General features: G+C 49.5%; 101 protein-coding genes, 2 pseudogenes and 1 other annotated feature. Of the genes and pseudogenes, 69 read left to right on the forward strand and 34 right to left on the reverse strand.

From position 1 onward, the window contains the following. Positions 1 to 410: 410 nt before the first annotated feature. Together BEB42_RS16500 and mdtD are read left to right on the forward strand one after the other, a co-directional pair. Positions 411 to 1,103 carry a FadR/GntR family transcriptional regulator gene (locus BEB42_RS16500; RefSeq protein WP_001131177.1) on the forward strand — a complete coding sequence of 231 codons (693 nt, stop codon included), beginning with the start codon at positions 411 to 413 and terminating at the stop codon, positions 1,101 to 1,103. A 22-nt stretch (positions 1,104 to 1,125) separates the two neighbouring features. Next, entirely contained in the window at positions 1,126 to 2,553 is a 1,428-nt protein-coding gene (gene mdtD / locus BEB42_RS16505; RefSeq protein WP_001280843.1) for a multidrug transporter subunit MdtD, read from the forward strand. On the opposite strand, the gene rbsR is transcribed toward mdtD, so the two are convergent. From rbsR to kup, 7 genes are all read right to left on the reverse strand, one after another. After that, positions 2,519 to 3,511: a ribose operon transcriptional repressor RbsR gene (gene rbsR, locus BEB42_RS16510; RefSeq protein WP_000224470.1), complete on the reverse strand. Its 993-nt coding sequence runs from the start codon at positions 3,509 to 3,511 to the stop codon at positions 2,519 to 2,521. The genes mdtD and rbsR overlap by 35 nt on opposite strands. 3 nt (positions 3,512 to 3,514) lie before the next feature. After that, a complete protein-coding gene (gene rbsK, locus BEB42_RS16515; RefSeq protein ID WP_024218680.1) occupies positions 3,515 to 4,444 on the reverse strand; it encodes a ribokinase in 930 nt (309 codons plus the stop codon). Positions 4,445 to 4,569: 125 nt separating this feature from the next. Then, entirely contained in the window at positions 4,570 to 5,460 is an 891-nt protein-coding gene (rbsB, locus tag BEB42_RS16520; protein ID WP_001056273.1) for a ribose ABC transporter substrate-binding protein RbsB, read from the reverse strand. Positions 5,461 to 5,484: 24 nt separating this feature from the next. After that, positions 5,485 to 6,450, reverse strand: coding sequence for a ribose ABC transporter permease (gene rbsC, locus BEB42_RS16525; protein ID WP_000211858.1), 966 nt, complete (start codon positions 6,448 to 6,450; stop codon positions 5,485 to 5,487). A gap of 4 nt (positions 6,451 to 6,454) precedes the next feature. Then, a complete protein-coding gene (gene rbsA, locus BEB42_RS16530) occupies positions 6,455 to 7,960 on the reverse strand; it encodes a ribose ABC transporter ATP-binding protein RbsA (RefSeq protein ID WP_000387771.1) in 1,506 nt (501 codons plus the stop codon). A 7-nt stretch (positions 7,961 to 7,967) separates the two neighbouring features. Continuing rightward, a complete protein-coding gene (rbsD, locus tag BEB42_RS16535; RefSeq protein ID WP_000715936.1) occupies positions 7,968 to 8,387 on the reverse strand; it encodes a D-ribose pyranase in 420 nt (139 codons plus the stop codon). 166 nt (positions 8,388 to 8,553) lie between these two features. Beyond that, positions 8,554 to 10,422 carry a low affinity potassium transporter Kup gene (kup, locus tag BEB42_RS16540; RefSeq protein WP_000102341.1) on the reverse strand — a complete coding sequence of 623 codons (1,869 nt, stop codon included), beginning with the start codon at positions 10,420 to 10,422 and terminating at the stop codon, positions 8,554 to 8,556. A gap of 222 nt (positions 10,423 to 10,644) precedes the next feature. Between kup and ravA the strand changes: the two genes are divergently transcribed. Together ravA and viaA are read left to right on the forward strand one after the other, a co-directional pair. Then, positions 10,645 to 12,141, forward strand: a complete 1,497-nt coding sequence (ravA, locus tag BEB42_RS16545; RefSeq protein WP_001353548.1) for an ATPase RavA — start codon at positions 10,645 to 10,647, stop codon at positions 12,139 to 12,141. Further along, positions 12,135 to 13,586, forward strand: coding sequence for an ATPase RavA stimulator ViaA (gene viaA, locus BEB42_RS16550; RefSeq protein ID WP_000956611.1), 1,452 nt, complete (start codon positions 12,135 to 12,137; stop codon positions 13,584 to 13,586). Before ravA ends, viaA begins: the two co-directional genes overlap by 7 nt. 4 nt (positions 13,587 to 13,590) lie before the next feature. Here viaA and asnA read toward each other — a convergent pair whose 3' ends face one another. Then, positions 13,591 to 14,583 (reverse strand): aspartate--ammonia ligase, encoded by a 993-nt coding sequence (asnA, locus tag BEB42_RS16555; protein ID WP_000845098.1) that lies wholly within the window; start codon positions 14,581 to 14,583, stop codon positions 13,591 to 13,593. A 151-nt stretch (positions 14,584 to 14,734) separates the two neighbouring features. Here asnA and asnC point away from each other — a divergent pair, with 151 nt between their 5' ends. The 26 genes and pseudogenes from asnC to BEB42_RS26760 form a co-directional block, all read left to right on the forward strand. After that, a complete protein-coding gene (gene asnC, locus BEB42_RS16560) occupies positions 14,735 to 15,193 on the forward strand; it encodes a transcriptional regulator AsnC (protein ID WP_000432970.1) in 459 nt (152 codons plus the stop codon). A gap of 89 nt (positions 15,194 to 15,282) precedes the next feature. After that, a complete protein-coding gene (gene mioC, locus BEB42_RS16565) occupies positions 15,283 to 15,726 on the forward strand; it encodes an FMN-binding protein MioC (RefSeq protein WP_000763737.1) in 444 nt (147 codons plus the stop codon). 378 nt (positions 15,727 to 16,104) lie between these two features. After that, positions 16,105 to 17,994, forward strand: coding sequence for a tRNA uridine-5-carboxymethylaminomethyl(34) synthesis enzyme MnmG (gene mnmG / locus BEB42_RS16570; RefSeq protein WP_000499784.1), 1,890 nt, complete (start codon positions 16,105 to 16,107; stop codon positions 17,992 to 17,994). 63 nt (positions 17,995 to 18,057) lie between these two features. Further along, positions 18,058 to 18,681: a 16S rRNA (guanine(527)-N(7))-methyltransferase RsmG gene (gene rsmG / locus BEB42_RS16575; RefSeq protein ID WP_000932856.1), complete on the forward strand. Its 624-nt coding sequence runs from the start codon at positions 18,058 to 18,060 to the stop codon at positions 18,679 to 18,681. Positions 18,682 to 19,297: 616 nt separating this feature from the next. Then, the gene (gene atpI / locus BEB42_RS16580) at positions 19,298 to 19,678 is read left to right on the forward strand and encodes a F0F1 ATP synthase subunit I (protein ID WP_000116699.1); all 381 of its coding nucleotides are present in this window, start codon (positions 19,298 to 19,300) and stop codon (positions 19,676 to 19,678) included. A gap of 8 nt (positions 19,679 to 19,686) precedes the next feature. After that, positions 19,687 to 20,502: a F0F1 ATP synthase subunit A gene (gene atpB / locus BEB42_RS16585; protein WP_000135618.1), complete on the forward strand. Its 816-nt coding sequence runs from the start codon at positions 19,687 to 19,689 to the stop codon at positions 20,500 to 20,502. Positions 20,503 to 20,548: 46 nt separating this feature from the next. Beyond that, positions 20,549 to 20,788 carry a F0F1 ATP synthase subunit C gene (gene atpE, locus BEB42_RS16590; RefSeq protein WP_000429386.1) on the forward strand — a complete coding sequence of 80 codons (240 nt, stop codon included), beginning with the start codon at positions 20,549 to 20,551 and terminating at the stop codon, positions 20,786 to 20,788. A gap of 61 nt (positions 20,789 to 20,849) precedes the next feature. After that, positions 20,850 to 21,320 carry a F0F1 ATP synthase subunit B gene (gene atpF, locus BEB42_RS16595; protein WP_001052219.1) on the forward strand — a complete coding sequence of 157 codons (471 nt, stop codon included), beginning with the start codon at positions 20,850 to 20,852 and terminating at the stop codon, positions 21,318 to 21,320. Positions 21,321 to 21,334: 14 nt separating this feature from the next. Beyond that, complete coding sequence (atpH, locus tag BEB42_RS16600; RefSeq protein ID WP_001288587.1) at positions 21,335 to 21,868, forward strand: F0F1 ATP synthase subunit delta; 534 nt, start codon at positions 21,335 to 21,337, stop codon at positions 21,866 to 21,868. 12 nt (positions 21,869 to 21,880) lie between these two features. Further along, positions 21,881 to 23,422, forward strand: coding sequence for a F0F1 ATP synthase subunit alpha (atpA, locus tag BEB42_RS16605; protein ID WP_001176745.1), 1,542 nt, complete (start codon positions 21,881 to 21,883; stop codon positions 23,420 to 23,422). Between the two features lie 50 nt (positions 23,423 to 23,472). Then, positions 23,473 to 24,336 (forward strand): F0F1 ATP synthase subunit gamma, encoded by an 864-nt coding sequence (gene atpG, locus BEB42_RS16610; RefSeq protein ID WP_000896498.1) that lies wholly within the window; start codon positions 23,473 to 23,475, stop codon positions 24,334 to 24,336. 26 nt (positions 24,337 to 24,362) lie between these two features. After that, positions 24,363 to 25,745, forward strand: coding sequence for a F0F1 ATP synthase subunit beta (atpD, locus tag BEB42_RS16615; protein ID WP_000190506.1), 1,383 nt, complete (start codon positions 24,363 to 24,365; stop codon positions 25,743 to 25,745). A gap of 20 nt (positions 25,746 to 25,765) precedes the next feature. After that, entirely contained in the window at positions 25,766 to 26,185 is a 420-nt protein-coding gene (locus BEB42_RS16620) for a F0F1 ATP synthase subunit epsilon (protein ID WP_001251965.1), read from the forward strand. A gap of 196 nt (positions 26,186 to 26,381) precedes the next feature. After that, a complete protein-coding gene (locus BEB42_RS16625) occupies positions 26,382 to 27,080 on the forward strand; it encodes a Bax inhibitor-1/YccA family protein (RefSeq protein WP_000008758.1) in 699 nt (232 codons plus the stop codon). A 275-nt stretch (positions 27,081 to 27,355) separates the two neighbouring features. Then, on the forward strand, positions 27,356 to 28,726 hold the full coding sequence (glmU, locus tag BEB42_RS16630) for a bifunctional UDP-N-acetylglucosamine diphosphorylase/glucosamine-1-phosphate N-acetyltransferase GlmU (protein WP_000933745.1): 1,371 nt from the start codon (positions 27,356 to 27,358) through the stop codon (positions 28,724 to 28,726). A 161-nt stretch (positions 28,727 to 28,887) separates the two neighbouring features. After that, on the forward strand, positions 28,888 to 30,717 hold the full coding sequence (gene glmS / locus BEB42_RS16635; RefSeq protein ID WP_000334093.1) for a glutamine--fructose-6-phosphate transaminase (isomerizing): 1,830 nt from the start codon (positions 28,888 to 28,890) through the stop codon (positions 30,715 to 30,717). A gap of 305 nt (positions 30,718 to 31,022) precedes the next feature. Further along, on the forward strand, positions 31,023 to 31,595 hold the full coding sequence (locus BEB42_RS16640; protein WP_000827821.1) for a chaperone-usher fimbrial major subunit: 573 nt from the start codon (positions 31,023 to 31,025) through the stop codon (positions 31,593 to 31,595). Positions 31,596 to 31,642: 47 nt separating this feature from the next. After that, positions 31,643 to 32,374, forward strand: a complete 732-nt coding sequence (gene lpfB-O113 / locus BEB42_RS16645) for a long polar fimbrial chaperone LpfB-O113 (RefSeq protein ID WP_000088103.1) — start codon at positions 31,643 to 31,645, stop codon at positions 32,372 to 32,374. A gap of 24 nt (positions 32,375 to 32,398) precedes the next feature. Then, positions 32,399 to 34,918 carry a long polar fimbrial usher protein LpfC-O113 gene (gene lpfC-O113 / locus BEB42_RS16650; protein ID WP_105267475.1) on the forward strand — a complete coding sequence of 840 codons (2,520 nt, stop codon included), beginning with the start codon at positions 32,399 to 32,401 and terminating at the stop codon, positions 34,916 to 34,918. Between the two features lie 10 nt (positions 34,919 to 34,928). Next, complete coding sequence (locus BEB42_RS16655) at positions 34,929 to 36,002, forward strand: fimbrial protein (protein ID WP_000794368.1); 1,074 nt, start codon at positions 34,929 to 34,931, stop codon at positions 36,000 to 36,002. A gap of 247 nt (positions 36,003 to 36,249) precedes the next feature. Next, a complete protein-coding gene (gene pstS, locus BEB42_RS16660; RefSeq protein WP_000867152.1) occupies positions 36,250 to 37,290 on the forward strand; it encodes a phosphate ABC transporter substrate-binding protein PstS in 1,041 nt (346 codons plus the stop codon). Between the two features lie 85 nt (positions 37,291 to 37,375). Beyond that, a complete protein-coding gene (pstC, locus tag BEB42_RS16665) occupies positions 37,376 to 38,335 on the forward strand; it encodes a phosphate ABC transporter permease PstC (RefSeq protein ID WP_000741620.1) in 960 nt (319 codons plus the stop codon). Next, positions 38,335 to 39,225 carry a phosphate ABC transporter permease PstA gene (gene pstA, locus BEB42_RS16670; RefSeq protein WP_001251991.1) on the forward strand — a complete coding sequence of 297 codons (891 nt, stop codon included), beginning with the start codon at positions 38,335 to 38,337 and terminating at the stop codon, positions 39,223 to 39,225. The genes pstC and pstA overlap by 1 nt, the downstream gene beginning before the upstream one ends. 90 nt (positions 39,226 to 39,315) lie before the next feature. Continuing rightward, the gene (gene pstB, locus BEB42_RS16675; protein WP_000063126.1) at positions 39,316 to 40,089 is read left to right on the forward strand and encodes a phosphate ABC transporter ATP-binding protein PstB; all 774 of its coding nucleotides are present in this window, start codon (positions 39,316 to 39,318) and stop codon (positions 40,087 to 40,089) included. 14 nt (positions 40,090 to 40,103) lie between these two features. Further along, positions 40,104 to 40,829, forward strand: a complete 726-nt coding sequence (gene phoU, locus BEB42_RS16680) for a phosphate signaling complex protein PhoU (RefSeq protein WP_000377789.1) — start codon at positions 40,104 to 40,106, stop codon at positions 40,827 to 40,829. Between the two features lie 276 nt (positions 40,830 to 41,105). Next, positions 41,106 to 41,869: pseudogene (locus BEB42_RS26760) on the forward strand (type III effector protein); the annotation flags it as partial. Positions 41,870 to 42,007: 138 nt separating this feature from the next. Here BEB42_RS26760 and BEB42_RS16690 read toward each other — a convergent pair. Then, positions 42,008 to 43,198 carry a pentapeptide repeat-containing protein gene (locus tag BEB42_RS16690; RefSeq protein ID WP_077900846.1) on the reverse strand — a complete coding sequence of 397 codons (1,191 nt, stop codon included), beginning with the start codon at positions 43,196 to 43,198 and terminating at the stop codon, positions 42,008 to 42,010. 297 nt (positions 43,199 to 43,495) lie between these two features. Between BEB42_RS16690 and BEB42_RS16695 the strand changes: the two genes are divergently transcribed. Further along, positions 43,496 to 45,898 (forward strand): type III effector, encoded by a 2,403-nt coding sequence (locus tag BEB42_RS16695; protein ID WP_105267476.1) that lies wholly within the window; start codon positions 43,496 to 43,498, stop codon positions 45,896 to 45,898. Positions 45,899 to 46,034: 136 nt separating this feature from the next. Here BEB42_RS16695 and yieH read toward each other — a convergent pair whose 3' ends face one another. Beyond that, the gene (gene yieH / locus BEB42_RS16700; protein WP_000078074.1) at positions 46,035 to 46,700 is read right to left on the reverse strand and encodes a 6-phosphogluconate phosphatase; all 666 of its coding nucleotides are present in this window, start codon (positions 46,698 to 46,700) and stop codon (positions 46,035 to 46,037) included. Between the two features lie 167 nt (positions 46,701 to 46,867). Between yieH and adeP the strand changes: the two genes are divergently transcribed. After that, positions 46,868 to 48,205, forward strand: a complete 1,338-nt coding sequence (gene adeP / locus BEB42_RS16705; protein ID WP_001353551.1) for an adenine permease AdeP — start codon at positions 46,868 to 46,870, stop codon at positions 48,203 to 48,205. 53 nt (positions 48,206 to 48,258) lie between these two features. On the opposite strand, the gene yieF is transcribed toward adeP, so the two are convergent. The 7 genes from yieF to tnaC form a co-directional block, all read right to left on the reverse strand. Further along, positions 48,259 to 48,825: a class I chromate reductase YieF gene (gene yieF, locus BEB42_RS16710; protein WP_001291118.1), complete on the reverse strand. Its 567-nt coding sequence runs from the start codon at positions 48,823 to 48,825 to the stop codon at positions 48,259 to 48,261. A 21-nt stretch (positions 48,826 to 48,846) separates the two neighbouring features. Beyond that, complete coding sequence (locus BEB42_RS16715) at positions 48,847 to 49,596, reverse strand: 4'-phosphopantetheinyl transferase family protein (RefSeq protein ID WP_001355068.1); 750 nt, start codon at positions 49,594 to 49,596, stop codon at positions 48,847 to 48,849. A gap of 156 nt (positions 49,597 to 49,752) precedes the next feature. After that, positions 49,753 to 50,712 carry an HTH-type transcriptional regulator YidZ gene (gene yidZ / locus BEB42_RS16720; RefSeq protein WP_001353553.1) on the reverse strand — a complete coding sequence of 320 codons (960 nt, stop codon included), beginning with the start codon at positions 50,710 to 50,712 and terminating at the stop codon, positions 49,753 to 49,755. Next, on the reverse strand, positions 50,687 to 51,862 hold the full coding sequence (gene mdtL / locus BEB42_RS16725; RefSeq protein WP_000086006.1) for a multidrug efflux MFS transporter MdtL: 1,176 nt from the start codon (positions 51,860 to 51,862) through the stop codon (positions 50,687 to 50,689). The genes yidZ and mdtL overlap by 26 nt, the downstream gene beginning before the upstream one ends. A 132-nt stretch (positions 51,863 to 51,994) precedes the next feature. Beyond that, on the reverse strand, positions 51,995 to 53,242 hold the full coding sequence (tnaB, locus tag BEB42_RS16730; protein WP_000131914.1) for a low affinity tryptophan permease TnaB: 1,248 nt from the start codon (positions 53,240 to 53,242) through the stop codon (positions 51,995 to 51,997). A 91-nt stretch (positions 53,243 to 53,333) separates the two neighbouring features. Further along, positions 53,334 to 54,749, reverse strand: coding sequence for a tryptophanase (gene tnaA, locus BEB42_RS16735; RefSeq protein WP_001295247.1), 1,416 nt, complete (start codon positions 54,747 to 54,749; stop codon positions 53,334 to 53,336). A 220-nt stretch (positions 54,750 to 54,969) separates the two neighbouring features. Beyond that, positions 54,970 to 55,044, reverse strand: coding sequence for a tryptophanase leader peptide (gene tnaC, locus BEB42_RS16740; RefSeq protein ID WP_001364348.1), 75 nt, complete (start codon positions 55,042 to 55,044; stop codon positions 54,970 to 54,972). 400 nt (positions 55,045 to 55,444) lie between these two features. Between tnaC and BEB42_RS16745 the strand changes: the two genes are divergently transcribed. After that, positions 55,445 to 57,616, forward strand: coding sequence for a ShET2/EspL2 family type III secretion system effector toxin (locus tag BEB42_RS16745; protein ID WP_000228226.1), 2,172 nt, complete (start codon positions 55,445 to 55,447; stop codon positions 57,614 to 57,616). A gap of 147 nt (positions 57,617 to 57,763) precedes the next feature. Here the strand turns inward: BEB42_RS16745 and mnmE are convergent, their stop codons facing one another. The 6 genes from mnmE to BEB42_RS26295 all read right to left on the reverse strand — a co-directional run bounded on the left by mnmE (position 57,764) and on the right by BEB42_RS26295 (position 61,930). Next, positions 57,764 to 59,128, reverse strand: coding sequence for a tRNA uridine-5-carboxymethylaminomethyl(34) synthesis GTPase MnmE (gene mnmE, locus BEB42_RS16750; protein ID WP_001282361.1), 1,365 nt, complete (start codon positions 59,126 to 59,128; stop codon positions 57,764 to 57,766). A 105-nt stretch (positions 59,129 to 59,233) separates the two neighbouring features. Continuing rightward, positions 59,234 to 60,880, reverse strand: coding sequence for a membrane protein insertase YidC (yidC, locus tag BEB42_RS16755; RefSeq protein ID WP_000378258.1), 1,647 nt, complete (start codon positions 60,878 to 60,880; stop codon positions 59,234 to 59,236). A gap of 2 nt (positions 60,881 to 60,882) precedes the next feature. Continuing rightward, positions 60,883 to 61,140, reverse strand: a complete 258-nt coding sequence (gene yidD / locus BEB42_RS16760; protein WP_001307474.1) for a membrane protein insertion efficiency factor YidD — start codon at positions 61,138 to 61,140, stop codon at positions 60,883 to 60,885. After that, the gene (gene rnpA / locus BEB42_RS16765) at positions 61,104 to 61,463 is read right to left on the reverse strand and encodes a ribonuclease P protein component (RefSeq protein WP_000239730.1); all 360 of its coding nucleotides are present in this window, start codon (positions 61,461 to 61,463) and stop codon (positions 61,104 to 61,106) included. Before rnpA ends, yidD begins: the two co-directional genes overlap by 37 nt. A 16-nt stretch (positions 61,464 to 61,479) precedes the next feature. Continuing rightward, positions 61,480 to 61,620: a 50S ribosomal protein L34 gene (rpmH, locus tag BEB42_RS16770; RefSeq protein WP_000831330.1), complete on the reverse strand. Its 141-nt coding sequence runs from the start codon at positions 61,618 to 61,620 to the stop codon at positions 61,480 to 61,482. A 229-nt stretch (positions 61,621 to 61,849) separates the two neighbouring features. Next, positions 61,850 to 61,930, reverse strand: a complete 81-nt coding sequence (locus BEB42_RS26295; RefSeq protein WP_122134670.1) for a hypothetical protein — start codon at positions 61,928 to 61,930, stop codon at positions 61,850 to 61,852. 296 nt (positions 61,931 to 62,226) lie between these two features. On the opposite strand from BEB42_RS26295, the gene dnaA reads away from it, so the two are divergent. The 6 genes from dnaA to yidA all read left to right on the forward strand — a co-directional run bounded on the left by dnaA (position 62,227) and on the right by yidA (position 69,816). Next, positions 62,227 to 63,630, forward strand: coding sequence for a chromosomal replication initiator protein DnaA (gene dnaA / locus BEB42_RS16780; protein ID WP_000059102.1), 1,404 nt, complete (start codon positions 62,227 to 62,229; stop codon positions 63,628 to 63,630). A gap of 4 nt (positions 63,631 to 63,634) precedes the next feature. After that, entirely contained in the window at positions 63,635 to 64,735 is a 1,101-nt protein-coding gene (dnaN, locus tag BEB42_RS16785) for a DNA polymerase III subunit beta (protein ID WP_000673464.1), read from the forward strand. Then, on the forward strand, positions 64,735 to 65,808 hold the full coding sequence (gene recF, locus BEB42_RS16790; protein ID WP_000060098.1) for a DNA replication/repair protein RecF: 1,074 nt from the start codon (positions 64,735 to 64,737) through the stop codon (positions 65,806 to 65,808). Before dnaN ends, recF begins: the two co-directional genes overlap by 1 nt. 28 nt (positions 65,809 to 65,836) lie before the next feature. Next, positions 65,837 to 68,251: a DNA topoisomerase (ATP-hydrolyzing) subunit B gene (gene gyrB / locus BEB42_RS16795; RefSeq protein WP_001353554.1), complete on the forward strand. Its 2,415-nt coding sequence runs from the start codon at positions 65,837 to 65,839 to the stop codon at positions 68,249 to 68,251. Positions 68,252 to 68,490: 239 nt separating this feature from the next. Continuing rightward, positions 68,491 to 68,889, forward strand: coding sequence for a YidB family protein (locus tag BEB42_RS16800; protein WP_001353555.1), 399 nt, complete (start codon positions 68,491 to 68,493; stop codon positions 68,887 to 68,889). Positions 68,890 to 69,003: 114 nt separating this feature from the next. Continuing rightward, positions 69,004 to 69,816, forward strand: coding sequence for a sugar-phosphatase (gene yidA, locus BEB42_RS16805; protein ID WP_000985559.1), 813 nt, complete (start codon positions 69,004 to 69,006; stop codon positions 69,814 to 69,816). A gap of 43 nt (positions 69,817 to 69,859) precedes the next feature. Here yidA and BEB42_RS16810 read toward each other — a convergent pair whose 3' ends face one another. Then, entirely contained in the window at positions 69,860 to 70,516 is a 657-nt protein-coding gene (locus tag BEB42_RS16810) for a hypothetical protein (protein WP_000772930.1), read from the reverse strand. A gap of 277 nt (positions 70,517 to 70,793) precedes the next feature. Between BEB42_RS16810 and dgoR the strand changes: the two genes are divergently transcribed. From dgoR to BEB42_RS16835, 5 genes are all read left to right on the forward strand, one after another. Then, a complete protein-coding gene (dgoR, locus tag BEB42_RS16815) occupies positions 70,794 to 71,483 on the forward strand; it encodes a D-galactonate utilization transcriptional regulator DgoR (protein WP_000174305.1) in 690 nt (229 codons plus the stop codon). Then, positions 71,480 to 72,358 carry a 2-dehydro-3-deoxygalactonokinase gene (gene dgoK / locus BEB42_RS16820; protein ID WP_000127068.1) on the forward strand — a complete coding sequence of 293 codons (879 nt, stop codon included), beginning with the start codon at positions 71,480 to 71,482 and terminating at the stop codon, positions 72,356 to 72,358. Before dgoR ends, dgoK begins: the two co-directional genes overlap by 4 nt. Beyond that, on the forward strand, positions 72,342 to 72,959 hold the full coding sequence (dgoA, locus tag BEB42_RS16825) for a 2-dehydro-3-deoxy-6-phosphogalactonate aldolase (protein WP_001198702.1): 618 nt from the start codon (positions 72,342 to 72,344) through the stop codon (positions 72,957 to 72,959). The genes dgoK and dgoA overlap by 17 nt, the downstream gene beginning before the upstream one ends. Beyond that, positions 72,956 to 74,104 carry a galactonate dehydratase gene (dgoD, locus tag BEB42_RS16830; RefSeq protein ID WP_000705258.1) on the forward strand — a complete coding sequence of 383 codons (1,149 nt, stop codon included), beginning with the start codon at positions 72,956 to 72,958 and terminating at the stop codon, positions 74,102 to 74,104. The genes dgoA and dgoD overlap by 4 nt, the downstream gene beginning before the upstream one ends. Positions 74,105 to 74,178: 74 nt before the next feature. Continuing rightward, complete coding sequence (locus BEB42_RS16835) at positions 74,179 to 75,516, forward strand: MFS transporter (RefSeq protein WP_000253471.1); 1,338 nt, start codon at positions 74,179 to 74,181, stop codon at positions 75,514 to 75,516. Here the strand turns inward: BEB42_RS16835 and cbrA are convergent. Beyond that, positions 75,477 to 76,577: a colicin M resistance lipid reductase CbrA gene (gene cbrA, locus BEB42_RS16840; protein ID WP_001353556.1), complete on the reverse strand. Its 1,101-nt coding sequence runs from the start codon at positions 76,575 to 76,577 to the stop codon at positions 75,477 to 75,479. The two genes, BEB42_RS16835 and cbrA, sit on opposite strands and share 40 nt — an antisense overlap. A gap of 100 nt (positions 76,578 to 76,677) precedes the next feature. Between cbrA and BEB42_RS16845 the strand changes: the two genes are divergently transcribed. Next, positions 76,678 to 77,892: a DUF3748 domain-containing protein gene (locus BEB42_RS16845; protein ID WP_010360001.1), complete on the forward strand. Its 1,215-nt coding sequence runs from the start codon at positions 76,678 to 76,680 to the stop codon at positions 77,890 to 77,892. 1 nt (position 77,893) lies between these two features. Here the strand turns inward: BEB42_RS16845 and BEB42_RS16850 are convergent, their stop codons facing one another. Further along, positions 77,894 to 78,226 (reverse strand): YceK/YidQ family lipoprotein, encoded by a 333-nt coding sequence (locus tag BEB42_RS16850; protein ID WP_000620888.1) that lies wholly within the window; start codon positions 78,224 to 78,226, stop codon positions 77,894 to 77,896. 239 nt (positions 78,227 to 78,465) lie between these two features. Further along, positions 78,466 to 78,538, forward strand: a sequence feature (ROSE (Repression Of Heat Shock gene Expression) occurs in the 5'-region of heat shock genes and acts as an RNA thermometer to modulate expression.). Between BEB42_RS16850 and ibpA the strand changes: the two genes are divergently transcribed. The 3 genes from ibpA to BEB42_RS16865 all read left to right on the forward strand — a co-directional run bounded on the left by ibpA (position 78,532) and on the right by BEB42_RS16865 (position 81,342). Continuing rightward, positions 78,532 to 78,945 carry a small heat shock chaperone IbpA gene (gene ibpA / locus BEB42_RS16855; RefSeq protein WP_001243437.1) on the forward strand — a complete coding sequence of 138 codons (414 nt, stop codon included), beginning with the start codon at positions 78,532 to 78,534 and terminating at the stop codon, positions 78,943 to 78,945. It overlaps the preceding feature by 7 nt. A 111-nt stretch (positions 78,946 to 79,056) precedes the next feature. Next, on the forward strand, positions 79,057 to 79,485 hold the full coding sequence (ibpB, locus tag BEB42_RS16860) for a small heat shock chaperone IbpB (protein ID WP_001243431.1): 429 nt from the start codon (positions 79,057 to 79,059) through the stop codon (positions 79,483 to 79,485). Positions 79,486 to 79,680: 195 nt separating this feature from the next. Further along, positions 79,681 to 81,342: a putative transporter gene (locus BEB42_RS16865; RefSeq protein WP_001279763.1), complete on the forward strand. Its 1,662-nt coding sequence runs from the start codon at positions 79,681 to 79,683 to the stop codon at positions 81,340 to 81,342. Here the strand turns inward: BEB42_RS16865 and BEB42_RS16870 are convergent. Beyond that, positions 81,339 to 82,055: a GntR family transcriptional regulator gene (locus BEB42_RS16870; RefSeq protein ID WP_001300779.1), complete on the reverse strand. Its 717-nt coding sequence runs from the start codon at positions 82,053 to 82,055 to the stop codon at positions 81,339 to 81,341. The two genes, BEB42_RS16865 and BEB42_RS16870, sit on opposite strands and share 4 nt — an antisense overlap. A gap of 295 nt (positions 82,056 to 82,350) precedes the next feature. Here BEB42_RS16870 and BEB42_RS16875 point away from each other — a divergent pair, with 295 nt between their 5' ends. Both BEB42_RS16875 and BEB42_RS16880 read left to right on the forward strand, forming a co-directional pair. Then, entirely contained in the window at positions 82,351 to 83,967 is a 1,617-nt protein-coding gene (locus tag BEB42_RS16875; RefSeq protein ID WP_000951108.1) for a PTS sugar transporter subunit IIB, read from the forward strand. Continuing rightward, positions 83,967 to 85,289: a 6-phospho-alpha-glucosidase gene (locus tag BEB42_RS16880; RefSeq protein ID WP_000160118.1), complete on the forward strand. Its 1,323-nt coding sequence runs from the start codon at positions 83,967 to 83,969 to the stop codon at positions 85,287 to 85,289. The genes BEB42_RS16875 and BEB42_RS16880 overlap by 1 nt, the downstream gene beginning before the upstream one ends. Here the strand turns inward: BEB42_RS16880 and BEB42_RS16885 are convergent. Then, complete coding sequence (locus BEB42_RS16885; RefSeq protein ID WP_001353557.1) at positions 85,286 to 86,179, reverse strand: helix-turn-helix transcriptional regulator; 894 nt, start codon at positions 86,177 to 86,179, stop codon at positions 85,286 to 85,288. The two genes, BEB42_RS16880 and BEB42_RS16885, sit on opposite strands and share 4 nt — an antisense overlap. A 166-nt stretch (positions 86,180 to 86,345) precedes the next feature. On the opposite strand from BEB42_RS16885, the gene BEB42_RS16890 reads away from it, so the two are divergent. Both BEB42_RS16890 and BEB42_RS16895 read left to right on the forward strand, forming a co-directional pair. After that, entirely contained in the window at positions 86,346 to 88,061 is a 1,716-nt protein-coding gene (locus BEB42_RS16890; protein WP_001087133.1) for a solute:sodium symporter family transporter, read from the forward strand. Next, positions 88,058 to 89,551 (forward strand): sulfatase-like hydrolase/transferase, encoded by a 1,494-nt coding sequence (locus BEB42_RS16895; RefSeq protein WP_074501099.1) that lies wholly within the window; start codon positions 88,058 to 88,060, stop codon positions 89,549 to 89,551. The genes BEB42_RS16890 and BEB42_RS16895 overlap by 4 nt, the downstream gene beginning before the upstream one ends. Positions 89,552 to 89,597: 46 nt before the next feature. Here the strand turns inward: BEB42_RS16895 and yidI are convergent, their stop codons facing one another. Next, a complete protein-coding gene (gene yidI / locus BEB42_RS16900) occupies positions 89,598 to 90,047 on the reverse strand; it encodes a protein YidI (RefSeq protein WP_000511284.1) in 450 nt (149 codons plus the stop codon). Between the two features lie 107 nt (positions 90,048 to 90,154). Here yidI and BEB42_RS16905 point away from each other — a divergent pair, with 107 nt between their 5' ends. From BEB42_RS16905 to BEB42_RS16915, 3 genes are read left to right on the forward strand one after another with little or no spacing between them, the layout of a single operon-like run. After that, positions 90,155 to 90,502: a YidH family protein gene (locus tag BEB42_RS16905; protein WP_000703961.1), complete on the forward strand. Its 348-nt coding sequence runs from the start codon at positions 90,155 to 90,157 to the stop codon at positions 90,500 to 90,502. Then, a complete protein-coding gene (locus BEB42_RS16910; protein WP_001113432.1) occupies positions 90,492 to 90,854 on the forward strand; it encodes a DUF202 domain-containing protein in 363 nt (120 codons plus the stop codon). The genes BEB42_RS16905 and BEB42_RS16910 overlap by 11 nt, the downstream gene beginning before the upstream one ends. Continuing rightward, entirely contained in the window at positions 90,851 to 91,348 is a 498-nt protein-coding gene (locus tag BEB42_RS16915) for a radical SAM protein (protein WP_000148071.1), read from the forward strand. Before BEB42_RS16910 ends, BEB42_RS16915 begins: the two co-directional genes overlap by 4 nt. A gap of 7 nt (positions 91,349 to 91,355) precedes the next feature. Here BEB42_RS16915 and emrD read toward each other — a convergent pair whose 3' ends face one another. Then, complete coding sequence (emrD, locus tag BEB42_RS16920) at positions 91,356 to 92,540, reverse strand: multidrug efflux MFS transporter EmrD (RefSeq protein ID WP_024218682.1); 1,185 nt, start codon at positions 92,538 to 92,540, stop codon at positions 91,356 to 91,358. Positions 92,541 to 92,621: 81 nt separating this feature from the next. Here emrD and ysdE point away from each other — a divergent pair, with 81 nt between their 5' ends. Then, positions 92,622 to 92,696, forward strand: coding sequence for a protein YsdE (gene ysdE / locus BEB42_RS26765; RefSeq protein WP_211180519.1), 75 nt, complete (start codon positions 92,622 to 92,624; stop codon positions 92,694 to 92,696). A 123-nt stretch (positions 92,697 to 92,819) separates the two neighbouring features. Here the strand turns inward: ysdE and tisB are convergent, their stop codons facing one another. Then, entirely contained in the window at positions 92,820 to 92,909 is a 90-nt protein-coding gene (tisB, locus tag BEB42_RS16930; RefSeq protein ID WP_000060506.1) for a type I toxin-antitoxin system toxin TisB, read from the reverse strand. A gap of 563 nt (positions 92,910 to 93,472) precedes the next feature. Between tisB and ivbL the strand changes: the two genes are divergently transcribed. From ivbL to uhpT, 9 genes are all read left to right on the forward strand, one after another. Further along, positions 93,473 to 93,571, forward strand: coding sequence for an ilvB operon leader peptide IvbL (ivbL, locus tag BEB42_RS16950; RefSeq protein ID WP_001300753.1), 99 nt, complete (start codon positions 93,473 to 93,475; stop codon positions 93,569 to 93,571). Positions 93,572 to 93,676: 105 nt separating this feature from the next. Next, positions 93,677 to 95,365 carry an acetolactate synthase large subunit gene (gene ilvB / locus BEB42_RS16955; protein ID WP_000168427.1) on the forward strand — a complete coding sequence of 563 codons (1,689 nt, stop codon included), beginning with the start codon at positions 93,677 to 93,679 and terminating at the stop codon, positions 95,363 to 95,365. A gap of 3 nt (positions 95,366 to 95,368) precedes the next feature. Then, a complete protein-coding gene (gene ilvN, locus BEB42_RS16960; protein WP_001181706.1) occupies positions 95,369 to 95,659 on the forward strand; it encodes an acetolactate synthase small subunit in 291 nt (96 codons plus the stop codon). A gap of 261 nt (positions 95,660 to 95,920) precedes the next feature. After that, positions 95,921 to 97,186, forward strand: coding sequence for a hypothetical protein (locus tag BEB42_RS16965; RefSeq protein ID WP_000168031.1), 1,266 nt, complete (start codon positions 95,921 to 95,923; stop codon positions 97,184 to 97,186). 213 nt (positions 97,187 to 97,399) lie between these two features. Beyond that, a complete protein-coding gene (locus BEB42_RS16970; RefSeq protein ID WP_029340383.1) occupies positions 97,400 to 98,929 on the forward strand; it encodes a hypothetical protein in 1,530 nt (509 codons plus the stop codon). 160 nt (positions 98,930 to 99,089) lie between these two features. After that, positions 99,090 to 99,680, forward strand: coding sequence for a transcriptional regulator UhpA (gene uhpA, locus BEB42_RS16975; protein ID WP_000633668.1), 591 nt, complete (start codon positions 99,090 to 99,092; stop codon positions 99,678 to 99,680). Further along, positions 99,680 to 101,182, forward strand: a complete 1,503-nt coding sequence (uhpB, locus tag BEB42_RS16980; RefSeq protein WP_010365904.1) for a signal transduction histidine-protein kinase/phosphatase UhpB — start codon at positions 99,680 to 99,682, stop codon at positions 101,180 to 101,182. Before uhpA ends, uhpB begins: the two co-directional genes overlap by 1 nt. Positions 101,183 to 101,191: 9 nt before the next feature. Then, entirely contained in the window at positions 101,192 to 102,511 is a 1,320-nt protein-coding gene (uhpC, locus tag BEB42_RS16985; protein ID WP_001353560.1) for an MFS transporter family glucose-6-phosphate receptor UhpC, read from the forward strand. A gap of 137 nt (positions 102,512 to 102,648) precedes the next feature. Next, complete coding sequence (gene uhpT / locus BEB42_RS16990) at positions 102,649 to 104,040, forward strand: hexose-6-phosphate:phosphate antiporter (protein ID WP_000879199.1); 1,392 nt, start codon at positions 102,649 to 102,651, stop codon at positions 104,038 to 104,040. Between the two features lie 46 nt (positions 104,041 to 104,086). Here uhpT and adeD read toward each other — a convergent pair whose 3' ends face one another. Continuing rightward, positions 104,087 to 105,853: an adenine deaminase gene (gene adeD / locus BEB42_RS16995; protein ID WP_001065735.1), complete on the reverse strand. Its 1,767-nt coding sequence runs from the start codon at positions 105,851 to 105,853 to the stop codon at positions 104,087 to 104,089. Positions 105,854 to 106,027: 174 nt separating this feature from the next. On the opposite strand from adeD, the gene adeQ reads away from it, so the two are divergent. Beyond that, on the forward strand, positions 106,028 to 107,362 hold the full coding sequence (gene adeQ / locus BEB42_RS17000; protein ID WP_105267477.1) for an adenine permease AdeQ: 1,335 nt from the start codon (positions 106,028 to 106,030) through the stop codon (positions 107,360 to 107,362). Positions 107,363 to 107,414: 52 nt separating this feature from the next. After that, positions 107,415 to 107,867 carry a DUF1198 domain-containing protein gene (locus BEB42_RS17005; RefSeq protein ID WP_001353562.1) on the forward strand — a complete coding sequence of 151 codons (453 nt, stop codon included), beginning with the start codon at positions 107,415 to 107,417 and terminating at the stop codon, positions 107,865 to 107,867. Between the two features lie 115 nt (positions 107,868 to 107,982). Here the strand turns inward: BEB42_RS17005 and BEB42_RS17010 are convergent, their stop codons facing one another. Both BEB42_RS17010 and BEB42_RS17015 read right to left on the reverse strand, forming a co-directional pair. Then, positions 107,983 to 108,306 (reverse strand): helix-turn-helix domain-containing protein, encoded by a 324-nt coding sequence (locus BEB42_RS17010; protein WP_000125643.1) that lies wholly within the window; start codon positions 108,304 to 108,306, stop codon positions 107,983 to 107,985. Next, on the reverse strand, positions 108,290 to 108,643 hold the full coding sequence (locus BEB42_RS17015) for a type II toxin-antitoxin system RelE/ParE family toxin (protein ID WP_001521686.1): 354 nt from the start codon (positions 108,641 to 108,643) through the stop codon (positions 108,290 to 108,292). The genes BEB42_RS17010 and BEB42_RS17015 overlap by 17 nt, the downstream gene beginning before the upstream one ends. Positions 108,644 to 108,876: 233 nt before the next feature. On the opposite strand from BEB42_RS17015, the gene nepI reads away from it, so the two are divergent. Together nepI and air are read left to right on the forward strand one after the other, a co-directional pair. After that, a complete protein-coding gene (gene nepI / locus BEB42_RS17025; protein ID WP_001288544.1) occupies positions 108,877 to 110,061 on the forward strand; it encodes a purine ribonucleoside efflux pump NepI in 1,185 nt (394 codons plus the stop codon). Positions 110,062 to 110,263: 202 nt separating this feature from the next. Further along, positions 110,264 to 114,145: pseudogene (gene air / locus BEB42_RS17030) on the forward strand (inverse autotransporter adhesin EaeX/Air); the annotation flags it as partial.

Raw genomic sequence — 114,145 nt, forward strand, 5'->3', positions numbered from 1 at the left:
TTTTTCGTCTTGCGACGTTAAGAATCCGTATCTTCGAGTGCCCACACAGATTGTCTGATAAATTGTTAAAGAGCAGTGCCGCTTCGCTTTTTCTCAGCGGCGCGGGGTGTGCATAATACGCTTTCCCGCTACAGAGTCAAGCATTTTTTTGCTTTTCTCTGTTGAGATTCTCAGGAGAACCCCGCTGACCCGGCGGCGTGTTTGCCGTTGTTCCGTGTCAGTGGTGGCGCATTATAGGGAGTTATTCCGGCCTGACAAGAGGAAATTTAAAATAATTTTCCGACCGCGCATTTTTTCAGCAAAAGCCCCGTTAATGTGCCATAAAACAAGCAATTTGCCGTTTTTGCAACCGTAATCACACTTCCTGGTGGCATACTAAGGAGGAATAAAAAGAAAAAGGAAGATTAGTAATGCCTTTAAGCGCACAACAGTTAGCTGCACAGAAAAACCTTTCGTATGTTCTGGCTGAGAAGCTGGCGCAACGGATCTTAAAAGGTGAATATGAACCCGGCACCATTTTGCCTGGTGAGATTGAGCTGGGCGAGCAATTTGGAGTGAGTCGTACAGCGGTACGCGAAGCGGTTAAAACGTTAACGGCAAAAGGGATGGTTTTACCGCGACCACGAATTGGTACCCGGGTCATGCCACAATCAAACTGGAATTTTCTTGATCAGGAATTGCTTACCTGGTGGATGACAGAAGAGAACTTTCATCAGGTCATCGATCACTTTCTGGTTATGCGTATCTGTCTGGAGCCGCAAGCTTGCCTACTGGCTGCAACGGTTGGCACCGCGGAACAGAAGGCGCATCTCAATACGTTAATGGCCGAAATGGTGGCATTAAAAGAGAACTTTCGCCGTGAACGCTGGATTGAGGTCGATATGGCCTGGCATGAGCATATCTATGAAATGAGCGCCAATCCGTTTTTGACCTCATTCGCCTCGCTCTTCCATTCGGTTTATCACACTTACTTCACGTCAATTACCAGCGACACAGTGATAAAGCTGGATCTGCACCAGGCGATTGTTGATGCGATTATCCAAAGCGATGGCGACGCGGCATTTAAAGCTTGTCAGGCGCTGCTACGCTCACCTGATAAGTGACACCCCGATAACAGGACATTGAATGAGCGATAAAAAGAAGCGCAGTATGGCGGGTTTGCCGTGGATCGCGGCGATGGCCTTCTTCATGCAGGCACTTGATGCCACTATTCTGAATACCGCCTTACCCGCAATCGCTCATAGCCTTAATCGTTCTCCTCTCGCGATGCAATCAGCCATCATCAGTTACACGCTGACGGTGGCGATGCTTATTCCGGTAAGCGGATGGCTAGCCGATCGCTTCGGTACGCGTCGCATATTTACCCTTGCCGTGAGTCTGTTCACATTGGGTTCTCTGGCCTGCGCACTTTCTAACTCGCTACCACAGCTGGTTGTCTTCCGGGTTATTCAGGGGATAGGCGGCGCAATGATGATGCCTGTTGCTCGGCTGGCCTTACTGCGTGCTTATCCTCGTAATGAGCTTCTTCCTGTATTGAATTTTGTCGCCATGCCGGGTCTGGTGGGGCCAATTTTAGGCCCCGTACTTGGCGGCGTGCTGGTCACCTGGGCAACCTGGCACTGGATATTTTTAATCAATATCCCCATAGGTATTGCCGGCCTTCTTTACGCGCGCAAACATATGCCCAATTTCACCACCGCACGACGCAGATTCGATATCACTGGCTTTTTGCTGTTTGGCCTCAGCCTTGTTCTCTTCTCAAGCGGAATAGAGCTATTCGGTGAAAAGATTGTCGCCAGTTGGATTGCCTTGACGGTAATTGTCACCAGCATCGGGTTACTGCTTCTCTATATTCTCCATGCACGACGCACGCTAAACCCATTAATTTCATTAGATTTATTTAAAACCCGCACTTTCTCGATCGGTATAGTAGGCAATATTGCAACCCGTCTGGGGACCGGCTGTGTACCGTTCCTTATGCCATTGATGTTACAGGTAGGATTTGGTTATCAGGCGTTTATTGCCGGCTGTATGATGGCACCGACAGCATTAGGTTCCATTATTGCAAAATCGATGGTTACCCAAGTCTTACGTCGTCTGGGCTATCGCCATACGTTAGTGGGGATCACGGTAATTATTGGGCTAATGATCGCTCAGTTCTCTTTGCAATCACCAGCAATGGCGATATGGATGCTGATCTTGCCGTTGTTTATATTAGGGATGGCTATGTCGACGCAATTTACCGCGATGAATACCATCACACTTGCCGATCTGACCGATGACAACGCCAGCAGCGGTAACAGTGTTCTGGCGGTCACGCAGCAACTGTCTATCAGTTTAGGCGTTGCTGTAAGTGCGGCCGTCCTTCGCGTTTATGAAGGGATGGAAGGCACAACGACTGTCGAACAATTCCACTATACGTTTATCACAATGGGCATTATTACTGTTGCTTCAGCAGCAATGTTCATGCTTCTGAAAACAACCGATGGTAATAATTTGATCAAAAGACAGCGTAAATCTAAGCCGAACCGCGTTCCATCAGAATCGGAGTAAGTTGTAATCGTTGTTGCTGAAGGGTCGGTTGGGTTATCCGATGGATGAGTACATCAATCGCCAGCTCCCCCAGTTCATCTTTCGGTTGATGGATAGTGGTTAATGGTGGCGTCATAAAGCTTGCCAGTTCGATATCGTCATAGCCAATCACCGCGATATCCTGCGGAACCTGTAACTCTGCCTGATATAGCGCCTGGTAAACGCCAACAGCCATAGCGTCATTTCCGGTAAAGACGGCCTGAGGACGCAGCGGATGTGATAACAGTTGGCGCATAGCGTCAAACCCGCCATTAAATTCAAAATCACCAGTGACTTCATAGCCATCAGGAATGTTGAGACCCGCACGTTTCATCGCCGCCCGATAACCTTCCAACCGCAGGCGCGCCGGAGTTTTATCCAGCGGGCCGGTAATACAGGCGATACGGGTATGACCTTTATCGATCAGATATTGCGTTGCTAAGTCTCCGCCCAGCAACGAGTTATCCTGTATAAGATCGCTGTCGCCATCGAACGGTGCCCAGTCCATCATCACGGTAGGCACTGTCGGATAACGTTGCATGATTTCACGCGAAGGCTGATGCGTTTCGGTGCACAGTAACAGCAAGCCATCAACGCGTTTTTGCATCAGCGTTTCCAGATTGCGATTCATCCGCTGTTCATCGCCTTCGGTATTGCAAAGGACAAGACTATAACCGCGTTCGAAGCAGCTGCGTTCAACGCCACGCACCAGTTCAGAATAGAAAGGATTGGTACTGGCAGTGATCAACATGCCAATGGTATGTGTTTGATTGAGTTTGAGGCTACGCGCCAGAGCTGATGGCGCGTAATTGAGTTCTTTAATCGCCGCTTCAACTTTGGCGGTAATCGCTTCACTGACGAAGCGATCTTTATTGATAACGTGAGAAACTGTTGAGGTAGAAACGCCCGCCAGGCGGGCAACATCTTTCATTGTAGCCAAGCGTCACCTCTGCCTGTCTAAAAATGCGTCGATCTCTTCACGCCACGGTACGGAAGGTTGTGCGCCTTTACGTGTTACTGCAATCGCAGCGGCGGCATGGGCAAAACGAATCGCCTCTGGCAATGTTTTTTCTTCCAGCAACGCCGTGATTAACGCGCCGTTAAAAGTATCTCCGGCAGCAATGGTATCGACAGCCTGCACCCGGAATCCAGGAACGCGCTGACCTTCACCATTCACGCTAGCCCATACACCACGACTTCCTAAAGTAATCAGTACAGTACGGATACCTTTTTCATGCAGTACCTGCGCCGCTTTCGCTGCATCTTCATCATTTTCAACACGAATATCGGTGAGCTTTTCTGCTTCCGTTTCGTTTGGCGTAATAATGTCCACCAGTTCCAGCAGTTCGTCAGGAAGTTCGCGAGCCGGAGCCGGGTTAAGCGCAACGATAGTCTTATTTTGATGGGCGATTTTCGCCGCTGCCATCACACTTTCGAGTGGTGATTCCAGCTGCATTAATAATGCCGATGCGTTAGCAATACGCTCACGTTGCGCCTCCACCAGCGCAGGGGAAAGGGCTGCGTTAGCGCCGGCATGAATACCAATGACATTCTCACCTTCGCCATTAACAAAAATCAGCGCCACACCTGTTGATTCGCCTTTGATCACGCTCACCGGAGAAATATCGATGTTATCAGTGGCGAGCTGCTGGCGAACGCTCTCACCAATACTGTCATCACCCGTACAGGCAATAAACGCGATATTCGCACCGCTACGCCCAGCAGCCACTGCCTGATTCGCGCCTTTGCCGCCAAATGCAACCTGATAGTGGTTACCGGTTACGGTTTCGCCTGGAGTAGGAAAAGATTGAAGATTAAGAATGTGGTCAGCATTAATGCTGCCAAGAACAACGAGGCTGCCTGCGTTTTGCATATTCGGGATGTCCATAAAATGCGCCACCGTGTTAGGGTGGCGCGTGCCCTGCTTTTCTTTATTTTACACGTACATCTGTCGATGACGTATTTATGTCACCATCAGGTCATACAACCTGATTAAAACTACTGCTTAACAACCAGTTTCAGATCAACCGGATACTTAGCCTGAACTTTCTCGCCTTTCAGCACTTTATCGGCGGTTTCGACGCCTTTCGCGCCAATCTGATCGGGTAGCTGAGCGATAGTCGCTGCTAGTTTGCCATCATTCACCGCTTTTTCGCCATCCGGTGTACCGTCAAATCCGACGACCATCACATCCGATTTACCAGCAGTTTGCAGTGCGCGCAGCGCGCCCAGCGCCATTTCATCATTCTGCGCGAACACAGCCTGAACATCCGGATGAGCGGTCAACAGGTTCTGCATTACGTTCAAACCTTTGGTGCGGTCAAAGTCCGCTGGCTGGCTGGCAAGAACATTAAACTTGTGAGCAGCAACGGCCTGCTGGAAACCTTCGCCACGCTCACGAGCTGCGGAGGTACCGGCAATGCCTTGCAGCTCGATAACTTTGGCACCTTCACCCGCTTTCTTCGCGATATAATCACCCGCGATTTTGCCGCCCAGTACGTTATCAGAAGCAATGTGGCTCACCACTTCACCTTTCGTGGCCTGGCGGTCAAGAGTGATAACCGGGATGTTCGCCTGGTTAGCCATCTTCACAGCATTACCCACTGCGTCGGAGTCGGTCGGGTTAATTAGCAGAATTTTGGTGCCGCGAACGGTTAAGTCCTGCACGTTCGCCAGCTCTTTCGCCGGGTTATTCTGGGAGTCCAGCACCACCAGGTTATAGCCGAGTTTATCCGCCTCTTTCTGCGCGCCATCTTTCAGCGATACAAAGAACGGGTTGTTAAGCGTGGAAACCACCAGCGCGATGGTGTCTTTTGCCATCGCATTCGCACTGACGGTGGCGCTTAGCGCAACAGCGGAAACCAGGGTAGCCAGTTTTTTCATGTTCATATTCAAGATGTCCTGTAGTCGTTATTACTGTTTTTTGTTGTCTACCAGCACCGCCAGCAAAATCACCACCGCTTTGACGATCATCTGGTAATAGGAGGAAACACCTAACAAATTCAATCCATTATTAAGGAAGCCAAGAATTAATGCGCCGATCAACGTCCCAACAATGCGACCTTTTCCGCCCGCCAGACTCGTACCGCCCAGAACCACCGCAGCAATAGCATCCAGCTCATAGCCAGTTCCCGCAGTGGGTTGTGCGGAGGAGAGACGCGCCACTTCAATGATCCCGGCCAGCGATGCCAGCAGACCACAAAGAGAATAGACGATGATTTTGATTTTATTGACGTTGATACCAGAAAGACGCGTAGCCGCTTCGTTGCCGCCCAGCGCGTAGATGTAACGCCCCAAACGTGTGTGATGCAGCATGTACCAGGCCGCGAGGAACACAATCCCCATGATCCAGACTGGCGTCGGTACGCCCAGCGGACGACCAATACCAAACCAGCCGAACAGATCGGCGTTCTCAGTAAAGCCGGTATTCACTGGGCTACCGTTGGTATAAACCATGGTCACGCCGCGCAGTAAAAGCATCATAACCAGCGTAGCGATAAACGCCTGGACGCGACCTTTCGCTACAATCACCCCGGTTACCGCACCAATAGCGGCACCTAACGCGAGAGCGGCAGCGACAGCCACCAGCGCATTGACTTCAATGCCGACGATAGATGCAGCCACTGCGCCAGTCAGCGCCAACAGAGAACCTACCGACAAGTCGATGCCCGACGTCAGGATCACCAGCGTCATCCCGACCGCCATAATGGCGTTCACCGAGGTTTGCTGGAGAATATTGAATAAGTTATTGATGGTGAAAAAGTTCGGGCTTAACGTCGAGACAATCGCGATCAGCACCAGCAGAGCGATAAGCGATTTCTGCTCCATCAGCCACGCTTTCGTGAAATAACGGCGACCAGAGACAGTCTGGGTTGTCATTTTTTTACTCCTGATTCACGCGATTAAGCTTGCCCACAGCGGCAGCCATTAACACTTCCTGGGTGGCCTGCTCACGAGTAAATTCCCCGCTGAGATGCCCTTCATGCATGACGATGATGCGATCGCTCATGCCTAATACTTCTGGCATCTCCGATGACACCAGAATGATGCTCAAGCCATCGGCTTTGAACTGGTTAATCAGTTGATAGATCTCTTTTTTCGCACCAACATCTACGCCACGGGTAGGTTCATCAAGAATCAACACTTTGGGGCGTGTCATCAGTCCACGGGCAATCGCCACTTTTTGCTGATTGCCACCGGAGAGCAAACCAATTGCCTGTTCCATCGACGGCGTTTTCACATTAAACAGACGAATAAAATCACTCACTGCCTGCTGTTCATCGGCATGCTTCAAACTGCCGCCAGTACGGCTAAAGTAACGCAGCGCAGTCAGCGACATATTCTCTTTTACTGACATGCCCAGCACTAAACCGTCACGTTTACGGTCTTCAGAGATATACACAATGCCGTTTGCCAGGCCATCCTGCGGTGAACGGGTAACGACTTCATGCCCATCCAGGGTGACGTAACCGCTGGTGCGCGGCAGTGCGCCGTAGAGCACTTTCATCAGTTCGGTACGACCTGCGCCCATCAAACCAGAGACGCCAAGAATTTCGCCTTTGCGTAAGGTAAATGAAACATCATTAACGCCAGGTCCGCAGAGATTATCGACTTTCAGGCGGATATCGCCCGGCGCTTTGTCCAGGTGTGGATATTGATCTTCCAGCTTGCGGCCCACCATCATCTCAATCAGCGAATCTTCGGTCAGTGATGCCACTTCGCGCTCAGCAATAAATTGCCCGTCACGAAAAACAGTAACGTCATCGCAAATTTCGAAGATTTCTTTCATGCGGTGGGAGATATAGACAATACCGCGGCCTTGCGATTTCAGCTCGCGGATGACGCGGAACAGGGATTCGGTTTCGGTATCGGTCAGCGCATCGGTCGGTTCATCCATAATGATGACTTTCGACTCAAAGCTCAGCACTTTTGCAATTTCAACCATTTGCTGGTCACCGATGGAAAGATCGCCCACCAGCTTGTCACTTTTAAAACGCAGGTTAAGTTTAGCCAGCAATTTATCCGCTTCGGCATACATGGTTTTCCAGTCAATTTTGCCAAAGCGATTAACAAACTCACGACCGAGGAAAATGTTTTCGGCAATGGTTAACTGCGGGATCAGGTTCAGTTCCTGATGGATGATTCCAATGCCGGCTTCCTGGGAGGATTTCGGCCCGGTAAACGTTGTTTCTTTCCCCAGCCATAAAAGCGTACCGGCATCGCGAGTATAGATACCAGTAAGCACTTTCATCATGGTGGATTTACCCGCGCCGTTTTCGCCCACCAGCGCCATCACGCGGCCAGGATAGACATTTAACGCTGCGCCCGAGAGGGCTTTTACGCCCGGGAAGGCTTTATCGATGCCTTTAAGCTGAAGTAATGCTTCCATGGCGGCCTCAGAACGTCACGCCAGCACAGAGAATGATATTCGCATACGGAGAACATTCTCCGCTGCGAATTACCGCCTGACTTTCTGCGGTTTGTTGTTTGAATTGTTCATGCGTGGTGTAACGAATTTCAATGGTATTTCCCTGGTGTTTTTGCAGCTGCTCAAGGTGAGTGAGCAACGTTTCGTGGAGTTGCGGATTATGTTGTTTGATCTCTTCCGCGATAATGGCAGCCTCGACCTGCATTTCATTTGTGACGACGCCCAGCACCTGCATAAAAGAAGGTACCCCCTGGGTTAATGCCATATCGATACGCGTTGTACTTTTGGGGATGGGTAAACCAGCATCACACACCACCAGCGTATCGGTATGTCCCAGACGGGAGATCACCGAAGAAATATCAGAATTAAGAACGGTGCCTTTTTTCATTTTTTTCTCCATCAGCGAAACGTTTCGCTGACCCGCAGTTTAATCCTGAGTGAGTTGGGAAAACCATCGTGACGTTACGGAAATGTGATCAACATCGAAACGTTTTACATGGTGATTAACCATGAAAACAAAAACGCCCCCTTATGGAGAAAGGAGGCGTCTGGCGTTAAATTTCGACCTGAGTACCCAGTTCGATAACCCTGTTTGGTGGGATTTCAAATTGATCCGGCGCACGCAGCGCATTACGTTGCAGCAGCAAGTATAGCTTGCCGCGCAGACGCAAATACCACGGGCGTTTGCCGAGGATCAACGACTCATGCGACATAAAGAAGGAGGTTTCCATCATCCGGCAACTTAACCCTTCCAGACCACAGCGGTGGAAAACTTCTTCCACGTTTGGCGTTTCCCGCCATCCATAACTTGCCACCACGCGCCAGAAAGTGGGCGACAGTTGTTCAATCTGTACCCGACGGACGTTATGGACATATGGCGCGTCTTCAGTGCGCAGAGTTAACAGAATCACCCGCTCATGCAACACCTTGTTATGTTTCAGGTTATGCATCAGTGCAAAGGGAATGACGTTGATTGCACGCGACATATACACCGCGGTCCCTGGCACGCGAACGGGCGGTGATTTCTCCAGCGAAGCAATCATCGCTTCCAGAGAGTTGCCATGTTCATGCATCCGCCGCAGCAAGCGGAAACGCTCGCTCTTCCAGGTAGTCATCACGATAAACATTACCGTACCGAGACTCAGTGGCAACCAGCCGCCTGATAGCAGTTTATCGAGGTTAGCGGTGAACAATGGAATATCAACACAAAGGAAAGCAATCAGGATCAGCGCAACAAAATACTTATTCCAGTGCCAGTTCTGACGTGCCACGGTAGTTGAGAGAATAGACGTCAGTACCATGGTTCCGGTCACCGCAATCCCGTACGCCGCCGCCAGGTTGCTGGAGTGCTCAAAGCTGACGATCACAATCACGACCGCGACATAGAGCATCCAGTTCACAAACGGAATATAGATTTGCCCAGACTCCATTTCGGAGGTGTGAATAATGCGCATCGGCGACAAATATCCCAGACGTACCGCCTGACGCGTCAATGAGAAGACGCCAGAGATAACGGCCTGCGAGGCAATTACCGTCGCCAGTGCGGCGATGATCAGCAGCGGGATCAGCGCCCAGTCCGGTGCCAACAGGAAGAACGGGTTCTTAATCGCTTCCGGGTTCTTTAACAACAGCGCTCCCTGACCGAAGTAATTAAGAGTTAAGGAAGGCAATACGACGGTGAACCACGCCAGACGAATCGGGAACTTACCAAAGTGCCCCATATCAGCATACAGCGCCTCTACCCCCGTAATCGACAGCACCACTGCCCCTAATGCAATAAAAGAAACCGTTTTGTATTCAAGGAAGAAATGCACCGCCCACATCGGATTCAGCGCATGCAGCACTTCCGGGTTAGCAATAATGCTACGTAACCCCAGTACTGCCAGAATCAAAAACCAGGTCAGCATGATCGGCGCAAACAGCTTACCGACCATAGCCGTGCCATTTTTTTGAATCATAAATAGTAAAGTGAGAACGATGATTGAGAGGGGAACTATCCAGGTATCCAGCTGCGGGGCGACGATTTCCAGACCTTCAATGGCAGACATCACCGAAATAGCGGGTGTTATGACGACTTCACCATAGAAAAAGCTGCCGCCGATTAGCCCCATAATCACCAGCATTGATGTGGTTCGCGCCGACGTATTACGCCCGGCAAGCGACATCAACGTCAGGATCCCCCCCTCACCGGCGTTATCTGCCCGCATCACGAAGGTGAGATATTTAATGGAAACCACAAAGATTAGCAGCCAGAAGATCAGCGATAAAAAGCCAAACACGGCATCGCGTTCAACGCCAAAACCAAACTGGCCGGACAAACATTCACGAAGTGTATATAACGGGCTGGTACCAATATCGCCGTAGACAACTCCAATCGCCGCGAGGGTAATCGCGGGCAATGATTGCTTATTATCAGTGCTCATAGACTAGTCTTTCGTTGAAATATGAAATGTGTGCTTAGTCCCTTGGCCCACAAAAAAGCGCACAGTATGCACGATTAACGGCAAAATCGTACTCCTAAATGCGGCCACATTAACCTGGCTCAAAGAAAAATAGACCTCTTTTGAGACTATTTTAGCCACCAGCAAGAAACGTCTATACTCGCAATTTACGCAGAACTTTTGACGAAAGGACGCCACTTCATTATGGCTCACCCTCATTTATTAGCGGAAAGAATTTCCCGCCTGAGCAGTTCGCTGGAAAAGGGGCTTTATGAACGTAGCCACGCCATCCGCTTGTGTTTATTAGCGGCATTAAGTGGTGAAAGTGTGTTCCTCCTTGGCCCGCCAGGCATTGCCAAAAGTTTGATCGCTCGGCGCTTAAAATTCGCCTTTCAGAATGCCCGCGCGTTTGAATATCTGATGACCCGCTTCTCCACGCCGGAAGAAGTTTTTGGTCCCCTTTCTATTCAGGCGCTAAAAGATGAAGGGCGCTATGAACGTTTAACCAGCGGTTACCTGCCGGAAGCAGAAATCGTCTTTCTTGATGAGATCTGGAAAGCGGGCCCGGCAATTCTTAATACCTTGCTCACCGCCATTAACGAGCGCCAGTTCCGCAACGGTGCACACGTAGAAAAAATCCCGATGCGTCTGCTGGTAGCGGCCTCCAACGAGCTGCCGGAAGCAGACAGCAGCCTGGAAGCGTTATATGACCGTATGCTGATTCGTCTGTGGTTAGATAAAGTGCAGGATAAAGCGAATTTCCGCTCCATGCTGACCAGTCAACAGGATGAAAATGACAATCCGGTTCCTGCCTCCTTGCAGGTCACTGATGAAGAATATGAACGCTGGCAGAAAGAGATTGGTGAAATTACGCTGCCCGATCATGTATTTGAGCTGATTTTTATGCTGCGCCAGCAACTGGATAAATTACCGGATGCGCCTTATGTCTCGGATCGTCGCTGGAAAAAAGCGATCCGCTTATTGCAGGCCAGCGCCTTTTTTAGCGGTCGCAGTGCTGTTGCCCCGGTAGATCTCATTTTGCTGAAAGATTGCCTGTGGTATGACGCGCAAAGCCTGAATTTGATACAACAACAAATTGATGTATTGATGACCGGTCATGCCTGGCAACAGCAAGGGATGTTGACCCGCCTGGGCGCGATTGTGCAACGTCACCTGCAACTACAGCAGCAACAAAGCGATAAAACAGCCTTAACGGTAATTCGTCTGGGCGGCATTTTCAGCCGTCGTCAGCAGTATCAACTCCCTGTTAACGTTACTGCTTCCACTCTGACTCTGCTGCTGCAAAAACCGTTAAAACTGCATGATATGGAAGTGGTTCATATATCCTTTGAGCGTAGCGCGCTGGAACAGTGGCTGAGCAGAGGTGGTGAAATTCGCGGCAAACTGAACGGTATTGGCTTTGCCCAGAAACTGAATCTGGAAGTTGATAGCGCCCAACATCTTGTCGTACGCGATGTAAGTTTACAAGGCAGTACGCTGGCGCTTCCCGGTTCATCGGCTGAAGGTCTGCCAGGTGAAATAAAACAACAACTGGAAGAGCTTGAAAGCGACTGGCGCAAGCAACACGCTTTATTCAGCGAACAGCAAAAATGTCTGTTTATCCCTGGCGACTGGTTAGGTCGCATTGAAGCCAGCCTACAGGATGTCGGCACCCAGATTCGCCAGGCACAACAATGCTAACGCTGGATACGCTTAATGTGATGCTAGCCGTCAGCGAAGAGGGATTGATCGAAGAGATGATCATCGCGCTGCTGGCCTCACCGCAGCTGGCAGTCTTCTTTGAAAAATTCCCACGACTGAAGGCGGCAATCACTGATGATGTTCCCCGCTGGCGTGAGGCGCTGCGCAGTCGGCTGAAAGATGCCCGAGTCCCGCCGGAACTCACCGAAGAGGTGATGTGCTATCAGGAAAGCCAGCTCCTCTCCACGCCGCAGTTTATTGTGCAGCTACCACAGATCCTGGACTTACTGCATCGTCTGAATTCCCCATGGGCAGAACAAGCCCGACAGTTGGTTGATGCTAACAGCACGATCACTTCAGCGTTACACACACTTTTTCTCCAGCGTTGGCGTTTAAGTCTGATCGTGCAAGCAACGACGTTAAATCAACAGCTATTAGAAGAAGAACGCGAACAACTGTTGAGTGAGGTTCAGGAACGCATGACGCTGAGCGGGCAACTTGAACCGATTCTCGCAGATAACAATACCGCAGCTGGTCGTCTGTGGGATATGAGCGCCGGTCAGCTTAAACGTGGTGACTATCAGTTGATTGTGAAATACGGTGAATTTCTTAACGAACAGCCGGAACTGAAACGCCTGGCAGAACAGTTGGGGCGTTCCCGGGAAGCCAAATCAATACCGCGCAACGATGCGCAGATGGAAACCTTCCGCACCATGGTGCGCGAACCGGCGACAGTTCCTGAGCAGGTTGATGGTCTGCAACAAAGCGACGATATTTTACGTCTCCTGCCGCCAGAACTGGCGACACTGGGGATAACGGAACTGGAGTATGAGTTTTACCGTCGGCTGGTGGAAAAACAGTTGCTCACCTATCGCCTGCACGGTGAGTCGTGGCGTGAAAAAGTGATCGAACGCCCGGTGGTGCATAAAGATTACGACGAACAGCCGCGCGGACCGTTTATTGTCTGCGTGGATACTTCCGGCTCAATGGGCGGCTTTAATGAACAGTGTGCGAAAGCGTTCTGCCTGGCCTTGATGCGCATTGCTCTCGCTGAAAACCGGCGCTGCTATATTATGCTATTTTCCACCGAGATCGTCCGTTATGAGCTTTCAGGCCCACAAGGCATCGAACAAGCAATCCGTTTTTTAAGCCAGCAGTTTCGTGGCGGTACCGATCTTGCCAGTTGTTTCCGCGCCATTATGGAACGCTTGCAAAGTCGGGAGTGGTTTGACGCCGATGCGGTGGTGATTTCTGATTTTATCGCCCAGCGGTTGCCTGACGACGTGACGAGCAAAGTGAAAGAGTTGCAGCGGGTACATCAGCATCGCTTTCATGCCGTGGCGATGTCGGCACATGGCAAACCCGGCATCATGCGCATTTTCGATCATATCTGGCGCTTTGATACCGGGATGCGAAGCCGCCTGCTCAGACGCTGGCGGCGATAAACAATTACAGCAGAGAAGGGACGCTCTCGCGAACAGCTGCCGGCCATACACCACACTGAACCTGGCCGATATGTGGCAGTTGCAGCAGCAGCATGGTCAAACGAGACTGCCCGATACCGCCGCCGATGGTCTGCGGCATTTCACCGCGCAGCAGCGCCTGATGCCACTCCAGCTGCAGACGATCTTCATCACCGGTCAGCGCCAGCTGATGTTTCAACGTATCGGCATCCACGCGAATCCCCATGGAAGAAAGCTCAAACGCATCTTCCAGTACCGGGTTCCATACCAGAATATCGCCGTTCAGACCCGCATGGCCCAGCTCTGACGGGGTGCTCCAGTCATCATAATCCGGTGCGCGCACGTCGTGACGATGACCATCACTCAACTTGCCGCCAATCCCGACGAGGAATACCGCGCCAAGATCTTTCGCAATCGCCCGCTCACGTCCTTTGGCATCGAGATCCGGATAACGAGCCAGTAACTCCTGGCTGTGTACGAAGTGGATCTGATCCGGCAGGAACGGTGCCAGGCCAAACTCTTCGCTAACCGCAGCTTCGGTTGCTTTAATTCCCGCCCAGATCGCCTCTACTGTGCTTTTCAGAGTCGAGAATTGACGCTCGCCGTCGCCCATTACGCGTTCCCAGTCCCACTGGTCAACATAGACCGAGTGCAACGGGGAAAGACGGTCTTCATCGGGGCGAAGGGCTTTCATGTGCGTGTACAGCCCTTCGCCCGCGCTGAAGTCGTGTTGCCCTAAGGTCTGACGTTTCCACTTCGCCAGTGAATGAACCACTTCGAACTGGGCATCAGGCAGAGCTTTCACTTTTACCTGCACCGCTTTTTCACAGCCCGACAAGTTATCCTGCGTGCCATCCCCCACACGGCTAAGAATCGGCGCCTGGACTTCAATCAGCCCCAGACGTTCTTCCAGTTGACGAGAAAAGTGAGATTTCACGAAGCTAATTTGACGTTGTTTGGCAATGTAAGCGGTTTTCATTTTTTATACTCCTGCGTCCTGTTGCTTATGATTAAGCAACAAAAACCGACACACATGCAATAATCATTCAATAAAAAGCCTCACACACTTTTGATTCATTAAAAAAGAAGGCTAAAATAGAATGATTCTTCAATCTGCATAAGAAAATCCTATGGAAAATTATCTGATCGACAATCTGGACCGCGGCATCCTGGAAGCATTAATGGGTAATGCGCGTACCGCTTACGCCGAACTGGCGAAACAATTTGGCGTCAGTCCGGGGACAATTCACGTTCGTGTAGAGAAAATGAAGCAGGCGGGGATCATTACCGGGGCGCGCATTGATGTCAGCCCTAAACAGCTTGGTTATGACGTAGGCTGCTTTATCGGCATTATATTAAAGAGCGCCAAAGACTATCCTTCCGCGCTGGCAAAGCTGGAAAGCCTCGATGAAGTCACTGAAGCCTATTACACAACTGGCCACTACAGCATCTTTATCAAAGTGATGTGCCGTTCGATCGATGCTCTCCAGCATGTACTTATCAACAAGATCCAAACAATTGATGAAATTCAGTCCACCGAGACACTGATCGTCCTGCAAAACCCGATCATGCGTACCATTAAGCCATGATCAGCTTTTTTAATCCCATACTTTTCCACAGGTAGATCCCAACGCGTTCACAGCGTACAATACGCCACTCTTAATAAAGGTGGCGGTTTATGGCAGATATCACTCTTATCAGCGGCAGCACCCTCGGCGGTGCCGAATATGTGGCAGAACACCTGGCTGAAAAGCTGGAAGAGGCGGGTTTTACCACCGAAACGCTGCACGGTCCGCTGTTGGAAGATTTATCTGCCTCGGGGATCTGGCTGGTTATCAGCTCAACCCACGGTGCCGGAGATATTCCGGACAACCTTTCTCCTTTCTATGAAGCATTGCAGGAACAGAAGCCCGATCTTTCTGCGGTCTGCTTTGGCGCTATCGGTATTGGCAGTCGTGAATATGACACCTTTTGTGGGGCTATCGATAAACTCGAGGCAGAACTCAAAAATTCCGGTGCAAAACAGACAGGCGAAACACTGAAGATCAACATCCTTGATCACGACATTCCGGAAGATCCGGCAGAAGAATGGCTGGGATCGTGGATTAATTTACTCAAATAAGTATACAGATCGTGCGATCTGTTGTGGATAACTCTGTCAGGAAGCTTGGATCAACCGGTAGTTATCCAAAGAACAACCGTTGTTCAGTTTTTGAGTTGTGTATAACCCCTCATTCTGATCCCAGCTTATACGGTCCAGGATCACCGATCATTCACAGTTAATGATCCTTTCCAGGTTGTTGATCTTAAACGCCGGATCCTTGTTATCCACAGGGAAGTGCGATCCTAATAAGAGATCACAATAGAACAGATCTCTAAATAAATAGATCTTCTTTTTAATACTCAGGATCCCAGGTCTTTCTCAAGCCGACAAAGTTGAGTAGAATCCACGGCCCGGGCTTCAATCCATTTTCATACCGCGTTATGCGAGGCAATCACCATGTTTTATCCGGATCCTTTTGACGTCATCATCATTGGCGGGGGTCATGCAGGCACCGAGGCCGCGATGGCCGCGGCGCGTATGGGTCAACAGACTCTGCTTTTGACACACAATATCGACACTCTGGGGCAGATGAGCTGCAACCCGGCGATCGGCGGTATTGGGAAGGGACATCTGGTAAAAGAAGTGGATGCACTCGGCGGCCTGATGGCTAAAGCGATCGATCAGGCTGGTATCCAGTTTAGGATACTAAACGCAAGCAAGGGACCGGCAGTTCGCGCTACCCGAGCTCAGGCGGATCGTGTGCTCTACCGTCAGGCGGTACGTACGGCGCTGGAGAACCAACCGAACCTGATGATCTTCCAGCAGGCGGTTGAAGATCTTATTGTCGAAAACGATCGCGTGGTCGGTGCTGTTACCCAAATGGGACTGAAGTTCCGTGCCAAAGCCGTCGTGCTCACCGTTGGGACGTTCCTCGACGGTAAAATTCATATCGGTCTGGATAACTACAGCGGTGGCCGTGCTGGTGATCCGCCGTCCATTCCGCTCTCTCGCCGTTTGCGTGAACTGCCGCTGCGCGTTGGTCGTCTGAAAACCGGGACACCGCCGCGTATTGATGCTCGAACCATCGACTTTAGCGTGCTGGCGCAACAGCATGGCGATAACCCAATGCCGGTATTCTCGTTTATGGGCAATGCGTCCCAGCATCCACAGCAGGTGCCGTGTTATATCACCCATACCAACGAGAAAACCCATGACGTGATCCGCAGTAACCTCGATCGCAGCCCAATGTACGCAGGGGTAATCGAAGGTGTTGGCCCACGCTACTGTCCGTCGATCGAAGACAAAGTCATGCGCTTCGCCGACAGAAATCAGCATCAGATCTTCCTTGAACCGGAAGGGCTGACCTCTAACGAAATTTATCCGAACGGTATCTCCACCAGCCTGCCGTTCGATGTGCAGATGCAAATCGTCCGCTCCATGCAGGGGATGGAAAACGCGAAGATCGTGCGTCCGGGTTATGCCATTGAGTATGACTTCTTCGATCCACGCGACCTGAAACCGACGCTGGAGAGCAAGTTTATCCAGGGGCTGTTCTTTGCTGGTCAGATTAACGGCACTACCGGTTACGAAGAAGCCGCTGCGCAAGGTTTGCTGGCCGGTCTTAACGCTGCCCGTCTGTCTGCTGACAAAGAAGGTTGGGCTCCGGCGCGTTCTCAGGCGTATCTCGGCGTACTGGTTGATGACCTGTGCACTTTAGGAACCAAAGAACCGTATCGTATGTTTACCTCGCGCGCAGAATATCGTCTGATGCTGCGCGAAGATAATGCAGATCTGCGTTTGACTGAAATCGGTCGTGAACTGGGCCTGGTGGATGACGAACGTTGGGCGCGCTTTAACGAGAAACTTGAGAATATCGAGCGTGAGCGTCAGCGTCTGAAATCGACCTGGGTAACCCCGTCGGCGGAAGCTGCAGCCGAAGTGAATGCTCACCTGACTGCGCCACTTTCCCGTGAAGCCAGTGGTGAAGATCTGCTGCGTCGTCCGGAAATGACTTATGAAAAATTAACCATGCTGACGCCTTTTGCCCCTGCGTTGACAGACGAACAGGCGGCGGAACAGGTTGAGATTCAGGTTAAATACGAAGGTTATATTGCGCGCCAGCAAGATGAGATCGAAAAGCAGCAGCGTAACGAGAATACCTTGCTGCCAGCGACGCTGGATTACCGCCAGGTATCCGGTCTTTCTAACGAAGTGATCGCCAAACTTAACGATCACAAACCGGCTTCTATCGGTCAGGCTTCGCGTATTTCTGGCGTCACGCCTGCTGCCATCTCCATTCTACTGGTGTGGCTAAAAAAACAGGGTATGCTGCGTCGTAGCGCATAACGCATTAAAAATGCCTGGTAAGCACCCGCTTACCGGGCTACGCATCAAGAACAGGTAATCACCGTGCTCAACAAACTCTCCTCTCTGCTGAAAGACGCAGGAATTTCGCTTACCGATCACCAGAAAAACCAGCTAATTGCCTACGTGAATATGCTGCATAAATGGAATAAAGCGTACAACCTGACTTCGGTCCGCGATCCTAATGAGATGCTGGTACGCCATATTCTCGATAGCATTGTGGTGGCACCGTATCTGCAAGGTGAACGGTTTATCGATGTCGGCACCGGACCAGGACTGCCTGGCATTCCACTCTCTATCGTGCGTCCTGAAGCCCATTTCACGTTGTTGGATAGCCTTGGTAAACGCGTGCGTTTCCTTCGTCAGGTGCAACATGAGCTTAAACTGGAGAATATTGAGCCAGTACAGAGCAGGGTAGAAGAGTTTCCTTCTGAGCCGCCATTTGATGGCGTAATTAGCCGCGCCTTTGCCTCTCTGAACGATATGGTGAGCTGGTGCCACCATCTTCCTGGTGAGCAAGGTCGTTTCTACGCGCTGAAAGGCCAAATACCGGAAGATGAAATCGCTTTGTTGCCCGAAGAATATCAGGTCGAATCAGTGGTTAAACTTCACGTTCCGGCCCTGGATGGCGAACGTCATCTGGTGGTGATTAAAGCAAATAAAATTTAATTTTTATCAAAAAAAACATAAAAAAATGACCGGTTAGACTGTTAACAACAACCAGGTTTTCTACTGATATAACTGGTTACATTTAACGCCACGTTCACTCTTTTGCATCAACGAGCTAACGTGGCTTTTTTGGGTAAGCAGAAAATAAGTCAGCAGTGAAAATATCAGGCTGCTAAAAATCGGCGCTAAGAACCATAATCATCTGTTAAAACATTATTAAAAATGTCAATGGGTGGTTTTTGTTGTGTAAATGTCACTTATTAAAAGAGTGTCTGTTTTTGGACTTAAATATCATAAACTTGCAATGGCATCATTTGCCAAGTAAATAAATATGCTGTGCGCGAACATGCTCAATATGTGATCTGAAGCACGCTTTATCGCCAGTGTTTACGCGTTATTTACAGTTTTTCATGATCGAACAGCGTTAGCAGAAAAGTCGCAATTGTATGCACTGGAAAAATATTTAAACATTTATTCACCTTTTGGCTACTTATTGTTTGAAATCACGGGGGCGCACCGTATAATTTGACCGCTTTTTGATGCTTGACTCTAAGCCTTAAAGAAAGTTTTATACGACACGCGGCATACCTCGAAGGGAGCAGGAGTGAAAAACGTGATGTCTGTGTCGCTCGTGAGTCGAAACGTTGCTCGGAAGCTTCTGCTCGTTCAGTTACTGGTGGTGATAGCAAGTGGATTGCTGTTCAGCCTCAAAGACCCCTTCTGGGGCGTCTCTGCATTAAGTGGAGGCCTGGCAGTCTTTCTGCCTAACGTTTTGTTTATGATATTTGCCTGGCGTCACCAGGCACATACACCAGCGAAAGGCCGGGTGGCCTGGACATTCGCATTTGGCGAAGCTTTTAAAGTTCTGGCGATGTTGGTGTTACTGGTGGTGGCGTTGGCGGTTTTAAAGGCGGTATTCTTGCCGCTGATCGTTACGTGGGTTTTGGTGCTGGTGGTTCAGATACTGGCACCGGCTGTAATTAACAACAAAGGGTAAAAGGCATCATGGCTTCAGAAAATATGACGCCGCAGGATTACATAGGACACCACCTGAATAACCTTCAGCTGGACCTGCGTACATTCTCGCTGGTGGATCCGCATAACCCCCCAGCCACCTTCTGGACAATTAATATTGACTCCATGTTCTTCTCGGTGGTGCTGGGTCTGTTGTTCCTGGTTTTATTCCGTAGTGTAGCCAAAAAGGCGACCAGCGGCGTGCCAGGTAAGTTTCAGACCGCGATTGAGCTGGTGATCGGCTTTGTTAATGGTAGCGTGAAAGACATGTACCATGGCAAGAGCAAGCTGATTGCTCCGCTGGCCCTGACGATTTTCGTCTGGGTATTCCTGATGAACTTGATGGACTTACTGCCTATCGACCTGCTGCCGTACATCGCTGAACATGTACTGGGTCTGCCGGCACTGCGTGTGGTTCCGTCTGCGGACGTGAACGTAACGCTGTCTATGGCACTGGGCGTATTTATCCTGATTCTGTTCTACAGCATCAAAATGAAAGGCATCGGCGGCTTCACGAAAGAGTTGACGCTGCAGCCGTTCAATCACTGGGCGTTCATTCCTGTCAACTTAATCCTTGAAGGGGTAAGCCTGCTGTCCAAACCAGTTTCACTCGGTTTGCGACTGTTCGGTAACATGTATGCCGGTGAGCTGATTTTCATTCTGATTGCTGGTCTGTTGCCGTGGTGGTCACAGTGGATCCTGAATGTGCCGTGGGCCATTTTCCACATCCTGATCATTACGCTGCAAGCCTTCATCTTCATGGTTCTGACGATCGTCTATCTGTCGATGGCGTCTGAAGAACATTAATTTACCAACACTACTACGTTTTAACTGAAACAAACTGGAGACTGTCATGGAAAACCTGAATATGGATCTGCTGTACATGGCTGCCGCTGTGATGATGGGTCTGGCGGCAATCGGTGCTGCGATCGGTATCGGCATCCTCGGGGGTAAATTCCTGGAAGGCGCAGCGCGTCAACCTGATCTGATTCCTCTGCTGCGTACTCAGTTCTTTATCGTTATGGGTCTGGTGGATGCTATCCCGATGATCGCTGTAGGTCTGGGTCTGTACGTGATGTTCGCTGTCGCGTAGTAAGCGTTGCTTTTATTTAAAGAGCAATATCAGAACGTTAACTAAATAGAGGCATTGTGCTGTGAATCTTAACGCAACAATCCTCGGCCAGGCCATCGCGTTTGTCCTGTTCGTTCTGTTCTGCATGAAGTACGTATGGCCGCCATTAATGGCAGCCATCGAAAAACGTCAAAAAGAAATTGCTGACGGCCTTGCTTCCGCAGAACGAGCACATAAGGACCTTGACCTTGCAAAGGCCAGCGCGACCGACCAGCTGAAAAAAGCGAAAGCGGAAGCCCAGGTAATCATCGAGCAGGCGAACAAACGCCGCTCGCAGATTCTGGACGAAGCTAAAGCTGAAGCAGAGCAGGAACGTACTAAAATCGTGGCCCAGGCGCAGGCGGAAATTGAAGCCGAGCGTAAACGTGCCCGTGAAGAGCTGCGTAAGCAAGTTGCTATCCTGGCTGTTGCTGGCGCCGAGAAGATCATCGAACGTTCCGTGGATGAAGCTGCTAACAGCGACATCGTGGATAAACTTGTCGCTGAACTGTAAGGAGGGAGGGGCTGATGTCTGAATTTATTACGGTAGCTCGCCCCTACGCCAAAGCAGCTTTTGACTTTGCCGTCGAACACCAAAGTGTAGAACGCTGGCAGGACATGCTGGCGTTTGCCGCCGAGGTAACCAAAAACGAACAAATGGCAGAGCTTCTCTCTGGCGCGCTTGCGCCAGAAACGCTCGCCGAGTCGTTTATCGCAGTTTGTGGTGAGCAACTGGACGAAAACGGTCAGAACCTGATTCGGGTTATGGCTGAAAATGGTCGTCTTAACGCGCTCCCGGATGTTCTGGAGCAGTTTATTCACCTGCGTGCTGTGAGTGAGGCTACCGCTGAGGTAGACGTCATTTCCGCTGCCGCGTTGAGTGAACAACAGCTCGCGAAAATTTCTGCTGCGATGGAAAAACGTCTGTCACGCAAAGTTAAGCTGAATTGCAAAATCGATAAGTCTGTAATGGCAGGCGTTATCATCCGAGCGGGTGATATGGTCATTGATGGCAGCGTACGCGGTCGTCTTGAGCGCCTTGCAGACGTCTTGCAGTCTTAAGGGGACTGGAGCATGCAACTGAATTCCACCGAAATCAGCGAACTGATCAAGCAGCGCATTGCTCAGTTCAATGTTGTGAGTGAAGCTCACAACGAAGGTACTATTGTTTCTGTAAGTGACGGTGTTATCCGCATCCACGGCCTGGCCGATTGTATGCAGGGTGAAATGATCTCCCTGCCGGGTAACCGTTACGCTATCGCACTGAACCTCGAGCGTGACTCTGTAGGTGCGGTTGTTATGGGTCCGTACGCTGACCTTGCCGAAGGCATGAAAGTTAAGTGTACTGGCCGTATCCTGGAAGTTCCGGTTGGCCGTGGCCTGCTGGGCCGTGTGGTTAACACTCTGGGTGCACCAATCGACGGTAAAGGTCCGCTGGATCACGACGGCTTCTCTGCTGTAGAAGCTATCGCCCCGGGCGTTATCGAACGTCAGTCCGTAGATCAGCCGGTACAGACCGGTTATAAAGCCGTTGACTCCATGATCCCAATCGGTCGTGGTCAGCGTGAATTGATCATCGGTGACCGTCAGACCGGTAAAACCGCACTGGCAATCGATGCCATCATTAACCAGCGCGATTCCGGTATCAAATGTATCTATGTCGCTATCGGCCAGAAAGCGTCCACTATTTCTAACGTGGTACGTAAACTGGAAGAGCACGGCGCACTGGCTAACACCATCGTTGTGGTAGCAACCGCGTCTGAATCCGCTGCACTGCAATACCTGGCGCCGTATGCCGGTTGCGCAATGGGCGAATACTTCCGTGACCGCGGTGAAGATGCGCTGATCATTTACGATGACCTGTCTAAACAGGCTGTTGCTTACCGTCAGATCTCCTTGCTGCTCCGTCGTCCGCCAGGACGTGAAGCATTCCCGGGCGACGTATTCTACCTCCACTCTCGTCTGCTGGAGCGTGCTGCGCGTGTTAACGCCGAATACGTTGAAGCCTTCACCAAAGGTGAAGTGAAAGGGAAAACCGGTTCTCTGACCGCGCTGCCGATTATCGAAACTCAGGCGGGTGACGTTTCTGCGTTCGTTCCGACTAACGTAATCTCCATTACCGATGGTCAGATCTTCCTGGAAACCAACCTGTTCAACGCCGGTATTCGTCCTGCGGTTAACCCGGGTATCTCCGTATCCCGTGTTGGTGGTGCAGCACAGACCAAGATCATGAAAAAACTGTCCGGTGGTATCCGTACCGCTCTGGCACAGTATCGTGAACTGGCAGCGTTCTCTCAGTTTGCATCCGACCTTGACGATGCAACACGTAAGCAGCTTGACCACGGTCAGAAAGTGACCGAACTGCTGAAACAGAAACAGTATGCGCCGATGTCCGTAGCGCAACAGTCTCTGGTTCTGTTCGCAGCAGAACGTGGTTACCTGGCGGATGTTGAACTGTCGAAAATCGGCAGCTTCGAAGCCGCTCTGCTGGCTTACGTCGACCGTGATCACGCTCCGTTGATGCAAGAGATCAACCAGACCGGTGGCTACAACGACGAAATCGAAGGCAAGCTGAAAGGCATCCTCGATTCCTTCAAAGCAACCCAATCCTGGTAACGTCTGGCGGCTTGCCTTAGGGCAGGCCGCAAGGCATTGAGGAGAAGCTCATGGCCGGCGCAAAAGAGATACGTAGTAAGATCGCAAGCGTCCAGAACACGCAAAAGATCACTAAAGCGATGGAGATGGTCGCCGCTTCCAAAATGCGTAAATCGCAGGATCGCATGGCGGCCAGCCGTCCTTATGCAGAAACCATGCGCAAAGTGATTGGTCACCTTGCACACGGTAATCTGGAATATAAGCACCCATACCTGGAAGACCGCGACGTTAAACGCGTAGGCTACCTGGTGGTGTCGACCGACCGTGGTTTGTGCGGTGGTTTGAACATTAACCTGTTCAAAAAACTGCTGGCGGAAATGAAGACCTGGACCGACAAAGGCGTTCAATGCGACCTCGCAATGATCGGCTCAAAAGGCGTGTCGTTCTTCAACTCCGTGGGCGGCAATGTTGTTGCCCAGGTCACCGGCATGGGGGATAACCCTTCCCTGTCCGAACTGATCGGTCCGGTAAAAGTGATGTTGCAGGCCTACGACGAAGGCCGTCTGGACAAGCTTTATATTGTCAGCAACAAATTTATTAACACCATGTCTCAGGTTCCGACCATCAGCCAGCTGCTGCCGTTACCGGCATCAGATGATGATGATCTGAAACATAAATCCTGGGATTACCTGTACGAACCCGATCCGAAGGCGTTGCTGGATACCCTGCTGCGTCGTTATGTCGAATCTCAGGTTTATCAGGGCGTGGTTGAAAACCTGGCCAGCGAGCAGGCCGCCCGTATGGTGGCGATGAAAGCCGCGACCGACAATGGCGGCAGCCTGATTAAAGAGCTGCAGTTGGTATACAACAAAGCTCGTCAGGCCAGCATTACTCAGGAACTCACCGAGATCGTCTCGGGGGCCGCCGCGGTTTAAACAGGTTATTTCGTAGAGGATTTAAGATGGCTACTGGAAAGATTGTCCAGGTAATCGGCGCCGTAGTTGACGTCGAATTCCCTCAGGATGCCGTACCGCGCGTGTACGATGCTCTTGAGGTGCAAAATGGTAATGAGCGTCTGGTGCTGGAAGTTCAGCAGCAGCTCGGCGGCGGTATCGTGCGTACCATCGCAATGGGTTCCTCCGACGGTCTGCGTCGCGGTCTGGATGTAAAAGACCTCGAACACCCGATCGAAGTCCCGGTAGGTAAAGCGACTCTGGGCCGTATCATGAACGTACTGGGTGAACCGGTCGACATGAAAGGCGAGATCGGTGAAGAAGAGCGTTGGGCGATTCACCGCGCAGCACCTTCCTACGAAGAGCTGTCAAACTCTCAGGAACTGCTGGAAACCGGTATCAAAGTTATCGACCTGATGTGTCCGTTCGCTAAGGGCGGTAAAGTCGGTCTGTTCGGTGGTGCGGGTGTAGGTAAAACCGTAAACATGATGGAGCTTATTCGTAACATCGCGATCGAGCACTCCGGTTACTCTGTGTTTGCGGGCGTAGGTGAACGTACTCGTGAGGGTAACGACTTCTACCACGAAATGACCGACTCCAACGTTATCGACAAAGTATCCCTGGTATATGGCCAGATGAACGAGCCGCCGGGAAACCGTCTGCGCGTTGCACTGACCGGCCTGACCATGGCTGAGAAATTCCGTGACGAAGGTCGTGACGTTCTGCTGTTCGTTGACAACATCTATCGTTACACCCTGGCCGGTACGGAAGTATCCGCACTGCTGGGCCGTATGCCTTCAGCGGTAGGTTATCAGCCGACTCTGGCGGAAGAGATGGGCGTTCTTCAGGAACGTATCACCTCCACCAAAACTGGTTCTATCACCTCCGTACAGGCGGTATACGTACCTGCGGATGACTTGACTGACCCGTCTCCGGCAACCACCTTTGCGCACCTTGACGCAACCGTGGTACTGAGCCGTCAGATCGCGTCTCTGGGTATCTACCCGGCTGTTGACCCGCTGGACTCTACCAGCCGTCAGCTGGACCCGCTGGTGGTTGGTCAGGAACACTACGACACCGCGCGTGGCGTTCAGTCCATCCTGCAACGTTATCAGGAACTGAAAGACATCATCGCCATCCTGGGTATGGATGAACTGTCTGAAGAAGACAAACTGGTGGTAGCGCGCGCTCGTAAGATCCAGCGCTTCCTGTCCCAGCCGTTCTTCGTGGCAGAAGTATTCACCGGTTCTCCGGGTAAATACGTCTCCCTGAAAGACACCATCCGTGGCTTTAAAGGCATCATGGAAGGCGAATACGATCACCTGCCGGAGCAGGCGTTCTACATGGTCGGTTCCATCGAAGAAGCAGTGGAAAAAGCCAAAAAACTTTAACGCCTTAATCGGAGGGTGATATGGCAATGACTTACCACCTGGACGTCGTCAGCGCAGAGCAACAAATGTTCTCTGGTCTGGTCGAGAAAATCCAGGTAACGGGTAGCGAAGGTGAACTGGGCATTTACCCGGGCCACGCACCGCTGCTCACCGCCATTAAGCCTGGTATGATTCGCATCGTGAAACAGCACGGTCACGAAGAGTTTATCTATCTGTCTGGCGGCATTCTTGAAGTGCAGCCTGGCAACGTGACCGTTCTGGCCGACACCGCAATTCGCGGCCAGGATCTCGACGAAGCGCGAGCCATGGAAGCGAAACGTAAGGCTGAAGAGCACATTAGCAGCTCTCACGGCGACGTAGATTACGCTCAGGCGTCTGCGGAACTGGCCAAAGCGATCGCGCAGTTGCGCGTTATCGAGTTGACCAAAAAAGCGATGTAACACCGGCTTGAAAAGCACAAAAGCCAGTCTGGAAACAGGCTGGCTTTTTTATATGTATTTTGCTGATTGATACAAAAATTATATTATTCATCAAAAAGTTAGCGTCTTGTTAAGTCGTTAATTGTCACCTTTTCTCCATAGTGATATCGTCCCTGTTGTTATTATTATTTCTGTAATTATATGAGGGATCATATCTATGTCTTTTAAAACGTCTTTTGAAGGTGTCCAACCGGTTGTGATGACCGATCGCGCCACCTTTATCCGCCGTGCTTATATGCATCTGGCTGGGGCAGTTGTCGGGTTCATCATTCTCAGCGCGCTGTTTATCTTTAGTGGGCTTGGCAAAATGATGCTTAGGGTGCTGATGAGCAGTGGTCAGTTTGGTTGGCTGGTGGTGCTGGGTGCTTTTATTCTGGTCAGCATGCTGGCGACTCGTCTGGCAGATAATGTGGAGTCTAATCAGACCCAACTGATTGGACTGGGGATATACGTACTGGCAGAAGCGTTAATTTTTGCACCTTTACTGACACTGGCAGCGTATATTAATCCAGCAATTATTGGCGCGGCGGGCATCACCACAGCACTGCTTGTGGGTGGTCTGACATTCACTGCCTTCACGACCAAAAAAGATTTCTCTTTCATGCGTTCGTTTTTAACCATGGCGGGCTTTATCGCTTTCGGTGCCATTATCGCGAGCATTTTTATGGGATTCTCACTGGGCGTCTGGTTCTCGGCGGCAATGGTGCTGTTGTGTGCTGGCTTCGTGCTGTACGACACGTCTAATATTATTCATCATTATCCTACCGATCGTCCGGCAGGCGCGGCGCTACATCTCTTCGCCTCTATCGCTACCATGTTCTGGTATGTTCTGCGCATTTTCATGTCCTGCGATTAACCCTGCTTGTATAAACCAGCGAAATTATTCGCTGGTTTTCCCGTTTATTCATTGATCGAAATAAGAGCAAAAACATCCACCTGACGCTTAAATGAAGGTACTGCCTTAATTTTCTGCAGACAAAAGGCGTGACGATGGTCGAAAATGGCACTTTCGTCAGCGGGGATAATCCGTTATTGAACAATTTATCCTCTGTCCATTTCACGATGAAAAAAATGTAGTTTTTTCAAGGTGAAGCGGTTTAAATTCGTTCTCAAATTACAGTCAGGACGCGTATGTTGAATAATGCTATGAGCGTAGTGATCCTTGCCGCAGGTAAAGGCACGCGCATGTATTCCGATCTTCCGAAAGTGCTGCATACCCTTGCCGGGAAAGCGATGGTTCAGCATGTCATTGATGCTGCGAATGAATTAGGCGCAGCGCACGTTCACCTGGTGTACGGTCACGGCGGCGATCTGCTTAAACAGGCGTTGAAAGACGATAACCTGAACTGGGTGCTTCAGGCAGAACAGCTGGGTACGGGCCATGCAATGCAGCAAGCCGCACCTTTTTTTGCCGATGACGAAGACATTTTAATGCTCTACGGCGACGTGCCGCTGATCTCTGTTGAAACACTCCAGCGCCTGCGTGATGCGAAACCGCAGGGTGGCATTGGTCTGCTGACGGTTAAACTGGATGATCCGACCGGTTATGGACGTATCACCCGTGAAAACGGCAAAGTTACCGGCATTGTTGAGCACAAAGATGCCACCGACGAGCAGCGTCAGATTCAGGAGATCAACACCGGCATTCTGATCGCCAACGGCGCAGATATGAAACGCTGGCTGGCTAAACTGACCAACAATAACGCGCAGGGCGAATACTACATCACCGATATTATTGCGCTGGCGTATCAGGAAGGACGTGAAATTGTTGCCGTTCATCCGCAACGTTTAAGCGAAGTAGAAGGCGTGAATAATCGCCTGCAACTCTCCCGACTGGAGCGCGTTTATCAGTCCGAACAAGCTGAAAAGCTGCTGTTAGCAGGCGTTATGCTGCGCGATCCGGCGCGTTTTGATCTACGCGGTACGCTAACTCACGGGCGCGATGTTGAAATTGATACTAACGTTATCATCGAGGGCAACGTGACTCTCGGTAATCGTGTGAAAATCGGCACCGGTTGCGTGATTAAAAACAGCGTGATTGGCGATGATTGCGAAATTAGCCCGTATACCGTTGTGGAAGATGCGAATCTGGCAGCGGCCTGTACCATTGGCCCGTTTGCCCGTCTGCGTCCTGGTGCTGAGTTGCTGGAAGGCGCACACGTCGGTAACTTCGTTGAGATGAAAAAAGCGCGTCTGGGTAAAGGCTCGAAAGCTGGTCATCTGACTTACCTGGGGGATGCGGAAATTGGCGATAACGTCAACATCGGCGCAGGAACCATTACCTGCAACTACGATGGTGCCAATAAATTTAAAACCATTATTGGCGACGATGTGTTTGTTGGATCCGATACTCAGCTGGTGGCCCCGGTAACGGTAGGCAAAGGCGCAACCATTGCTGCGGGTACAACTGTGACGCGTAATGTTGGCGAAAATGCTCTGGCAATCAGCCGTGTGCCGCAGTCGCAAAAAGAAGGCTGGCGTCGTCCGGTAAAGAAAAAGTAATTCTGGCTGGGTAATCCGGCCATATGGGGTGAGGAGATAACATAATCTCCCGCCCACAAGCAGTAACTATAAAAATAACCCCACTCTCTACAAAGGCTCGGGGCGCCCGAAAAACGGGCATACAGGTTGACCGACAACGATATAAATCGGAATCAAAAACTATGTGTGGAATTGTTGGCGCGATCGCGCAACGTGATGTAGCAGAAATCCTTCTTGAAGGTTTACGTCGTCTGGAATACCGCGGATATGACTCTGCCGGTCTGGCGGTTGTAGATGCAGAAGGTCATATGACCCGCCTGCGTCGCCTCGGTAAAGTCCAGATGCTGGCCCAGGCAGCGGAAGAACATCCTCTGCATGGCGGCACCGGGATTGCTCACACTCGCTGGGCGACGCACGGCGAACCTTCAGAAGTGAATGCGCATCCGCATGTTTCTGAACACATTGTGGTGGTGCATAACGGCATCATCGAAAACCATGAACCGCTGCGTGAAGCGTTAAAAGCACGTGGCTATACCTTCGTTTCTGAAACCGACACCGAAGTGATTGCACACCTGGTGAACTGGGAACTGAAACAAGGCGGTACTCTGCGTGAGGCTGTTCTGCGTGCTATTCCGCAACTGCGCGGCGCGTACGGTACGGTAATTATGGACTCCCGTCACCCGGATACCCTGCTGGCGGCTCGTTCTGGTAGCCCGCTGGTGATTGGCCTGGGCATGGGCGAAAACTTTATTGCTTCTGACCAGTTGGCGCTGTTGCCAGTGACCCGTCGCTTTATCTTCCTTGAAGAAGGCGATATTGCGGAAATCACTCGCCGTTCGGTAAACATCTTCGATAAAACTGGCGCGGAAGTGAAACGTCAGGATATCGAATCCAATCTGCAATATGACGCGGGCGATAAAGGTATTTACCGCCACTACATGCAGAAAGAGATCTACGAACAGCCGAACGCGATCAAAAACACCCTTACCGGGCGCATCAGCCACGGTCAGGTTGATTTGAGCGAGCTGGGACCGAACGCCGACGAACTGCTGTCGAAGGTTGAGCATATTCAGATCCTCGCCTGTGGTACTTCTTACAACTCCGGTATGGTTTCCCGCTACTGGTTTGAAGCGCTGGCAGGTATTCCGTGCGATGTTGAAATCGCCTCTGAATTCCGCTATCGCAAATCAGCCGTGCGTCGTAACAGCCTGATGATCACTCTGTCGCAGTCCGGTGAAACCGCGGATACCCTGGCGGGTCTGCGTCTGTCAAAAGAATTGGGTTACCTTGGATCGCTGGCAATCTGTAACGTTCCTGGCTCTTCGCTGGTACGTGAATCCGATTTGGCGCTGATGACCAATGCGGGTACGGAAATTGGCGTGGCGTCCACCAAAGCATTCACCACTCAGTTAACCGTGTTGTTGATGCTGGTGGCGAAGCTGTCTCGCCTGAAAGGTCTGGATGCCTCCATTGAGCATGATATCGTGCATGGTCTGCAGGCGTTACCGAGCCGTATTGAGCAGATGCTGTCTCAGGACAAACGCATTGAAGCTCTGGCAGAAGATTTCTCTGACAAACACCACGCGCTGTTCCTGGGCCGTGGCGATCAGTACCCAATTGCGCTGGAAGGCGCATTGAAGCTGAAAGAGATCTCTTATATTCATGCGGAAGCCTACGCAGCAGGCGAACTGAAACACGGTCCGCTGGCGCTGATTGACGCGGATATGCCGGTTATCGTCGTCGCACCGAACAACGAACTGCTGGAAAAACTGAAATCCAACATTGAAGAAGTTCGTGCGCGTGGTGGTCAACTGTACGTCTTCGCCGATCAGGATGCTGGTTTTGTGAGCAGTGATAACATGCACATCATCGAGATGCCGCATGTGGAAGAGGTGATTGCACCGATCTTCTACACCGTTCCGCTGCAGCTGCTGGCCTATCACGTTGCGCTGATTAAAGGCACTGACGTTGACCAGCCGCGTAATCTGGCAAAATCGGTAACGGTTGAGTAATTTTCATCATTGATATAAAAGGGCTGCCGACGGGCGGCCTTTTTTATAAAGTGTATCAACGGTTTATTATTGATGCACAAATTAATATAAATATATTCTGAATTATTGGTGATGTCCTATTACGCACTTGATTTTTTACTGTTTTAATAATATTTATATAATAAATTTATATTTAATTTCGCATAATTAATATTATTTTTAGATAAAAACACCCCATTGGTGTACTATGCCTCTGAATCATAAATACACTTATTAATTTAAGTGATGATTTAGACTGAAGGATATATTATATCAATGGAGTTTGTATGAAACGTAATATTATTGGTGGTGCACTTACGCTGGCATCTTTAATGTTAGCCGGAAATGCACTTGCAGAAGATGGCGTTGTTCACTTTGTCGGTGAAATTGTCGATAGCACATGTGAAGTGACTTCCGATACCGCCGATCAAACTGTTCCTCTTGGTAAGGTCAACAAAAGTGCGTTTTCAGGAGTAGGCAGCCTGGCGTCACCACAGCAATTTAGTATTAAACTGGAAAAATGTCCGTCAACCTATACTGAGGCAGCCGTTCGTTTTGATGGTACCGAAGCACCTGGCGGAGACGGTGATCTGAAAGTAGGTTCACCTATTACAGCGAGTGATCCGGGTGATTATACTGGCACAGGCGCTGCAATAGTTGCTACTGGCGTCGGCATCCGTATATTTAACCAGTCCGATAACTCTCAGGTTAAACTCTATAACGACTCCGCCTATACCGCTATCGACGGTGACGGCAAGGCTGAAATGAAGTTTATTGCACGCTATGTTGCTACCAATGCGACCGTAACGGCGGGTACGGCGAACGCGGATTCACAATTTACCATCGAATATAAGAAATAATTAATTCAGGGCCTTTTTATTCAGTTGGCTTTGGCCAGGGAGTCGTTATGTCCAGAAAAAGTTGTTTAATCAGGCTCTTTAAAGCAATAATTTCGCATAACTTATTATATATCATGCTACTAAGCGCCTTTTTATTCCGGCCAGCATTAACCTATGCTGGTGTTGTTATTGGTGGTACACGAGTCGTTTATGCGAGCAATAATGCAGATAAATCTATTTCTGTATTTAGTAAGGAAGAAAAAATTCCTTATCTCATCCAGGCATGGGTGGACCCATTTAATAAAGATGATAAAACTAAAGCGCCATTTATTGTTATTCCGCCGGTATCACGTTTAGAGCCCGCGCAAGAAAAAATATTACGTATTGTCCACACCAAAGGTTTGTCATTACCAGAGGATCGTGAGTCTGTCTTCTGGCTAAATATCAAAAACATTCCGCCCTCTGCGAGCAACAAAGAAGCGAATTCGCTGGAAATCGCCGTTAAAACGCGAATTAAGCTTTTCTGGAGACCGGCATCTATCCGCATGATTCCCGAAAATGCCGCACCAAAGGTGAAGTGGCATCGGGAAGGCCGAAATCTTATTGCTGAGAACCCTAACCCGATTCATATCAGCGTGATGGATGTCATTGTTGATGGCCATGATGTGCCTCTTAACATGATCCGACCTTTCGAGACGCTCACATTACCGTTGCCTGCTAATTCTTCGGGTAGCCAAATGACCTGGCGATTTATTAATGACTACGGCGCGATAAGCGAGCCAATAAAGCAAGCGTTGTAAGCATTGCATAAGGATAGGCGAATTATGGTTACGACCAGAATAGCGGTTGGCCTGACGGCAGGGACGTGTCTCGTTTTCTCGCAAAGCCTGATGGCCGAGGTCAGCGTATTTAATCCGGCGCTGCTGGAAATAGACCATCAATCCGGAGTCGATATTCGCCAGTTTAACAAAGCGAATCACATACCTCCCGGCGTCTACAGTGTTGATATTTTTATCAATGGCAAAATGTTCGAGCGTCAGGATGTGACTTTTGTTCAGGATAACCCTGATGCCGATCTGCACGCTTGCTTTGTCGCGGTTAAAAAAACGCTGACTTCCTTTGGCGTAAAAGTTGACGCGCTGAAAGCGCTCAATAAGGTGGATGACAAGGCCTGTATTGACCCTGCACCACGCATTGAAGGCTCAACCTGGCAACTGGACAGCGATAAGCTGCAACTGAATATCACCATTCCCCAGATCTATATGGATGCGATGGCTTACGATTACATAAGCCCCACGCGTTGGGATGAGGGAATTAACGCACTGACTATCAACTACGATTTTTCCGGTTCACATACCCTGCGCTCGGATTACAGCTCTCAGGAGACCGATACCAGTTATCTCAACTTGCGTAACGGACTCAATATTGGGCCGTGGCGACTACGCAATTACAGCACCTTAAACACCACCGATGGTCGTGCGGAATACAACTCTATCAGTACCTGGATACAACGTGATATTGCTGCGTTAAGAAGCCAGATTATGATCGGCGATACGTGGACGGCGAGCGATATTTTCGACAGCACGCAAATCCGTGGTGCACGACTATATACTGATAAAGATATGTTACCCTCCAGCCAGAATGGCTTCGCGCCTGTGGTTCGTGGGATTGCAAAATCCAACGCCACCGTCATCATTCGGCAGAACGGCTACGTAATTTATCAGTCAGCCGTGCCACAAGGCGCCTTTGAAATCACCGACCTCAATACTGCCAGCTCAGGCGGCGACCTGGATGTAACTATCAAGGAAGAAGATGGTAGTGAACAACGATTCACCCAGCCTTATGCGTCGCTGGCAATCCTCAAACGTGAAGGTCAGACCGATGTAGATGTTAGCGTGGGGGAACTGCGCGATGAGGATGGTTTTACTCCTGACGTGCTTCAGGCACAGATCCTTCATGGCTTGCCCCACGGTTTTACCTTGTATGGCGGCGTACAGGCTGCTGAAAAGTATGGTTCTGTTGCTTTGGGGGTAGGTAAAGATCTCGGTTCTCTGGGAGCCATCTCCTTAGATGTAACATATGCCAGAGCGAAATTTGCTGATGATACGGAAACGGGTCAATCATATCGTTTTCTGTATTCAAAACGTTTTGACGATACAGACACCAGCTTACGCTTGGTTGGCTATCGTTATTCCACCGAAGGCTATTATACCCTCAATGAATGGGCCTCCCGGCAAAATAGTCCGGAAGATTTCTGGCAAACCGGAAACCGTCGCAGCCGTGTGGAAGGAACGTTAACGCAATCGCTGGGCAGAGATTATGGCAACTTATACCTGACATTAAGCCGCCAGCAATATTGGCACACAGATGATGTCGAACGATTAATCCAATTTGGTTACAGCAGTAGCTGGAAGCGCCTCTCGTGGAATGTCTCATGGAGTTATTCCAATACGGCCCGGCAAGGGACGAGTAATAGTTATGCCAGTGATAACACCAGCGAACAAATCTACATGCTCTCTTTATCAGTTCCATTATCGGGCTGGTGGGGAAATAGTTATGCCACCTATTCGGTTTCGCAAAATGATGATTCTGGTAGCTCGCATCAACTTGGCCTAAGCGGTACGGCGCTGGAGAAAAATAATCTCTCCTGGAATCTCATGCAGTCCTATAACAGCCGCGATGATCAAGTAGGCGGTAATATGTCGCTGACCTATGACGGTACCTACGGCACGTTAAACGGCAGTTATAACTACAGCCAAAATTCTCAGCGACTCAATTATGGTATCCGGGGTGGCATTCTGGCGCACAGTGAAGGGGTAACGTTTAGCCAGGAACTGGGTGAAACCATCGCTCTTATTAAAGCACCGGGAGCCGCAGGTCTGGAAATTGATAATATGCGCGGGGCGGCAACAGACTGGCGTGGTTACACGGTTAAGACACAGCTAAATCCTTATGATGAAAACCGGGTAGCGATCAGCGACAACTATTTCTCTAAGTCGAATGTTGAACTCGATAATACCGTCGTTACGATGGTTCCCACTCGCGGCGCGGTGGTTAAAGCGGAGTTTGTGACGCATGTGGGTTACCGTGTTCTTTTCAGAGTGGTAAATGCAAATGGTAAACCGGCACCTTTTGGCGCCATTGCCTCAGTTCAAAACGCAAGTACCGCCGATTCAGGAATAGTCGGTGATTCTGGTGAGCTTTATCTCTCGGGTCTGTCAGATAAAGGGCAGGTCACTTTATCCTGGGGAGGAGACGCAGTCACGAAATGTACCTTTGGCTACTCACTTTCAGTACCAGAAAATGAGAATGGTTTAATTGAACAGAGTGTCACCTGTAATTAAAGGTTTTTTTATGAAAAATAATATTCTGGTGTGGTGTTTTTCTATTGTTGCCATTTTTTACACGAGTACGACGCTTGCGGCTCCTAAAGGTATCTGTACTCCTGATAATGGCGTTTTTCATAGTACACTTGATTTTTCAGGATACGTTATTTCTGCAAGTCAGAATAAAGCGGGGAGCACATTTAATACAACAGTAACTAATGGTGGATCTTATCCGGCGCACTGTCATTGTGATACTGGAACAGTCGGTGAATTTCCCTATATTTACTACACAGCAAGAATAAATGAATCTTTAAGTTATGCAGGCGTTCATTCTAATTTAAATTACTATAATCTTAATTCTCATCTTGATGTAGGTATGGCAATCGATCTTTTGGGAGTCGGATTTGTTAATGCACCATTCGAGTATCATGCTAACAATCCCTCTGGAACAACAGTATATAAGTGTAGTAGAGTCGACCCATTAAGTATTTCCAGTGGCGCTAAGGCTCAGGTTTATTTTTATATCAAAAAGCCATTTGCAGGAAAGTTAATTATTCCCGAGACGCTTATCGCAAAGTTGTATGGAACTATCAGTCGTGATACACCGGTTGATTATTCTAAACCGATGGCTGAGGTTTATATTCGTGGAGACATTACTGCACCACAAAGTTGTGAAATCAATAGTTTACAGCCTATTAATTTTGATTTTAGTACTATTCCAGCCTCAGATTTTTCATCTGTTGTCGGGAGTGCTGTGTCAGCGAGTAAGATCACCAGAACTGTCACCATTGAGTGTGTAAATTTGGGAATACTGAATAAGGATGAGATCACGACCTCTTTTTACGCTACTGAATCCAGTAGCGATAATTCAATGGTTGTAACATCAAACCCGAATGTAGGGATAAAAATCTACGATAAAAATAACAGAGAAATCAACGTGAACGGTGGCGAATTGTCAACTGATATGGGAGCAACAAGCGTTTATGGTGATAAAGCTGGCAGCGTGACTTTTTCTGCTGCTCCTGCGAGCCTCACTGGTGCACGACCCGCGCCTGGAACATTTACTGCTACGGCAACAATCACACTCGAAATTGTTCGCTAATCAAACTGACAACGGTGCTCCTCGCGCCGTTGTCATCAGACACCTCTTTCTAACCTATTTGCACATGACATGACAAAAAGATGACATGAGTTTTCTTTTTGTCTGGTTATAAAAATCAATAAATTACGCATAAATCTCGTTGTGTCATAAAACTGTCATAAACCTTACATATAACTGTCACCTGTTTGTCCTATTTTGCTTCTCGTAGCCAACAAACAATGCTTTATGAATCCTCCCAGGAGACATTATGAAAGTTATGCGTACCACCGTCGCAACTGTTGTCGCCGCGACCTTATCGATGAGCGCTTTCTCTGTGTTTGCAGAAGCAAGCCTGACAGGTGCAGGTGCAACCTTCCCTGCGCCGGTGTATGCCAAATGGGCTGACACTTACCAGAAAGAAACCGGTAATAAAGTTAACTACCAGGGTATCGGTTCTTCCGGCGGCGTAAAACAGATTATCGCCAACACCGTTGATTTCGGTGCTTCTGACGCGCCGCTGTCTGACGAAAAACTGGCTCAGGAAGGTCTGTTCCAGTTCCCGACCGTAATTGGCGGCGTGGTGCTGGCGGTTAACATTCCGGGGCTAAAATCTGGCGAACTGGTGCTGGATGGTAAAACCCTCGGCGACATCTACTTGGGCAAAATCAAAAAGTGGGATGATGAAGCCATCGCCAAACTGAATCCGGGCTTAAAACTGCCGTCACAGAACATTGCTGTAGTGCGCCGCGCAGATGGCTCCGGGACTTCCTTCGTCTTTACCAGCTACCTGGCGAAAGTGAACGAAGAATGGAAAAACAACGTTGGTACGGGCTCTACCGTAAAATGGCCGATTGGTCTGGGCGGTAAAGGTAACGACGGTATCGCCGCGTTCGTTCAGCGTCTGCCGGGTGCAATTGGTTACGTTGAATATGCTTACGCTAAGCAGAACAACCTGGCGTACACAAAATTGATCTCCGCTGATGGTAAACCGGTTAGTCCGACCGAAGAAAACTTCGCTAATGCAGCAAAAGGCGCAGACTGGAGCAAAACATTCGCTCAGGATCTGACCAACCAGAAAGGCGAAGATGCATGGCCTATTACCTCAACCACGTTCATTCTGGTCCACAAAGATCAGAAGAAACCAGAGCAGGGTGTAGAAGTGCTGAAGTTCTTCGACTGGGCGTACAAAACCGGGGCTAAACAGGCGAACGACCTGGATTATGCCAGCCTGCCGGATAGCGTAGTTGAACAGGTTCGCGCTGCGTGGAAGACCAATATTAAAGACAGTAGCGGTAAGCCGCTGTACTAATAAAACTCCAGGCCGGATAAGGCATTAACGGCTTATCCGGCATTACAAAATGACTTTGTAAACGCGTTTAACTGAAGAGTAACTTATGGCTGCAACCAAGCCTGCTTTTAACCCACCGGGTAAAAAGGGCGACATAATTTTCAGCGTGCTGGTAAAACTGGCGGCGCTGATTGTGCTATTGATGTTGGGTGGCATTATTGTCTCTCTGATCATCTCCTCCTGGCCGAGCATTCAGAAATTTGGTCTGGCTTTCCTGTGGACCAAAGAGTGGGATGCGCCGAACGATATCTACGGGGCGCTGGTGCCGATCTACGGTACTCTGGTGACCTCGTTTATCGCGCTGCTGATCGCCGTCCCGGTGAGTTTCGGTATCGCCCTGTTCCTGACCGAGCTTGCGCCTGGCTGGCTGAAGCGCCCGCTGGGTATCGCCATTGAGCTACTGGCAGCCATTCCAAGTATCGTGTACGGCATGTGGGGCCTGTTTATCTTCGCGCCACTGTTCGCCGTTTACTTCCAGGAGCCGGTCGGCAATATCATGTCGAATATCCCGATTGTTGGCGCGCTGTTCTCCGGCCCGGCCTTTGGTATTGGCATCCTCGCGGCAGGCGTGATCCTCGCCATCATGATTATTCCGTACATTGCAGCGGTAATGCGCGATGTATTCGAGCAAACCCCGGTGATGATGAAAGAGTCAGCCTACGGTATCGGCTGCACCACCTGGGAAGTTATCTGGCGTATCGTTCTTCCGTTCACCAAAAATGGGGTTATCGGCGGCATTATGCTGGGTCTGGGGCGCGCGCTCGGTGAAACCATGGCAGTGACCTTTATCATCGGTAACACCTACCAGCTCGACAGCGCCTCGCTGTACATGCCGGGCAACAGTATCACCTCTGCGCTGGCGAACGAATTTGCTGAAGCGGAATCCGGTCTGCACGTTGCCGCACTGATGGAACTGGGCCTGATCCTGTTTGTGATTACCTTCATCGTCCTCGCTGCATCGAAATTTATGATTATGCGCCTGGCTAAGAATGAGGGGGCACGCTAATGGCTATGGTTGAAATGCAAACCACTGCGGCGCTGGCAGAATCCCGCCGCAAAATGCAGGCGCGTCGCCGCCTCAAGAACCGTATTGCACTGACGCTCTCAATGGCGACGATGGCCTTCGGCCTGTTCTGGCTGATCTGGATTTTAATGTCCACCATCACCCGCGGTATCGACGGTATGTCGCTGGCGCTGTTCACTGAAATGACGCCGCCGCCAAATACGGAAGGCGGTGGTCTGGCGAACGCCCTGGCGGGTAGCGGCCTGTTAATTTTGTGGGCCACGGTATTCGGTACGCCACTGGGCATTATGGCGGGGATTTATCTGGCGGAATATGGACGTAAATCCTGGCTGGCAGAAGTGATTCGCTTCATTAACGACATTCTGCTCTCCGCGCCGTCGATTGTGGTTGGTTTGTTTGTTTACACCATCGTGGTGGCGCAAATGGAGCACTTCTCCGGCTGGGCGGGCGTGATTGCCCTGGCGCTGTTGCAGGTACCGATTGTTATCCGCACCACCGAGAACATGCTGAAACTGGTGCCGGACAGCCTGCGTGAAGCGGCTTATGCGCTGGGTACGCCGAAATGGAAGATGATCTCCGCGATTACGCTGAAAGCGTCGGTGTCCGGGATCATGACCGGTATCCTGCTGGCGATTGCCCGTATTGCTGGTGAAACCGCGCCGCTGCTGTTTACTGCGCTCTCCAACCAGTTCTGGAGCACGGACATGATGCAGCCGATCGCCAACCTGCCGGTGACGATCTTTAAGTTTGCGATGAGCCCATTTGCAGAATGGCAGCAACTGGCCTGGGCCGGGGTGTTGATTATTACCCTGTGCGTCCTGCTGCTGAACATTCTGGCGCGCGTTGTTTTTGCGAAGAATAAACACGGTTAACACTTTGCCGGATGCGGTGTGAACGCCTTATCCGGCCTACGGTAAGCCTGATTAGCGAAGTGCATCAGGCACGATGAGGAAAAGATTGCAATGAGTATGGTTGAAACTGCCCCGAGTAAAATTCAGGTTCGTAATTTGAACTTCTACTACGGCAAATTCCATGCCCTGAAAAACATCAACCTGGATATCGCCAAAAACCAGGTTACGGCGTTTATCGGGCCGTCCGGCTGCGGTAAATCGACGCTGCTGCGTACTTTCAACAAAATGTTTGAACTGTATCCGGAGCAGCGTGCGGAAGGTGAGATTCTGCTCGATGGCGACAACATCCTGACTAACACTCAGGATATCGCCCTGCTGCGTGCGAAAGTGGGCATGGTGTTCCAGAAACCGACGCCGTTCCCTATGTCCATCTACGACAACATCGCCTTTGGCGTTCGTCTGTTTGAGAAGCTCTCCCGTGCCGACATGGACGAGCGCGTGCAGTGGGCATTGACCAAAGCCGCATTGTGGAACGAAACCAAAGATAAATTGCACCAGAGCGGTTACTCTCTCTCTGGTGGTCAGCAACAGCGTCTGTGCATTGCGCGTGGTATCGCCATTCGCCCGGAAGTGCTGCTGCTCGACGAACCGTGTTCGGCGCTCGACCCTATCTCTACCGGGCGTATTGAAGAGCTGATCACCGAACTGAAGCAGGATTACACCGTAGTGATCGTCACCCACAACATGCAGCAGGCTGCGCGTTGTTCCGACCACACGGCGTTTATGTACCTGGGCGAATTGATTGAGTTCAGCAACACGGACGATCTGTTCACCAAGCCAGCGAAGAAACAAACAGAAGACTACATCACCGGTCGTTACGGTTGATTCAGGAGTGCGTTATGGACAGTCTCAATCTTAATAAACATATTTCCGGCCAGTTCAACGCCGAACTGGAAAGCATCCGCACGCAGGTGATGACCATGGGCGGCATGGTGGAGCAGCAGCTTTCTGATGCAATCACCGCCATGCACAACCAGGACAGCGATCTGGCGAAGCGAGTCATCGAAGGCGACAAAAACGTCAACATGATGGAAGTGGCGATCGATGAAGCCTGCGTGCGCATTATTGCCAAACGTCAGCCGACGGCGAGCGACCTGCGTCTGGTGATGGTGATTAGCAAAACCATTGCCGAGCTGGAGCGTATTGGCGACGTGGCGGACAAAATCTGCCGTACTGCGCTGGAGAAATTCTCCCAGCAGCATCAGCCGTTGCTGGTAAGTCTGGAGTCGCTGGGCCGTCATACCATCCAGATGCTGCACGACGTGCTGGATGCGTTCGCGCGGATGGACATTGACGAAGCGGTGCGAATTTATCGGGAAGATAAAAAAGTCGATCAGGAGTACGAAGGTATTGTTCGTCAACTGATGACCTACATGATGGAAGATTCGCGGACTATTCCAAGTGTCCTTACCGCGCTGTTCTGTGCACGTTCTATCGAACGTATCGGCGACCGCTGCCAGAATATTTGTGAATACATCTTCTACTACGTGAAAGGTCAGGATTTCCGTCATGTAGGCGGTGATGAGCTGGATAAACTGCTGGCGGGAAAAGACCCGAAAGAGTAACGCTAACACATTGCCAGATAAGGCTTTTATGCCGCATCTGGCAATCAGCCCGGTAATGCATATTTATCGGGTAGATATACATTTTCTCTAAAAATTGCCTCACAAACTCCCCTTGATGCTATTCCCAATAGATTGCATATACATTATTTCATTCAAATTTTTGAATATTAATGTAGTGCTCTGTTCTAAAAAACATTCTTGTTATTTTTTATTAATAATGTAACCCTCACAGAAAAAAACAGAAACCAGGGTAAAAGCCCTATGTCAAAGCACAACAAATGTGAAATGAAAAATTTCAAGATAGAGACATCAAAAATATACTCTGTAAATAAAGAACCTGCAGTAGGTAAGACTGTCGGTGCATACTTGTTTATGCAGTAATTTATATATGGCTGTAATCTTCAAGATGGAGAGTGTAAAGAAGCAAGTATTATTGCAAGTAGTTTATTATGTTGCAATATATAAAAGTTTAATGGTGTAGAAATGGATTTTATAGAAACTTCGTTTTATAGAAAAGGTAGAGGCGATTATAGCGATGATAATTATTTTGATGATTGTGATTTTAGTTATGCTAATATGACATGCAAACGAAATGGAATTCTTGAAGATTTACTTGATCATGATCCAAGAAAATATTTTGGAAAAAGTGAAAATAAACTTAATCTGGATAAAACTCTTTCAGGCTTATATACAATAATATTTTCCCAAATGTCAAAGCTAATAACCATATAAATGATAAAATAGATAAGTGTTTAAAACTTAGCCATTGCTGTTTATATTATACTTGCTTGGGCAAGTTAGCCGGTGGAATTAACCTGTATGATTGTGATATTACTTTAACCACCAGGTTAAGTTATGATTTTGCTTCAAAAACACAAAGTAAAACACCTGCTTATATGGACATGCAAAGTGCTGTAGCTGAAAATGAAATTTCATCTTTCATAAAAAAGTTAATGGAAATTCATTCAAGAAAAAAAGATGTTAATGTGATTGATAATTGGGAAAAGGCGCTGGTAAATTTACAACATTTATTAGTTAACGCAATAAAATAGACTAAATAATAAGTCGGTATCTCTTGTTCATCGCAATCGCACTCTACGGTTTTATCCTGCTGAAATGAGCCTGTTTCCTGACACGGATATAAACACAAAATAGAGTGCTGTAGTTAATCTTTTTGGTTATTCAGAGCAAAATAACAGTAGTGATTCTTTATAAAAAGTAATCTCTCTATCATTTTTATATAAATCATCATTAAGATAATCCAGAAGCTCTTGCCTTACACTATAAATATTAGCTTTTTGGTCTACCAATGACGATAATATATCTTTGACTCCTTTTAATTTTATGACTCTATCAGATATTGTATTAAGGGTGAAGAGGATATTACGTTTATTAGAGCTTGAGAACCAATACTTCAAAATATTATCAGACCATTCTCTCGGTGTCTTAATTAGTTGCGCTTTTGTTCTGACTTTATCGAATGTGGAATCACTAAAATTTGTTCCTACGCACGAAATGAAATTCATTTCTGACTTGTCAAAATTGCAATTACGTATCTCACACATATCAAGATTAACATTTTGAAATATCGAATAATTCATATCGGCATGTGAAAAAGAACATGCAATAAACGATATAAACTCCAACCTGGAGTTAGAAAATGAATTGTTTTTAAAATCAAAAGCACAGGTTTTATTGATTCCATAATTGTTAGTCCATCTACAATATAACGAAATCATGTTTTTTATTAACTGATAACACCAATGTGATGATTGAGATAATTCACTGGGATATAAATTTAAATCCTCTTCGAATATAATCTGTGCGTTATAGTTGTTTATTGTATATATATGAAGGCAATCATTTTTTGATGCTATGGTTGTGCTAAAATTAAGTTGCTGAGCATGATCCTTGCTAACGAAATCCAATGTAATAATGTCTTTATTTCCTTTCTTTTCTATGTGATATGCGTTTAAAAAAGAAATTTCATCGATCTGTTCCTCACTTAATATAAATGGCATTTTGTTATCAAAGACAGTGTTATCGGCAGATGGGGCTGGAATACAAGTATTTGAGCACAGTTTTAATAAAAAAACATGAAAACGATGGAACTTGTTTTTGTACATAAGAGAGTCTAATCTCTGTTGTATCTTCTGTAATTGTCCTTTAGGAAGTAAATGCTGTAAATTTGAAAATGCGCAATCTAAAATACGTTGATAATCAAAAAGGTCTTTTCTTGGACCAGTTATCAAAAAATCGTCAGGCAATTTAGAAAAGTGATTGAGATGACATAAATATTCCCGTTGCTTCTTGTCTATATTCTTATAGGAAACTGCATAGTTTGGTGGAGTGCCAATAAGATTTTCCATAAATCACCTTGGTAACATATTATAAAATCTATTTATTCTAACATTGACAATATAACCAGCTATAAAAAATCGCTCATTTTCAGATATTGCTGTTTACCTGAGGGATGATTCGTTATGCCTAAAAATTGGGAATCCAGGGTAAACACCCTGGATTAAATCGGGGGAAATGAGCTATTTTTTATAGTCTTCACTGGTAATATAAGTAACACTTGTTGCTAACCTGGCTAGCGGTAGTGTTAATTAACAATCTAGATGTCGTTATTTTTAAACACCCTAATATTGCACATCGGAGGATTTATGGTTGCTAAATTAAGATCAGATGTTCTTATAAATACTAATCCCTTTTCAGAAGTGAAAAATGAGAAGCATAAGCATAACGGATATTCTGACAAGGTTACTTTAGATATTAATAATAAGAAATACGATGTAAATTTTAAGGATATTGAAAATATTCTGGATGGTAATGGGGTGTTGTTTAAAAAATGTACACTGTGGGAGTTTATTCGCGATCTTTTTCCCGGATCGCATATTAAACAAGTTAAAAGCTTAATTTACGAATTTGTGACAAAAAATGATAATAAAGCGGAGATGTTCAAGAATATTAAATCTCTGGCCAAAGTAGAAGAACAATGGCGATTTAGTACTACTACAGATTTTACCACAAATGAAAATAATGAAGTGGTTGTGTGTAGATCTTTTAATCTCTACACGGGGGAGACTGTAAATGAGGCCGATAAGCATCAAGTTTTTTCTGAAAGATTCACTCTTGATAACTATCTTGATGATTTACATTTTGATAATTCTCCCATGAAGAGATTAAAGTTTTCTGATAATGCTGTAAAACTTACGACGCTTATTAAAAATAAAATTCCTGTTTTTGATACAACTATCAATTTAAATTCGTTGCCTAAAGATGTATTAAATTCATTAAAATATTGTAGTTTTAAAAATGTAACTTTTTCAGGAAATATAGAAACTCCGACCCTTGAAGGCCCAGTTTTTGAAAATTGTTATTTCGAAGATTGTAAGTTCAACAACATACATTTTTATGATCCTAATGAAAAAACTGCAGAGTCAGGAAATGAAAAATCAATAATAGGTATGTTTAAAGGTTGTTTTATTTCTAAATGCGAAATAAATCATTATAGTTGTGAGACGTCTCAAGTCTACACCGTTAAACAACCCGTCAATATCCAAGAAAAATTAGGGGCTTATCTCTTTATGCAGTCTTTTGTTCAAGACTGTACAATTCAGGGAGGTAGTTGTCCTGGATCGAGTATACTTCTGAGTCATTTTTATAACTGTGATATCACAGGACTTGAAGCTCCTGGAATGAAATTTTTGGCAAACTCATTCAACAAGTCTAATAATAATTACATCAGGGGGAGGGATCATGGGATAGTATTTAATAATTGTACTTTGAACTATATTAAAATAAACAGTGGTCTTGGTGAAGCTGGTTCAGGTAAATATATATTTAACCCCGTTGAGTATTTTTCTGATCGCATTGAAAGAAGATCGAGAACTCTTAAGTTAGATGATAATTTTATTAAATGTGCAGACAATATTAATAAAGGTATTAACTCTTCATATAGCAATGAAAATACAGAGAATAATAACATTTTCTTTAAAAATAGTCGTTTGCACGGGGCGGATCTGGGCTATTGTTACAGAGAGGACAGACTCGAAGGCTGTACTATCGATTCTGCTACAATTTATTCACAAGGTAGTCTTACCGATAAAAAATACATTTATATGAATATAGACGGAGCTATAAGTAAAGAACAAATACCTAATTTCATAAATCAGGCAGATGCTCTATATAAAGACATAGGGGAACTTGAAAAATCCTTGCCAAATACTCGGCTAATATATGAAAAAGCATTTGCAGAATTACAGTCGTTTTTAGCCGCACTCTATAATGAAAATGGATCGTTTAAAGAGGAATTTTCTTTTGATATTGAAAAAGCTAATTTTTTTATCTTCAAAGATATGCATGGTAGGGCACAACATATCATTAACAATATGATGGGACGTGACAGAATTAACTTTGTTGAATCTGTCATAAAAGAAAAAATTTCGCAGTCAAATGCACAAGAAGATCTTAAATATTCAGAAGAATTTATCCGAAAAGAAAGGCAAGAGTCTCATAACCAATTTGATAGAAATTTAAATTTCAAATTTAAAGATCTTGTCCACCTATTTGACGATGTTGATATAGACAAAATAGAGCTAAAAAATCAACTAGAAAAAATAAAATCTTTTAAAGAACTTTACGACTCAGCACTCAATAATTTTGCTTTCGATTTTCAAAATTTAGCAGGTATATTTAAAATTAACAAGGAAAGTTTAACCAAATATTATCAGGAAGTAAAAGAGTCCAATGAGGGTTACGAGGATATATTGCAAAAAATTAACGAATTAACAAAAGAACATAATAAAATTGTGAAAGAGAAAGCACAACTAGTTAGTGAAAACAAAGATAATTTGACGCGTAATGATATACAAAGAAAATTAAATAACTTTAAGATTGATATTGATAAAATAGATGATGAAATACGAACTTACCAGGATATTGTTCAAAATTATAGTCGGGAGAAAAAATATAAAAAGTATAAAAAACTCAGTGAAATAATCTTGAATATTATTACATGGTTCGATAAATATCCCGATATTGTGAAAAATATAACCCAGGCTTAGCTAAGCAGAGAGTGATTGACTGGACGAATAACGACATAAATTTTTGAAAGGGAAACATACGCTTACTCATCAGACACTTGGTAGTCTTTATCTCAAACCAGCGTGACTGATGTGTAAGCGTTAAAGTTCGGAGCAATTAACGCGCTATATCCCAGCCGCGTGCCTTCCAGAGCGCAGGCAGTTGCGCCAGCTCGGTAAAGGTGGTGACTTTCGGGTGAACGATCGGCTTATTGTGCGGGTCAGCGCAGAAGTAAAACACTTCCATACCGGCATCTATCCCTGACTGCGCACCGGCGCTGGAGTCATCGACCAGAATGCAGTTTTCAACGTTCACATTCATCGCTTTTGCCGCATGGAACATTAATGCCGGATCGGGCTTCCAACGCTGGATATCGTAGCCGCTGAACAGTTTTTCCGGGAAGTAGTGCAGCATATTGAGCTTACCAAGCGAATGCTGCATTTTGCTCACCGGGCCATTAGAAACTACGCACATCGGCACGTTAACGCTCGCCAGCAATTCGTTCGCTCCCGCGATGACCTCTAGTTCGCTATCAAACAGGCGGGTGACTTCTGCGCGGTAAACGTGCTCTGCATCGGCCTGGACCATCGTCACGCCCTGCTCTTTACTGATGATATCGATGATTTCATAGAGTTTTACGCCTTTAAAACGGGTAAAAATCTCTTCCAGGTCAACGTTAATGCCAAATTCCCTGAACATCGTGACATAGGCGCGAGAGCAAATGACCTCGCTATCGACCAGCGTACCATCGCAGTCGAAAAATACCGCTTCTATCTGGGACATGTCTTTCCTTTATCATTAGTTTAACGTTTTCGTCATGCAAATTTGCACAACGCAATCGTTGCCGTATAAGCAAATACAATGAAAAAAAGTTAACTTCAGCCGTCCATATTGTCTCATTTTGGTATACGATAGCGACGGATTTTCCCTCCTTAGTTCGGAAATAGATAATGAGTCAACAACACACAACCCAGGCTTCTGGTCAGGGGATGCTGGAACGCGTGTTTAAACTGCGCGAACATGGCACGACGGCTCGGACCGAAGTGATCGCCGGTTTTACCACCTTCCTGACGATGGTTTACATCGTTTTTGTTAACCCGCAAATTCTTGGCGTTGCTGGCATGGACACCAGCGCCGTCTTCGTCACCACTTGTCTGATTGCTGCATTTGGCAGCATTCTGATGGGACTGTTTGCTAATCTGCCAGTTGCACTGGCACCAGCAATGGGCCTGAACGCATTCTTCGCTTTTGTGGTTGTACAGGCGATGGGCTTGCCGTGGCAGGTCGGGATGGGCGCAATCTTCTGGGGCGCGATTGGTCTATTGTTACTGACAGTTTTCCGCATTCGCTACTGGATGATTGCTAACATTCCGGTAAGTCTGCGTGTGGGCATCACCAGCGGTATCGGCCTGTTCATTGGCATGATGGGGCTGAAAAACGCGGGCGTGATTGTCGCGAATCCCGAAACGCTGGTGAGCATCGGTAACCTGACTTCTCACAGCGTGCTGCTGGGTATCCTCGGCTTCTTCATCATCGCTATTCTGGCCTCGCGCAATATTCACGCGGCGGTGCTGGTTTCTATTGTGGTGACGACGCTGCTGGGCTGGATGCTGGGTGATGTGCACTACAACGGCATCGTGTCTGCGCCACCGAGCGTAATGACAGTAGTGGGTCATGTCGATTTAGCCGGTTCGTTTAATCTCGGTTTGGCAGGGGTGATTTTCTCTTTCATGCTGGTCAACCTGTTTGACTCCTCCGGTACGCTGATTGGCGTGACCGATAAAGCAGGGCTGGCGGATGAGAAAGGTAAATTCCCGCGCATGAAGCAGGCGCTGTATGTCGACAGTATCTCTTCCGTGACAGGTTCGTTTATCGGTACTTCTTCTGTTACAGCGTATATTGAGTCCTCTTCCGGCGTTTCTGTTGGTGGTCGCACCGGTCTGACGGCAGTTGTTGTCGGCTTGCTGTTCCTGCTGGTTATCTTCCTGTCGCCGCTGGCGGGGATGGTGCCTGGCTACGCTGCAGCTGGTGCGTTGATCTACGTTGGTGTGCTGATGACCTCAAGTCTTGCTCGCGTGAATTGGCAGGATCTTACCGAATCCGTTCCAGCGTTTATTACCGCCGTGATGATGCCGTTCAGCTTCTCGATTACCGAAGGTATCGCACTGGGCTTTATCTCCTACTGCGTGATGAAAATCGGCACCGGACGTCTGCGCGATCTTAGCCCGTGTGTGGTTGTGGTGGCGCTGCTGTTTATCCTGAAGATTGTGTTTATCGACGCTCACTAAAATCGATAGCGCGTTAAAAACCCGCCATGCATGATTGCTGGCGGGTTTTTTATTTAGATCTTAACTCGCTGAATAAACTCACCAAATGCGGTTAATTGCCCGGTCAGGTGGTCAAGCGTACCCTGATCAATCACTTCTCCGGTTTGCGGATCAACTTTGTTCTGAATCACGCCGCCCATAAATTCAGGCTTGTTCATCACCATTGCATCGAGAAAAACCAGAATCTGGCGCAGATGATACTGACAGCGCGCGCCGCCAATCACGCCCATTGAGCTGGTCTGAATCAACACCGGTTTACCAGCCAGAGGTTGATCCGGCAGGCGGGAAAGCCAGTCGATGGCATTTTTCAGCCCGCCCGGTACCGAGTAGTTATATTCCGGCGTGACGATCACCACACCGTCAGCCTGACGGATCTGCTCCGCCATAGCTTCTACCGTTGCGGGAAAACCTTCTTCCTGCTGTACATCAGCGTCATACAGGGGAATGTCGGCAATGGAAGGTAATGCATTGATTTCCATGCTAGCAGGAGCAATTTTCGGCAGGGTACGTGCAACCATGCCATTAAATGAGCCTTTGCGCAGGCTTCCCAGTAACGTAACCACCTTCAATTTTTCAGACATGATGACTCCTGTGGTTGTCTATCAATTTGGCGAAAAAGACTTCATGGTAGAGAGTTGGGCAAAACGCATCATCCTGCTGGTAGGATTGTTGGCGCGGCTGTGAATATCCGGCAGGCTTTTCCAGCCGCGTTTGCCATCTAACTCCCAGACACTGAGCTTTTCAATTGTGGGCGTGACCGCCACGGACCACACCAGCACGTCCTCCGCGTCGCATAACGCTTCTACATGATTTACATGAGCACATTTCAGGCGTCCGGCAATGGGCAGCAGCTGCAGATCGCGCGGATCGTCATTCAAAACATCACCGGTTAGTTTTAGCACGCTTCGGCGCAACGTGATGAGTTGCGCCCGCGCTTCGTTAGGATCGTTTTGTTTACTGATCCATAGCGATTCATTGCTGGAAAAGGTGTGGTTATCGAGCGCGTGTGGGCTATGAAACCCGCGCGTCGCACGCTGCAGTTCCATATCGAGGCCACATTCACCTTCGGTTGTTAGCGCCACGCCAACCATATTCCCGGCATAGGAAATAGAAAACGAGGGCAAATTTTTATCACTGAAAACCGGTTTTCCTTTCGGCAGGGTGACGATTTCCGGTAATTCGCCGATGCCATACAGCATGAACATCAGTTCTGCGAGTAAACCTCTGGACGCCAGGAAACGGCTTTGACGATGAGGGGGAATATTTCGGGCTTCTTGATGACACTGGGAGGAGAGACGAACAGAAATCAGATGTCCTTCCGTTAAAATCCCTCGGGCAAAGTGAGTCGCCATTTTTCGCTCCATGCTTAATGGTCCATTATGAATACAAGAGTAATCATTTACTGGAATGATGGACAGACTAAAGCAGCTAAAAGTTCGATTCAGACAATCTTATTACAACTATTTTACATTTTATTGTGAAATAGGGTTGCGTTTCATACGATTCGGTTATGCCATCGACGCGTAAAGATTTTTAATGGTTTCCCGTAACCAGACGATCTTCGGATTATGGCTGTTCCGTTTATGCCACAGTAGGGTAAAAGGGACTTCCAACTTTTTTTGCTGGCTTTCGTCAAACGGGAGAGGTAGAGCAACTAACGGCAGTTGGTGGAGTTGATTGTAGTACTGACAGTAGCGTGGTGCGGTCGCCAGTAGCAGATTGTCGGGCTGCGCTGCCATAAACAGTGACTGCTCGAATTCCGGCAAACTCATAGCAATCGTGCGTTCGCGCCCCAGCTCCTGTAACACATTGTCCAGCGCCCAGGTATCGCTCTGTTCCCAGCAAATGCTGATATGTGGGTAACGTAAAAAGGTATCCAGATCCCACGCTTCATGCAGTGCTGGATGATCTTTGCGCAACCAGACGCAGGGCACATCCCTAAACAGTACTTCATAATCAATGGCTAATGGCAGCGAACTTAGCAGCTCCCGCGAACGGGGATGGCTTTCGCGACCGGAAAAACCAATATCCACTTCGCCACGGGTAATCGCATCCAGTGAATCATAATCCCAGTTGCGCAATTTGATCGTCGCCTGGGGGTAACGCTGGTAGATCTGCTTAGTCAGCGTATTGAACATGATCATCATCAGCGGCGATTCCGCCGCCAGTTCAAACTTAAGACCGCGCGGCGTTTGGTGGTGCGGTTTATCCAGCAGCAGATTGCTCATTTGCATCCACTCCGCCAGATTTTGCTCCATGCTGACCATTAGCGGTGTGGGCGACAGGCCCAGCGGTGAGTTCACAAAGAGCGGGTCATCAAACCACATTCTAAGTTTTGCCAGAGACTTACTCACCGCCGAAGGCGTCACGTTCATCCGCTTAGCCGCTTTGGTCACGCTGCGTTCCTGCATCAGCAGTTGCAGGCAGAGCAGTAAATTGAGATCAAGCGTGGTGATGGATTTCTTCATGAGCGGCAACGGGGCGTCCAGGCGCGACGAACATAATCAGCAACAGGCTCACTATGCTACAGGCAATCAGAATCCCGATCAGCATATTCCATGCGCCGATACCAACCACCGCTGCCAGCCAAATCCACAGTGACGAACCGCAAACTTGCGCAATACCTAAGGTCGAGCTGGCTACGCCCGCGCGTAATGAAAACGGCCCTAACGCCTGACTCATCGCTACGCCAAAACCTACCGAGAAACCGGCGCAAATCAGCGTGATACCAAACAGAGAAACCGCATGGGAAGGTGAAACTGCAAGAGTGATACCTGCCGCCAGAAATAACACCTGTGAGGTGATCATCAACGTACGTGGCTTAAAGATCCCCAGTGCAAATGGCGTGGAGAATGAAACGGTCATGCTGACCCCTGCGGTCAACGCCATTATGGTGGCGTATTCTCCGCGCTCAAAACCCATGATTTCCATCAGCAATACCGGCGACGTATTCACGAAGGTGAGGATCACCGAAACGCTGAGGGTGGTGATAACAACACGGCTGAGGAAAAACCGGTTAAGCAGCGACTCGCTATTTTCTCGTGGTTTGTCAGAAGCTGCGGGGGCGGCAGGGCGCGTTTCTTTTAAAATAAACAAAGACAACATCAGTACTGCGATGCCCATCGTTGCCATCGTCCAGAACAGACTCTGCCACGGGAATTTAAGCATAATCAGGTGTCCGAGCACTGGCGCTAACACCGGAATGATGCAGGTAATACCGTTGAGTAATGACAGCACTTTTGCCCGACGTCGATCATCCAGTGTGTCACGTAAAATGGCGAACGCCACCACGTAACAACAGCCTGCGCCTAACCCCTGTAGAAATCGCCCTGCAAGAAATAACGTGCTGGTTTCAGCCAGTGAACAGAACACCGAGGCGATAATAAATAGCGCCGCGCCGGGTATGGCGACAGGCTTTCTCCCTGAACGATCGGCCACTTTACCGGCAAATAACATCGCTGCTGCCATACCTGCCAGATAAACGGAGAACGCAATATGCAACTGCGCTTCGCTGGCATTGAGATCGGCGGCGATGCGCGGTAAACCAACGAGGTACATATCAATCCCGGCGGGATAAAGTAAAACCAGGGCAAAACTACAAATCAAAAAGCGGGACATGGGCTAAAGCGTCCTGATAGTAAGGTGACGCAAAGCATACGTGGTGAAGGAGAATCAGGCGAGTTGCCATTTGGACATAAGTGATTTCCTGACAGGCAAGAAGCCAGCTATTTCGCTGGCTTCTTAAACGGATTAGCCAAATTTAGGTAACACATTAAAGACGTTACCGAACCAGCATAAAATTACGGTTATACCAAAGAGAATGACAATCGCCGGAATAAGATTGCCGCCCCAGACCGTGAACATCTGGTTGGGAAACTTCTTGCGAGCTTTGATTGCCAGCACCGCGGGGATAATGACTGCCCAGATGGTGGCGCACAACCCGGCACCGCCGATCCCGTAAATAAAGCCGTTTGGGAAGACGAGATATAACAAAGCAGGTGGCAGGAAGGTTAACAGCACGGTTTTGAAACGCCCGCCGTGGGAGTTATCAATCTTAAACAGATCCGCCAGATAATCGAACAACCCCAGCGTGACACCAAAAAACGAGCTGGCGACAGCTAAGTTAGAGAACACCAGCAGGCAAAACTCGATAATGCCGTGCTGTTTGGTGCCGAGGAACGATTTCACCAGCGAATCAACGTTGCCGCCTGAGGAGATAATCGCCTTAAAGCTTTCTCGCGGAATATTCCCCATCGTGCAATAGAGCCAGAAGAGATAAATCACCAGCGCCAGCAGCGAACCAAAAACCACACTTTTGATTAGCTTATCTTTGCGTTTGCCATAGCAAATAATCAGGCTGGGAATATTGCCGTGGAAACCAAATGACGCCAGACACACCGGCAAAGCCATAAAGATATACGGGAAGTAAGACGTTCCCGCAGTGGTGCTGGTGGCATCGCGCAGAATGGAGTAATCGACCTGGAAGAAGAAAGAACCAAACACGATCACAAAGGAGATAATCTTCAGCCCGAGGAACAACGAGGTAATACGGCTGGCGGCTAACGAGCTTATCCACAATACGCTGGCAACGAAAATGGCTGTGCAGATCCCGACAATACGTGGATTAGCGTGATAACCCAAATTCATTGATATCGTTTCACTAATGATCGCACCATTAGCAGAGATATAGGCATAAGTGAGGATATAGAGAACGAAGGCAACGGTAATACCGCTGATAATGTTCCAGGTGTTACCGATTAAATCTTTGGTGATGGTGTTAAAACTGGAGCCGACGGGATAATTTAAATTTGCTTCTAATAATAATAACCCGGAATGAAGCATTGAAAACCAGGCAATGATAAGGATAAAGGCACCCCAGAAAAACCAGGCACCGGCAAGATCAACAGGTAAAGCAAACATACCTCCACCGATTACTGTACCTGCTATAACCATAACACCCCAAAATGCAGAGTGCTTTTTTTCAGCTTGATCAGTCATGATGCCACCTTTAGAGGAAGGCTATTTTTGTTATTGAAGATGTAGGGAGTTAGAGTGGCTAACATCCTTATAGCCACTCTGAATGTATTAATTAAACTTCTTTCAGTTTTGCGGTGAAGTGACGCAATACTTTTGGCTCATAGGTAAAGGTTAAACCTTTAATATTCGCCGCGTTCTCTTTCACATGTTTGAAGGCTTCAATAATGAAGTCCATATGTGTTTGAGTATATGTTGCGCGCGGAATGGTTAAACGCAGCAGTTCAGCCGGGCACGGCAACTGTTTACCGGTTTTCGGATCGCGGCCTAACAGGAAAGAACCAATTTCTACCGCACGGATACCGGCGACTTTATACAGCTCGCAGGCCAGCGCCTGTGCCGGGAACTGATCTGCCGGGATATGCGGCAACAGTTTACCTGCATCAACGAATGCCGCGTGACCGCCCGCCTGCTGGCAGACAACGCCAATCTCTTCCAGACCATCGACCAGATACTGTACCTGCGCGATACGATAAGCCAGCCAGTCCAGATTCATGCCGTCATACAGACCTACCGCCAGACGCTCCATCGCACCGCCTTCCAGGCCGCCATATGTCGGGAAGCCTTCCTGTACCACGCAAAGGGTTCTGCATTCGGTATACACATCAAAGAAGCTGTCGTCTTTCATGCACAGCAAGCCGCCCATCGGCACCATTGCATCTTTCTTGGCGGACATCGCCAGCATATCGGCATATTTGTAGGTTTCGCGGGTGATCTGCTCGATGGTCCAGTCTTTGTATTCTGCTTCACGCTGCTTGATGAAATAGGCGTTTTCGGCAAAGCGCGCGGAGTCCATTACCACCGGAATATCGTATTTCTTCGCGATGCTGTACATCGCTTTTAAGTTTGCCAGTGAAACCGGCTGACCACCTGCGGAGTTACTGGTGATGGTTGCAACGATATACGGCACGTTATTCGGGCCAACTTCTTCAATACCGCGTTCTAATCCCTCAAGGTCAAAGTTGCCTTTAAAGTCGTAACGCACGCCCGTATCGAAGGCTTCTTTGATATAGACGTTACGCACGGTACAGCCGTTGATCTGGCTATGGCCCTGCGTGGTATCAAAGAAATAGTTAGAGAACGCCACCATTTTGCTGCGATCCAGGCCCTTTTCCTGCTCGCGTTTTTTAATCAGAACTGGAATATAGATTTGCTCTGCACCACGGCCCTGGTGAGTCGGAATGGTGTATTGATAACCAAAGATATTTTTCACTGACTCGGCTAACGCATAGTAGCTGCGGCTGCCACTGTAAGCTTCGTCGCCGCGCATCATCGCGGCCTGCATACTCTGCGTCACCGCCCCGGTGCCGCTGTCGGTCAGTAAATCGATAAACACATCTTCGCTATCCAGCAAGAACGGGTTCATACCGGATTTAATAATTGCCTCTTCACGATAAGCGCGAGTGGTACGTTTTACTGGCTCAATAACACGAATGCGGAACGGTTCAGGGAGATGTTTAAAGTTTTCCATTACATAATCCTTCATTTATTTTAATTACAGTGATCCCTGTGAATATGATATTTGCAATATCTATTAATTCGCCAGTTATATATGCCAAGACCATCATTTACTAAAACAAGTAAATAAATGAGAGACAGCCTTTGCAAAAGGCAAAATTAAGATATAGCAAACAAATAGATCACATTGAATCTAATCGGTTTGGCTCTGGTGATGGCTACAGAAGGGCAAATCAAGGGCGGTGATCGACAATCTTGTTGTCAATATTAAACCATTTTGAGGTCACACATATATGTAAGATATTCATAATGCACTTATCCTCGAAAGAGACAAGGCTACAGTATAATACTCAAGAAATTTGTCTATGCTGAAATTGTTTAAATGTGAATCGAATCACAATTAGTTATTGGCTGTGTTTGTGGGAGCTGGCGCATACGGAATATTAACATAAATCCGTGGGTGGATAATTTTTTAATTTTTATCATTATTGTTGAAGGTGATGGCATTGATTATAGGGATACCATTACAAGGAGCTTTTTCCCACGTTGACGTGTCGCGGTTTACTCACCTCATTACCAGGTCGATGACCTTATAGGGAAATGACGTAAAAAGACGAATAACTCTATAAATGAGCGAAATTTGATAGTTGATATTTAAATAGTAACCTTATTATTACTACAACTTTCATATGAATGAGGAGAAAGGAAATGGTTGATAACGTAACTGTTGGCAGAGTATGTGTACAATCTTCTTCTTTCATACCTGATTTGGATGGAGGAAAAAATAAAACTCAATTAATCGTTGACGATATAGTGTCGTATCTTAAAAATCCTTCAGTTTATTCACTTGAAAAAGCGGGTTCATTAAGTAATTTTGTTAATAATAGCAGTGAGATTGAACCATGGGTTTTTATCGGTGGTGGACTTATTATTATTGTCTCAACATCTGAGCAAGACCCTGAAAGTATGATTGTAACTGTGGGGGATGCTGAAGGAAAGTATGCTACACAGATTTTTGTACCGCCTGCGCTTACAACATCCCTCAAAGATATTTTTATTCGCTCTCATACGAACGCAGATGATGAGAGTTTTACTAAAGAGCAGAAAAAAGCTAATAGTAAATATGATATTGTAGATTATAACTGTAAGGTTTATTTTAATGAAAAACCAGAAGATTTAGTCGTGTGCAGGCATATTTCTCTGCAGTATTGTATAGATTCAATGAATGAAAATACAGGTAAAGTTCCATTGAAGGAATGCTATTCAACTCCAGAAGGGATACAGCAACATTTTCCATACGAGCTTGATCAGCAATTTGATAATCTAATAAACAATCCACCACCAGGTACATGCGTCGTTGCTAGTGACAAGTTCGGGGAGATATTATCTGTCTTCTTTCACAGAATGGAAAAAGAGAAGTTAACGCATATGGCGGCAATCGTTAAATCTCAAAAACATGCTATGGCCGTCCGCTTGAGGATAAAACAAACGCCTGCCGGAGAAACTGAATATGTTGTATCCTTTTATGATCCTAATGCAACCAATACTGCAGTACGCTATAAAGCAAAAAACTGTGATTCTTTTGGGTCATTACAATCATTTATAAATATTGAGTTGGCGAATATAAAATGGGTAAAAACAGAGATTTGCTCCGAGTGTGTAGGCATAATTCCTTATCTCCCTCGAGAGCAGGCCCATTTATTAAGTGGTATAGAAAATGAATTGCAACCACCATTATCACCATCAGCATTATATCTATTAATGCAAATGGGGACGTATGAAAATATTGTTCTTTTTTTCGATAAGTTAAGAAATTCCCAAGAAATGACAGTATCAAAGGTTCTTGAGATTCTTGCTGCTAAAGGACCAGGGGGAACATATGGGTTATATATGTCACTGCAACACGATAATCTTAATAAGATTAATGAATATATAACAAATTTAAAAGAGTTGGCCCGAAAATTTAACTTTAGCCGGGAAGACCTGGAAACTCTACTCCTTGCGAAAGATAACCGTGGTGTGAGCGCGATTTCTGTAGCGTTATCAAAAAATAAAAAAGAAAGTGTCAAGGCATTGTTCTTGGCGATAGATGACTTTGAGAAAGAGTTTGGGGTAAATAAAAATGAAATACTTCTTTATATAGGAAAAAAAATATGCTCAACTTATGATTTAAATAGCGCTATTAAAACCAATAATTATAATGTTGTTAATATATTGCTCGCCAATATAAAAGCCAAAATGTTTAAAAATGAAATAAATAAAGAAGATATATTGAAACTGATGGCTGCAAGAGAAAAATGGACGGGGGAGTCAGACAAATGGACGAAGGCATCAGGCTTATATTCTGCGATAGTGAAAGGGTATACGGAGATTGTTGCCGCCTGGATGGAGACAGCTGATGTGATAGCCAGCCATTATGAAAATGATAAAGATGTGGTGAGAGAACTACTGTCGCTGAGCAGAAATAATGCCGTCTGCTCTTTGCATATTGCAAGCTTTAAGAAAATGAGTAAACAGGTCATTGACGTATATCTGAATGCGGCGATTCGCCTGGCGTTGCAACACGGATTCACTTTCGATGAAATTGTGGAGCAGTTTACCCGTGACTTTGATGGCAAGCCATTCTCTCATGTGGTAAATAACGGGGATGATATACATATGGGACTCTGGCTGAAAATATTCAAAATTGTGGTTGGTGAAAATGAAAATTACCTTAAAGATGTGATGATGCAGCTGGAAGAAAAGAATAATGAAGGTAAATCTGTAATAAGTCAGGCAAATGGCAATCCTGTACTTAAAGAACTATTCTGGAAAGCAGTAGACGAATTTAACTTTCCGCAAGAGGAGCTTAATAGGTTAAAGCAATATCGTTCTCTGTAAAGACAGGACTGCAAGGTGTTTAAAGTCGCTCCAGCCAGTAGCAAATGCAGTTTTGGTGCAGGATGCTCATAAAAAACAAGCGCTGTTCCGTTCTGATAGTTAGTTTCCCCAGAACGGAACAGTGCCCTTTATATCAATTTAGACGACTCACTTACCAATACAGAAGCTGGAGAAAATCCGCCCCAGTAGGTCGTCTGAAGTAAATTCCCCGGTGATCTCGCTTAAGTTCTGCTGCGCCAGGCGCAACTCTTCCGCCAGCAGTTCACCCGCCCAGGCACCTAACAGTTGCGCTTTACCCTGTTGCAGGTGCTCTGCCGCCTGTTCCAGTGCCTGTAGGTGACGACGACGCGCCAGGAAGCCGCCTTCCATGTTGGTGTCAAAGCCCATGCTCTGTTTGAGATGGTTACGCAGCACGTCCACACCTTCACCAGTCCTTGCCGAGAGACGAATTAACGCGTGACCGTTCACTTCGCTCATCCCCAACGTTTCGCCGGTGATATCGGCTTTATTGCGTACCACGGTGATCGGCAGTTTCGCTGGCAGACGGGCGATAAACTCCGGCCAGATCTCTGCTGGATCAACGGCATCCGTGGTGGTGCCATCAACCATAAACAGCACACGGTCGGCCTGTTCAATTTCCTGCCATGCGCGCTCGATACCAATACGTTCCACTTCGTCACTGGCTTCGCGTAATCCGGCGGTATCGATGATATGCAGCGGCATTCCGTCAATGTGGATATGCTCACGCAGTACGTCACGCGTGGTTCCGGCGATATCAGTCACGATTGCCGCTTCACGGCCCGCCAGCGCGTTCAGTAGGCTTGATTTACCGGCGTTTGGACGCCCGGCAATGACGACTTTCATCCCTTCGCGCAACAAGCTGCCCTGACGAGCCTCGGCGCGTACTGCGTCGAGATCGGCAATCACGTCATTGAGCTGGGCTTCAATTTTGCCGTCGGAGAGGAAATCGATCTCTTCATCAGGGAAATCAATTGCCGCTTCGACGTAAATGCGCAAGTGGGTGAGGGCTTCCACCAGATGGTTAACCCGTGCGGAGAACGCGCCTTGTAGCGAGTTTAGCGCTGAGCGCGCCGCCTGTTCCGAGCTGGCGTCGATAAGGTCTGCAATCGCTTCGGCCTGGGCTAAATCGAGTTTATCGTTAAGAAACGCGCGTTCGGAAAACTCACCTGGACGGGCAATCCGTAGGCCGGGAATAGTCAGAATGCGTTTTAACAGCAGGTCGAGGATCACCGGACCGCCATGACCTTGCAGTTCCAGCACATCTTCGCCGGTGAACGAGTTCGGGCCAGGGAACCATAGCGCAATCCCCTGATCGAGCACGCTGCCATCGGCGTCTTTAAACGGAAGATAATCGGCGTAGCGCGGCTTAGGCAGTTTACCCAGCACGGTTTCGGCAACTTCACGGGCTTTGAGGCCGGAGATGCGCAGGATGCCAACGCCGCCACGTCCCGGAGGCGTGGCCTGGGCTACGATAGTGTCATTATCGCTCATGATGTTCCTGTTGCTTTGTGTGGCGGATGCGCGGTGCTTATCCGCCCTACGAAAAGAAAAAAGGCGGTCAACTGACCGCCCTTATTTTAGCGAAAACTCACCGAATCAGGATTTTTTCTTCTCGCGGCTATGCAGGCCACGTTTTTCCAGACCACGGTAAATCAGCTGCTGCTGAATAATGGTAACCAGGTTGCTGACGATATAGTACAGCACCAGACCTGATGGGAACCACAGGAAGAACACCGTGAAGATGACCGGCATAAAGGTCATGATCTTCTGCTGCATCGGGTCGGTCACTGTGGTCGGCGACATCTTCTGAATGAAGAACATCGTTACGCCCATCAGGATCGGCAGGATGTAGTACGGGTCCTGTGCTGACAGGTCGTGGATCCACAGTGCAAACGGTGCCTGACGCAGTTCAACGGAACCCATCAGCATGTAGTATAACGCCAGGAAGATTGGCATCTGGATCAGCAGCGGGAAGCAGCCGCCCAGCGGGTTAACCTTCTCAGCTTTGTACAGCGCCATCATTTCCTGGCTGATACGCTGTTTGTCATCGCCCAGACGCTCACGCATCGCCTGAATCTTCGGCTGCAGCATACGCATCTTCGCCATGGAGGTGTACTGCGCTTTGGTCAGCGGGTACATGATGCCACGAACGATAAAGGTGATGATGATAATGGAGAAGCCCCAGTTACCCACAAAGCTATGGATCCATTTCAGCAGTTTGAACAGCGGCTGAGAGATGAACCACAACCAACCGTAATCAACGGTCAGATCCAGGTGCGGAGCAACTGCTGCCATTTTGTCCTGGATTTCAGGGCCAACCCACAGGGTGCTGTTCATTGCGCCAGTCTGACCAGGCTGAACCAGTACCGGCTGAGATTTATAGCCGATAGCGGCGATGCCGTTACCCAGATTAGCGGTGTAGAAGTTGTTGGTACCGTCGTTATGCGGGATCCACGCAGTCGCGAAATACTGTTGCAGCATCGCCACCCAACCACCTTTCGAAGAGATGTTCAGGTTTTCGTTATCGGCAATGGTATCGAACTTATATTTCTCGTACTTCTCGTCAGGCGTGGAGTACGCCGCGCCACGGAAGGTGTGCAGTGCGAAGTTGCTGCTTCCGGTGTCGAGATGCGGTGGCAGTGTAATGGATTGCTTCAACTGACCAAAGGTGGAGATCTCCAGCGGTTTCTCGCCAGCGTTCTGCACGTTGTAGTTGACGTTGACAGCGTAATCACCACGTTTCAGGACAAACGTTTTGGTAAACGTGTTGCCTGCCGCGTCGGTATACGTCATCGGCACCTGCAGTTCATTTTGACCTTCAGCCAGCACATAAGCGTCTTTTTCAACGTTATACAGCGGACGCGGGCCGTTAGCCGGATTATCCGGGCCATCACGACCGGTCAGACCGCTCTGTGCCTGATAAATAAACTGCGGTGAAGTTTCCAGCAGCTGGAACGGCTGGGTAGAGTTCAGCTCTTTCGGGTAAGCAGGCAGCAGAGCTTGCTCAACATCACCACCACGGGTGTTGATGGTCAGATCAAGCACGTCGGTCTTAACCGAGATCAGTTTCCCCTGGCCACTGGCCGGTACGCCCTGGTCGGCGGCGCTACCCGCTGCGGTGGTCGTTGTCTGCGTGGTCTGTTGGGCCTGAGGTTGCGGGTTTTTATCCTGCTCCCAGGCTTGCCAGATCATGAAAGACACGAACAGCAAAGCGATGACTAAAAGATTGCGTTGCGAATCCATCGTTAGTGTTCTCTGGTATCAAATGGTCCGGGCGGGACGGGATCGTCACCACCAGGGTGTAAAGGGTGGCATTTTAATACGCGTTTCACCGTCAACCAACTGCCTTTTATCACTCCAAACCTGCGCAATGCCTCAATTCCGTAGCTTGAACAGGTTGGAGTGAAACGACAATGCGGCCCGAGTAGCGGACTAATCAGGCGTTGATAGACCCGAATGAGGGCTATCAGGACCCGCGAGCCAGGCGACAGTGGCGGCGCCATAATTTTTCCAACGCTTCCGAGAGAGCACGGTTATCGAGGTCGGCAACCCCTTTTTTCGCCACCACCACGAAATCCATAGCCGGGAGTTCATGTTGGCGCAGACGGAAGCTTTCACGCGTCAGACGTTTAATCCGATTGCGTTCATGGGCGCGTCGAACGTTTTTCTTGGCGACTGTAAGACCGATACGGGGATGCCCCAGCGAATTCAGGCGGCCGAGAATAGTAATTTGCGGCGTGCCAGCCCGTTGTGGCTGCTGGAAGACGAATGTGAATTGACTGGGAGTTAACAAGCGTAACTCCCTGGGAAATGCGAGCTTAACCACTCAGGGGTTAGCTTTATTACTTAGAAACGGTCAGACGAGCGCGGCCTTTAGCACGACGACGTGCCAGAACCTGACGACCATTTTTAGTAGCCATACGAGCACGGAAGCCGTGAGAACGGTTGCGCTTCAGTACAGACGGTTGAAAAGTGCGTTTCATGGCGATTTCTACCTAAACTTGAATAAATTCAATGGCTTTATTGGATATCCGCCGAAAAATGAAACGATGGACACCGAAGCCATGGGTGATTAAAGAGGCCGGATTGTAATAATTGTACACTCCGGAGTCAATTCTCTTTCCTTATTTACCGCGCTTTTCCGCACCTTTTCGCAGGGAAAACGTACGGCCTCACACCAGTGAAAACCAGCATGGCGCGCCGGGTGGAGGATTATACGGGCTGACGGGTAAAGCGCAAGGATCGTCCTGGATCTTTATTAGATCGATTAAGCCAATTTTTGTCTATGGTCATTAAATTTTCCAATATGCGGCGTAAATCGTGCCCGCCTCGCGGCAGGATCGTTTACACTTAGCGAGTTCTGGATCATCCTGTGGATAAATCGGGAAAATCTGTGAGAAACAGAAGATCTCTTGCGCAGTTTAGGCTATGATCCGCGGTCCCGATCGTTTAGCAGGATCTTGATCGGGCATATAACCGCAGACAGCGGTTCGTGCGTCACCCTCAAGCAGGGTCTTTTCGACGTACGTCAACAATCATGAATGTTTCAGCCTTAGTCATTATCGACTTTTGTTCGAGTGGAGTCCGCCGTGTCACTTTCGCTTTGGCAGCAGTGTCTTGCCCGATTGCAGGATGAGTTACCAGCCACAGAATTCAGTATGTGGATACGCCCATTGCAGGCGGAACTGAGCGATAACACGCTGGCCCTGTACGCGCCAAACCGTTTTGTCCTCGATTGGGTACGGGACAAGTACCTTAATAATATCAATGGACTGCTAACCAGTTTCTGCGGAGCGGATGCCCCACAGCTGCGTTTTGAAGTCGGCACCAAACCGGTGACACAAACGCCACAAGCGGCAGTGACGAGCAACGTCGCGGCCCCAGCACAGGTGGCGCATGCGCAGCCGCAACGTGTTGCGCCTTCTACGCGTTCCGGTTGGGATAACGTCCCGGCTCCGGCAGAACCGACCTATCGTTCTAACGTAAACGTCAAACACACGTTTGATAACTTCGTTGAAGGTAAATCTAACCAACTGGCGCGCGCGGCGGCTCGTCAGGTGGCTGATAACCCTGGCGGTGCCTATAACCCGTTGTTCCTTTATGGCGGCACGGGGCTGGGTAAAACTCACCTGCTGCATGCGGTGGGTAACGGCATTATGGCGCGTAAGCCGAATGCCAAAGTGGTTTATATGCACTCCGAGCGCTTTGTTCAGGACATGGTTAAAGCCCTGCAAAACAACGCGATCGAAGAGTTTAAACGCTACTACCGTTCCGTAGATGCACTGCTGATCGACGATATTCAGTTTTTTGCTAATAAAGAACGATCTCAGGAAGAGTTTTTCCACACCTTTAACGCCCTGCTGGAAGGTAACCAGCAGATCATTCTCACCTCGGATCGCTATCCGAAAGAGATCAACGGCGTTGAGGATCGTCTGAAATCCCGCTTCGGTTGGGGACTGACTGTGGCGATCGAACCGCCAGAGTTAGAAACCCGCGTGGCGATCCTGATGAAAAAGGCCGACGAAAACGACATTCGTTTGCCGGGCGAAGTGGCGTTCTTTATCGCCAAGCGTCTACGCTCTAACGTACGTGAGCTGGAAGGGGCGTTGAACCGCGTCATTGCTAACGCCAACTTTACCGGACGGGCGATCACCATCGACTTCGTGCGTGAGGCGCTGCGCGACTTGCTGGCATTGCAGGAAAAACTGGTCACCATCGACAATATTCAGAAGACGGTGGCAGAGTACTACAAGATCAAAGTTGCGGATCTCCTTTCCAAGCGTCGATCCCGCTCGGTGGCGCGTCCGCGCCAGATGGCGATGGCGCTGGCGAAAGAGTTGACTAACCACAGTCTGCCCGAGATTGGCGATGCGTTTGGTGGTCGTGACCACACAACGGTGCTTCATGCTTGCCGGAAGATCGAGCAGTTGCGTGAAGAGAGCCACGATATCAAAGAAGATTTTTCAAATTTAATCAGAACATTGTCATCGTAAACCTATGAAATTTACCGTAGAACGTGAGCATTTATTAAAACCGCTACAACAGGTGAGCGGTCCGTTAGGTGGTCGTCCTACGCTACCGATTCTCGGTAATCTGCTGTTACAGGTTGCTGACGGTACGTTGTCGCTGACCGGTACCGATCTCGAGATGGAAATGGTGGCACGTGTTGCGCTGGTTCAGCCGCACGAACCAGGGGCGACGACCGTTCCGGCGCGCAAATTCTTTGATATCTGCCGTGGTCTGCCTGAAGGCGCGGAAATTGCCGTGCAACTGGAAGGTGAGCGGATGCTGGTGCGTTCCGGGCGTAGCCGTTTTTCGCTTTCCACCCTGCCAGCAGCAGATTTCCCGAACCTCGATGACTGGCAGAGCGAAGTCGAATTTACCCTGCCGCAGGCGACGATGAAGCGTCTGATTGAAGCGACTCAGTTTTCGATGGCGCATCAGGATGTTCGCTATTACTTAAACGGTATGCTGTTCGAAACCGAAGGTGAAGAACTGCGTACCGTGGCGACCGACGGTCACCGTCTGGCGGTCTGTTCCATGCCAATTGGTCAGTCTTTGCCAAGCCATTCGGTGATCGTGCCGCGTAAAGGCGTGATTGAACTGATGCGTATGCTCGACGGCGGCGACAATCCGCTGCGCGTGCAAATTGGCAGCAACAACATTCGCGCCCACGTCGGCGACTTTATCTTCACTTCCAAACTGGTGGATGGTCGCTTCCCGGATTACCGCCGTGTTCTGCCAAAGAACCCGGACAAACATCTGGAAGCAGGCTGCGATCTGCTCAAGCAGGCGTTTGCTCGTGCGGCGATCCTCTCCAACGAGAAATTCCGCGGCGTGCGACTGTATGTCAGCGAAAATCAGCTGAAAATCACCGCCAATAACCCGGAACAGGAAGAAGCGGAAGAGATCCTCGACGTTACCTATAGCGGTGCGGAGATGGAAATTGGCTTCAACGTCAGCTATGTGCTGGATGTTCTGAACGCGCTGAAATGCGAAAACGTGCGCATGATGCTGACCGATTCGGTTTCCAGTGTGCAGATTGAAGATGCCGCATCACAGTCGGCTGCCTATGTTGTCATGCCAATGAGACTGTAATGTCCCTCACCCGCTTGTTGATCCGCGATTTCCGCAACATTGAAACCGCGGATCTCGCTTTATCTCCCGGCTTTAACTTTCTGGTTGGTGCCAACGGCAGTGGCAAAACCAGCGTGCTGGAAGCCATCTATACGCTCGGCCACGGTCGGGCGTTTCGCAGTTTGCAGATTGGTCGTGTTATTCGCCACGAGCAGGAGGCGTTTATTCTCCACGGGCGTTTACAGGGCGAAGAGCGCGAGACGGCGATTGGCCTAACCAAAGATAAACAGGGCGACAGCAAAGTCCGCATCGACGGTACTGACGGGCATAAGGTCGCCGAGCTGGCGCATCTGATGCCGATGCAACTGATAACGCCAGAAGGGTTTACTTTACTCAACGGCGGCCCCAAATACAGAAGAGCCTTCCTCGACTGGGGATGCTTTCACAACGAACCCGGATTTTTCACCGCCTGGAGCAATCTCAAGCGATTACTCAAGCAGCGCAATGCGGCACTGCGCCAGGTGACTCGTTATGAACAGCTACGCCCGTGGGACAAAGAACTGATCCCGCTGGCAGAACAAATCAGTACCTGGCGCGCCGAGTACAGCGCCGGTATCGCCGCTGATATGGCCGATACCTGTAAGCAATTTCTCCCGGAGTTTACTCTGACTTTCTCTTTTCAGCGCGGCTGGGAGAAAGAGACAGAATATGCTGAGGTGCTGGAACGTAATTTTGAACGCGATCGCCAGTTAACCTACACCGCGCACGGTCCGCATAAAGCGGACTTACGCATTCGCGCCGACGGTGCGCCGGTGGAAGATACCTTATCGCGTGGGCAGCTTAAGCTGTTGATGTGCGCCTTACGTCTGGCGCAAGGAGAGTTCCTCACCCGTGAAAGCGGGCGGCGGTGTCTCTACCTGATAGATGATTTTGCCTCTGAGCTTGATGATGAGCGTCGCGGGCTGCTTGCCAGCCGCTTAAAAGCGACGCAATCACAGGTCTTTGTCAGCGCGATCAGTGCTGAACACGTAATAGACATGTCGGACGAAAATTCGAAGATGTTTACCGTGGAAAAGGGTAAAATAACGGATTAACCCAAGAATAAATGAGCGAGAAACGTTGATGTCGAATTCTTATGACTCCTCCAGTATCAAAGTCCTGAAAGGGCTGGATGCGGTGCGTAAGCGCCCGGGTATGTATATCGGCGACACGGATGACGGCACCGGTCTGCACCACATGGTATTCGAGGTGGTAGATAACGCTATCGACGAAGCGCTCGCGGGTCACTGTAAAGAAATTATCGTCACCATTCACGCCGATAACTCTGTCTCTGTACAGGATGACGGGCGCGGCATTCCGACCGGTATTCACCCGGAAGAGGGCGTATCGGCGGCGGAAGTGATCATGACCGTCCTGCACGCAGGCGGTAAATTTGACGATAATTCCTATAAAGTGTCCGGCGGTCTGCACGGCGTTGGTGTTTCGGTAGTAAACGCCCTGTCGCAAAAACTGGAGCTGGTTATCCAGCGCGAGGGTAAAATTCACCGTCAGATCTACGAACACGGTGTACCGCAGGCTCCGCTGGCGGTTACCGGCGAGACTGAAAAAACCGGCACCATGGTGCGTTTCTGGCCAAGCCTTGAAACCTTCACCAATGTGACCGAATTCGAATATGACATTCTGGCGAAACGCCTGCGTGAGTTGTCGTTCCTCAACTCTGGCGTTTCCATTCGTCTGCGCGACAAGCGCGACGGCAAAGAAGACCACTTCCACTATGAAGGCGGTATCAAGGCGTTCGTTGAATATCTGAACAAAAACAAAACGCCGATCCACCCGAATATCTTCTACTTCTCCACCGAAAAAGACGGTATCGGCGTTGAAGTTGCATTGCAGTGGAATGATGGCTTCCAGGAAAACATCTACTGCTTTACCAACAACATTCCGCAGCGTGATGGCGGTACTCACCTGGCAGGCTTCCGTGCGGCGATGACCCGTACTCTGAACGCCTACATGGATAAAGAAGGCTACAGCAAAAAAGCCAAAGTCAGCGCCACCGGTGACGATGCGCGTGAAGGCCTGATTGCCGTCGTTTCCGTAAAAGTGCCGGACCCGAAATTCTCCTCTCAGACCAAAGACAAACTGGTTTCTTCTGAGGTGAAATCGGCGGTTGAACAGCAGATGAACGAACTGCTGGCAGAATACCTGCTGGAAAACCCAACCGACGCGAAAATCGTAGTCGGCAAAATTATCGATGCTGCTCGTGCCCGTGAAGCTGCGCGTCGCGCTCGTGAAATGACCCGTCGTAAAGGTGCGCTGGATTTAGCGGGCCTGCCGGGCAAACTGGCGGACTGTCAGGAACGCGACCCGGCGCTCTCTGAACTGTACCTTGTGGAAGGGGACTCCGCGGGCGGCTCTGCGAAGCAGGGGCGTAACCGCAAGAACCAGGCGATTCTGCCGCTGAAGGGTAAAATCCTCAACGTCGAGAAAGCGCGCTTCGATAAGATGCTCTCTTCCCAGGAAGTGGCGACGCTGATCACCGCGCTTGGTTGTGGTATCGGTCGTGACGAGTACAACCCGGACAAACTGCGTTACCACAGCATCATCATCATGACCGATGCGGACGTCGACGGCTCGCACATTCGTACGCTGCTGTTGACCTTCTTCTATCGTCAGATGCCGGAAATCGTTGAACGCGGTCACGTCTACATCGCTCAGCCGCCGCTGTACAAAGTGAAGAAAGGCAAGCAGGAACAGTACATTAAAGACGACGAAGCGATGGATCAATACCAGATCTCTATCGCGCTGGATGGTGCAACGCTGCACACCAACGCCAGTGCACCGGCATTGGCTGGCGAAGCGTTAGAGAAACTGGTGTCTGAGTACAACGCGACGCAGAAAATGATCAACCGCATGGAGCGTCGTTATCCGAAAGCAATGCTGAAAGAGCTTATCTATCAGCCGACGCTGACGGAAGCCGACCTCTCTGATGAGCAGACCGTTACCCGTTGGGTGAACGCCCTGGTCAGCGAACTGAACGACAAAGAACAGCACGGCAGCCAGTGGAAGTTTGATGTCCACACCAATGCTGATCAAAACCTGTTTGAACCGATTGTTCGCGTGCGTACCCACGGTGTGGATACTGACTATCCGCTGGATCACGAGTTTATCACCGGTGGCGAATATCGTCGTATCTGCACGCTGGGTGAGAAACTGCGTGGCCTTCTGGAAGAAGATGCGTTTATCGAACGTGGCGAGCGTCGTCAGCCGGTAGCCAGCTTCGAGCAGGCGCTGGACTGGCTGGTGAAAGAGTCCCGTCGCGGCCTCTCCATCCAGCGTTATAAAGGTCTGGGTGAGATGAACCCGGAACAGCTGTGGGAAACCACCATGGACCCGGAAAGCCGTCGTATGCTGCGCGTTACCGTTAAAGATGCGATTGCTGCCGATCAGTTGTTCACCACGCTGATGGGCGACGCCGTTGAACCGCGTCGTGCGTTTATCGAAGAGAATGCCCTGAAAGCGGCGAATATCGATATTTAATGGCGTTAACAATGCGAGCGTGCATGATGCGCTACGCTTATCAGGCCTACGAGACTCCCGCAATATTTTGAATTTGCATGATTTTGTAGGCCGGATCAGACGTTAACGCCGCATTCGGCAAGAAGCTATAAGAAAAGGGCGGAGATCATCTCCGCCCTTTTTATTTCTGCAATCCGCGATTATCATCCCGCAGATCTATACTTTTTGAGTCAACACGTAACGCTTTACAGGTGATTATCATGGGGCTTTTTGATGAAGTTGTCGGCGCCTTTCTGAAAGGCGATGCGGGGAAATATCAGGCTATTTTGAGTTGGGTTGAGGAGCAGGGTGGCATTCAGGTGCTGTTGGAAAAACTGCAAAGTGGCGGCTTAGGTGCCATTCTCTCAACCTGGTTGAGTAATCAACAGGGCAATCAGCCGGTGAGCGGCGAGCAACTGGAGTCGGCGCTCGGCACAAATGCGGTGTCCGATCTCGGGCAAAAACTGGGTGTAGATGCCAGTACGGCTTCCAGCTTGCTGGCAGAGCAACTGCCAAAGATTATTGATGCTCTCTCACCGCAGGGTGAAGTGTCTTCGCAAACCAATAACGATCTGCTTTCCGCAGGCATGGAACTGCTGAAAGGGAAACTCTTCCGCTAAGCAAAAGGGGAGCATGCAACGCGCGTTGCATCCCCCTTTTCCCTCGGGTGTTGTACTGATTTTTGAGCGGAATCGCGTTAGCATGGGTCAGGAACCAATCTACCTGGGGAACTCATGGCTATCAAACTCATTGCTATCGATATGGATGGCACCCTTCTGCTGCCCGATCACACCATTTCACCCGCTGTTAAAAACGCGATTGCCGCAGCTCGCGCCCGTGGCGTGAATGTCGTGCTAACGACGGGTCGCCCTTATGCAGGTGTTCACAACTACCTGAAAGAGCTGCATATGGAACAGCCGGGCGATTACTGCATTACTTATAACGGCGCGCTGGTACAGAAGGCCGCCGATGGTAGCACCGTGGCGCAAACCGCTCTGAGCTATGAAGACTACCGTTTCCTGGAAAAACTCTCTCGCGAAGTCGGTTCTCATTTCCACGCCCTGGACCGCACCACGCTGTACACCGCCAACCGTGATATCAGCTACTACACGGTGCATGAATCTTTCGTTGCCACTATTCCGCTGGTGTTCTGCGAAGCGGAGAAAATGGACCCCAATACTCAGTTCCTGAAAGTGATGATGATTGATGAACCCGCCATCCTCGACCAGGCTATCGCGCGTATTCCGCAGGAAGTGAAAGAAAAATACACTGTGCTGAAAAGTGCGCCGTACTTCCTCGAAATCCTCGATAAACGCGTTAACAAAGGTACAGGTGTGAAATCACTGGCCGATGTGCTGGGCATTAAGCCGGAAGAAATCATGGCGATTGGCGATCAGGAAAACGACATCGCAATGATTGAATATGCAGGTGTTGGTGTGGCAATGGATAACGCTATTCCTTCGGTGAAAGAAGTGGCGAACTTTGTCACCAAATCCAACCTGGAAGATGGCGTGGCGTTTGCTATTGAGAAGTATGTGCTGAATTAATCAGTGGGCGGGCAAACTGCATAAATGCGTTTGCCCGCAGCGATTAACAATTTCTGGTCGTGCATAAAATCAGGAACTGGAGTGGTGATGTTACTATATCCAGCGTAAGAGTGACTGGTAGCAGCGCATTAGCGAGGCCGCGCGGAACGCCATCAGTTGCTTTGTACTTATAAAATCCCACCGTAAAGGGTTGATGGAAAACCATCACGTTTGAGTAATCCGCTTTTTTATTTTTCAGGTGGATAGAGCCTTTCAGGCCGTCAAGTGCCCAGGTACAACGCTGGGTATTACAAATAAAACCATATTGTGTCGCCAGTGCTTTATCTTCCTCATTATCCCAGTCGTAATAGAGCGTTATTGAACCAGAAAAATTAGTATCACTGCTGCTTAAAATAAATTTCGCGTTATCGGAAACGGTGATTCTTTCGCCATGAATTGCCGGATCGTTCAGCATTTTAACCACCTCGCCGCCGCCCGTGGTCAACAGATAGTCCAACGATTCACCAACAAAAACATAGCCTTTCGTACCGTTACTATCCTCTGCCAGCGATAACCCCTTAATCGAGTCTGACCGCCATTGCTCGGCATGTGGAGGACTTGCGGTATTGGAAACCAACCCCCAAGTGAGACAACCGGTCAACGCAAATGCCAAAGAACACAAACCGGCAGCCTTAAAAAATCCCTTAAAATTCAACTTCATGACTAATCCTTTAAACGAGTAGCTAAGCCGTTGAAAGCATACTCTTCTTTCCCTCCTGTTTAGCGCCTGATATCCCTTTTCAGATTTCTGCCCGACGCATGTCATTTTTTTATGCATTGTTCTTTTTGTGATCTAAATTGTAGTACAACAATATAACTTTGTACTACATTACGCATACAGCAAACGCGAACGTCATCACGCTGGTACTACAAAATTGCCGCGTTATGCATCGATCGGGGTAAAGTAGAGAAGTACATACAGAGCACAAGGACTCTCCATGACTCTCAATAAAACCGATCGCATCGTCATTACGCTGGGCAAACAGATCGTTCACGGCAAATACGTGCCAGGCTCGCCGCTTCCGGCCGAGGCGGAACTTTGTGAGGAGTTTGCAACCTCGCGCAACATCATCCGTGAGGTGTTTCGTTCGCTGATGGCGAAGCGGCTGATTGAAATGAAACGTTATCGCGGGGCGTTTGTGGCACCGCGTAACCAGTGGAATTACCTCGACACTGACGTACTGCAATGGGTGCTGGAAAACGACTACGACCCACGGCTTATCAGTGCAATGAGCGAAGTGCGAAATCTGGTGGAACCGGCGATTGCCCGTTGGGCGGCAGAGCGCGCGACTTCCAGCGATCTGGCGCAGATTGAATCAGCGCTGAACGAGATGATCGCCAACAATCAGGACCGCGAAGCGTTTAACGAAGCGGATATTCGCTATCACGAGGCGGTACTGCAATCAGTGCATAACCCGGTGTTACAGCAACTTAGCATTGCGATTAGTTCATTACAGCGGGCGGTTTTTGAACGAACCTGGATGGGCGATGAGGCCAACATGCCGCAAACGCTCCAGGAACATAAGGCGCTGTTTGATGCGATACGGCATCAGGACGGCGATGCGGCAGAGCAGGCGGCGCTTACCATGATCGCCAGCTCGACACGAAGGTTAAAGGAAATCACATGACAGCTCGCTACATCGCAATTGACTGGGGATCGACCAATCTGCGCGCCTGGCTTTATCAGGGCGACCACTGCCTGGACAGCAGGCAATCAGAAGCAGGCGTCACGCGTCTGAACGGAAAATCTCCGGCTGCGGTGCTAGCGGAAGTGACGACCGACTGGCGTGAAGAGAATACGCCAGTGGTGATGGCAGGAATGGTCGGCAGCAATGTCGGCTGGAAAGTTGCACCGTATTTATCTGTTCCTGCCCGTTTTTCATCTATTGGCGAACAATTAACGTCTGTTGGCGACAATATCTGGATTATTCCCGGATTATGCGTTTCTCATGATGATAACCACAATGTGATGCGCGGCGAAGAAACACAATTGATCGGTGCGCGTGCTCTGGCTCCTTCCTCTCTTTATGTCATGCCCGGTACGCATTGCAAATGGGTGCAGGCCGATAGCCAGCAAATCAACGATTTTCGCACCGTAATGACCGGTGAGTTACATCATTTACTGTTAAATCACTCATTGATTGGCGCAGGTTTACCGCAGCAGGAAAACTCTGCCGATGCCTTCGCGGCTGGCCTTGAGCGCGGCCTTAATGCGCCCGCAATATTGCCGCAGCTTTTTGAAGTTCGTGCTTCGCATGTGCTGGGAACACTTCCCCGTGAACAGGTCAGCGAATTTCTCTCTGGATTGTTGATTGGCGCAGAGGTCGCCAGTATGCGCGACTACGTGGCCCATCAACACGTCATCACCCTTGTCGCCGGAACATCGCTGACTGCACGCTACCAGCAAGCCTTTCAGGCGATGGGTTGCGACGTGACGGCGGTGGCGGGCGACACGGCATTTCAGGCTGGTATAAGGAGCATCGCTCATGCAGTGGCAAACTAAACTCCCGCTGATCGCCATTTTGCGCGGCATTACGCCCGACGAGGCGCTGGCGCATGTTGGCGCGGTGATTGACGCTGGGTTCGACGCGATAGAAATCCCGCTGAACTCTCCACTATGGGAACAAAGCATTCCCGCCATCGTTGATGCGTATGGCGACAAAGCGTTGATTGGCGCAGGTACGGTACTGAAACCTGAACAGGTCGATGCGCTCGCCAGGATGGGCTGTCAGCTCATCGTTACGCCCAATATCCATAGTGAAGTGATCCGCCGCGCGGTGGGCTATGGCATGACCGTTTGCCCCGGCTGCGCGACGGCGACAGAAGCCTTTACCGCGATCGACGCGGGCGCTCAGGCGCTGAAAATATTCCCGTCATCGGCTTTTGGGCCGCAATACATCAAAGCGTTAAAAGCGGTATTACCGCAGGACATCCCGGTCTTTGCCGTAGGCGGTGTGACGCCAGAAAACCTGGCGCAGTGGATAGACGCAGGTTGTGCAGGGGCGGGCTTAGGCAGCGATCTCTATCGCGCCGGGCAGTCCGTAGAACGCACCGCGCAGCAGGCAGCAGCATTTGTTAAGGCGTATCGAGAGGCAGTGCAATGAAAATCACCAACATTACTACGTATCGTTTACCTCCCCGCTGGATGTTCCTGAAAATTGAAACTGATGAAGGCGTGGTCGGTTGGGGCGAGCCCGTGATCGAAGGCCGCGCCCGCACGGTGGAAGCGGCAGTTCACGAGCTGGGTGACTATTTGATTGGTCAGGATCCATCGCGCATCAATGACTTATGGCAAGTGATGTATCGCGCCGGATTTTATCGTGGCGGTCCGATTCTGATGAGCGCCATCGCCGGGATCGACCAGGCGTTATGGGATATCAAAGGTAAAGTGCTGAATGCGCCGGTCTGGCAACTGATGGGTGGCCTGGTTCGCGACAAAATTAAAGCCTACAGTTGGGTCGGCGGCGATCGTCCGGCGGATGTTATCGACGGCATTAAAACGCTACGCGAAATCGGCTTCGATACCTTCAAACTGAACGGTTGTGAAGAGCTGGGATTGATTGATAACTCCCGCGCGGTAGATGCGGCGGTCAACACCGTGGCACAAATTCGTGAAGCTTTTGGCAATCAGATTGAGTTTGGTCTTGATTTCCACGGTCGCGTCAGCGCGCCGATGGCGAAAGTGCTGATTAAAGAACTGGAACCGTATCGCCCTCTGTTTATTGAAGAACCGGTGCTGGCGGAACAAGCCGAATACTACCCGAAACTGGCGGCACAAACGCATATTCCACTGGCGGCGGGTGAGCGCATGTTCTCACGCTTCGATTTTAAACGCGTGCTGGAAGCTGGCGGTATTTCGATTCTGCAACCGGATCTCTCCCACGCAGGCGGTATTACCGAATGCTACAAAATTGCCGGAATGGCGGAAGCCTATGACGTGACCCTTGCGCCGCACTGTCCGCTCGGCCCGATTGCACTGGCGGCTTGCCTGCATATCGACTTTGTTTCCTATAACGCGGTACTTCAGGAACAAAGTATGGGCATTCATTACAACAAAGGCGCGGAGTTACTCGACTTTGTGAAAAATAAAGAAGACTTCAGCATGGTCGGCGGCTTCTTTAAACCATTAACGAAACCGGGCTTAGGCGTGGAAATCGACGAAACCAAAGTCATTGAGTTCAGTAAAAATGCCCCGGACTGGCGTAATCCGCTCTGGCGTCATGAAGATAACAGCGTAGCAGAGTGGTAATTCCTGCCACGTAAGCCCCTCATCGGGCACTAAAACAGCAATACAAAAATATAACCCTCTGTACATTACAGGGCATGGTGAGCGGCTTCGCTATGCCCAAAATCTGGAGAAAGCTCGCTATGGATATTCCCGTTAATGCAGCAAAACCGGGGCGTCGGCGTTATCTGACGCTGGTGATGATCTTTATTACGGTGGTCATTTGTTATGTTGACCGCGCTAACCTGGCCGTGGCTTCCGCCCATATTCAGGAAGAGTTCGGCATTACCAAAGCGCAAATGGGCTATGTATTTTCGGCCTTCGCCTGGCTTTATACCTTATGTCAGATCCCCGGCGGTTGGTTTTTAGATCGCGTAGGTTCTCGCGTGACTTATTTTATTGCGATATTTGGCTGGTCAGTGGCGACGTTATTCCAGGGCTTTGCCACGGGCTTAATGTCATTAATTGGTCTGCGTGCGATAACCGGTATTTTCGAAGCGCCCGCGTTCCCGACCAATAACCGGATGGTGACCAGCTGGTTCCCGGAACATGAACGCGCTTCTGCCGTGGGTTTTTATACGTCTGGTCAGTTTGTCGGTCTGGCGTTTCTGACTCCGCTGCTGATCTGGATTCAGGAAATGTTGAGCTGGCACTGGGTGTTCATTGTCACCGGCGGTATCGGCATTATCTGGTCGCTGATTTGGTTTAAGGTTTATCAGCCGCCGCGCCTGACCAAAGGCATTAGCAAAGCTGAACTGGATTACATTCGTGACGGCGGCGGTCTGGTGGATGGCGATGCGCCAGTGAAAAAAGAGGCGCGTCAGCCGCTAACCGCCAAAGACTGGAAACTGGTGTTCCATCGTAAACTGATCGGCGTCTATCTTGGGCAATTTGCGGTGGCTTCTACACTGTGGTTCTTCTTAACCTGGTTCCCGAACTATTTAACCCAGGAAAAAGGAATCACAGCGCTGAAAGCGGGCTTTATGACCACGGTGCCATTCCTTGCGGCGTTTGTTGGCGTCCTGCTCTCAGGCTGGGTCGCGGATCTGCTGGTACGTAAGGGCTTTTCACTGGGCTTTGCGCGTAAAACGCCGATTATCTGCGGTTTGCTGATCTCCACCTGCATTATGGGTGCTAACTACACCAACGATCCGATGATGATTATGTGCCTGATGGCGCTGGCATTCTTCGGCAACGGTTTTGCTTCGATTACCTGGTCGTTAGTCTCTTCTCTGGCACCGATGCGGCTGATTGGTTTAACCGGTGGCGTGTTTAACTTCGCCGGTGGTCTGGGCGGCATCACCGTTCCGCTGGTGGTGGGGTACCTGGCGCAGGGTTACGGTTTCGCGCCTGCACTGGTTTATATCTCCGCCGTCGCGTTGATTGGCGCGCTCTCTTACATCCTGCTGGTGGGCGATGTGAAGCGCGTTGGATAATCTTTAAACTGTGGAATATGCGCCACACCACTGCGCATAATCCATTTTCTTAAAGCCGGTGCGGTCAGGCATCGGCTTTTTACTATTTTGCCGAAGAGTTTTAAACGCAGTTTGCGGGTGGCGCGCCAGTAAGCGGCGTTGCTCTTCTCCGGCTGCTTCAGTAACACCGAACGCAGAATCTCTGCACTATCCAGCGCATAGCTAATCCCCTCCAGCGAGCTGGCGCTGATAAATCCCGCCGCTTCACCAATCAGAAAGGCGTTGTCCTTACCGCAGACAAAATCCTGCCAGCGTGAGGGAAACAGCACCGTGCATTTTTCGCTTTTTACCGCCTTACCAAACTGAAACTGAAAGGCGCTCATTTTCTCTTTTAGCGCCGTGAAGCGCGCCTGGCCGTCTTTCATTGGATAGGCACCGCCAAAGATAAAATAACCGTCTTTGCTGATACTCCATGAATAACAGTCAGTTATCGCATTATCAAAGATGCAGGAGTAGAACGGCACCGGATGTTTCTCTGCGAACCACTGCTGGATAGCAACATATTTACGAATCTGATGATCCGGGTAGAGATGTCGCCGCACCATCGAGTTTGCACCATCGGCACCGACCAGATAGCGGGCGGTAATGTGTTGCTCCCAGCCGTCTGCGCGAAAAATGACATGCCATTTATCATCCTCATGCCAGATTTTCCGGCACAGGCTGTCGTGGTAAACCTCAACGCTGGTGGGAATGAGCGATTTCATCCATAAGTCGAAAGCATGGCGATTAATATTGATATAGCTTCGCTGGTAGTTACGTGTAAGCGATGCGGCGACGTCGACGGTTTTGACGCTGAAAATCTGCGGGTTGGCGATCACATCGACAGGAAGCGTCAGTCCATCGCGAATAAAAGAACGCTGCGCGTCCGGTGCCAGCAGACCGCCACAAGGCTTGCTGAAACCTTCAGTACCATGCTGGTGCTTTTTATCCAGCGCGATCACCTGCATTTTGCTGGCTAACTTTCGCGCCAACGCCGAACCTGCCGGGCCGAGGCCAATAATCGCCACGTCGAAATGTTCCATCTTTTCACTCACATTCATTACGATGGCAAAAGACTATTGTCTGAAAGTGAAGTCCTTGTGAAGTATGATGGCGGGAACCGTTTTGTATCAGGACCGCGCCATGAAACAGATAACCTTTGCTCCCCGTAATCACCTGCTCACCAATACCAACACCTGGACGCCCGACAGCCAGTGGCTGGTATTTGACGTGCGTCCTTCTGGGGCGTCGTTTACCGGTGAGACCATTGAGCGCGTGAATATTCATACCGGTGAGGTCGAGGTTATCTACCGTGCGTCACAGGGCGCACACGTCGGCGTGGTGACCGTTCATCCGAAGTCAGAGAAATATGTCTTTATTCACGGCCCTGAAAATCCTGATGAAACATGGCATTACGACTTCCATCATCGACGCGGCGTGATTGCTGAAAGCGGCAAGGTGAGCAATCTCGATGCAATGGATATTACCGCGCCGTATACGCCAGGAGCGCTGCGTGGCGGCAGCCATGTACATGTCTTTAGCCCGAACGGTGAAATGGTGAGCTTTACCTATAACGACCATGTAATGCATGAACGCGATCCGGCGCTGGATTTGCGAAATGTCGGTGTTGCTGCACCGTTTGGCCCGGTCAACGTACAAAAGCAGCATCCGCGTGAATACAGCGGTAGCCACTGGTGCGTACTGGTGAGTAAAACAACGCCCACGCCGCAGCCTGGCAGTAATGAAATCAATCGTGCTTATGAAGAAGGATGGGTAGGAAATCACGCGCTGGCGTTTATTGGCGACACACTTTCGCCAAAGGGCGAGAAAGTGCCGGAGCTGTTTATCGTTGAGTTACCGCAAGATGAAGCTGGCTGGAAAGCGGCAGGTGATGCGCCGTTAAGTGGAACGGAAACAACCCTGCCCGCGCCACCGCGTGGCGTCGTGCAGCGACGTTTAACTTTTACCCATCATCGGGCTTATCCGGGATTAGTCAACGTTCCGCGCCACTGGGTGCGCTGTAATCCGCAGGGGACGCAAATCGCGTTTTTAATGCGTGATGATAACGGCATTGTGCAACTGTGGCTTATCTCACCACAGGGCGGCGAGCCGCGACAGTTAACTCATAACAAAACGGATATTCAGTCTGCATTTAACTGGCACCCTTCCGGGGAATGGCTGGGCTTTGTGCTGGATAATCGAATTGCTTGCGTCGATGCGCAAAGCGGCGAGGTTGAGTATTTAACCGAAAACCACGCCAATCCCCCTTCTGCGGACGCCGTGGTCTTCTCGCCGGATGGTCAATGGCTGGCGTGGATGGAAGGTGGCCAGCTGTGGATCACCGAAACTGATCGCTAAATCAGTTATCAGGCATTCTGGCCGGTGGAATAACCGCATTGGTGGCTTGCGCGTTGGCTTCGCTTTTTTCAACGCGTGAGCGCACCGAGCTGTCTTTGCGGAACACATCCCACGGCAGTAAAAGCGTGTCCATCACAGCGGTAAACGGCATATCGAGAATCGCCAGCGACTTAGTGCCCCAGTTGGTTTCATCGTCGCCAATCATGGTGGCGCTGGCGCGGGTGCCGGGATACGTTCCTTCTTTTCCCCCGGTATGGGACATCACGCTGGAGCATCCTCCGAGTAATGTCATTCCGCTGCATATCATGAACGCTAACAACACATTTCTTATCATAATAAATTCATCTGTTGATCGTGGGTGTTGGCCTGATGAGTTATAGCGATCCCTTGCTGAAAATAACATCATCATTACGTCGCACTGTGGCGGCTATCGCACTTTAACGTTTCGTGCTGCCCCCTCAGTCTATGCAATAGACCATAAACTGCAAAAAAAAGTCCGCTAAAAAGACTTGAAAAGTGCATTTCCAGACCCATTTTTACATCGTAGCCGATGAGGACGCGCCTGATGGGTGTTCTGGCTACCTGACCTGTCCATTGTGGAAGGTCTTACATTCTCGCTGATTTCAGGAGCTATTGATTATGCGTAACTTTGATTTATCCCCGCTTTACCGTTCTGCTATTGGATTTGACCGTTTGTTTAACCACTTAGAAAACAACCAGAGCCAGAGTAATGGCGGCTACCCTCCGTATAACGTTGAACTGGTAGACGAAAACCATTACCGCATTGCTATCGCTGTGGCTGGTTTTGCTGAGAGCGAACTGGAGATTACCGCCCAGGATAATCTGTTGGTGGTGAAAGGTGCTCATGCCGACGAACAAAAAGAGCGCACCTATCTGTACCAGGGCATCGCTGAACGCAACTTTGAACGTAAATTCCAGTTAGCTGAGAACATTCATGTTCGTGGTGCTAACCTGGTGAATGGTCTGCTGTATATCGATCTCGAACGCGTGATTCCGGAAGCGAAAAAACCGCGCCGTATCGAAATCAACTAATTCCCTAAGGCCGCCTGGCGCGGCCTGACATCTCCATGCTCGCCGTCAGGGAGCATATGCGAATCTTCGGATTTGCAGGTACTTACTCGCTTCTTAGAAGGAGAAATGACTATGCGTAACTTCGATTTATCCCCACTGATGCGTCAATGGATCGGTTTTGACAAACTGGCCAACGCACTGCAAAACGCCGGTGAAAGCCAGAGCTTCCCGCCGTACAACATTGAAAAAAGCGACGATAACCACTACCGCATTACCCTTGCGCTGGCAGGTTTTCGTCAGGAAGATTTAGAGATTCAACTGGAAGGTACGCGCCTGAGCGTAAAAGGCACGCCGGAGCAGCCAAAAGAAGAGAAGAAATGGCTGCATCAAGGGCTTATGAATCAGCCGTTTAGCCTGAGTTTTACGCTGGCTGAAAATATGGAAGTCTCTGGCGCAACCTTCGTAAACGGTTTACTGCATATTGATTTAATTCGTAATGAGCCTGAACCCATCGCAGCGCAGCGTATCGCTATCAGCGAACGTCCCGCGTTAAATAGCTAACTAGCTATTCTCTTTGCCCCACCATTCTGGTGGGGCTTTTTTTGTCTTTCTTCTTCAACAATGCGTTAATTTTCGCCTGTTTAAGATATTTCGGCACGTTCTTTCCCGTGATAATGTGCGCTATAAGGCAAATCTGCTTCACCGATTCAGCCATAATCCGTAGCAATTAAAATGTTATCTCAAGAGAAATGGACGATGAGTGATATAGCATTAACGGTCAGTATTCTGGCTTTGGTGGCAGTCGTCGGTTTGTTTATCGGCAACGTCAAATTTCGCGGCATAGGATTAGGTATTGGCGGCGTGCTGTTTGGTGGGATCATCGTCGGCCATTTTGTTTCTCAGGCGGGGATGACATTAAGTAGCGATATGCTGCATGTTATTCAGGAATTTGGCCTGATCCTGTTCGTTTATACCATCGGTATTCAGGTGGGGCCGGGCTTCTTTGCCTCATTGCGCGTCTCCGGATTACGCCTCAACCTGTTTGCTGTTCTGATCGTCATCATCGGTGGTCTGGTTACCGCCATCCTGCATAAACTGTTTGATATTCCACTGCCGGTAGTACTGGGGATTTTCTCCGGTGCGGTAACCAATACGCCAGCACTGGGGGCAGGGCAGCAGATCTTGCGCGACCTGGGTACACCAATGGAAATGGTCGATCAGATGGGGATGAGTTACGCGATGGCGTATCCATTCGGCATTTGCGGGATTTTGTTCACCATGTGGATGTTGCGGGTTATTTTCCGCGTCAATGTCGAGACAGAAGCCCAGCAGCACGAGTCTTCACGCACCAATGGCGGCGCGCTGATCAGGACTATCAATATTCGCGTTGAGAACCCTAACCTGCATGATTTAGCCATTAAAGATGTACCGATTCTCAACGGGGACAAAATTATCTGTTCGCGTCTGAAACGAGAAGAAACCCTAAAAGTACCTTCGCCAGATACTATTATCCAACTGGGCGATTTGCTGCATCTGGTGGGGCAGCCAGCGGATTTACATAATGCGCAACTGGTGATTGGTCAGGAGGTCGATACCTCGCTGTCTACGAAAGGCACTGATTTGCGCGTCGAGCGTGTGGTGGTCACCAATGAAAACGTGCTCGGAAAACGTATTCGCGACCTGCACTTTAAAGAACGCTATGACGTTGTTATCTCGCGCCTGAACCGTGCCGGGGTCGAACTGGTCGCCAGTGGCGATATCAGCCTGCAGTTCGGCGATATTCTCAACCTGGTGGGGCGTCCGTCCGCAATTGATGCCGTTGCTAATGTGCTGGGGAATGCGCAGCAGAAACTGCAACAGGTTCAGATGCTGCCGGTGTTTATTGGTATCGGGCTTGGCGTATTGTTAGGTTCTATTCCCGTCTTTGTGCCGGGATTCCCGGCGGCGTTGAAACTGGGACTGGCGGGCGGTCCGCTGATTATGGCGTTGATCCTCGGGCGTATCGGCAGTATCGGTAAGCTGTACTGGTTTATGCCGCCAAGCGCCAACCTCGCGCTGCGGGAGCTGGGGATCGTACTGTTCCTCTCGGTAGTGGGGCTGAAATCTGGTGGGGATTTTGTCAATACCCTGGTCAATGGCGAAGGGCTAAGCTGGATTGGATATGGTGCCCTGATCACCGCCGTTCCGCTGATTACTGTTGGTATTCTGGCGCGGATGTTAGCCAAAATGAATTACCTGACCATGTGCGGAATGCTGGCTGGCTCCATGACCGATCCTCCGGCGCTGGCATTTGCTAATAATCTTCATCCAACCAGCGGTGCGGCGGCACTCTCTTATGCCACTGTCTATCCGTTGGTGATGTTCCTGCGCATTATCACCCCACAATTACTGGCGGTGCTCTTTTGGAGTATCGGTTAACTCTTTTCCGGGTGGAGTCGCCGTAAATGGTACTCCACCTGGTATTCACTGGCATTTCTGAACATCACTGAATAATTCAAAAACTCACCGCTCTCACTATATGACAACGAGGTGATCCGCAGCAGTGGTGTGTGTTCCGCTACCTTCATTTGCCGCGCCAGCAGTCTATCGGCGAGCACCGGCGTCAGGCTTTCATAATTACCGCCAATAAGAATCCCGCACTCTTGTTCAATATATTCAAACTTCGACCCTTCCAGATGTTGCAGCGAAAGGTTGCGGAACAGTTTTACCGGCATATAGCTATCTTCCAGCATCAGCGGTTTCCCTTCCACAAAACGAACGCGACGGGAGAAGTAGATCTGCTCGTTGATTTGAATCCGTAATTGGCTGGCAATGGCCGGAGGCGCAGGCATGATTTCAAATATTAGCACCTGGCTGGTGACCGTTTTCCCCTGGCGTTTTAACACCTCCACCAGCCCGGTCAGGCTGGCAGTTTGATGCAGTACATCTTTGCGCACCAGATAAGTACCGCTGCCGTGGCGGCGGACCACCAACCCCCACGCCACCAGCAGGTCAATGGCTTTACGGATGGTCATCCGTGATACCGCAAATTCTTCCGCCAGCTTTTTTTCACCGGGAAGAAGACTGTTTAGCGTGAAATCCGCGGAGTTAAGTCGAATTCTTAACCGCTCCGCAATGCTTTTGTAGATCATCTCTAGATCTCTTTTTTGCCTGCAAGCCCGGGTAAAGCGCCCACAAATTTCGATTAATCCGTTGAAAAAGCATCTTTTTTTTAGTGATGTGTTCGATGCTGTGTACCCGTGTTCACAGATGTCTACTTTTTCGCGAAAACGTAGATCTCTACCGCTCAACGAAAAGCATGAAAGCGATCACGAATCCCACTGGGTCGTCATGTTCTGCCGATAGCATCTTCCTATCCTCGCTCCAGGCCTGCCGCATAACCAATCAGGCTTCCTACTTACAGAATTGAGAAAAGAGGATGTGGAAATGCTCAGTCAAATTCAACGCTTTGGCGGCGCGATGTTCACGCCAGTGCTGCTGTTTCCCTTCGCCGGGATTGTAGTGGGTCTTGCCATCTTGCTGCAAAACCCGATGTTTGTCGGGGAATCACTGACCGATCCGAACAGTTTATTCGCGCAAATCGTACACATCATTGAAGAGGGCGGTTGGACGGTATTCCGTAATATGCCGCTGATTTTTGCTGTCGGTTTACCCATTGGCCTTGCTAAGCAAGCGCAGGGGCGTGCTTGTCTGGCGGTGATGGTGAGTTTCCTGACCTGGAACTATTTCATCAATGCGATGGGAATGACCTGGGGAAGCTACTTCGGCGTCGATTTCTCTCAGGACGCAGTGGCAGGTAGCGGGCTGACCATGATGGCCGGAATTAAAACCCTCGATACCAGCATTATCGGCGCGATTATCATTTCTGGCATTGTGACGGCGCTGCATAACCGTCTGTTCGATAAAAAACTGCCGGTTTTTCTCGGCATTTTTCAGGGGACATCTTATGTGGTGATTATCGCCTTCCTGGTGATGATCCCATGCGCGTGGCTGACATTGCTCGGCTGGCCAAAAGTACAAATGGGGATTGAATCTCTGCAAGCGTTCCTGCGTTCGGCGGGTGCGCTTGGGGTCTGGGTTTACACCTTCCTCGAACGCATTCTGATCCCAACCGGTTTACACCACTTCATCTACGGACCGTTTATCTTTGGTCCGGCAGCTGTTGAGGGCGGCATTCAGATGTACTGGGCGCAGCATCTGCAAGAGTTCAGTCTGAGCGCCGAGCCGCTGAAATCGTTGTTCCCGGAAGGCGGTTTTGCCCTGCACGGTAACTCAAAAATCTTTGGTGCCGTGGGCATTTCTTTAGCGATGTACTTCACTGCTGCACCGGAAAATCGGGTAAAAGTGGCGGGCTTGCTGATCCCTGCCACCTTAACCGCCATGCTGGTGGGAATTACCGAACCGCTGGAATTTACCTTCCTGTTCATTTCACCGTTGCTGTTTGCGGTACACGCCGTGCTGGCGGCCTCAATGTCGACCGTAATGTATCTCTTTGGTGTGGTGGGCAACATGGGCGGTGGTCTGATAGACCAGGTTTTACCGCAAAACTGGATCCCGATGTTCAGCAACCATGCGGATATGATGCTGACCCAAATCGCCATTGGGTTGTGCTTTACCCTGCTGTACTTCGTGGTTTTCCGCACCCTGATTCTGCAATTCAACATGTGCACGCCGGGACGTGAAGATGCGGAGGTGAAGCTCTACTCGAAAGCCGAATACAAAGCCTCGCGAGGCCAAACTACCGCTGCAGAGCCCAAAAAAGAGCTGGAGCAGGCTGCCGGCATCCTGCAAGCCCTGGGCGGGGTGGGCAATATCTCCAGTATCAACAATTGCGCGACGCGTCTACGTATTGCACTGCATGACATGTCACAAACGCTGGATGACGAAGTCTTTAAAAAGCTGGGAGCGCATGGCGTCTTCCGTAGTGGTGATGCCATTCAGGTGATCATTGGTTTGCATGTTTCCCAGCTGCGTGAACAGCTCGATAGCTTAATTAATTCTCATCAATTAGCAGAAAAAGTTGCCATTACGGAGGCAGTATAATGACCAAATTCTCAGTGGTTGTCGCAGGCGGTGGAAGCACCTTTACGCCAGGCATCGTGTTGATGTTATTGGCGAATCAGGATCGTTTCCCGCTTCGCGCACTGAAATTTTATGATAACGATGGCGCACGGCAGGAAGTGATTGCCGAAGCCTGTAAAGTTATTCTTAAAGAGAAAGCGCCGGACATTGAGTTTAGCTACACCACCGATCCTGAAGTGGCGTTCAGCGACGTTGATTTTGTCATGGCGCACATTCGTGTCGGCAAATATCCGATGCGCGAACTGGATGAAAAAATACCGCTGCGCCACGGCGTTGTCGGTCAGGAAACTTGCGGACCCGGCGGAATAGCGTACGGCATGCGATCTATCGGTGGCGTCCTGGAACTGGTGGATTATATGGAAAAATATTCACCAAATGCCTGGATGCTCAACTACTCCAACCCGGCAGCAATTGTGGCAGAAGCCACACGTCGTCTGCGCCCGAACGCGAAAATCCTCAACATCTGTGACATGCCAATCGGTATTGAAAGTCGGATGGCGCAGATTGTTGGGCTGCAAGATCGCAAACAGATGCGCGTGCGCTATTACGGCCTGAACCACTTTGGCTGGTGGACATCAATTGAAGATTTGCAGGGCAACGACCTGATGCCCCAGCTGCGGCAATATGTCTCAAAGCACGGTTATGTTCCACCGCAGCAAGATACGCATACCGAAGCGAGCTGGAACGACACCTATGCAAAAGCGCGGGATGTACAGGCACTGGACCCGGATACATTGCCGAACACCTATCTGAAATATTATCTCTTCCCGGATTATGTCGTTCAGCATTCCAACCCTGAACATACCCGCGCGAATGAGGTGATGGAACATCGCGAGAAACAGGTTTTCGATGCTTGCCGCGCCATTACGGCGGCAGGAAATTCAGCGGCGGGCAAGCTGGAAATTGACGAACATGCGTCATACATCGTCGATCTGGCGGCGGCAATTGCCTTCAACACTCAGGAGCGGATGTTGCTGATTGTGCCTAACAACGGGGCAATTCATAACTTTGATGATGAAGCGATGGTCGAGATCCCGTGTCTGGTCGGGCACAACGGACCAGAACCACTGGTGGTCGGCGATATCCCGCAGTTTCAGAAAGGGTTAATGAGTCAGCAAGTGGCGGTGGAAAAACTGGTCGTGGACGCCTGGGAACTGCGTTCATATCAGCACCTGTGGCAGGCGATTACGTTGTCGAAAACGGTACCGAGCGCCGCGGTCGCCAAAGCTATTCTGGATGAGTTGCTGGAGGCCAACAAAGCGTACTGGCCAGAGTTACGTTAATTGTGTGGACTGGCATCCGTTGGGTGCTGGTCCGTATTCTTCAGCACAGCTGACGGCGCATAACCAAATTTATGTTTAAAGGCTTTGCTGAAATGAAAGGAGTCGAAGAAGTTGAGCGTATCAGCGACTTCGCCAACCGAGTTCCCTTGTTGCTTTAATAGCGATAGCGCCAGATCCAGACGTGCATCGAGGTAATATTCTTTCGGCGTCTTGCCGGTATAGCGTAAAAACAGACGACGCAACCAGGCTTCGCTACAGGGGATCGTGGCAGCCATATCAGCTACGCTCCAGCGTTGTTGCAGACTGGCATGTAAAGTGGCAATTAGTTTTTCAATTTGCCGCCGTTGTGGATCTTTTTTACCGTCTGCGTACATAAGACAAATCCACTGATAAATAATTTTCGTCAGAAAAGCGACTGCCAGATTATTTTTTATTGCTTCTGGTGAAGTAATTAATTCAGCAACTTCGGTGAGTTCCTGATTATAAACTTCGCCATTATAAATAACGCTTTGCTGACCGACGGGAATATCCATCATACTGGTGGGGGTAAATTCCATCCAGTACTGTTCCCAGACTAAACCTTCACAGTGATAAGAGTGAATATCCATTGGCTTTAAAAATATAATACAGTTGCCATGCAGTGTTATTTGTTCACCATTCTTTAAAATAATTTTCCCACATCCTTGTACGGTATACACCGCAACCCATGAGTTGGCGATAAGCGGTTTCTTCTTGTCCCGCGGCCAGATCACCCGATAATGCTCGTCGGCGTAGGTATGCCAGAGCGAGATCAGAGAAATTCCGCTGGAGATCACATTTTCGTTAATCAATAAGGGAATATTGTACGGAGTTTCGTTTTTTACATCCGAACTTTGCAATTTTCCATTCATTTTAATATCCCTCCGGCGAATTATGCTCACAACCTGAACTTAACAGAAAACAATCCGTTCAGGGATACGACGTTTGTATTTTAAGAATCTGACTGCCTGACCCGACGCATTTTACCTCTCCCTATATTCATGCGTCCGGGACATAAACATAAATAAGGGCTATGAGATGAATTCGTTACAAATCTTGAGTTTTGTCGGTTTTACGCTGCTGGTGGCGGTCATCACCTGGTGGAAGGTCCGCAAAACAGATACCGGATCGCAACAAGGCTATTTTCTTGCCGGACGTTCACTAAAAGCGCCGGTTATTGCCGCTTCGTTAATGTTAACCAACCTTTCCACGGAACAACTGGTTGGACTTTCCGGGCAGGCCTACAAAAGCGGCATGTCGGTGATGGGCTGGGAAGTCACTTCTGCGGTGACGCTGATCTTCCTCGCGCTAATCTTTTTACCGCGCTATCTGAAGCGTGGCATTGCCACCATCCCCGATTTCCTGGAGGAACGTTATGATAAAACGACGCGTATTATCATCGACTTCTGCTTCCTCATTGCCACCGGTGTCTGCTTTCTGCCGATTGTTCTCTACTCCGGCGCGTTGGCGTTAAACAGCCTGTTTCACGTCGGGGAATCGTTACAAATTTCCCACGGCGCAGCGATCTGGCTACTGGTTATTTTGCTTGGCCTGGCGGGAATTTTGTATGCGGTGATCGGCGGACTGCGCGCAATGGCAGTGGCGGACTCCATCAACGGTATTGGGCTGGTTATTGGCGGGTTGATGGTGCCGATATTTGGCCTGATCGCGATGGGCAAGGGCAGCTTTATGCAGGGCATTGAGCAACTCACCACCGTTCACGCCGAGAAGTTAAACTCAGTCGGCGGCCCGACCGATCCCTTGCCGATTGGCGCGGCATTTACCGGTTTGATTCTGGTGAACACCTTTTACTGGTGTACAAATCAGGGCATCGTGCAACGCACGCTGGCGTCAAAAAGTTTGGCGGAAGGGCAAAAAGGGGCGCTGTTAACGGCGGTGCTGAAAATGCTCGACCCGCTGGTATTGGTGCTGCCAGGGTTGATAGCGTTTCATCTGTATCAGGATTTACCGAAAGCTGATATGGCTTATCCGACGCTGGTCAATAACGTTCTGCCAGTGCCACTGGTAGGTTTTTTCGGCGCGGTGTTATTTGGTGCGGTGATCAGTACTTTCAACGGCTTTCTGAATAGCGCCAGTACGTTATTCAGTATGGGCATTTACCGACGCATCATTAACCAAAATGCCGAGCCGCAGCAACTGGTTACCGTCGGGCGCAAATTTGGTTTCTTTATCGCCATTGTTTCGGTGCTGGTCGCGCCGTGGATCGCCAACGCGCCGCAGGGGCTGTATAGCTGGATGAAACAGCTCAACGGTATTTACAACGTGCCGCTGGTTACCATCATCATTATGGGCTTTTTCTTCCCCCGCATTCCGGCACTGGCGGCAAAAGTGGCGATGGGGATTGGCATTATCAGCTACATTACCATCAACTATCTGGTGAAGTTCGACTTCCATTTCCTCTATGTGCTGGCCTGTACGTTCTGCATCAACGTGGTAGTGATGCTGGTGATTGGTTTTATCAAACCACGCGCCACGCCGTTCACTTTCAAAGATGCGTTTGCGGTGGACATGAAGCCGTGGAAAAACGTCAAGATCGCGTCAATTGGCATCTTGTTCGCGATGATTGGCGTCTATGCCGGGCTGGCTGAATTCGGCGGCTACGGTACGCGCTGGTTGGCGATACTCAGTTATTTCATCGCTGCCGTAGTGATTGTCTACCTGATTTTTGACAGCTGGCGGCATCGTCACGACCCAGCCGTAACCTTTACTCCCGACGCGAAGGATAGCCTATGAAACGCCCCAATTTTTTGTTCATCATGACCGATACCCAGGCCACCAATATGGTCGGTTGCTATAGCGGTAAGCCGCTGAATACGCAAAATATTGATAGTCTGGCGGCGGAAAGTATTCGCTTTAATTCCGCCTATACCTGTTCACCGGTTTGTACACCAGCGCGCGCCGGGCTGTTTACCGGTATCTACGCTAACCAGTCCGGCCCGTGGACCAATAACGTCGCGCCGGGCAAAAACATCTCTACGATGGGGCGCTACTTTAAGGATGCGGGCTATCACACCTGTTACATTGGCAAATGGCATCTCGACGGTCATGACTATTTCGGCACTGGCGAGTGCCCGCCGGAGTGGGACGCTGATTACTGGTTCGATGGGGCGAACTACCTTAGCGAACTGACGGAAAAAGAGATCAGCCTGTGGCGCAATGGCCTAAACAGTGTTGAGGATTTACAGGCGAACCAGATCGACGAAACCTTCACCTGGGCGCACCGCATCAGCAATCGGGCGGTAGATTTTCTGCAACAGCCCGCGCGCGCCGAGGAACCCTTCCTGATGGTGGTTTCGTATGATGAGCCGCATCACCCGTTCACCTGTCCGGTGGAGTATTTAGAGAAATACGCTGATTTTTACTACGAACTTGGCGAGAAATCACAGGATGACCTGGCGAACAAACCGGAACATCACCGCTTATGGGCGCAGGCGATGCCATCGCCAGTCGGTGATGACGGGCTTTATCACCATCCGCTCTATTTTGCCTGCAATGACTTTGTTGATGACCAAATCGGACGGGTCATCAATGCCTTAACGCCAGAGCAACGTGAAAATACGTGGGTCATTTATACCTCCGATCATGGTGAAATGATGGGCGCACATAAGCTGATCAGTAAAGGAGCGGCGATGTATGACGACATCACCCGTATTCCGCTGATCATCCGTTCGCCGCAAGGGGAGCGGCGGCAGGTCGATACGCCAGTCAGCCATATTGACTTACTGCCGACAATGATGGCGCTGGCAGATATTGAAAAACCAGACATTCTGCCGGGGGAAAATATCCTTGCCGTGAAAGAGCCACGCGGCGTAATGGTGGAGTTTAACCGCTACGAGATTGAGCATGACAGCTTTGGCGGTTTTATTCCGGTGCGTTGCTGGGTGACGGATGACTTTAAACTGGTACTCAACCTCTTCACCAGTGATGAACTTTACGATCGCCGTAATGACCTAAATGAAATGCATAATCTGATCGATGATATCCGTTTTACCGACGTTCGCCGCAAAATGCATGACGCCTTGCTGGATTACATGGACAAAATTCGCGATCCGTTCCGCAGTTACCAATGGAGTCTGCGTCCGTGGCGTAAAGATGCGCAACCGCGCTGGATGGGGGCGTTCCGTCCACGCCCACAGGATGGCTATTCGCCGGTAGTACGCGACTATGACACCGGCCTGCCAACACAAGGGGTGAAGGTGGAAGAGAAAAAACAGAAGTTTTGACGATAATGCCCGCTGATGATCACCCGGCGGGCATTATTCAGGCTGCTTAAACCAGCGAACCGCCGGTCAGGAAGGAAAAGATAAGGAATATCAGCAAAATGCTGCACACGATGCCGATACCAAAAAGCAAGGTATGGAAAGCCAGCGTCCCGCCGCCAAAAACCAGCGCGCCGCGAATGCCCCAGCAATTTTCCTTACGCATACCGCCAATAAATGCGCAAAGTAGCGCGGCAATGGCCAGTGCGATACCGCTTTGATCGAGGATTTTATCGACATCTACATCCTCTTTTTTCTCCACGGTGGTAATTTTTTCGCCTTTTATTCCGGCGAGAAGACCTCTTTTAATTTCAGCCGTTTTGTCCGCCACGATACTTTCAAGCGTTGGCGGTGGTGCGGAAAAAGGGCCGAATGAAAAGTGGATAATCCCCATTATTAAAGCGATGGCACCGAACAGCATGCCCAATGAACTGATTTTATTTTGCGCTATGATACCCATCTGACCTCCTTGTAGCGGATGGCAAAAGCATATCAGGAAACGGGCGGACGAAATTCTTAAAAAAACCGCTAAAGGTAGAGCGTTAGTGAAATTGCAAAGGAGCAACAATGAAAATTTCCCGCCTCGGAGAAGCGCCCGATTACCGCTTCTCGCTGGCTAATGAGCGTACTTTTTTGGCGTGGATCCGTACTGCACTAGGATTTCTGGCGGCGGGGGTTGGGCTTGATCAACTTGCGCCAGATTTCGCCACGCCCGTCATTCGCGAACTGCTGGCGTTGTTGTTGTGTCTGTTTTCCGGCGGGTTAGCGATGTATGGCTACTTGCGCTGGTTACGCAATGAAAAAGCGATGCGTCTGAAAGAGGACCTGCCCTATACCAACAGCTTATTAATCATCAGCGTAATATTGATGGTCGTGGCGGTGATCGTTATGGGACTGGTGTTGTATGCCGGATAGCCGTAAAGCCAGACGTATTGCCGACCCAGGGCTACAGCCGGAACGCACATCACTGGCGTGGTTTCGTACCATGCTGGGCTACGGCGCGTTGATGGCGTTGGCTATCAAACACAATTGGCACCAGGCGGGCATGTTGTTCTGGATCTCGATCGGCATCCTCGCCATCGTGGCGTTGATCCTCTGGCACTACACCCGTAATCGCAATTTAATGGATGTCACGAATAGCGATTTTTCTCAATTTCACGTAGTCCGTGACAAATTTTTGATCTCCCTCGCGGTGTTATCTCTCGCAATACTGTTTGCTGTAACGCATATACATCAACTTATCGTATTTATTGAGAGAGTCGCATGACAGGAAGTCAGGTCATTGATGCTGAAGAGGACAGGCATAAACTGGTTGTAGAGTATAAGGATGCTCTGCAACCTGCCGATTTTTATTACAATTTCAAACAGCGGGGCATCCGCTCCGTACAGCTTATTCCCCATCTTGAATTTGATGACCGGGGCGATCTGACGGCCGCTTCGGTGACAGCAGAGCTGTGGGGGAAATTTTTAATTGCCCTGTTCGAGTGTTGGGTACGGGCAGATATCAGTCGTATCTCGATTGAGCTTTTTGACGCCACCCTACAAAAATGGTGTGGCAGCGAAAACCCGCAACCGGGCCGTGGCTGCCAGGCGTGCGACTGGCATCGGCTGTGCCCGCACGCTCGGGAGGAGACGCCAGACAACGTGCTTTGTGCGGGCTATCAGGCGTTTTATTCTTACTCCGCGCCGCATATGCGGGTGATGCGTGATCTGATAAAGCAGCATCGTTCTCCCATGGAGCTGATGACGATGCTGCGGTGACGTGAGCTTAAACGGGCTGCCCCTGATGCGACATCCGCGTCGCCAGCGGTAGCCAGCACAGCACGATCAACAATCCCATTAAGGTCATCAACAACCCCAGGCTGCCCTGACCGGTTTGCGGCAACATCGCAGAGAGCGACGCAAGCACGCCGGAACCAATGTTTTGCAGACCGCCGACCAGCGCGCCAGCCGTGCCCGCCAGGAAGGGGAACGGTTCCATTGCGCCGCTGGTCGCCAGCGGAAACAGCATCCCGGCACCGAAAAAGAACAGCGCGGCGGGAACGAGCAGCGTCCAGACATTCATCACGCCAAACCAGTCGGGGATCCACATCAGCAAGCCAGCCAGCAGGCAGCAGATAACCGACTGCCACATCAACGTCGGGAATCGTTTATTAGGACGCCCGGCAAACCATGCTCCAAAAAATGCCGCCGGAATTGGCAGAATAAACAAAATACTGACCGTCATACTGCTCAGCCCTAATACCGCACCCATCAGCACGCCGGAGCAGGCTTCAAAGGCGGCAATCCCGGCCAGACCGCCAATCAGCATCAGCAAATAACAGTTAAAACCGCTGTTACCGAAAAGCGTTTTATAACTGGTAAGCAGGCGCGTGTGTGGTGCATCTACCGGACGCGTTTCCGGCATCCAGCGCGCCATACTGAAGGTCACACCGGCACAAAGTACCAACAGGAAGAGATAACAGGCGCGCCAGTTCCACATCGTATCCAGCAGACCGCCGATTAACGGTGCGAGCAACGGACTGACAAGAATTCCCATGTTTAACAGGCTGTTAGCGTGACGCAACTGTGTCCGTTCATATAAATCACGCGGCAATGTACGCGCCATCACGCCGCCTACGCCGGTGCCCATCCCCTGCATCGCGCTGGCGGCAATCAACACCGTCAAACTGGAGGTCGTGACCGCGACCAGCGTTGCCAGCATAAAAATGGACATTCCGACGAGGATCACCGGTCGGCGACCCACACGGTCGGATATCGGGCCATAAAACAGTTGCGAGACACCGTAAGTCAGCAGATAAGCGCCCATTACGCTTTGCACCGCCCCTTCACGAACGTTGAGATCGCGCGCCATATCGGCAATAGCTGGAATATAAATGGTTTGCGCCATCTGACCGACGGCCACGAGTAATACCAACATCAATAACAAATTGACGTTTCTATGCCTTTTCATTATCACGGATGCTTTTATAAAAATAATTAGAATAAGTCACTACGCATTCCCATAAATGCGGGAGAGGAATCTATCACATTGATGAATGTTAGCCAGATATACGCCAGGAATGGGGAATTGTTTAGCGGCAGAATATGTAAACAAAAGCGGCAATAAATGTTGCCGGGAGGGATGGTAGGTCGGATAAGATGCGTCAGCATCGCATCCGACACCAACCCACACGCTAAATATAAAAGGGGAGCGGTTACCCGCTCCCCTTTGGTGCGACTTGAATCTGAATTACTTCAGGTATTTCAGAACAGCATCAAGCAGTTGCAGTGCTGCAACAATGAGTTTGAGGATAAGAATGGCGATATCCACCAGGCTCATACGCGTCTCCTGTGGTTCAGGAGCACTGCCAGCTGACGTACCTTTCCGCTGCCTGTTGCCAGCTGTTATGCACGCGGCATCTCAAGGAGAAACGTTGTGCTGTTGACATAACACAGTGTGCTCACGCGGGGTTAAGGCGCTGACGGCACCACCCGTTTCAGCCAGGACTTAGTGCGCCGGGTAACGATGCGGCCCCCGCATAACACATTGCGTACAGTGATATTATAGAAGAGCACTGTATAAATGAACAGTAATTTTTAGACAAAACGCAAACTGTGATCGATACTCAACTATGCACTAAATACGTCAAAATTCGTGCCGAAATTGCGCGTTCTGCGCGGAACACGTATACTTTCAGTGTTGACATAATACAGTGTGCTTTGCGGTTACCAGCCGCGGGCGGCTGACGAAACCTCGCTCCGGCGGGGTTTTTTATTGCCTGCTTTTCAGTACAAAACGTGATCAATCCCTCAATTTTCCCTTGATGAAAAATTTTCCATTGTCTCCCCTGTAAACCTGTGCTTGTATAAATATTGTTAAACACAAAACCAACAAGGTCCCCAATGACTACTTCCATGCTCAACGCAAAACTACTACCAACTGCGCCATCCGCCGCAGTGGTCGTCGTGCGTGTGGTGGTGGTCGTCGGCAATGCGCCGTAGGGACTGGAACAACACACGATTCCAAAACCCCGCCGGCGCAAACCGGGCGGGGTTTTTCGTTTAAGCACCTCCCGGAAAGTCGGCCCAGAAGAAAAGGACTGGAGCATGGCAAGTTCGGGCACATCATCGACACGTAAGCGCTTTACCGGCGCAGAATTTATCGTTCATTTCCTGGAACAGCAGGGCATTAAGATTGTGACGGGCATTCCGGGCGGTTCTATCCTGCCTGTTTACGATGCCTTGAGCCAAAGCACGCAAATCCGCCATATTCTGGCTCGCCATGAACAGGGCGCGGGGTTTATCGCTCAGGGAATGGCGCGTACCGACGGCAAACCGGCAGTCTGTATGGCCTGTAGCGGACCGGGTGCGACTAACCTGGTGACCGCCATTGCCGATGCGCGACTGGACTCCATCCCGCTGATTTGCATCACCGGCCAGGTTCCTGCCTCAATGATCGGCACTGATGCCTTCCAGGAAGTGGACACCTACGGCATCTCTATCCCCATCACTAAACACAACTATCTGGTCAGACATATCGAAGAACTCCCGCAGGTCATGAGCGATGCCTTCCGTATTGCGCAATCAGGCCGCCCTGGCCCGGTGTGGATAGACATTCCTAAGGATGTGCAAACGGCAGTTTTTGAGATTGAAGAACAGCCCGGTATGACAGAAAAAGCTGCCGCGCCTGCGTTTAGTGAAGAGAGTATTCGTGACGCAGCTGCAATGATTAACGCCGCCAAACGCCCGGTGCTCTATCTGGGCGGTGGTGTGATTAACGCCCCCACGCGGGTGCGTGAACTGGCGGAGAAAGCGCAACTGCCTACCACCATGACCTTAATGGCGCTGGGCATGTTGCCAAAAGCGCATCCGTTGTCGCTGGGTATGTTGGGGATGCACGGTGTGCGCAGCACCAACTACATTTTGCAGGAGGCGGATTTGTTGATTGTGCTCGGTGCGCGTTTTGATGACCGGGCGATTGGCAAAACCGAGCAGTTCTGCCCGAATGCCAAAATTATTCATGTCGATATCGACCGCGCAGAGCTGGGCAAAATCAAGCAGCCGCACGTAGCGATTCAGGCGGATGTTGATGACGTGCTGGCGCAGTTGATCCCGCTGGTGGAAGCGCAACCGCGTGCAGAGTGGCACCAATTGGTAGCGGATTTGCAGCGCGAATTCCCGTGTCCAATCCCGAAAGCGTGCGATCCGTTAAGCCATTACGGCCTGATCAACGCCGTTGCCGCCTGTGTCGATGACAACGCGATTATCACCACCGACGTGGGTCAGCATCAGATGTGGACCGCGCAGGCTTATCCGCTCAATCGCCCACGCCAGTGGCTGACCTCCGGCGGGCTGGGCACGATGGGCTTTGGCCTGCCTGCGGCCATTGGCGCGGCGCTGGCGAACCCGGATCGCAAAGTGTTGTGTTTCTCCGGCGACGGCAGCCTGATGATGAATATTCAGGAGATGGCGACCGCCAGTGAAAACCAGCTGGATGTGAAAATCATTCTGATGAACAACGAAGCGCTGGGGCTGGTACATCAGCAACAGAGTCTGTTCTACAAGCAGGGCGTTTTTGCCGCCACCTATCCGGGCAAAATCAACTTTATGCAGATTGCCGCCGGATTTGGCCTCGAAACCTGTGATTTAAATAACGAAGCCGACCCGCAGGCCGCGTTGCAGGAAATTATTAATCGTCCTGGGCCAGCGCTGATCCATGTGCGCATTGATGCCGAAGAAAAAGTGTACCCGATGGTGCCGCCAGGTGCGGCGAATACTGAAATGGTGGGGGAATAAGCCATGCAAAACACAACTCATGACAACGTGATTCTGGAACTCACCGTTCGTAACCATCCGGGCGTAATGACCCACGTTTGTGGTCTTTTTGCCCGTCGCGCTTTTAACGTTGAAGGCATTCTCTGCCTGCCAATTCAGGACAGCGACAAAAGCCACATCTGGCTACTGGTCAATGACGACCAGCGTCTGGAGCAGATGATCAGTCAAATCGATAAGCTGGAAGACGTAGTGAAAGTGCAGCGTAACCAGTCCGATCCGACGATGTTCAACAAGATTGCGGTGTTTTTTCAGTAAGGCGCGACATTAAATCGCTCAGGGTGATTACTGATGAGCGATTTTTGATAGTTCCCTTCAGACATATCGGGTGAAATTGTGCCAGAAACCATCTCAGGCACAATTTATTGGCCCTGACGTTAATTAGAGTCCAGCACTGGTCATTCGCGGGTTGACGGTTAGGGCTAAAATTTCCAGCGATGGCGCTAAATTCTGATTGCTGTCTATACCAGTGATCATGACTAGCATTCTATAAATTAATTGCTCATCGTGAGGTATATTATGGCAAGCCCTATAAACAATGGAACAACGATATCAAATTCCTGCTCTCACTCTATTTTAGATAAGGAAATAAATATAGCAGATGAGCTTCATATTAAGAATTATGCAAAAAAATATTCACCAGGCAGTAATTTTGCAAAATGGATGTTACAGGAAATAAAACGCTTAATAGTAAATATCATGTCCGGTTCTCGGAACGTTAGCACTGATATTCTTGACTATTTTCATCCTATGCCAGGAACAGAAAATAATGGTAATCGTACCTGGATGGCGGCAACTGGAGAGAGTGAATATACCGTAATCGAACAAACAGGTGACAAATCTTTTAAGATTATACAGAAGGATGAAAATTCAAATGAACGAACCGAAATATCATATTCTGGAGTGGCTGTGGCGTCTATCATCAAGTCGCTTTCTGAAAAGACTGCCGCGCTAGAGACTCACTCCGCTGATACACTTTTGAGGAAAAGTATTGTCAATTGTATTGTTATGAAAAACAAGGATGCTAAAAAAGTAATTAATGCAGACATTGAGAATAATATATATAATTTATTAAAGCTGCAAATTCAAAAAGATGAAGGGTATTTACCTGTTCATGAAAGTTTTAACAGCGCTGATGTTTTTTTGGAATCCATAATTATGGATGCGCATAGAACTATAAAAGAACAAAGTCAGCAAAATGGTGCTGCTAAAATAACTTGCTGCGGTGTTGAGTTAAGTAAAGACATTCTTGAAATTTTTGCAAACAAAATTAAAATAATTGAAAACGAAACAAAGAATAGTCAAAGCACACTTCAACAAATAGTTCCGCTGGTTTGCTTTAAAGACGATGAACCTTCTCAGTTAAGTAAATTATTAAAACAATCAAAGAGTAACATTACTGATGATAAGATTGATGAAATAATCGATTGCTTATCTAGTCCTCAGGGGATTTCATGTTTTTATCATGCTTGCATACAATCCTATCAAAGTTATTTAAAAGGCATAACTCCAGATGTTTTACAGGGGGTGAATAAGAGTATGGAAAAATTAAGTTCGGGTAAATCAGGTTATACTTTGGTAGGAGGGGGTAAGTATGTTAATGAAATATATTTTACCAAAAAGGATTTTAGACAAAAGCTGTATGTAGCGGGTGTTAGTAATGATGGGGATGAAGTTAAGCTTGAGTGCTCTCGTTATTTTACTAAAGGTGTGATTAAAGAAGAGTCCACCGATAATTCATTTTCTTTTACATTTTCCGGTGCCGCAACAATCGCTGATTTATAATTTACCCCTGATAAAGCGCGCTTATCATAAAGGTGAGTACGTGTTCTTAACAATTTGTTTTTTGCCTGTGTTTTTGAAAATGAGCGATTTTTGATAGTTAATAAGTTGTGTTGATGATGCAATTGCACTGGAAAATAGTTAAGGAAAATAACAACACCATATAATTACTATTGAAATAAATGAAGAGTAGTGGTTGGCATAGAAATATTCATGATGCTAACTATTCATGTTTTTAACAATGTTAGAATATGCAAAATGTCATATTGTGAGGTTACTATGGTTAGTGCGACGGGTTCTATGAATTCAAGGAAAACAGAGGTTGATGATAGCCAGTTTCTTAATCAGAGTCTAAGGGATAGTATCGAAAGAAGTCTTGACGGAAATATTTCTAAATTTGATGTGATGGAACAAAGTGGTCTGCTCGGTAATTGTAGAACAAGGTCTAATAAAGCCACGTTTGGCGAAATTTTTCGTAGTTTGCTATTATATATTTTAGATTCTTTTAATATCTATCGACATGATGTTAGTGATAAATTAGTCCGTTATTTTCATGTTACCCCTGAATCAGTGAATGCTGATAAAAAAACATGGGTTGCCACCACGGGTATAAATAGTCAAATAACAATTGAGCAGACCGGCAGTAATAAATTTACAGTCACAGAGAGGTGTCGTGAGAACAATGGTAATAGCAACCAGTTGAAAAATAACACCAGGGTAAGGATTTTTAGTGGTCGAAATGTGGAAGAGTTTATACAGTTACTTTCACAACACGATAAATTGGAAAGAGAACAATTCTCAGAATTAACAATTGCTGCAAATGCTCTTAAGAAAGAACTGGTTAGTAATTATATAACAGGTAATAATGTATATAAAACTCAAGCTGAATCCCCATTAACAAATGCTTTGCAAAAACAAACTCAATTAATTCCAGATGATTTTCTTTATCAATCGGCCATAACAAAACTGTCTGTTGATAAAGGTGAGTTTGGCTCACTTCTTGGTGATGCAAAAAGGCAAGTGGGAGAGGGGAGTTCACATATTTCATGTTGTGGGGTGAAAATTAACCGTACTATACATAAGTTACTGAAGGAGAAAACCTCGGCTTTGGCTGAGCGTCAAGATGCCCATAAAATTAATCTCGATGAGCTTTTCAATGACATTATATTTACGCCAGCGCAATGTGATTTGGTAAGAAAATCTCTAGAGGATGAACATGTGGATAAAGCAAAAATAGCGAGTATTGTTTCTTGTCTCTCTAGTGTTTCAGGGATTAGTAATCTGTATTATGCTTGTTCACAGGCATTTCATGTGGCCCATGACGGAAAGGATATTAATGTATCTCAGGCAGGAAGTTCTCTTTATAGCATAATATCTGATAATCCTATTTTTTGTGCGTTGGGGGGGAGGATGAATTTGCTTTTTGCTGACTTTTCAGAGTATGCATTCAAACAAACTTATCATGTTGTAAAAGCAGTCGTAAATGAAGCTAAAAGCGATTTTGATATTGCAAATTTCATCTATACCACATCCGGTGAGTTACCAGAAAAAGACACGTATAAAAAATACACTTATAAAAAATACAATTATAAAGAAGACACGTATAAAAAAGACACTAATTATGAGTATTCCGCTGAATCTTATAGCTCTGCAGATTTTGAAGATAATTACTGGATGCCAGAAAAGTATAACGATATTATAACGAAAAATTTCTCAGGTAATATTACAATTGCAATCATCAAATAATTAGCTTTTTCTAAATCATACACGCTAAACGCTTACCTTTCAGGTAAGCGTTTTTGCGATAAGCGCAACATCAATCAGTCAATACATACCCATATCCAACTTGAACAACATCGCGCTTATCGTTAAGGTATGCGCGTTTTTTATCCGCCAGGACCCAATCATGATCACCGTTGCCCTTATAGACGATCACCTTATCGTCCGCTCCGGCTTTGCGCAGCTGCTGGGGCTGGAACCTGATTTGCAGGTAGTTGCCGAGTTTGGTTCGGGGCGCGAGGCACTGGCGGGGCTGCCGGGGCGCGGTGTGCAGGTGTGTATTTGCGATATCTCCATGCCCGATATCTCCGGTCTGGAGCTGCTAAGCCAGCTGCCGAAAGGTATGGCGACAATTATGCTCTCCGTTCATGACAGTCCGGCACTGGTTGAGCAGGCGCTTAACGCGGGGGCGCGCGGCTTTCTCTCCAAACGCTGTAGCCCGGATGAACTGATTGCTGCGGTGCATACGGTTGCTACGGGGGGATGTTATTTGACACCGGATATTGCCATTAAACTGGCATCCGGTCGCCAGGACCCGCTGACCAAACGTGAACGCCAGGTGGCGGAAAAACTGGCGCAAGGAATGGCGGTGAAAGAGATTGCCGCCGAACTGGGCTTGTCGCCGAAAACGGTACACGTCCATCGCGCCAACCTGATGGAAAAACTGGGCGTCAGTAACGACGTGGAACTGGCGCGCCGCATGTTTGATGGCTGGTGATGAAGACGTTGTTCTCCCGCTTAATTACTGTTATTGCCTGCTTTTTTATCTTCTCTGCCGCGTGGTTTTGCCTGTGGAGTATCAGCCTGCATCTGGTTGAGCGCCCTGATATGGCGGTGCTGTTATTTCCGTTTGGTCTTCGACTTGGGCTAATGTTGCAATGCCCACGCGGATACTGGCCAGTGCTGCTGGGCGCGGAATGGCTGCTGATTTATTGGTTAATGCAGGCGGTTGGTTTAAGCCATTTCTCCTTATTGATGATCGGTAGTTTGCTGACGTTACTGCCCGTGGCGCTGATCTCACGCTATCGCCATCAACGCGACTGGCGCACCCTGCTGTTACAGGGGGCAGCGCTGACGGCGGCGGCGTTGTTGCAGTCGTTGCCCTGGCTTTGGTACGGCAAAGAGTCGTGGAATGCGCTGCTGTTAACTTTAACTGGCGGCCTGACGCTGGCCCCGATATGTCTGGTGTTCTGGCACTATCTCGCCAATAACACCTGGCTGCCGCTCGGTCCGTCATTGGTTTCTCAACCGATCAATTGGCGCGGGCGGCATCTGGTCTGGTACTTGCTGCTGTTTGTTATCAGTCTCTGGCTCCAGTTGGGATTGCCGGATGAACTGTCGCGCTTCACTCCCTTCTGCCTGGCGCTGCCGATTATCGCGCTGGCATGGCACTATGGCTGGCAAGGGGCGCTGATTGCGACGTTGATGAACGCCATCGCGCTGATCGCCAGTCAAACCTGGCGTGACCATCCGGTCGATTTATTGCTCTCACTGCTGGTGCAAAGTCTGACTGGGTTGTTGCTTGGTGCTGGCATCCAGCGGTTGCGTGAACTTAACCAGTCGCTGCAAAAGGAACTGGCGCGCAATCAGCATCTGGCTGAACGTTTGTTAGAAACCGAAGAGAGTGTGCGTCGTGATGTGGCGCGTGAATTACACGATGATATCGGTCAGACCATCACCGCCATTCGTACGCAAGCGGGCATTGTCCAGCGGCTCGCGGCGGATAACGCCCGCGTGAAACAGAGCGGGCAGCTCATCGAACTGTTATCCCTGGGCGTTTACGACGCGGTGCGCCGCTTGTTAGGGCGGTTACGTCCGCGCCAGCTGGATGATCTCACTCTGGAGCAGGCTATCCGCTCACTGATGCGGGAAATGGAGCTGGAAGGTCGCGGCATTGTCAGTCATCTCGAATGGCGAATCGATGAATCAGCGTTAAGCGAAAACCAGCGCGTGACGCTGTTTCGCGTCTGCCAGGAAGGGTTGAACAACATTGTGAAACATGCCGATGCCAGTGCGGTCACGTTGCAAGGCTGGCAGCAGGACGAACGGTTGATGCTGGTGATTGAAGACGATGGTAGCGGTTTACCGCCGGGTTCCGGGCAACACGGTTTTGGCCTCACCGGAATGCGCGAGCGAGTAACGGCGCTGGGTGGCACCTTGACCATCTCCTGTTTGCACGGCACGCGTGTCAGTGTTTCTCTACCTCAACGTTATGTCTAAGGCTTGATGATGTTGCCGTTTCTGAAAGCGCCAGCTGACGCGCCGTTGATTAGCGATAAACAAGAAATTGATGCCCGTTACCGTTACTGGCGTCGCCATATTCTGCTGACCATCTGGCTGGGTTACGCACTGTTTTACTTTACGCGTAAAAGTTTTAACGCCGCCGTACCAGAAATTCTTGCCAACGGTGTGCTCAGCCGTAGCGATATCGGCCTGTTAGCGACTCTGTTTTACATTACCTACGGCGTGTCGAAGTTTGTCTCCGGCATTGTCAGCGACCGCTCAAATGCCCGGTATTTTATGGGGATTGGGCTTATCGCTACGGGCATTATCAACATTCTGTTTGGTTTCTCGACGTCGCTGTGGGCGTTTGCCATGCTATGGGGGCTGAACGCCTTTTTCCAGGGCTGGGGTTCACCGGTGTGTGCGCGTCTGTTAACCACCTGGTATTCACGTACTGAGCGCGGGGGTTGGTGGGCATTATGGAACACGGCGCATAACGTCGGCGGCGCACTCATTCCCATTGTGATGGCAGCGAGCGCGCTGCATTACGGCTGGCGTGCCGGGATGATGATTGCCGGTTGTATGGCGATAGTCGTGGGGATTATTCTCTGCTGGCGGCTGCGCGATCGCCCGCAGGCGTTAGGTTTACCAGCGGTCGGCGAATGGCGACACGACGCGCTGGAAATCGCTCAACAACAAGAAGGGGCAGGGCTGACACGTAAAGAGATCCTCACCAAATATGTGTTGCTGAATCCGTATATCTGGCTGCTTTCGTTTTGCTATGTGCTGGTCTATGTGGTCCGGGCGGCGATCAACGACTGGGGCAATTTGTATATGTCCGAGACGCTGGGCGTCGATCTGGTCACGGCGAATACGGCAGTGACAATGTTTGAACTGGGCGGATTTATCGGTGCGCTGGTAGCGGGTTGGGGCTCGGACAAACTCTTTAACGGCAACCGTGGGCCGATGAATTTAATTTTCGCCGCCGGGATTTTGCTATCTGTCGGCTCGCTGTGGCTGATGCCATTTGCCAGCTACGTGATGCAGGCAACCTGCTTCTTCACCATTGGTTTTTTTGTCTTTGGCCCGCAGATGTTAATCGGCATGGCGGCGGCAGAGTGTTCCCACAAAGAGGCGGCAGGGGCGGCGACGGGGTTTGTCGGCTTGTTTGCTTATCTGGGGGCGTCGCTTGCTGGTTGGCCGCTGGCGAAAGTGCTCGATACCTGGCACTGGAGCGGATTTTTTGTGGTTATCTCTATCGCCGCCGGGATTTCTGCACTGCTATTACTGCCCTTTTTGAACGCCCAGGCACCGCGCGAAGCGTGATGCATCTCACCTTTTCACTTCATATCCGGCAAAACTAAGAAATTTTCCAGGTTTTGCCTGGACGCTATCTCAGGCCTGATTTGCTGCTGATTTTTACAATGCATACCTCACGCAGGTATTCATTTCAGGAGTAACCCATGCTGGCTTTCTTAAACCAGGTTCGCAAGCCGACCCTGGATCTTCCGCTCGAAGTGCGGCGCAAAATGTGGTTCAAACCGTTCATGCAATCCTACCTGGTGGTCTTTATCGGCTACCTGACGATGTACCTGATTCGCAAGAACTTTAACATCGCGCAGAACGACATGATCTCGACCTACGGCTTGAGCATGACGCAGCTGGGGATGATCGGCCTGGGCTTCTCCATCACTTATGGCGTGGGTAAAACACTGGTTTCCTATTACGCTGACGGCAAAAACACCAAACAATTCCTGCCGTTCATGCTGATCTTGTCTGCCATTTGTATGTTGGGCTTCAGTGCCAGTATGGGCAGCGGCTCGGTTAGTCTGTTCCTGATGATTGCCTTCTACGCCTTAAGCGGCTTTTTCCAGAGTACCGGGGGATCGTGCAGTTACTCCACCATCACCAAATGGACGCCGCGTCGTAAGCGCGGGACGTTCCTCGGTTTCTGGAATATTTCTCACAATCTTGGCGGTGCGGGCGCGGCAGGTGTGGCGCTGTTCGGCGCAAATTACCTGTTTGACGGCCATGTGATCGGCATGTTTATCTTCCCGTCCATCATCGCGTTGATTGTCGGTTTTATCGGCCTGCGTTACGGCAGCGACTCCCCGGAATCTTATGGCCTCGGCAAAGCTGAAGAACTGTTCGGCGAAGAGATCAGCGAAGAGGACAAAGAGACAGAATCTACCGATATGACCAAGTGGCAGATCTTTGTTGAGTATGTGCTGAAAAACAAAGTGATCTGGCTGCTGTGCTTCGCCAACATTTTCCTCTATGTGGTACGTATTGGTATCGACCAGTGGTCAACCGTATACGCGTTCCAGGAACTGAAACTCTCTAAAGCGGTGGCGATTCAGGGCTTTACGCTGTTTGAAGCTGGTGCGCTGGTCGGTACGCTGCTGTGGGGCTGGCTCTCTGACCTGGCGAACGGTCGCCGTGGCCTGGTGGCCTGCATCGCGCTGGCGCTGATTATCGCCACGCTCGGTGTGTATCAACACGCCAGCAATCAATATATCTACCTGGCTTCTCTCTTTGCGTTGGGTTTCCTGGTCTTTGGCCCGCAATTGTTGATTGGTGTGGCTGCTGTTGGCTTTGTACCTAAAAAAGCGATTGGCGCTGCCGATGGTATTAAAGGCACCTTCGCTTACCTGATTGGTGACAGCTTTGCCAAGTTAGGGCTGGGGATGATTGCCGATGGGACGCCGGTATTCGGCCTTACCGGCTGGGCAGGCACCTTCGCCGCGCTGGATATCGCCGCGATTGGTTGTATCTGCCTGATGGCGATAGTGGCGGTGATGGAAGAACGCAAAATCCGCCGCGAGAAAAAGATTCAGCAGTTGACAGTGGCATAAACGTAACTGGTGACTTTTGCCCGGCATGACGCCGGGCTTTTTTTTATTATTCCGTGACTTCCAGCGTGGTGAAGGCAAACTTCTCGCCATCAAACAGCCCCTGACTGGTTAGTTTCAGCGCGGGGATCACTGGCAGGGAAAGAAACGCCATCTGAATAAACGGCTCATCCGGTAACGGACCACATTCACGGGCGGCAGCTTTCAATGCGTCAATTTGCTCCGCCAGCGATTGTGCCGTGTCGGTGCTCATCAGCCCGGCAATGGGCAATGGCAGATGGCTCTGTACCTGACCGTTACGTACTACGCATAGTCCGCCGCCATCCTGAATCACCTGATTGACCGCCAGCGCCATCTCTTCGGCACTACGACCGATCACCACAATATTATGGCTGTCATGGCTGACCGTCGCAGCCAGCGCGCCTTCATTCAGGCCAAAACCGCCGAGCAAACCACAGGCTGGAGCCAGTCTTTTCCCGTAACGCTCAAGTACGGCAATAAAGCACACATCATCGCGATCAAAACCATTTTCGCTGTAGACGCTGGAGCGGGAGTGCGTAATCAATTCGTTATGGATAACGTCAATGACCCGATAGCGTTTTCCGGGTGTAAATTGCTGGGCAAAGTCGCTGGCGGAAACTGGCTGGCGGGCAATGGTATTGCCATACGGCGGAGCGGATTGTGCCAGTCTTGCCGACTCTTCCGCCTGTAAGGTTTGCGCGTCAATCGGTTCGCCTTTCACCAGTACCTGCTGCACCGTGACCTTACGTGCATCGCTCAACAGGACGATATCGGCCTGCTTGCCGGGTGCCAGTAAGCCGAGGTGATTCAGACCAAAATGGCGTGCCGTTGACCAGCTGGCGACGCGATAAGCCACATGCAGCGGTACATTGTGTTGTTCGATCAGGCGGCGAATTAAGGCATCGATATGCCCTTCATGGGCGATCTCCCACGGGTTACGGTCATCGGTGCAGAGCATACATTGCGGGCTGTTAAATTCGTTGATCAACGGTGCCAGTGCGTTGAGATTGCGGGCAGCGGACCCTTCGCGGATCATCAACGACATGCCGAGTTGTAACTTCCGGCGACCTTCTTCCAGCAGATAACTTTCGTGGCAGTTTTCAATACCCGCAGCAATATAGGCATTAAGTTCTTTACCGCCCAAACCCGGGCAGTGACCGTCCAGCGTCAGGTGGCGAAATGCATCCAGTTTATCGAGCAGCGCATTCTGCCCGCTAATTACGCCAGGGTAATCCATCATTTCAGCAAGGCCGGTAACCTGCGGATGGTCACGCCAGGCGAGCATCTGTTCAAGGGTAAAACTGGCACCGTTAACATCGCAGCCTTCCAGGGCAGGTACGCAAGAACTGACCTGCAAATACTGGTTTTGCCTTGCCTGTTCGGCACAGCGGGCAAACCAGGCGAATCCGGCTTCGCCCATCACGTTGACGATTTCATGGGGGTCGCAAATAACGGTCGTCAGGCCGCGCGGCAGGGTGGCGGTTTCAAAAGTAACCGGCGTCATCATGCTGGATTCAATATGCAGGTGAGCATCAATAAACCCTGGCACCGCCGTTGCGCCGCGCGCATCAATCCGCTGCAAAGCCGGAGCGTCAGCATATTCTGCGCCAACACCGGCAATGTAACGTCCTTTAATCACAATTGGCCCGGAAATTTCTCCGCCATTGATCAGATCGAGAATAGAGACATTATCAATAATATAATCGGCAACAGCGTCGCCACGGGAAACGGCTAACAATTCCTGGTATTCAACCCGGCTAATGTGATGAAATTTATGGTTAATGGAATTATTCATATTTTTCTCATTTTGATTTTATCAATTTGATTATTATTTATCATAAAGAAACGTCGCGAGATTATTAAAGAATATCCATTAATGCGCAATTGAAATGTGATAATTATCACTGAACCGTTGTTGTCATTTGTTTTACAAAAGCAAGGGATTAAATCTCCTCCAATGGACAAAAAAATGAATAAGGACAATACCGATTACGTGAGTAATGAATCAGGGACGCTTTCGCGATTATTTAAACTACCTCAGCATGGGACCACCGTCCGCACAGAATTGATTGCGGGGATGACCACTTTTTTAACCATGGTGTACATCGTTTTTGTGAACCCGCAAATCCTCGGCGCGGCACAAATGGACCCGAAAGTGGTGTTTGTTACCACCTGTTTGATTGCCGGTATCGGCAGTATTGCGATGGGGATATTTGCTAACTTACCCGTGGCGCTGGCTCCGGCAATGGGGCTGAACGCCTTCTTTGCGTTTGTGGTCGTGGGGGCGATGGGTATCTCCTGGCAGACCGGGATGGGCGCAATATTCTGGGGCGCAATTGGGCTATTTTTGCTCACGCTGTTTCGCATCCGGTACTGGATGATCTCCAACATTCCATTAAGTTTACGTATTGGTATCACTAGCGGAATCGGATTATTTATCGCCTTAATGGGGTTAAAAAATACTGGTGTTATTGTCGCCAATAAAGACACCCTGGTGATGATTGGTGATTTAAGTTCTCACGGTGTGTTGTTAGGTATATTAGGGTTTTTTATTATAACCGTGTTGTCATCTCGTCATTTTCATGCCGCGGTGCTGGTCTCTATTGTGGTGACGTCTTGCTGTGGATTATTTTTCGGTGATGTTCATTTTAGCGGCGTCTATTCCATTCCGCCTGATATTAGCGGCGTCATTGGTGAAGTGGATTTGAGTGGCGCATTATCACTTGAACTCGCTGGTATCATTTTCTCCTTTATGCTGATCAACCTATTTGATTCATCAGGAACATTAATCGGTGTAACTGATAAAGCTGGCTTAATAGATAGTAACGGTAAATTCCCCAATATGAATAAGGCGCTGTATGTTGATAGCGTCAGTTCGGTGGCAGGCGCATTTATCGGTACCTCGTCTGTTACTGCCTATATTGAAAGTACTTCTGGTGTGGCAGTCGGTGGTCGCACGGGGCTAACGGCTGTCGTGGTCGGCGTTATGTTCCTGTTAGTTATGTTTTTCTCGCCGCTGGTGGCAATGGTCCCTCCTTACGCCACTGCCGGAGCGTTAATCTTTGTTGGCGTGCTGATGACCTCAAGCCTGGCGCGCGTTAACTGGGATGATTTTACCGAATCAGTACCTGCATTTATTACTACGGTGATGATGCCCTTTACTTTCTCGATCACCGAAGGGATTGCGCTTGGCTTTATGTCGTACTGCATCATGAAGGTGTGCACCGGGCGCTGGCGCGATCTGAACCTGTGTGTGGTGGTGGTTGCAGCTCTGTTTGCTCTGAAGATTATTTTGGTGGATTAGTAACTGGCGAGGGTTTCCAGATATCATGAGTTCTGATTACGCAGGAGAACTCATGATCTGGATAATGCTCGCTACGCTGGCGGTGGTGTTTGTAATTGGTTTTCGGGTGCTGACATCCGGGGCCAGAAAGGCGATTCGCCGTCTCAGCGATCGGCTGAATATTGATGTCGTACCCGTGGAGTCGATGGTCGATCAAATGGGAAAGTCAGCCGGTGAGGAATTTTTACGTTATTTGCATCGCCCGGATGAGTCGCACCTGCAAAACGCCGCGCAGGTGTTGCTCATCTGGCAAATTGTCATTGTCGATGGAAGCGAACAGAACCTGCTGCAATGGCATCGGATTTTACAAAAAGCCCGTCTTGCCGCGCCGATTACCGATGCTCAGGTCAGGCTGGCGCTGGGTTTTCTGCGCGAAACCGAACCTGAAATGCAGGATATTAATGCTTTTCAGATGCGCTATAACGCATTCTTTCAGCCTGCTGAGGGCGTTCACTGGCTGCATTAAAACCGTTTCGTCTTATTAGCCTACAGACCGCGCCTGAGCTGGTGGGTGGATAAGGCGTGCACGCCGCATCCGGCATCGGAACTGACAGTAGGTGAACGCATTATCTACGTTCTATTTACAGCAGCACCTCCAGCCCGTGTTTTTGCACAATGCTGAGCAGTTTTAATGAAATGCCATTGGGGCGTTTAGCGCCACTTTCCCATTTTTGTACAGTTGAAACGCTGGTATTGAGATAGTGAGCGAAGACGGGCTGACTCACTTTTAATTTTTCCCGCAGTGCTTTTATCTCAACAGGTTGTAAGTCTTGCACGCTGGTCAGGCAGGCTTTGTCAAAAGTACGCATCGTTTCGGCAGAAATAGCATCGACGCTGGACAATCCAGCAGCTGCGCTGTGAATAGCCTCAAATGCAGGACTTTTAAATTTAGTTTTTGCAGTCATAGCAGATCTCTGTCAGTTCTTTAGTGTTAATCATTGCTGTTAGTTGGGCTTTCGTCAGGAAGGCATAATGCTTTGCAAGTTCACGAAACCCAGCCAGTTCCTGACTATTGATGTTCGACATATCCTGTTTTGCATATAAAAACGTGTAAAACCAATTGCTTCCCCCTTTTGCCAGAATAATTGCACGCTCACGATTTTGGTGAAGGCGCTTTTTAAAAACGCCACCACCAAGTGCATCAGCTTTACCTTGCTCCGTTTCTAAAATGGCCCGGCACAACTCTTCATCTGTTATTGCATGAGACCTGGCTTCCCTTGCAAACCATTTGGTTTTAAACACGCGCATATCGTTGAGGTCCTGTTATTAAAGTATATCACCAAGTGCAATACTTTATCCCTTATTCCCAACCCAATCGCGAAAATGCATATCAGCTTGCCCTATGATTTTTATTTCTTCGAGCAGCCTCGAACTTTTCCCACAACACCGTAAAAGTTGCAAAAACGTTAAATGCGTCACACATTTCAATGTTAAAGTGGTCGGCTTTTCCTCTGAAACATGCCACGGGTAACACCATGAGTGAATTTATTGCCGAAAACCGCGGCGCGGATGCCATCACCCGACCGAACTGGTCAGCCGTTTTCTCGGTGGCGTTTTGCGTCGCCTGTCTGATTATCGTTGAGTTTTTGCCCGTCAGTTTGTTGACGCCAATGGCCCAGGATTTAGGTATTTCGGAAGGGGTTGCCGGGCAATCGGTGACCGTGACCGCTTTTGTGGCAATGTTTGCCAGTTTGTTTATTACCCAGACAATTCAGGCCACTGACCGCCGCTACGTTGTTATTTTGTTTGCCGTTTTGCTGACGCTCTCCTGCTTGCTGGTTTCCTTTGCCAACTCATTCAGTTTGCTTTTAATCGGTCGTGCCTGTCTGGGGTTGGCACTCGGCGGGTTCTGGGCGATGTCGGCGTCGCTGACCATGCGTCTGGTACCAGCGCGTACGGTGCCGAAGGCGCTGTCGGTGATTTTCGGCGCGGTTTCTATTGCGCTGGTGATAGCCGCACCGTTGGGTAGCTTTTTAGGTGAGCTTATCGGTTGGCGCAATGTCTTTAATGCGGCGGCGGTGATGGGCGTGCTGTGTATTATCTGGATTATCAAATCATTGCCTTCGCTGCCTGGCGAACCCTCGCATCAGAAGCAAAATACTTTCCGCTTATTACAGCGTCCGGGCGTGATGGCCGGGATGATCGCCATCTTCATGTCTTTCGCCGGGCAGTTTGCTTTCTTCACGTATATTCGTCCAGTGTATATGAATCTCGCAGGATTCGGCGTGGATGGCTTAACGCTGGTGCTGTTGAGTTTTGGTATCGCCAGCTTTATCGGCACGTCGCTTTCGTCGTTCATTCTTAAACATTCGGTAAAACTGGCCTTAGCAGGTGCGCCGTTAATACTGGCTCTGAGTGCGTTGGTGCTGACGTTGTGGGGAAGCGATAAAATCGTGGCGACCGGCGTTGCGATTATCTGGGGGCTGACTTTTGCTTTAATTCCCGTTGGCTGGTCAACGTGGATCACTCGCTCACTGGCCGATCAGGCAGAAAAGGCTGGGTCTATTCAGGTGGCCGTTATTCAGCTTGCCAATACCTGCGGTGCGGCAATCGGCGGTTATGCGTTGGATAACATTGGTCTGACTTCGCCGCTGATGTTGTCCGGCACATTGATGTTGCTTACCGCGCTGTTAGTCACCGCAAAGGTGAAAATGAAGTAACGTATTTACAGGAGGGGTTACTGCTGTGGTGGGAACACTCTCCTGTTCTTCCCTCTGATAACAATTGATCGGGCATTGTTCTTATCTTGTTGTTATTTCCATTCTTCCGCCTGTATTCATCATTTGCTAATCATGAATCATCATTTTCCCTCATGTTAAAGAAAGGTCATTTAATCTGAACGCATAGCGACAGGGATGACAAATGGCAGGGAAAGCGCATGGGAATGGCGATCGTCGGGGTGATAAAACCATATGTGGATTGGGGGATCGTTTACGTCGTCTGACCGCCGGTATTTGCCTGATAACACAAACTATTTTCCCTGTTATGGCTGCTGCTCCTACACATATTAACCATGCGCGTGCGGATACCGCCGCGTCACAGATCCTGCCGAATGTTAAAACTATCCCATACACCCTCGGGGCATTGGAAACGGCACAATCGGTCGCGACACGCTTTGGTATCACCATCGATGAATTACGTCGCCTGAATCAGTTCCGTACCTTTGCGCGTGGCTTTGACAATGTGCGTCAGGGCGATGAGATAGATGTGCCCCTCATTAACAGTAACAGCCCTGAAGCGCGCAACCTGAAAGCAATGCAGATGGAGCGCGACGGCAAAGATCCACAAATGCAGGTCGCGGAAGTGGCGCAGCAAAGTGGGACACTTTTAGCGCGCGATATGGACAGCGAACAGGCTGCGAGTATGGCGCGTGGCTGGGTGGCTTCTTCTGTGTCTGCGCAGGCGACAGACTGGCTCAGCCGCTGGGGAACTGCCCGGGTATCTCTGGGTGTTGATGAAGATTTCAGCCTTAAAAGCTCTTCATTTGAATTTCTCCATCCCTGGTACGAAACGCCAGATAACCTGGTCTTCAGCCAGCATGCACTCCACCGTACGGATGATCGCACTCAAACCAACCACGGTATCGGCTGGCGTTATTTCACTCCGAGCTGGATGTCTGGCATAAACCTGTTTATCGATCATGACCTGACCCGCTATCACACCCGAACCGGGATGGGCGTTGAATACTGGCGCGATTACCTGAAACTGAGCAGCAACGGCTATCTGCGCCTGAGTAACTGGCGTAGCGCACCGGAACTGGACAATGATTATGAAGCACGCCCGGCGAACGGTTGGGATCTTCGCGCCGAAGGCTGGTTACCGGCCTGGCCGCAGTTGGGCGGTAAGTTAGTCTATGAACAATATTACGGCGATGAAGTGGCGCTATTTGGTAAAGATGAGCGACAAAATGATCCTCACGCGATTACCGCAGGATTGAGTTACACCCCCGTTCCCCTGATCTCCTTTAGTGCCGAGCAACGGCAGGGAAAACAGGGAGAGAACGACACCCGAATTGGTATGGAGCTGACGCTGCAACCCGGTCAATCACTGCAAAAACAGCTCGATCCGGCTGAAGTAGCAGCACGGCGTAGCCTTGTAGGCAGTCGCTATGACCTGGTCGATCGTAATAACAATATTGTCCTCGAATATCGCAAGAAAGAACTGGTGCGGCTGACGCTGACCGATCCGCTGAAAGGCAAGCCGGGCGAGGTTAAATCGCTGGTTTCTTCCTTACAAACCAAATACGCGCTGAAAGGTTATGACATCGAAGCCGCTTCCTTGCAATCTGCGGGCGGGAAAGTTGCTGTTTCCGGCAAGGATATTCAGGTCACTATTCCACCCTACCGATTTACGGTAATGCCTGAAACCGACAACACTTACCCAATAACAGTTATAGCGGAAGATTCGAAAGGGAATTTCTCCCGGCGTGAAGAAAGTATGGTGGTTGTAGAAAAACCCACACTAAGCCTCGCTGATTCAACGCTTTCTGTCGATCTACAAATTCTGCTTGCGGATGGAAAATCAATCTCAACGCTGACCTATACCGCGCGAGATTCCAGCGGCAAGCCTATCCCGGGTATGACATTAAAAACCCATGCGAAAGGTTTGCAAGATTTCGTCCTAAGCGAATGGAAAGACAACGGTAACGGAACCTATACCCAGTTAGTTACCTCCGGGAAGACGTCAGGCGCGTTGTCGCTGATGCCACAATTTAACGGCGACGATGTTGCTAAAACACCAGCGCTGATTGCCATTGTGGCTAATATGGCATCCCGAGCGGACTCCATGATTGAAACAGACCAGAATAATTACGTCGCGGGTAAGCCGATAGGCGTAAAAGTGACCCTGAAAGATGAGAATGGCAACGGGGTTACCGGAAGAAAAGAACTTCTTAAACAGGCTGTTAAAGTAGACAACACGAAGACTGATGCTGTTAGTGCCTGGACGGAAGAAAGTGAGGGAGTTTACAAAGCAAACTATACGGCCCATCTCATTGGCGACAAATTAACGGCCCAGCTGACGATGCCCGGCTGGCAAACCAAGCATTCGGATGCGTTCAGTATTGCGGGTGATAAAGATACCGCCAAAATCGCAGCGATGCAGATCACCGCGAATAACGCAGTTGCCAGACGCGATCACAATACCGTCGCTGTGACGGTCAGGGACGTACATCAAAATTTACTGCAGGGACAAAATGTTACCTTCACGGTCGTGAATGGTGCGGCGGTTTTTGCCGATCCAAATGGCGGTATTGTGACGACAGATAAAGACGGGATTGCCAGCGTTAACCTTGCCAGTGACCAGGCGGTAAACAGTCTTATCAAGGCCGAGATCAATGGCAGTAGTCAGTCTGTGGAAGTGAGCTTTATCACTGGCGATATCTCGCAGCTAACCTCCACCATCAAGACGGACGATGTGTCATACACCGCGGGTGGCAAGATAAAAGTGACAGTCACCCTTATGGATGAGCAGAAAAACCGGGTGACAGGGATGGCTGCGCTGCTGGCAGGTAGCGGCGTGGTCGAGGTGAGCGGTACAGATACAAATGAAACGGGTAACTGGAGCGAAGAGTCTGATGGCGTTTACACCACCACCCGAACCGCGAAGATTGCTGGCAATAGCCATTACGCCACGCTGAAACTATCGACATGGAGTAGCGCGCAGCAATCCGATGCGTATGTCATCCGCGAAAGCGGAGCTGTGCTGGCTTATTCCTCTATCGTTACCGACAAAACGACCTATACCGCAGGCGGTGCGATTAAAGTTACGGTAACGCTCAAGGATAGCTATGAAAACCTGGTCGGGGGGCAACGAGACGCTATCAGCCAGGCTATCCAGCTGCCAAATACAAAAGCGGAAAGCATTACCTGGAATGAAGATCAAAAAGGCATTTATACCGCAACGTATACCGCTTTACTTCCTGGCACCGGTTTAAAAGCACAGCTACAGATGTCCGGCTGGGCGAGCGCCCTGACTTCAAATGTTTACAGTATTAGTGGCGATGCCGCCAGCGCACAAATCGTCGCGATGCAAGTGACAACGGGTAGCCTGGATGTGCTGGCGAATGGCAGCGATCGACATACGGTGAATGTCCGGGTGGAAGATCAGTTTGGCAATGTGCTGCCAGAGCAGACCGTCACCTTTACGGTGACGAAAGGGGCGGCTGTATTTGCCAATGCAAGGCAGAGCGCAGATATCAGGACGGATGTGCATGGCATGGCGGAGGTTGTGCTGAGTAGTACCGTAGCGGATGCCAGCACTGTTGAGGCTAAGATCAATCAAAGCAGTGATAGTAAAACGGTGAACTTCGTTGCTGATGTCAGCACGGCGCGTATTGCTGATCTGGGGGTAACGCAGGATAACGCGGTGGCAGACGGCGCGACAGAGAACATGCTGTGGGTGAAAGTCACCGACGCGTTCGGTAATGCGCTGGGCGGGCAGACGGTCAGCGTGTTGGCGGACAACGGCGCAACGGTCGCTCCGACGGTGATTACAGAGCCGGACGGCACAGTGGAGATCAGTGTCACCAGCCAGACGGCGGGCACCAGTGCCTTCACTGCAACCATCAACAGCAGCAGCCAGAGCCGGGATGTGACGTTTATCGCCGATGTCAGGACGGCGCAGATCGCTGATCTGGTGGTCACCCGGGATAACTCAGTGGCTGACGGCGCAATGGCGAACACGCTGCGGGTGAGGGTGACGGATGCGTTCGGTAATGTGCTTGCCGGGCAGACGGTCAGCGTG

It is taken from the genome of Escherichia sp. MOD1-EC5990, from assembly GCF_002965285.1.
GTDB lineage: Bacteria > Pseudomonadota > Gammaproteobacteria > Enterobacterales > Enterobacteriaceae > Escherichia > Escherichia coli_F.

Excerpts from the sequence above, each read along its gene's own strand:
- BEB42_RS16500 (WP_001131177.1), top strand. The coding sequence starts at position 411 with ATGCCTTTAAGCGCACAACAGTTAGCTGCACAGAAAAACCTTTCGTAT.
- mdtD (WP_001280843.1), top strand. The coding sequence starts at position 1,126 with ATGAGCGATAAAAAGAAGCGCAGTATGGCGGGTTTGCCGTGGATCGCG.
- rbsK (WP_024218680.1), bottom strand. The coding sequence starts at position 4,444 with ATGCAAAACGCAGGCAGCCTCGTTGTTCTTGGCAGCATTAATGCTGAC.
- rbsB (WP_001056273.1), bottom strand. The coding sequence starts at position 5,460 with ATGAACATGAAAAAACTGGCTACCCTGGTTTCCGCTGTTGCGCTAAGC.
- rbsC (WP_000211858.1), bottom strand. The coding sequence starts at position 6,450 with ATGACAACCCAGACTGTCTCTGGTCGCCGTTATTTCACGAAAGCGTGG.
- rbsA (WP_000387771.1), bottom strand. The coding sequence starts at position 7,960 with ATGGAAGCATTACTTCAGCTTAAAGGCATCGATAAAGCCTTCCCGGGC.
- rbsD (WP_000715936.1), bottom strand. The coding sequence starts at position 8,387 with ATGAAAAAAGGCACCGTTCTTAATTCTGATATTTCTTCGGTGATCTCC.
- kup (WP_000102341.1), bottom strand. The coding sequence starts at position 10,422 with ATGAGCACTGATAATAAGCAATCATTGCCCGCGATTACCCTCGCGGCG.
- ravA (WP_001353548.1), top strand. The coding sequence starts at position 10,645 with ATGGCTCACCCTCATTTATTAGCGGAAAGAATTTCCCGCCTGAGCAGT.
- viaA (WP_000956611.1), top strand. The coding sequence starts at position 12,135 with ATGCTAACGCTGGATACGCTTAATGTGATGCTAGCCGTCAGCGAAGAG.
- asnA (WP_000845098.1), bottom strand. The coding sequence starts at position 14,583 with ATGAAAACCGCTTACATTGCCAAACAACGTCAAATTAGCTTCGTGAAA.
- asnC (WP_000432970.1), top strand. The coding sequence starts at position 14,735 with ATGGAAAATTATCTGATCGACAATCTGGACCGCGGCATCCTGGAAGCA.
- mioC (WP_000763737.1), top strand. The coding sequence starts at position 15,283 with ATGGCAGATATCACTCTTATCAGCGGCAGCACCCTCGGCGGTGCCGAA.
- mnmG (WP_000499784.1), top strand. The coding sequence starts at position 16,105 with ATGTTTTATCCGGATCCTTTTGACGTCATCATCATTGGCGGGGGTCAT.
- atpI (WP_000116699.1), top strand. The coding sequence starts at position 19,298 with ATGTCTGTGTCGCTCGTGAGTCGAAACGTTGCTCGGAAGCTTCTGCTC.
- atpB (WP_000135618.1), top strand. The coding sequence starts at position 19,687 with ATGGCTTCAGAAAATATGACGCCGCAGGATTACATAGGACACCACCTG.
- atpE (WP_000429386.1), top strand. The coding sequence starts at position 20,549 with ATGGAAAACCTGAATATGGATCTGCTGTACATGGCTGCCGCTGTGATG.
- atpH (WP_001288587.1), top strand. The coding sequence starts at position 21,335 with ATGTCTGAATTTATTACGGTAGCTCGCCCCTACGCCAAAGCAGCTTTT.
- atpA (WP_001176745.1), top strand. The coding sequence starts at position 21,881 with ATGCAACTGAATTCCACCGAAATCAGCGAACTGATCAAGCAGCGCATT.
- atpG (WP_000896498.1), top strand. The coding sequence starts at position 23,473 with ATGGCCGGCGCAAAAGAGATACGTAGTAAGATCGCAAGCGTCCAGAAC.
- atpD (WP_000190506.1), top strand. The coding sequence starts at position 24,363 with ATGGCTACTGGAAAGATTGTCCAGGTAATCGGCGCCGTAGTTGACGTC.
- BEB42_RS16620 (WP_001251965.1), top strand. The coding sequence starts at position 25,766 with ATGGCAATGACTTACCACCTGGACGTCGTCAGCGCAGAGCAACAAATG.
- BEB42_RS16625 (WP_000008758.1), top strand. The coding sequence starts at position 26,382 with ATGTCTTTTAAAACGTCTTTTGAAGGTGTCCAACCGGTTGTGATGACC.
- glmU (WP_000933745.1), top strand. The coding sequence starts at position 27,356 with ATGTTGAATAATGCTATGAGCGTAGTGATCCTTGCCGCAGGTAAAGGC.
- glmS (WP_000334093.1), top strand. The coding sequence starts at position 28,888 with ATGTGTGGAATTGTTGGCGCGATCGCGCAACGTGATGTAGCAGAAATC.
- BEB42_RS16640 (WP_000827821.1), top strand. The coding sequence starts at position 31,023 with ATGAAACGTAATATTATTGGTGGTGCACTTACGCTGGCATCTTTAATG.
- lpfB-O113 (WP_000088103.1), top strand. The coding sequence starts at position 31,643 with ATGTCCAGAAAAAGTTGTTTAATCAGGCTCTTTAAAGCAATAATTTCG.
- lpfC-O113 (WP_105267475.1), top strand. The coding sequence starts at position 32,399 with ATGGTTACGACCAGAATAGCGGTTGGCCTGACGGCAGGGACGTGTCTC.
- BEB42_RS16655 (WP_000794368.1), top strand. The coding sequence starts at position 34,929 with ATGAAAAATAATATTCTGGTGTGGTGTTTTTCTATTGTTGCCATTTTT.
- pstS (WP_000867152.1), top strand. The coding sequence starts at position 36,250 with ATGAAAGTTATGCGTACCACCGTCGCAACTGTTGTCGCCGCGACCTTA.
- pstC (WP_000741620.1), top strand. The coding sequence starts at position 37,376 with ATGGCTGCAACCAAGCCTGCTTTTAACCCACCGGGTAAAAAGGGCGAC.
- pstA (WP_001251991.1), top strand. The coding sequence starts at position 38,335 with ATGGCTATGGTTGAAATGCAAACCACTGCGGCGCTGGCAGAATCCCGC.
- pstB (WP_000063126.1), top strand. The coding sequence starts at position 39,316 with ATGAGTATGGTTGAAACTGCCCCGAGTAAAATTCAGGTTCGTAATTTG.
- phoU (WP_000377789.1), top strand. The coding sequence starts at position 40,104 with ATGGACAGTCTCAATCTTAATAAACATATTTCCGGCCAGTTCAACGCC.
- BEB42_RS16690 (WP_077900846.1), bottom strand. The coding sequence starts at position 43,198 with ATGGAAAATCTTATTGGCACTCCACCAAACTATGCAGTTTCCTATAAG.
- BEB42_RS16695 (WP_105267476.1), top strand. The coding sequence starts at position 43,496 with ATGGTTGCTAAATTAAGATCAGATGTTCTTATAAATACTAATCCCTTT.
- yieH (WP_000078074.1), bottom strand. The coding sequence starts at position 46,700 with ATGTCCCAGATAGAAGCGGTATTTTTCGACTGCGATGGTACGCTGGTC.
- adeP (WP_001353551.1), top strand. The coding sequence starts at position 46,868 with ATGAGTCAACAACACACAACCCAGGCTTCTGGTCAGGGGATGCTGGAA.
- yieF (WP_001291118.1), bottom strand. The coding sequence starts at position 48,825 with ATGTCTGAAAAATTGAAGGTGGTTACGTTACTGGGAAGCCTGCGCAAA.
- BEB42_RS16715 (WP_001355068.1), bottom strand. The coding sequence starts at position 49,596 with ATGGCGACTCACTTTGCCCGAGGGATTTTAACGGAAGGACATCTGATT.
- yidZ (WP_001353553.1), bottom strand. The coding sequence starts at position 50,712 with ATGAAGAAATCCATCACCACGCTTGATCTCAATTTACTGCTCTGCCTG.
- mdtL (WP_000086006.1), bottom strand. The coding sequence starts at position 51,862 with ATGTCCCGCTTTTTGATTTGTAGTTTTGCCCTGGTTTTACTTTATCCC.
- tnaB (WP_000131914.1), bottom strand. The coding sequence starts at position 53,242 with ATGACTGATCAAGCTGAAAAAAAGCACTCTGCATTTTGGGGTGTTATG.
- tnaA (WP_001295247.1), bottom strand. The coding sequence starts at position 54,749 with ATGGAAAACTTTAAACATCTCCCTGAACCGTTCCGCATTCGTGTTATT.
- BEB42_RS16745 (WP_000228226.1), top strand. The coding sequence starts at position 55,445 with ATGGTTGATAACGTAACTGTTGGCAGAGTATGTGTACAATCTTCTTCT.
- mnmE (WP_001282361.1), bottom strand. The coding sequence starts at position 59,128 with ATGAGCGATAATGACACTATCGTAGCCCAGGCCACGCCTCCGGGACGT.
- yidC (WP_000378258.1), bottom strand. The coding sequence starts at position 60,880 with ATGGATTCGCAACGCAATCTTTTAGTCATCGCTTTGCTGTTCGTGTCT.
- yidD (WP_001307474.1), bottom strand. The coding sequence starts at position 61,140 with ATGGCGCCGCCACTGTCGCCTGGCTCGCGGGTCCTGATAGCCCTCATT.
- rpmH (WP_000831330.1), bottom strand. The coding sequence starts at position 61,620 with ATGAAACGCACTTTTCAACCGTCTGTACTGAAGCGCAACCGTTCTCAC.
- BEB42_RS26295 (WP_122134670.1), bottom strand. The coding sequence starts at position 61,930 with ATGACCATAGACAAAAATTGGCTTAATCGATCTAATAAAGATCCAGGA.
- dnaN (WP_000673464.1), top strand. The coding sequence starts at position 63,635 with ATGAAATTTACCGTAGAACGTGAGCATTTATTAAAACCGCTACAACAG.
- recF (WP_000060098.1), top strand. The coding sequence starts at position 64,735 with ATGTCCCTCACCCGCTTGTTGATCCGCGATTTCCGCAACATTGAAACC.
- gyrB (WP_001353554.1), top strand. The coding sequence starts at position 65,837 with ATGTCGAATTCTTATGACTCCTCCAGTATCAAAGTCCTGAAAGGGCTG.
- BEB42_RS16800 (WP_001353555.1), top strand. The coding sequence starts at position 68,491 with ATGGGGCTTTTTGATGAAGTTGTCGGCGCCTTTCTGAAAGGCGATGCG.
- yidA (WP_000985559.1), top strand. The coding sequence starts at position 69,004 with ATGGCTATCAAACTCATTGCTATCGATATGGATGGCACCCTTCTGCTG.
- BEB42_RS16810 (WP_000772930.1), bottom strand. The coding sequence starts at position 70,516 with ATGAAGTTGAATTTTAAGGGATTTTTTAAGGCTGCCGGTTTGTGTTCT.
- dgoR (WP_000174305.1), top strand. The coding sequence starts at position 70,794 with ATGACTCTCAATAAAACCGATCGCATCGTCATTACGCTGGGCAAACAG.
- dgoK (WP_000127068.1), top strand. The coding sequence starts at position 71,480 with ATGACAGCTCGCTACATCGCAATTGACTGGGGATCGACCAATCTGCGC.
- dgoA (WP_001198702.1), top strand. The coding sequence starts at position 72,342 with ATGCAGTGGCAAACTAAACTCCCGCTGATCGCCATTTTGCGCGGCATT.
- dgoD (WP_000705258.1), top strand. The coding sequence starts at position 72,956 with ATGAAAATCACCAACATTACTACGTATCGTTTACCTCCCCGCTGGATG.
- BEB42_RS16835 (WP_000253471.1), top strand. The coding sequence starts at position 74,179 with ATGGTGAGCGGCTTCGCTATGCCCAAAATCTGGAGAAAGCTCGCTATG.
- cbrA (WP_001353556.1), bottom strand. The coding sequence starts at position 76,577 with ATGGAACATTTCGACGTGGCGATTATTGGCCTCGGCCCGGCAGGTTCG.
- BEB42_RS16845 (WP_010360001.1), top strand. The coding sequence starts at position 76,678 with ATGAAACAGATAACCTTTGCTCCCCGTAATCACCTGCTCACCAATACC.
- BEB42_RS16850 (WP_000620888.1), bottom strand. The coding sequence starts at position 78,226 with ATGATAAGAAATGTGTTGTTAGCGTTCATGATATGCAGCGGAATGACA.
- ibpA (WP_001243437.1), top strand. The coding sequence starts at position 78,532 with ATGCGTAACTTTGATTTATCCCCGCTTTACCGTTCTGCTATTGGATTT.
- ibpB (WP_001243431.1), top strand. The coding sequence starts at position 79,057 with ATGCGTAACTTCGATTTATCCCCACTGATGCGTCAATGGATCGGTTTT.
- BEB42_RS16865 (WP_001279763.1), top strand. The coding sequence starts at position 79,681 with ATGAGTGATATAGCATTAACGGTCAGTATTCTGGCTTTGGTGGCAGTC.
- BEB42_RS16870 (WP_001300779.1), bottom strand. The coding sequence starts at position 82,055 with ATGATCTACAAAAGCATTGCGGAGCGGTTAAGAATTCGACTTAACTCC.
- BEB42_RS16875 (WP_000951108.1), top strand. The coding sequence starts at position 82,351 with ATGCTCAGTCAAATTCAACGCTTTGGCGGCGCGATGTTCACGCCAGTG.
- BEB42_RS16880 (WP_000160118.1), top strand. The coding sequence starts at position 83,967 with ATGACCAAATTCTCAGTGGTTGTCGCAGGCGGTGGAAGCACCTTTACG.
- BEB42_RS16885 (WP_001353557.1), bottom strand. The coding sequence starts at position 86,179 with ATGAATGGAAAATTGCAAAGTTCGGATGTAAAAAACGAAACTCCGTAC.
- BEB42_RS16890 (WP_001087133.1), top strand. The coding sequence starts at position 86,346 with ATGAATTCGTTACAAATCTTGAGTTTTGTCGGTTTTACGCTGCTGGTG.
- BEB42_RS16895 (WP_074501099.1), top strand. The coding sequence starts at position 88,058 with ATGAAACGCCCCAATTTTTTGTTCATCATGACCGATACCCAGGCCACC.
- yidI (WP_000511284.1), bottom strand. The coding sequence starts at position 90,047 with ATGGGTATCATAGCGCAAAATAAAATCAGTTCATTGGGCATGCTGTTC.
- BEB42_RS16905 (WP_000703961.1), top strand. The coding sequence starts at position 90,155 with ATGAAAATTTCCCGCCTCGGAGAAGCGCCCGATTACCGCTTCTCGCTG.
- BEB42_RS16910 (WP_001113432.1), top strand. The coding sequence starts at position 90,492 with ATGCCGGATAGCCGTAAAGCCAGACGTATTGCCGACCCAGGGCTACAG.
- BEB42_RS16915 (WP_000148071.1), top strand. The coding sequence starts at position 90,851 with ATGACAGGAAGTCAGGTCATTGATGCTGAAGAGGACAGGCATAAACTG.
- emrD (WP_024218682.1), bottom strand. The coding sequence starts at position 92,540 with ATGAAAAGGCATAGAAACGTCAATTTGTTATTGATGTTGGTATTACTC.
- tisB (WP_000060506.1), bottom strand. The coding sequence starts at position 92,909 with ATGAGCCTGGTGGATATCGCCATTCTTATCCTCAAACTCATTGTTGCA.
- ivbL (WP_001300753.1), top strand. The coding sequence starts at position 93,473 with ATGACTACTTCCATGCTCAACGCAAAACTACTACCAACTGCGCCATCC.
- ilvB (WP_000168427.1), top strand. The coding sequence starts at position 93,677 with ATGGCAAGTTCGGGCACATCATCGACACGTAAGCGCTTTACCGGCGCA.
- ilvN (WP_001181706.1), top strand. The coding sequence starts at position 95,369 with ATGCAAAACACAACTCATGACAACGTGATTCTGGAACTCACCGTTCGT.
- BEB42_RS16965 (WP_000168031.1), top strand. The coding sequence starts at position 95,921 with ATGGCAAGCCCTATAAACAATGGAACAACGATATCAAATTCCTGCTCT.
- BEB42_RS16970 (WP_029340383.1), top strand. The coding sequence starts at position 97,400 with ATGCTAACTATTCATGTTTTTAACAATGTTAGAATATGCAAAATGTCA.
- uhpA (WP_000633668.1), top strand. The coding sequence starts at position 99,090 with ATGATCACCGTTGCCCTTATAGACGATCACCTTATCGTCCGCTCCGGC.
- uhpB (WP_010365904.1), top strand. The coding sequence starts at position 99,680 with ATGAAGACGTTGTTCTCCCGCTTAATTACTGTTATTGCCTGCTTTTTT.
- uhpC (WP_001353560.1), top strand. The coding sequence starts at position 101,192 with ATGTTGCCGTTTCTGAAAGCGCCAGCTGACGCGCCGTTGATTAGCGAT.
- uhpT (WP_000879199.1), top strand. The coding sequence starts at position 102,649 with ATGCTGGCTTTCTTAAACCAGGTTCGCAAGCCGACCCTGGATCTTCCG.
- adeD (WP_001065735.1), bottom strand. The coding sequence starts at position 105,853 with ATGAATAATTCCATTAACCATAAATTTCATCACATTAGCCGGGTTGAA.
- adeQ (WP_105267477.1), top strand. The coding sequence starts at position 106,028 with ATGAATAAGGACAATACCGATTACGTGAGTAATGAATCAGGGACGCTT.
- BEB42_RS17005 (WP_001353562.1), top strand. The coding sequence starts at position 107,415 with ATGATCTGGATAATGCTCGCTACGCTGGCGGTGGTGTTTGTAATTGGT.
- BEB42_RS17010 (WP_000125643.1), bottom strand. The coding sequence starts at position 108,306 with ATGACTGCAAAAACTAAATTTAAAAGTCCTGCATTTGAGGCTATTCAC.
- nepI (WP_001288544.1), top strand. The coding sequence starts at position 108,877 with ATGAGTGAATTTATTGCCGAAAACCGCGGCGCGGATGCCATCACCCGA.